Annotated in this window: 105 protein-coding genes, 5 pseudogenes and 1 riboswitch (2 of these 111 running past the window's edge); of the genes and pseudogenes, 50 read left to right on the forward strand and 60 right to left on the reverse strand. The window is 72.5% G+C overall.

The features are described 5' to 3' along the window. From G7070_RS16655 to hisI, 13 genes and pseudogenes are all read right to left on the reverse strand, one after another. Nucleotides 1–254: the 5' portion of a DUF1697 domain-containing protein gene (locus G7070_RS16655; RefSeq protein WP_166234668.1), read on the reverse strand. The gene continues 262 nt to the left of window position 1, outside the view; 254 of the gene's 516 nt are visible here — the first part of the coding sequence; it begins with the start codon at nt 252–254; its stop codon lies beyond the left edge, outside the window. Next, the gene (locus G7070_RS16660; RefSeq protein ID WP_206079844.1) at nt 251–1,645 is read right to left on the reverse strand and encodes an FAD-dependent oxidoreductase; all 1,395 of its coding nucleotides are present in this window, start codon (nt 1,643–1,645) and stop codon (nt 251–253) included. Before G7070_RS16660 ends, G7070_RS16655 begins: the two co-directional genes overlap by 4 nt. 104 nt (nt 1,646–1,749) lie before the next feature. Beyond that, nucleotides 1,750–3,159: a magnesium transporter gene (mgtE, locus tag G7070_RS16665; protein ID WP_166234669.1), complete on the reverse strand. Its 1,410-nt coding sequence runs from the start codon at nt 3,157–3,159 to the stop codon at nt 1,750–1,752. 373 nt (nt 3,160–3,532) lie between these two features. Continuing rightward, a complete protein-coding gene (locus G7070_RS16670) occupies nt 3,533–4,999 on the reverse strand; it encodes a glutamate synthase subunit beta (protein ID WP_166234670.1) in 1,467 nt (488 codons plus the stop codon). After that, nucleotides 4,992–9,508, reverse strand: a pseudogene (gene gltB / locus G7070_RS16675) (glutamate synthase large subunit). Before gltB ends, G7070_RS16670 begins: the two are co-directional and overlap by 8 nt. A gap of 265 nt (nt 9,509–9,773) precedes the next feature. Then, entirely contained in the window at nt 9,774–10,709 is a 936-nt protein-coding gene (lgt, locus tag G7070_RS16680; protein ID WP_166234671.1) for a prolipoprotein diacylglyceryl transferase, read from the reverse strand. 2 nt (nt 10,710–10,711) lie between these two features. Then, nucleotides 10,712–11,545, reverse strand: coding sequence for a tryptophan synthase subunit alpha (gene trpA / locus G7070_RS16685; protein ID WP_166234672.1), 834 nt, complete (start codon nt 11,543–11,545; stop codon nt 10,712–10,714). Next, nucleotides 11,545–12,789 carry a tryptophan synthase subunit beta gene (trpB, locus tag G7070_RS18120; protein WP_206080159.1) on the reverse strand — a complete coding sequence of 415 codons (1,245 nt, stop codon included), beginning with the start codon at nt 12,787–12,789 and terminating at the stop codon, nt 11,545–11,547. Before trpB ends, trpA begins: the two co-directional genes overlap by 1 nt. Nucleotides 12,790–12,906: 117 nt before the next feature. Next, nucleotides 12,907–13,593, reverse strand: a pseudogene (locus G7070_RS18125) (indole-3-glycerol phosphate synthase TrpC); the annotation flags it as partial. A gap of 6 nt (nt 13,594–13,599) precedes the next feature. Next, a complete protein-coding gene (locus G7070_RS16695; RefSeq protein WP_166234674.1) occupies nt 13,600–13,806 on the reverse strand; it encodes an HGxxPAAW family protein in 207 nt (68 codons plus the stop codon). Then, nucleotides 13,803–14,384, reverse strand: a complete 582-nt coding sequence (locus G7070_RS16700) for a Trp biosynthesis-associated membrane protein (protein ID WP_166234675.1) — start codon at nt 14,382–14,384, stop codon at nt 13,803–13,805. The genes G7070_RS16695 and G7070_RS16700 overlap by 4 nt, the downstream gene beginning before the upstream one ends. Then, nucleotides 14,377–15,885 (reverse strand): anthranilate synthase component I, encoded by a 1,509-nt coding sequence (locus G7070_RS16705; protein WP_166234676.1) that lies wholly within the window; start codon nt 15,883–15,885, stop codon nt 14,377–14,379. The genes G7070_RS16700 and G7070_RS16705 overlap by 8 nt, the downstream gene beginning before the upstream one ends. Then, complete coding sequence (gene hisI, locus G7070_RS16710) at nt 15,882–16,235, reverse strand: phosphoribosyl-AMP cyclohydrolase (RefSeq protein WP_166234677.1); 354 nt, start codon at nt 16,233–16,235, stop codon at nt 15,882–15,884. Before hisI ends, G7070_RS16705 begins: the two co-directional genes overlap by 4 nt. A 69-nt stretch (nt 16,236–16,304) precedes the next feature. Between hisI and G7070_RS16715 the strand changes: the two genes are divergently transcribed. Genes G7070_RS16715 through G7070_RS16725 form a run of 3 tightly spaced genes read left to right on the forward strand, consistent with a single transcriptional unit; the run spans nt 16,305 to nt 19,443 of the window. Continuing rightward, nucleotides 16,305–16,937 carry a TIGR03085 family metal-binding protein gene (locus G7070_RS16715; RefSeq protein WP_166234678.1) on the forward strand — a complete coding sequence of 211 codons (633 nt, stop codon included), beginning with the start codon at nt 16,305–16,307 and terminating at the stop codon, nt 16,935–16,937. Nucleotides 16,938–16,984: 47 nt separating this feature from the next. Further along, the gene (locus tag G7070_RS16720) at nt 16,985–18,319 is read left to right on the forward strand and encodes an ATP-binding protein (RefSeq protein WP_166234679.1); all 1,335 of its coding nucleotides are present in this window, start codon (nt 16,985–16,987) and stop codon (nt 18,317–18,319) included. Beyond that, a complete protein-coding gene (locus tag G7070_RS16725; RefSeq protein WP_166234680.1) occupies nt 18,316–19,443 on the forward strand; it encodes a tetratricopeptide repeat protein in 1,128 nt (375 codons plus the stop codon). The genes G7070_RS16720 and G7070_RS16725 overlap by 4 nt, the downstream gene beginning before the upstream one ends. 81 nt (nt 19,444–19,524) lie before the next feature. Here G7070_RS16725 and G7070_RS16730 read toward each other — a convergent pair whose 3' ends face one another. The 5 genes and pseudogenes from G7070_RS16730 to gatC form a co-directional block, all read right to left on the reverse strand. Next, nucleotides 19,525–20,598, reverse strand: coding sequence for a PfkB family carbohydrate kinase (locus G7070_RS16730; RefSeq protein ID WP_166234681.1), 1,074 nt, complete (start codon nt 20,596–20,598; stop codon nt 19,525–19,527). 90 nt (nt 20,599–20,688) lie between these two features. Beyond that, nucleotides 20,689–21,054, reverse strand: a complete 366-nt coding sequence (locus G7070_RS16735) for a VanZ family protein (RefSeq protein ID WP_166234682.1) — start codon at nt 21,052–21,054, stop codon at nt 20,689–20,691. 5 nt (nt 21,055–21,059) lie between these two features. Further along, nucleotides 21,060–22,547, reverse strand: a complete 1,488-nt coding sequence (gene gatB / locus G7070_RS16740) for an Asp-tRNA(Asn)/Glu-tRNA(Gln) amidotransferase subunit GatB (protein ID WP_166234683.1) — start codon at nt 22,545–22,547, stop codon at nt 21,060–21,062. A 1-nt stretch (nt 22,548) separates the two neighbouring features. Beyond that, nucleotides 22,549–24,072, reverse strand: a complete 1,524-nt coding sequence (gatA, locus tag G7070_RS16745; protein ID WP_166234684.1) for an Asp-tRNA(Asn)/Glu-tRNA(Gln) amidotransferase subunit GatA — start codon at nt 24,070–24,072, stop codon at nt 22,549–22,551. Between the two features lie 10 nt (nt 24,073–24,082). Next, a pseudogene (gatC, locus tag G7070_RS16750) lies at nt 24,083–24,382 on the reverse strand (Asp-tRNA(Asn)/Glu-tRNA(Gln) amidotransferase subunit GatC); the annotation flags it as partial. A 251-nt stretch (nt 24,383–24,633) separates the two neighbouring features. Here gatC and G7070_RS16755 point away from each other — a divergent pair. The 6 genes from G7070_RS16755 (at nt 24,634) to G7070_RS16780 (ending at nt 31,630) form a co-directional block, all read left to right on the forward strand. Then, nucleotides 24,634–25,932, forward strand: a complete 1,299-nt coding sequence (locus G7070_RS16755) for an extracellular solute-binding protein (RefSeq protein WP_166234685.1) — start codon at nt 24,634–24,636, stop codon at nt 25,930–25,932. Between the two features lie 59 nt (nt 25,933–25,991). Continuing rightward, a complete protein-coding gene (locus G7070_RS16760; RefSeq protein ID WP_206079846.1) occupies nt 25,992–26,858 on the forward strand; it encodes a carbohydrate ABC transporter permease in 867 nt (288 codons plus the stop codon). Continuing rightward, complete coding sequence (locus G7070_RS16765; protein WP_206079847.1) at nt 26,851–27,786, forward strand: carbohydrate ABC transporter permease; 936 nt, start codon at nt 26,851–26,853, stop codon at nt 27,784–27,786. The genes G7070_RS16760 and G7070_RS16765 overlap by 8 nt, the downstream gene beginning before the upstream one ends. Before the next feature lie 441 nt (nt 27,787–28,227). Beyond that, nucleotides 28,228–29,397: an extracellular solute-binding protein gene (locus G7070_RS16770; protein WP_166234687.1), complete on the forward strand. Its 1,170-nt coding sequence runs from the start codon at nt 28,228–28,230 to the stop codon at nt 29,395–29,397. Nucleotides 29,398–30,272: 875 nt separating this feature from the next. Continuing rightward, on the forward strand, nt 30,273–30,926 hold the full coding sequence (locus G7070_RS16775) for an ACT domain-containing protein (RefSeq protein WP_166234688.1): 654 nt from the start codon (nt 30,273–30,275) through the stop codon (nt 30,924–30,926). Beyond that, entirely contained in the window at nt 30,923–31,630 is a 708-nt protein-coding gene (locus G7070_RS16780; protein ID WP_166234689.1) for a GTP pyrophosphokinase, read from the forward strand. The genes G7070_RS16775 and G7070_RS16780 overlap by 4 nt, the downstream gene beginning before the upstream one ends. Here G7070_RS16780 and G7070_RS16785 read toward each other — a convergent pair. The 5 genes from G7070_RS16785 to G7070_RS16805 form a co-directional block, all read right to left on the reverse strand. Continuing rightward, nucleotides 31,624–31,830 carry a hypothetical protein gene (locus G7070_RS16785; RefSeq protein WP_166234690.1) on the reverse strand — a complete coding sequence of 69 codons (207 nt, stop codon included), beginning with the start codon at nt 31,828–31,830 and terminating at the stop codon, nt 31,624–31,626. The genes G7070_RS16780 and G7070_RS16785 overlap by 7 nt on opposite strands. Nucleotides 31,831–31,840: 10 nt before the next feature. Continuing rightward, nucleotides 31,841–33,907, reverse strand: a complete 2,067-nt coding sequence (gene ligA, locus G7070_RS16790) for an NAD-dependent DNA ligase LigA (RefSeq protein WP_166234691.1) — start codon at nt 33,905–33,907, stop codon at nt 31,841–31,843. 30 nt (nt 33,908–33,937) lie between these two features. Beyond that, nucleotides 33,938–34,906: a uroporphyrinogen decarboxylase/cobalamine-independent methonine synthase family protein gene (locus tag G7070_RS16795; RefSeq protein ID WP_166234692.1), complete on the reverse strand. Its 969-nt coding sequence runs from the start codon at nt 34,904–34,906 to the stop codon at nt 33,938–33,940. Then, nucleotides 34,906–35,979 carry a tRNA 2-thiouridine(34) synthase MnmA gene (mnmA, locus tag G7070_RS16800; protein ID WP_166234693.1) on the reverse strand — a complete coding sequence of 358 codons (1,074 nt, stop codon included), beginning with the start codon at nt 35,977–35,979 and terminating at the stop codon, nt 34,906–34,908. The genes G7070_RS16795 and mnmA overlap by 1 nt, the downstream gene beginning before the upstream one ends. Before the next feature lie 70 nt (nt 35,980–36,049). Beyond that, a complete protein-coding gene (locus G7070_RS16805) occupies nt 36,050–37,105 on the reverse strand; it encodes a cysteine desulfurase family protein (RefSeq protein ID WP_348981504.1) in 1,056 nt (351 codons plus the stop codon). A gap of 194 nt (nt 37,106–37,299) precedes the next feature. Here G7070_RS16805 and glgX point away from each other — a divergent pair, with 194 nt between their 5' ends. The 5 genes and pseudogenes from glgX to G7070_RS16830 all read left to right on the forward strand — a co-directional run bounded on the left by glgX (nt 37,300) and on the right by G7070_RS16830 (nt 45,689). Continuing rightward, entirely contained in the window at nt 37,300–39,426 is a 2,127-nt protein-coding gene (gene glgX, locus G7070_RS16810; RefSeq protein ID WP_166234694.1) for a glycogen debranching protein GlgX, read from the forward strand. A gap of 12 nt (nt 39,427–39,438) precedes the next feature. Beyond that, a complete protein-coding gene (locus tag G7070_RS16815) occupies nt 39,439–41,628 on the forward strand; it encodes an alpha-1,4-glucan--maltose-1-phosphate maltosyltransferase (RefSeq protein ID WP_284690947.1) in 2,190 nt (729 codons plus the stop codon). A 28-nt stretch (nt 41,629–41,656) separates the two neighbouring features. Further along, on the forward strand, nt 41,657–42,931 hold the full coding sequence (locus tag G7070_RS16820) for a phosphotransferase (protein ID WP_166234695.1): 1,275 nt from the start codon (nt 41,657–41,659) through the stop codon (nt 42,929–42,931). Next, nucleotides 42,921–44,804 (forward strand): annotated as a pseudogene (gene glgB / locus G7070_RS16825) (1,4-alpha-glucan branching protein GlgB); the annotation flags it as partial. The gene G7070_RS16820 and the pseudogene glgB, both read left to right, overlap by 11 nt. A 129-nt stretch (nt 44,805–44,933) precedes the next feature. After that, nucleotides 44,934–45,689: an NUDIX hydrolase gene (locus tag G7070_RS16830; protein ID WP_166234697.1), complete on the forward strand. Its 756-nt coding sequence runs from the start codon at nt 44,934–44,936 to the stop codon at nt 45,687–45,689. Here G7070_RS16830 and G7070_RS16835 read toward each other — a convergent pair whose 3' ends face one another. After that, nucleotides 45,690–46,046 carry an inorganic pyrophosphatase gene (locus G7070_RS16835; protein WP_206079848.1) on the reverse strand — a complete coding sequence of 119 codons (357 nt, stop codon included), beginning with the start codon at nt 46,044–46,046 and terminating at the stop codon, nt 45,690–45,692. 1 nt (nt 46,047) lies between these two features. Further along, nucleotides 46,048–46,275: a hypothetical protein gene (locus G7070_RS16840; protein WP_166234698.1), complete on the reverse strand. Its 228-nt coding sequence runs from the start codon at nt 46,273–46,275 to the stop codon at nt 46,048–46,050. Between the two features lie 260 nt (nt 46,276–46,535). On the opposite strand from G7070_RS16840, the gene ppc reads away from it, so the two are divergent. Continuing rightward, the gene (gene ppc, locus G7070_RS16845; RefSeq protein ID WP_206079849.1) at nt 46,536–49,313 is read left to right on the forward strand and encodes a phosphoenolpyruvate carboxylase; all 2,778 of its coding nucleotides are present in this window, start codon (nt 46,536–46,538) and stop codon (nt 49,311–49,313) included. 3 nt (nt 49,314–49,316) lie between these two features. Here the strand turns inward: ppc and G7070_RS16850 are convergent, their stop codons facing one another. Then, complete coding sequence (locus tag G7070_RS16850; RefSeq protein ID WP_166234700.1) at nt 49,317–50,477, reverse strand: ROK family transcriptional regulator; 1,161 nt, start codon at nt 50,475–50,477, stop codon at nt 49,317–49,319. 119 nt (nt 50,478–50,596) lie between these two features. On the opposite strand from G7070_RS16850, the gene G7070_RS16855 reads away from it, so the two are divergent. The 14 genes from G7070_RS16855 to G7070_RS16920 all read left to right on the forward strand — a co-directional run bounded on the left by G7070_RS16855 (nt 50,597) and on the right by G7070_RS16920 (nt 66,651). Continuing rightward, on the forward strand, nt 50,597–51,916 hold the full coding sequence (locus G7070_RS16855) for an ABC transporter substrate-binding protein (protein WP_166234701.1): 1,320 nt from the start codon (nt 50,597–50,599) through the stop codon (nt 51,914–51,916). Next, complete coding sequence (locus G7070_RS16860) at nt 51,916–52,809, forward strand: carbohydrate ABC transporter permease (protein WP_166234702.1); 894 nt, start codon at nt 51,916–51,918, stop codon at nt 52,807–52,809. The genes G7070_RS16855 and G7070_RS16860 overlap by 1 nt, the downstream gene beginning before the upstream one ends. Then, nucleotides 52,806–53,675, forward strand: coding sequence for a carbohydrate ABC transporter permease (locus G7070_RS16865; RefSeq protein ID WP_166234703.1), 870 nt, complete (start codon nt 52,806–52,808; stop codon nt 53,673–53,675). Before G7070_RS16860 ends, G7070_RS16865 begins: the two co-directional genes overlap by 4 nt. 27 nt (nt 53,676–53,702) lie before the next feature. Further along, on the forward strand, nt 53,703–54,779 hold the full coding sequence (locus G7070_RS16870; RefSeq protein WP_166234704.1) for an ABC transporter ATP-binding protein: 1,077 nt from the start codon (nt 53,703–53,705) through the stop codon (nt 54,777–54,779). Further along, nucleotides 54,776–56,095, forward strand: coding sequence for a glucosylglycerate hydrolase (gene ggh, locus G7070_RS16875; protein WP_206079850.1), 1,320 nt, complete (start codon nt 54,776–54,778; stop codon nt 56,093–56,095). The genes G7070_RS16870 and ggh overlap by 4 nt, the downstream gene beginning before the upstream one ends. Further along, nucleotides 56,092–57,768 (forward strand): sugar phosphorylase, encoded by a 1,677-nt coding sequence (locus G7070_RS16880; protein ID WP_246228125.1) that lies wholly within the window; start codon nt 56,092–56,094, stop codon nt 57,766–57,768. The genes ggh and G7070_RS16880 overlap by 4 nt, the downstream gene beginning before the upstream one ends. After that, a complete protein-coding gene (locus G7070_RS16885) occupies nt 57,753–58,796 on the forward strand; it encodes a zinc-binding dehydrogenase (RefSeq protein ID WP_166234706.1) in 1,044 nt (347 codons plus the stop codon). The genes G7070_RS16880 and G7070_RS16885 overlap by 16 nt, the downstream gene beginning before the upstream one ends. Nucleotide 58,797: 1 nt before the next feature. Further along, nucleotides 58,798–59,850 (forward strand): Gfo/Idh/MocA family protein, encoded by a 1,053-nt coding sequence (locus tag G7070_RS16890; protein ID WP_166234707.1) that lies wholly within the window; start codon nt 58,798–58,800, stop codon nt 59,848–59,850. Next, complete coding sequence (locus G7070_RS16895) at nt 59,847–61,118, forward strand: glycoside hydrolase family 36 protein (protein ID WP_166234708.1); 1,272 nt, start codon at nt 59,847–59,849, stop codon at nt 61,116–61,118. Before G7070_RS16890 ends, G7070_RS16895 begins: the two co-directional genes overlap by 4 nt. Beyond that, nucleotides 61,118–62,782 carry an MGH1-like glycoside hydrolase domain-containing protein gene (locus G7070_RS16900; protein WP_246228132.1) on the forward strand — a complete coding sequence of 555 codons (1,665 nt, stop codon included), beginning with the start codon at nt 61,118–61,120 and terminating at the stop codon, nt 62,780–62,782. Before G7070_RS16895 ends, G7070_RS16900 begins: the two co-directional genes overlap by 1 nt. Beyond that, the gene (locus G7070_RS16905; RefSeq protein WP_166234710.1) at nt 62,779–63,405 is read left to right on the forward strand and encodes an SGNH/GDSL hydrolase family protein; all 627 of its coding nucleotides are present in this window, start codon (nt 62,779–62,781) and stop codon (nt 63,403–63,405) included. Before G7070_RS16900 ends, G7070_RS16905 begins: the two co-directional genes overlap by 4 nt. Further along, entirely contained in the window at nt 63,402–64,286 is an 885-nt protein-coding gene (locus tag G7070_RS16910) for an ROK family protein (RefSeq protein WP_166234711.1), read from the forward strand. The genes G7070_RS16905 and G7070_RS16910 overlap by 4 nt, the downstream gene beginning before the upstream one ends. 37 nt (nt 64,287–64,323) lie before the next feature. Then, complete coding sequence (locus G7070_RS16915; RefSeq protein ID WP_166234712.1) at nt 64,324–66,066, forward strand: class I mannose-6-phosphate isomerase; 1,743 nt, start codon at nt 64,324–64,326, stop codon at nt 66,064–66,066. A gap of 66 nt (nt 66,067–66,132) precedes the next feature. Further along, nucleotides 66,133–66,651 (forward strand): DinB family protein, encoded by a 519-nt coding sequence (locus G7070_RS16920; protein ID WP_246227181.1) that lies wholly within the window; start codon nt 66,133–66,135, stop codon nt 66,649–66,651. A 43-nt stretch (nt 66,652–66,694) separates the two neighbouring features. Here the strand turns inward: G7070_RS16920 and G7070_RS16925 are convergent, their stop codons facing one another. The 4 genes from G7070_RS16925 to G7070_RS16940 form a co-directional block, all read right to left on the reverse strand. Continuing rightward, on the reverse strand, nt 66,695–67,363 hold the full coding sequence (locus G7070_RS16925) for a DUF6766 family protein (RefSeq protein WP_166234713.1): 669 nt from the start codon (nt 67,361–67,363) through the stop codon (nt 66,695–66,697). A gap of 85 nt (nt 67,364–67,448) precedes the next feature. Then, nucleotides 67,449–67,835: a hypothetical protein gene (locus tag G7070_RS16930; RefSeq protein ID WP_206079851.1), complete on the reverse strand. Its 387-nt coding sequence runs from the start codon at nt 67,833–67,835 to the stop codon at nt 67,449–67,451. A 329-nt stretch (nt 67,836–68,164) separates the two neighbouring features. Next, on the reverse strand, nt 68,165–69,079 hold the full coding sequence (locus G7070_RS16935) for an SDR family oxidoreductase (protein ID WP_166234714.1): 915 nt from the start codon (nt 69,077–69,079) through the stop codon (nt 68,165–68,167). Nucleotides 69,080–69,228: 149 nt separating this feature from the next. Next, nucleotides 69,229–70,080, reverse strand: a complete 852-nt coding sequence (locus tag G7070_RS16940; protein WP_166234715.1) for a tetratricopeptide repeat protein — start codon at nt 70,078–70,080, stop codon at nt 69,229–69,231. 124 nt (nt 70,081–70,204) lie between these two features. Between G7070_RS16940 and pgm the strand changes: the two genes are divergently transcribed. Next, nucleotides 70,205–71,836: a phosphoglucomutase (alpha-D-glucose-1,6-bisphosphate-dependent) gene (gene pgm / locus G7070_RS16945; RefSeq protein WP_166234716.1), complete on the forward strand. Its 1,632-nt coding sequence runs from the start codon at nt 70,205–70,207 to the stop codon at nt 71,834–71,836. Here the strand turns inward: pgm and G7070_RS16950 are convergent. From G7070_RS16950 to G7070_RS16960, 3 genes are read right to left on the reverse strand one after another with little or no spacing between them, the layout of a single operon-like run. Then, on the reverse strand, nt 71,822–72,892 hold the full coding sequence (locus tag G7070_RS16950; protein WP_166234717.1) for a hypothetical protein: 1,071 nt from the start codon (nt 72,890–72,892) through the stop codon (nt 71,822–71,824). The genes pgm and G7070_RS16950 overlap by 15 nt on opposite strands. Then, nucleotides 72,880–73,572: an ion channel gene (locus tag G7070_RS19350; protein WP_166234718.1), complete on the reverse strand. Its 693-nt coding sequence runs from the start codon at nt 73,570–73,572 to the stop codon at nt 72,880–72,882. Before G7070_RS19350 ends, G7070_RS16950 begins: the two co-directional genes overlap by 13 nt. Before the next feature lie 9 nt (nt 73,573–73,581). After that, nucleotides 73,582–73,968 carry a DUF6394 family protein gene (locus G7070_RS16960; RefSeq protein ID WP_166234719.1) on the reverse strand — a complete coding sequence of 129 codons (387 nt, stop codon included), beginning with the start codon at nt 73,966–73,968 and terminating at the stop codon, nt 73,582–73,584. Between the two features lie 111 nt (nt 73,969–74,079). Between G7070_RS16960 and G7070_RS16965 the strand changes: the two genes are divergently transcribed. From G7070_RS16965 to G7070_RS16975, 3 genes are read left to right on the forward strand one after another with little or no spacing between them, the layout of a single operon-like run. Then, nucleotides 74,080–74,310, forward strand: coding sequence for a hypothetical protein (locus G7070_RS16965; protein WP_166234720.1), 231 nt, complete (start codon nt 74,080–74,082; stop codon nt 74,308–74,310). Then, nucleotides 74,307–74,897 (forward strand): hypothetical protein, encoded by a 591-nt coding sequence (locus G7070_RS16970; RefSeq protein ID WP_166234721.1) that lies wholly within the window; start codon nt 74,307–74,309, stop codon nt 74,895–74,897. Before G7070_RS16965 ends, G7070_RS16970 begins: the two co-directional genes overlap by 4 nt. Next, a complete protein-coding gene (locus G7070_RS16975) occupies nt 74,872–75,432 on the forward strand; it encodes a TetR/AcrR family transcriptional regulator (RefSeq protein WP_166234722.1) in 561 nt (186 codons plus the stop codon). The genes G7070_RS16970 and G7070_RS16975 overlap by 26 nt, the downstream gene beginning before the upstream one ends. Before the next feature lie 54 nt (nt 75,433–75,486). On the opposite strand, the gene G7070_RS16980 is transcribed toward G7070_RS16975, so the two are convergent. The 11 genes from G7070_RS16980 to G7070_RS17030 form a co-directional block, all read right to left on the reverse strand. Beyond that, on the reverse strand, nt 75,487–76,503 hold the full coding sequence (locus G7070_RS16980; protein WP_166234723.1) for an FKBP-type peptidyl-prolyl cis-trans isomerase: 1,017 nt from the start codon (nt 76,501–76,503) through the stop codon (nt 75,487–75,489). 9 nt (nt 76,504–76,512) lie between these two features. Then, on the reverse strand, nt 76,513–77,211 hold the full coding sequence (locus G7070_RS16985) for a (2Fe-2S) ferredoxin domain-containing protein (protein ID WP_166234724.1): 699 nt from the start codon (nt 77,209–77,211) through the stop codon (nt 76,513–76,515). Continuing rightward, nucleotides 77,195–77,998, reverse strand: a complete 804-nt coding sequence (locus G7070_RS16990; protein ID WP_246227182.1) for an ABC transporter ATP-binding protein — start codon at nt 77,996–77,998, stop codon at nt 77,195–77,197. Before G7070_RS16990 ends, G7070_RS16985 begins: the two co-directional genes overlap by 17 nt. Next, nucleotides 77,995–78,987, reverse strand: coding sequence for a FecCD family ABC transporter permease (locus G7070_RS16995; RefSeq protein WP_431977963.1), 993 nt, complete (start codon nt 78,985–78,987; stop codon nt 77,995–77,997). Before G7070_RS16995 ends, G7070_RS16990 begins: the two co-directional genes overlap by 4 nt. Nucleotides 78,988–79,084: 97 nt before the next feature. Then, nucleotides 79,085–80,086: an ABC transporter substrate-binding protein gene (locus G7070_RS17000; protein WP_166234726.1), complete on the reverse strand. Its 1,002-nt coding sequence runs from the start codon at nt 80,084–80,086 to the stop codon at nt 79,085–79,087. A gap of 40 nt (nt 80,087–80,126) precedes the next feature. After that, a riboswitch (cobalamin riboswitch) is annotated at nt 80,127–80,308 on the reverse strand. Nucleotides 80,309–80,458: 150 nt separating this feature from the next. Next, nucleotides 80,459–81,877, reverse strand: coding sequence for a proteasome accessory factor PafA2 family protein (locus G7070_RS17005; protein ID WP_166234727.1), 1,419 nt, complete (start codon nt 81,875–81,877; stop codon nt 80,459–80,461). 8 nt (nt 81,878–81,885) lie between these two features. Beyond that, nucleotides 81,886–82,623, reverse strand: coding sequence for a pseudouridine synthase (locus G7070_RS17010; RefSeq protein WP_166234728.1), 738 nt, complete (start codon nt 82,621–82,623; stop codon nt 81,886–81,888). Next, entirely contained in the window at nt 82,620–83,312 is a 693-nt protein-coding gene (gene scpB, locus G7070_RS17015) for an SMC-Scp complex subunit ScpB (protein ID WP_166234729.1), read from the reverse strand. Before scpB ends, G7070_RS17010 begins: the two co-directional genes overlap by 4 nt. After that, nucleotides 83,305–84,126: a segregation and condensation protein A gene (locus G7070_RS17020; RefSeq protein WP_166234730.1), complete on the reverse strand. Its 822-nt coding sequence runs from the start codon at nt 84,124–84,126 to the stop codon at nt 83,305–83,307. The genes scpB and G7070_RS17020 overlap by 8 nt, the downstream gene beginning before the upstream one ends. Continuing rightward, nucleotides 84,123–84,596, reverse strand: a complete 474-nt coding sequence (locus G7070_RS19690; RefSeq protein ID WP_166234731.1) for a hypothetical protein — start codon at nt 84,594–84,596, stop codon at nt 84,123–84,125. The genes G7070_RS17020 and G7070_RS19690 overlap by 4 nt, the downstream gene beginning before the upstream one ends. Beyond that, nucleotides 84,581–85,474, reverse strand: a complete 894-nt coding sequence (locus G7070_RS17030; protein ID WP_206079852.1) for a ParA family protein — start codon at nt 85,472–85,474, stop codon at nt 84,581–84,583. The genes G7070_RS19690 and G7070_RS17030 overlap by 16 nt, the downstream gene beginning before the upstream one ends. A 105-nt stretch (nt 85,475–85,579) precedes the next feature. Here G7070_RS17030 and G7070_RS17035 point away from each other — a divergent pair, with 105 nt between their 5' ends. The 3 genes from G7070_RS17035 to G7070_RS17045 all read left to right on the forward strand — a co-directional run bounded on the left by G7070_RS17035 (nt 85,580) and on the right by G7070_RS17045 (nt 87,097). Beyond that, nucleotides 85,580–86,038, forward strand: coding sequence for a hypothetical protein (locus tag G7070_RS17035; protein WP_206079853.1), 459 nt, complete (start codon nt 85,580–85,582; stop codon nt 86,036–86,038). A 103-nt stretch (nt 86,039–86,141) separates the two neighbouring features. Beyond that, the gene (locus tag G7070_RS17040; RefSeq protein WP_166234733.1) at nt 86,142–86,618 is read left to right on the forward strand and encodes a MarR family winged helix-turn-helix transcriptional regulator; all 477 of its coding nucleotides are present in this window, start codon (nt 86,142–86,144) and stop codon (nt 86,616–86,618) included. Nucleotides 86,619–86,662: 44 nt separating this feature from the next. Beyond that, the gene (locus G7070_RS17045) at nt 86,663–87,097 is read left to right on the forward strand and encodes a VOC family protein (protein ID WP_166234734.1); all 435 of its coding nucleotides are present in this window, start codon (nt 86,663–86,665) and stop codon (nt 87,095–87,097) included. A gap of 42 nt (nt 87,098–87,139) precedes the next feature. Here the strand turns inward: G7070_RS17045 and G7070_RS17050 are convergent, their stop codons facing one another. From G7070_RS17050 to G7070_RS17060, 3 genes are read right to left on the reverse strand one after another with little or no spacing between them, the layout of a single operon-like run. Further along, nucleotides 87,140–88,075, reverse strand: coding sequence for a site-specific tyrosine recombinase XerD (locus tag G7070_RS17050; RefSeq protein WP_166234735.1), 936 nt, complete (start codon nt 88,073–88,075; stop codon nt 87,140–87,142). After that, nucleotides 88,072–88,764, reverse strand: coding sequence for an NUDIX domain-containing protein (locus G7070_RS17055; RefSeq protein WP_166234736.1), 693 nt, complete (start codon nt 88,762–88,764; stop codon nt 88,072–88,074). Before G7070_RS17055 ends, G7070_RS17050 begins: the two co-directional genes overlap by 4 nt. Next, on the reverse strand, nt 88,757–90,427 hold the full coding sequence (locus G7070_RS17060) for a CTP synthase (protein ID WP_166234737.1): 1,671 nt from the start codon (nt 90,425–90,427) through the stop codon (nt 88,757–88,759). The genes G7070_RS17055 and G7070_RS17060 overlap by 8 nt, the downstream gene beginning before the upstream one ends. An 84-nt stretch (nt 90,428–90,511) precedes the next feature. On the opposite strand from G7070_RS17060, the gene G7070_RS17065 reads away from it, so the two are divergent. From G7070_RS17065 to G7070_RS17080, 4 genes are read left to right on the forward strand one after another with little or no spacing between them, the layout of a single operon-like run. Then, nucleotides 90,512–91,180, forward strand: coding sequence for a cyclic nucleotide-binding domain-containing protein (locus G7070_RS17065; RefSeq protein WP_166234738.1), 669 nt, complete (start codon nt 90,512–90,514; stop codon nt 91,178–91,180). Continuing rightward, entirely contained in the window at nt 91,177–91,728 is a 552-nt protein-coding gene (locus tag G7070_RS19355) for a DUF294 nucleotidyltransferase-like domain-containing protein (RefSeq protein ID WP_166234739.1), read from the forward strand. Before G7070_RS17065 ends, G7070_RS19355 begins: the two co-directional genes overlap by 4 nt. Then, on the forward strand, nt 91,677–92,369 hold the full coding sequence (locus G7070_RS19360; RefSeq protein ID WP_206079854.1) for a putative nucleotidyltransferase substrate binding domain-containing protein: 693 nt from the start codon (nt 91,677–91,679) through the stop codon (nt 92,367–92,369). Before G7070_RS19355 ends, G7070_RS19360 begins: the two co-directional genes overlap by 52 nt. Before the next feature lie 2 nt (nt 92,370–92,371). Then, entirely contained in the window at nt 92,372–93,055 is a 684-nt protein-coding gene (locus tag G7070_RS17080) for an exonuclease domain-containing protein (protein ID WP_166234741.1), read from the forward strand. Here G7070_RS17080 and G7070_RS17085 read toward each other — a convergent pair. Genes G7070_RS17085 through G7070_RS17095 form a run of 3 tightly spaced genes read right to left on the reverse strand, consistent with a single transcriptional unit; the run spans nt 93,052 to nt 96,370 of the window. Beyond that, complete coding sequence (locus tag G7070_RS17085) at nt 93,052–93,747, reverse strand: YggS family pyridoxal phosphate-dependent enzyme (protein WP_166234742.1); 696 nt, start codon at nt 93,745–93,747, stop codon at nt 93,052–93,054. The genes G7070_RS17080 and G7070_RS17085 overlap by 4 nt on opposite strands. Nucleotides 93,748–93,783: 36 nt before the next feature. Next, nucleotides 93,784–94,428 carry a class II aldolase/adducin family protein gene (locus G7070_RS17090; RefSeq protein WP_166234743.1) on the reverse strand — a complete coding sequence of 215 codons (645 nt, stop codon included), beginning with the start codon at nt 94,426–94,428 and terminating at the stop codon, nt 93,784–93,786. A 22-nt stretch (nt 94,429–94,450) separates the two neighbouring features. Further along, the gene (locus G7070_RS17095; RefSeq protein WP_166234744.1) at nt 94,451–96,370 is read right to left on the reverse strand and encodes a BglG family transcription antiterminator; all 1,920 of its coding nucleotides are present in this window, start codon (nt 96,368–96,370) and stop codon (nt 94,451–94,453) included. A 201-nt stretch (nt 96,371–96,571) separates the two neighbouring features. Between G7070_RS17095 and G7070_RS17100 the strand changes: the two genes are divergently transcribed. From G7070_RS17100 to G7070_RS17115, 4 genes are read left to right on the forward strand one after another with little or no spacing between them, the layout of a single operon-like run. After that, complete coding sequence (locus G7070_RS17100) at nt 96,572–97,630, forward strand: alcohol dehydrogenase catalytic domain-containing protein (protein WP_206079855.1); 1,059 nt, start codon at nt 96,572–96,574, stop codon at nt 97,628–97,630. Next, complete coding sequence (locus G7070_RS17105; RefSeq protein WP_166234745.1) at nt 97,630–97,941, forward strand: PTS sugar transporter subunit IIB; 312 nt, start codon at nt 97,630–97,632, stop codon at nt 97,939–97,941. Before G7070_RS17100 ends, G7070_RS17105 begins: the two co-directional genes overlap by 1 nt. Then, nucleotides 97,934–99,181 (forward strand): PTS transporter subunit IIC, encoded by a 1,248-nt coding sequence (locus G7070_RS17110; protein WP_166234746.1) that lies wholly within the window; start codon nt 97,934–97,936, stop codon nt 99,179–99,181. The genes G7070_RS17105 and G7070_RS17110 overlap by 8 nt, the downstream gene beginning before the upstream one ends. 28 nt (nt 99,182–99,209) lie before the next feature. After that, nucleotides 99,210–99,671, forward strand: coding sequence for a PTS sugar transporter subunit IIA (locus G7070_RS17115; RefSeq protein WP_166234747.1), 462 nt, complete (start codon nt 99,210–99,212; stop codon nt 99,669–99,671). Nucleotides 99,672–99,743: 72 nt separating this feature from the next. On the opposite strand, the gene G7070_RS17120 is transcribed toward G7070_RS17115, so the two are convergent. The 5 genes from G7070_RS17120 to G7070_RS17140 form a co-directional block, all read right to left on the reverse strand. After that, a complete protein-coding gene (locus G7070_RS17120; RefSeq protein WP_166234748.1) occupies nt 99,744–100,418 on the reverse strand; it encodes a DUF5134 domain-containing protein in 675 nt (224 codons plus the stop codon). 178 nt (nt 100,419–100,596) lie between these two features. Continuing rightward, nucleotides 100,597–101,568: a VWA domain-containing protein gene (locus G7070_RS17125; RefSeq protein ID WP_166235446.1), complete on the reverse strand. Its 972-nt coding sequence runs from the start codon at nt 101,566–101,568 to the stop codon at nt 100,597–100,599. After that, nucleotides 101,559–102,503: a VWA domain-containing protein gene (locus G7070_RS17130; RefSeq protein WP_166235448.1), complete on the reverse strand. Its 945-nt coding sequence runs from the start codon at nt 102,501–102,503 to the stop codon at nt 101,559–101,561. The genes G7070_RS17125 and G7070_RS17130 overlap by 10 nt, the downstream gene beginning before the upstream one ends. A gap of 11 nt (nt 102,504–102,514) precedes the next feature. Next, a complete protein-coding gene (locus tag G7070_RS17135; protein ID WP_166235450.1) occupies nt 102,515–103,519 on the reverse strand; it encodes a DUF58 domain-containing protein in 1,005 nt (334 codons plus the stop codon). A 57-nt stretch (nt 103,520–103,576) separates the two neighbouring features. Next, the gene (locus G7070_RS17140; RefSeq protein WP_166234749.1) at nt 103,577–104,707 is read right to left on the reverse strand and encodes an AAA family ATPase; all 1,131 of its coding nucleotides are present in this window, start codon (nt 104,705–104,707) and stop codon (nt 103,577–103,579) included. A 71-nt stretch (nt 104,708–104,778) separates the two neighbouring features. On the opposite strand from G7070_RS17140, the gene G7070_RS17145 reads away from it, so the two are divergent. Both G7070_RS17145 and G7070_RS17150 read left to right on the forward strand, forming a co-directional pair. After that, on the forward strand, nt 104,779–105,624 hold the full coding sequence (locus G7070_RS17145) for a hypothetical protein (RefSeq protein WP_166234750.1): 846 nt from the start codon (nt 104,779–104,781) through the stop codon (nt 105,622–105,624). Further along, a complete protein-coding gene (locus G7070_RS17150) occupies nt 105,621–106,448 on the forward strand; it encodes an HAD hydrolase family protein (RefSeq protein ID WP_166234751.1) in 828 nt (275 codons plus the stop codon). Before G7070_RS17145 ends, G7070_RS17150 begins: the two co-directional genes overlap by 4 nt. 20 nt (nt 106,449–106,468) lie before the next feature. On the opposite strand, the gene G7070_RS17155 is transcribed toward G7070_RS17150, so the two are convergent. Beyond that, the gene (locus G7070_RS17155) at nt 106,469–106,810 is read right to left on the reverse strand and encodes a metallopeptidase family protein (RefSeq protein ID WP_166235452.1); all 342 of its coding nucleotides are present in this window, start codon (nt 106,808–106,810) and stop codon (nt 106,469–106,471) included. Nucleotides 106,811–106,900: 90 nt separating this feature from the next. Between G7070_RS17155 and G7070_RS17160 the strand changes: the two genes are divergently transcribed. From G7070_RS17160 to G7070_RS17175, 4 genes are all read left to right on the forward strand, one after another. Beyond that, nucleotides 106,901–108,925 carry a hypothetical protein gene (locus G7070_RS17160; RefSeq protein WP_206079857.1) on the forward strand — a complete coding sequence of 675 codons (2,025 nt, stop codon included), beginning with the start codon at nt 106,901–106,903 and terminating at the stop codon, nt 108,923–108,925. Nucleotides 108,926–108,986: 61 nt separating this feature from the next. Next, nucleotides 108,987–110,564 carry a bifunctional phosphatase PAP2/diacylglycerol kinase family protein gene (locus G7070_RS17165; protein WP_166234752.1) on the forward strand — a complete coding sequence of 526 codons (1,578 nt, stop codon included), beginning with the start codon at nt 108,987–108,989 and terminating at the stop codon, nt 110,562–110,564. A gap of 29 nt (nt 110,565–110,593) precedes the next feature. After that, nucleotides 110,594–111,058: a ribose 5-phosphate isomerase B gene (rpiB, locus tag G7070_RS17170; RefSeq protein ID WP_166234753.1), complete on the forward strand. Its 465-nt coding sequence runs from the start codon at nt 110,594–110,596 to the stop codon at nt 111,056–111,058. 46 nt (nt 111,059–111,104) lie between these two features. After that, nucleotides 111,105–111,746 (forward strand): Pr6Pr family membrane protein, encoded by a 642-nt coding sequence (locus tag G7070_RS17175; RefSeq protein WP_166234754.1) that lies wholly within the window; start codon nt 111,105–111,107, stop codon nt 111,744–111,746. A 177-nt stretch (nt 111,747–111,923) separates the two neighbouring features. Here G7070_RS17175 and G7070_RS17180 read toward each other — a convergent pair. The 4 genes and pseudogenes from G7070_RS17180 to G7070_RS17195 form a co-directional block, all read right to left on the reverse strand. Then, a pseudogene (locus tag G7070_RS17180) lies at nt 111,924–112,496 on the reverse strand (GntR family transcriptional regulator); the annotation flags it as partial. A gap of 35 nt (nt 112,497–112,531) precedes the next feature. Beyond that, on the reverse strand, nt 112,532–113,905 hold the full coding sequence (locus tag G7070_RS17185) for a TIGR00366 family protein (RefSeq protein ID WP_166234755.1): 1,374 nt from the start codon (nt 113,903–113,905) through the stop codon (nt 112,532–112,534). Between the two features lie 19 nt (nt 113,906–113,924). Beyond that, nucleotides 113,925–114,323: a RidA family protein gene (locus tag G7070_RS17190; protein WP_166234756.1), complete on the reverse strand. Its 399-nt coding sequence runs from the start codon at nt 114,321–114,323 to the stop codon at nt 113,925–113,927. Nucleotides 114,324–114,357: 34 nt separating this feature from the next. Further along, a protein-coding gene (locus G7070_RS17195) for a cupin domain-containing protein (protein ID WP_166234757.1) crosses the window boundary here: on the reverse strand, nt 114,358–114,497 show its 3' end. 259 nt of this gene lie beyond the right edge of the window; only the last 140 of its 399 coding nucleotides appear in the window; its start codon lies off the right edge, out of view; it ends in the stop codon at nt 114,358–114,360.

The following is a 114,497-nucleotide window of genomic DNA, read 5'->3' on the forward strand; positions in this document are numbered from 1 at the left end:
AGCGCGCGCACGGCGTCCTGGGTGAGGACGACCGTCTCGACGGCGAAGCCGAACTCGTCCAGGATGGCGGCCTCGAGCGCCGCCAGCACGCCCGCCGCGTCGAGATCGCTGGTGACGAGCAGGTTGCCGGAGGCGAGCAGGGTCGCCGGGGCCGCAAGGCCGGCCGCGCCCGCGGCGTCCCGCAGCCGCGGCATGGTCACCGTGCGGTGGCCGCCGACGTTGATCCCGCGCAGGAGCGCGACGTACCTGGTCACGCGTCCTCGGGTTCCTCGGGTCCCGGGTCGTCCTCGTGCGTCAGCGGCCCGCCCGCGCGTCCGTGACGCACGAGCTCGGTGAGCGCGTGCCAGGTCGCGACCTTGATCCGCGGGCGGCCGTACGGGACGCCGCGGGCCAGTTCCTCGGCGTCGATGCGCTGCCAATCCTCGAAGGTGGACGGCACGACGCCCCGGGCGGCCAGCACCGCGGCCGCGTCCGGCCCCGTCGGGGACGGCAGCTGCCCCGCGTCCAGGTCGGCCAGCAGCGTGGCGACCGTGGCGGCCGCGTCGGACTTGTTCGTGCCGATCACCCCGACCGGTCCCCGCTTGATCCAGCCGACGACGTACTCGTTGGCGCGCCGCGCGCCGTGCTCCTCCAGGACGCGGCCGGCCTCGTGCGGCACGACGCCGTGCACGTCGTCGAACGGCACGCCGGGCAGCCGGCGCCCGCGGTAGCCGATGGCGCGCAGCGCGAGGTCGGCGTCCACGCGGCGCAACTCCCCCGTCCCCACGACCCGGTCGTCGTCGTCGGGCGCGGTGCGCTCCAGCACCACCTCGGTCAGGTCGGGGTCCCCCTCGAACGCGACGGGGCGCCACCAGAACAGCAGGTGCAGCCGGACGCGCGCGTCCGGCACGTGGCGGCCCAGGACCTCCCTCAGCGCGGCCAGGTTGCCGGTCACGCGCCGGTCGAGGCCCTCCTCGTCGATGCCGTCGAGGTCGGCCGGGTCGAGGACGGGCTGCACGCCCGGCAGCGTCAGCAGCTCCCGCAGCTCGGGCGTGGTGAAGGACGCGTGCTGCGGCCCCCGGCGTCCCACCACGAAGACGTCGCGGACCTGCGCCGCGCGCAGCTCGGCGACCACCGGGACGGGCATGTCGGTGTCGACGATGCGGTCGTGCGGGGCTGCCAGCACGCGGGCGACGTCGATGGCCACGTTGCCCACCCCGAACGCGACGGCGCTGCGGACGCCGGCCAGGGACTGCGGCTCGGCGTCGGGGTGGCCGCAGTACCAGGCCACGAACTCGCGCGCGGAGCGGCTGCCCGGCAGGTCCTCCCCGGGGACGCCGAGGCGCCGGTCCTCGGACGCGCCCGCCGCGTAGATGACCGCGTCGTAGCCCTCCACGAGCTCCTCCTGGGCGATGGTGCGCCCCAGCTCGACCATGCCGAAGAACCGGACCCGGTCGGAGGCGAACGGCGCCGCCAGCGCCCGCTGGATGCCCTGCATGCTGGCGTGGTCCGGGGCGACCCCGTAGCGCAGCAGCCCGTACGGGGTGGGCAACCGGTCCAGCACGTCGATGCGCACGTCGGCGTTGTTCTTCAGCAGGGCGTTCGCGGCGAACAGCCCCGAGGGGCCGGCGCCGACGATCACGACGCGCGGCGGACGCTGCGGCACGGGCACCACCTCCGGTTGCACTGTGGCATCCGCGGCGTCCTGGTTCAAGGGGCGATCCTGCTCAGAGGTCGGGCACCCGGGGCGTCCGTGTCACGGCGTCCGGCTCACAGCGCGACCGCGCGCGCGATCGTGAAGTAGATCATCAACCCGGTGCCGTCCACGATCGTGGCGATCATGGGCGAGGACACCACGGCCGGGTCGATCCCGATCCGGCGCAGGATGAGCGGCAGCACGGCCGCGATCAGCGACGCCCACAGCACGATCGCGGCCAGCGACAACGCCACGGTGAGGATGACCGGGCCGCCGACGCCCAGCGTCCAGGCGCGTGCGGCGCCCATGGCGGCCATCGACAGCCCCAGCAGGACGCCGGTGCGCGACTCCTTCCACACCACCCTGACCAGATCGCGCGCCCGGAGCCCCTCCGACCCCATCGCGCGGATCAGGGTCGTCGTGATCTGGGTGCCGACGTTGCCGCCGGTGCCGATCAGCAGCGGGATGAAGAAGGCCAGTGCGACCACGTGGCTGAGCTCGTCCTCGAACGCGCGCAGCACCGTGCCGGTGTACATCTCGGCCAGGAACAGCACCGCGAGCCACGGGGCGCGGGCCCGCCACAGCCGCCACGGGGACGCCTGCAGGTAGGGACGCCCCAGCGGGGACGTGCCGCCCTGCAGCGCCGCGTCCTCGTCGCCCTCCTCCTCGCGGATGCTCTGGACACCGTCGCGGGTGATGACGCCCAGCAGGACGCCGTCCTCCAGCACCGGGACCACGCCGTCCGGCGAGTCGTCGGCGGCCCGCAGCACGTGCTCCTGGTCGGCGAGCGCCGACACCGACCAGCCGCGCAGCTCGTCGCGCGCGACCATCACGCCGGTGACGGGCGCGTCCGGGTCGGCGACCACGAGGGCGCGCAGCGGGATCCAGCCCAGCAGGGCGGCCTCGTCGCTGAACGCGTGCGCGTGGACCGGGCGGCGGTCGACGTAGACCCCCTCGTCGGCGCAGTCGGGGTCGCGGCGCGCCGCGGCGAGGGCGTCGGCCACGCGGGCGTCCTGATCCACGTGCAGGTAGGCGGGCCGCATCCAGGAGGCCGCGGACTCCTCGGGCCAGGCCAGCAGCCCGCGCAGCAGCGCCGACTGGGCGTTGGGCAGGCTCGCCAGGACGCGGGCGGCCACGTCGGCGTCCAGCGTGCGGACGACGCGGGACGCCTCGTCCTCAGGCAGGAGGCCGAGCAGGCCGGCGGCGGTCGGGGCGGGGACGGCGTCCAGCAGCATCCCGGCGGTGTGGGGCTCGAGCCGGTCCATGAGCCGGGACGCCGACTCCGGCGTGAGGACGTCCGCGAGCTGGGTCAGCTCCCGGCGGTCCAGGGCGGCGACCTGAGCGTCCACCTCGTCGGTGGGCGTGGAGCCGAGCCACAGCGTGACGGCGGCGGGCGTGCGGGCGGCGAGCACCTCGGCCAGATCGGCCGGGGCGCGGCGCAGGCGCTCGAGGGTGGGCGTGGTGGTGCGTGCGAACAGGGGCATGGCGGTGTCTCCCGGTCTGCGGCCGCGCGTGATGCGGCCGCGGGTGCGGCGTGGTTGGCGGGGCGACGCGCCCAGATGTCACCGCCGGCGGCCAGCCCCTGGGGGCGTCAGCGCACGCGGGAGGTCACGACCGGGAGCGTCGTGGGTGACGGACTGTGATCCGGAACGTCCACGGACAACACCTCCTCAGGTCGATCGGGCCACCGACCAGCCTATCCCGTCCCCGTCGCCCGGGCCACCCGGCGGGCCCTGAGCGGGTGCCGTCGGCCGGACGCCGCCCCCGTTCGCCGCGAAACGCCCCCGTCCGACGCAGCCGTCCCCGCTGCAACGCGGGCGGCCGACGCGAACGGGGGCGTCCGGCTCGAGTCGGGCCTCAGACCAGCAGGGGCCGATCGTTGGGCTGGATGGGCTTGGGGAGGTTGGAGCTGCCCTGGAGGTAGGCGTCCACGCCGTTGGCGGCGCTGCGGCCCTCCGCGATGGCCCACACGATCAGCGACTGGCCGCGGCCCGCGTCCCCGGCGACGAACACGCCCGGCACCGAGGTCTGGAAGTCCGCGCCGCGGGCGATGTTGCCCCGGGGGTCCAGTTCGACGCCCAGCTCCTCGACCACGCCGGTCTGCTGCGGGCCGACGAAGCCCATCGCGAGCAGCACCAGGTCGGCGGGGATGACCCGCTCGGTGCCCTCGACCGGGGTGAGCCTGCCGTCCACGAACGTCACCTCCGACAGGCGCAGCGCCGTGACGCGGCCGTCCTCGCCGGTGAACTCGCTGGTGGAGACCGCGAACTGACGGTTGACGTCCCCCTCCTCGTGCGAGGTGCTGACCCGGAAGATCATCGGGTAGGTGGGCCACGGCTGGCCGGCCGGGCGCCCCTCCGGGGGCGTGGGCAGGATCTCCAGCTGCGTCACCGAGGCGGCGCCCTGGCGCAGCGACGTGCCGATGCAGTCCGAGCCGGTGTCGCCGCCGCCGATCACGACGACGTGCTTGCCGGCCGCCGTGATCTGGTCGGCCACGGTCTGGCCCACCGCCGCGCGGTTGGCCTGGGGCAGGAAGTCCATCGCCTGGTGGATGCCGCTCAGCTCGCGGCCGGGGATCGGCAGGTCGCGGGGCACCGTGGAACCGATGGCCAGCACGACCGCGTCGAACCGGTCGCGGAGCTGCTCGCCGGTGATGTCGACGCCGATCGTCGTGCGGGACTTGAAGACCGTGCCCTCCTGCCGCATCTGCCGCAGCCGTCGGTTGAGGACCTTCTTCTCCATCTTGAACTCGGGGATCCCGAACCGCAGCAGGCCGCCGATGTCGTCGCTGCGCTCGTAGACCACCACCGTGTGACCGGCGCGGGTCAGCTGCTGCGCGGCGGCCAGCCCGGCGGGGCCGGAACCGACCACGGCGACGGTCTTGTTGGTGTGCCACTCGGGCACCACCGGCACGACGCGGCGGTCGTCCCACGCCTTGTCGGCGATGGCGACCTCGACGTTCTTGATGGTCACCGGCTCCCGGTTGATGCCGACGACGCACGCCGTCTCGCACGGGGCCGGGCAGAGGCGTCCGGTGAACTCGGGGAAGTTGTTGGTCGCGTGCAGCCGATCGGTCGCCTCGCGCCACTGGTCCTTGTAGATCAGGTCGTTCCACTCGGGGATCAGGTTGCCCAGCGGGCAGCCCTGGTGGCAGAACGGGATGCCGCAGTCCATGCAGCGGGACGCCTGCTGCCGGATGATCGGCAGGACGGCGCGGCCGGGCGAGCCCGGGTAGACCTCGTCCCAGTCCCGGACGCGGTCGGCGGCGGGGCGCCGCTCCGCGAGTTCGCGGGCGACGTTGATGAAACCCTTCGGATCAGCCATGAGCGGCCTCCATCATCCTGGTGGTGGTGTCGTGCTCGTCGAGGCCCTCGGCCTCGGCCCGTTCCCGGGCGGCGATGACACGCGCGTAGTCGCGCGGGAGCACCTTGGTGAACCGATCGCGCCAGGACGCCGCGCCGGCGTCCAGCAGCCCTTGGGCGACGGGCGACCCCGTGGCCTCGGCGTGCTTGCGCAGCAGCGTCTCGATGCGGTCGATGTCGGAGTCGGTCAGCTCGGCGGCGTCCACGAGCTCGGTGTTGAGCCGGGCGGCGTCCAGGTCGAGGATCCACGCCAGGCCGCCGGACATGCCCGCGGCGACGTTGCGCCCGGTCGGGCCGAGGATCAGCGCCTCGCCGCCGGTCATGTACTCGCAGGCGTGGTCGCCCACGCCCTCGACGACCGCGGACGCCCCGGAGTTGCGGACGCAGAACCGCTCGCCCACCTGCCCCGGATGTACAGCTCGCCCGAGGTGGCGCCGTAGCCGATGACGTTGCCGGCGATGATCTCCTCCTCGGCGACGAAGCGGGACGCCTCGTCGGGCCGCACGGACAGGCGTCCGCCCGAGAGCCCCTTGCCGAAGTAGTCGTTCGTGTCGCCCACCAGGCGCAGCGTGACCCCGCGCGGCAGGAAGGCGCCGAAGCTCTGCCCGCCCGTGCCGGTGAACGTCACGTCGATGGTGTCCTCGGGCAGCCCCTTGCCGAGCGTCGCCCTGGTGACGGCGTTGCCGAGCATGGTGCCCACGGTGCGGTCGACGTTGCTGACCGTCGTGGTGATCGTGACCTTCTCGCCACGCTCCAGAGCGGGGGCCGCCTGCGCGATCAGGTCGTTGTCGAGCTTGGCGGCCAGGCCGTGATCCTGGGTGGTGACCCGGTGCAGCGGCCCGTCGGTCTCGACGCGGTGCAGGATCGGGCTCAGATCCAGGCCCTCGGCCTTCCAGTGCTCGATCGCGTCCCTGGTCCGCAGCGCCTCGACGTGACCGACGGCCTCCTCGATGGAGCGGAAGCCCAGCATCGCCAGGTGCTCGCGGACCTCCTCGGCGATGAACTCGAAGAAGTTCACCACGAAGTCGGCGTGGCCGGAGTAGCGGGCGCGCAGGTCGGGGTTCTGGGTGGCGACGCCGACCGGGCAGGTGTCGAGGTGGCACACGCGCATCATGATGCAGCCGCTGACCACCAGCGGGGCGGTGGCGAAGCCGAACTCCTCGGCGCCGAGCAGCGCCCCGATCACGACGTCGCGGCCGGTCTTGAGCTGGCCGTCCACCTGCACGACGATCCGGTCGCGCAACCCGTTGAGCAGCAGGGTCTGCTGCGTCTCGGCCAGGCCGAGTTCCCACGGGCCGCCCGCGTGCTTGAGCGAGGTGAGCGGCGCCGCGCCGGTGCCGCCGTCGTGGCCCGAGATCAGGACGACGTCCGCCTTGGCCTTGCTGACCCCGGCGGCGACCGTCCCGACGCCGACCTCGGCGACGAGCTTGACGTGGATGCGCGCCACGGGGTTGGCGCACTTCAGATCGTGGATGAGCTGCTTGAGGTCCTCGATCGAGTAGATGTCGTGGTGCGGCGGCGGGCTGATCAGCCCCACGCCCGGCGTCGAGTGCCGGGTCCGGGCGACCCACGGGTACACCTTCTGGCCGGGCAGCTGGCCGCCTTCGCCGGGCTTGGCGCCCTGGGCCATCTTGATCTGGATGTCGTCGGCGTTGGTCAGGTAGTCGCTCGTGACGCCGAAGCGACCCGAGGCCACCTGCTTGATCGCCGACCGGCGGGCCGGGTCGTGCAGCCGCTCGGGATCCTCGCCGCCCTCGCCGGTGTTGGACTTGGCGCCCAGCCGGTTCATCGCGATCGCCAGGGTCTCGTGCGCCTCCAGGCTGATGGAGCCGTAGCTCATCGCGCCGGTGGAGAACCGCTTGACGATCTCGCTGACCGGCTCGACCTCCTCCAGCGGCACCGGGGTGCGGGTCGTGTCGAAGTCGAGCAGGCCGCGCACCGTCATCAGCCGGCGGGACTGGTCGTTCACCCGGGCGGTGTACTGCTGGAAGATGTCGTAGCGCTTCTGGCGCGTCGAGTGCTGCAGCCGGAACACGGTCTCGGGGTCGAAGAGGTGCGCCGGGCCCTCGCGGCGCCACTTGTACTCCCCACCCTCGTCCAGGGTGCGGTGCGGCAGGGTGCGGCGGTCGACGGGGTAGCCGATGTCGTGGCGGGACTGGATCTCGCGGGCGATCTGCTCCAGCCCGATGCCCTCGACGCGGCTGGGCGTCCCGGTGAAGTACTTCTCGACGAGCGCGGACGACAGGCCGACCGCCTCGTAGATCTGCGCGCCGGCGTAGGAGGCGATCGTGGAGACGCCCATCTTGGACATCACCTTCAGCACGCCCTTGCCCAGGGCCTTGCGGACGTTGGTGACCGCCTTCTCCGGGTCGACCGTCACGAACATGTCGTGCCGGGCCAGGTCCTCGGCCGTCTCGAACACCAGGTACGGGTTCACCGCCGCGGCGCCGAAGCCGATCAGCAGCGCCACGTGGTGCACCTCGCGGACGTCGCCCGCCTCGACGATCAGCCCCACCTGCGTGCGGGTCTTCTCCCGGACGAGGTGGTGGTGGACCGCCGCCGTGAGCAGCAACGACGGGATGGGCGCCATGTCGATGTTGGAGTGCCGGTCGGACAACACGATCGTGCGGCAGCCGTTCGCGATGGCCTCGCTGACCTCGGCGCAGATCTCCGCCAGCCGGCGCTCGAGTTCCTCGGCCCCGCCGAGCAGCCGGTACAGCCCGCGGACGACGTGCGCCTCGAACTGCGGCTGCGTGCCGTCGCGGTTGATCCGGACGAGCTTGGCGAGCTCGTCGGAGTCGAGCACCGGGTAGCCGATGACGATCTGCTGGCAGGACTCCGGCCCGGCGGACAGCAGGTTGGCCTCGGGGCCGAACGACGCCCGCAGGCTCGTGACGAGCTCCTCGCGGATGGCGTCCAGCGGCGGGTTCGTCACCTGGGCGAACAGCTGGGTGAAGTAGTCGAACAGCAGGCGCGGCCGGTCCGAGAGCACGGCGAGCGGGGTGTCCGAGCCCATCGAGCCGATCGGCTCGGCGCCCGTCTGCGCCATGGGCGCGACGATCATCTTCAGCTCCTCGTGGGTGAAGCCGAAGACCTGCTGGCGCCGCGTCACCGACGCGTGGCTGTGCACGACGTGCTGCCGCTCGGGCAGGTCGGAGAGTTCGAGCCGCTCGGTGATCCAGGCGCCGTAGGGCTGCGCGGCGGCGAGCGTCGACTTGATCTCGTCGTCGTCGATCAGGCGGTGCTCGGCCAGGTCGACCAGGAGCATGCGGCCCGGCTGGAGGCGTCCCTTGCGGACGACGCGCTCCGGCTCGATCGGCAGGACGCCGGCCTCGGACGCGAACACCACCAGCCCGTCGTCGGTCACCCAGTACCGGCCGGGGCGCAGGCCGTTGCGGTCCAGGGTGGCGCCGATCTGGGTGCCGTCGGTGAAGCAGACGGCCGCCGGGCCGTCCCAGGGCTCCATGACCGAGCTGTGGAACGAGTAGAAGTCGCGCCGGGCGGCGTCCATCTCGGCGTTGTTCTCCCACGCCTCGGGGATCATCATCAGCACGGCGTGCGGCAGGGAGCGGCCGCCCAGGTGCAGCAGCTCGAGCACCTCATCGAAGGACGCCGAGTCCGACCCGTCGGGGTTGCAGATGGGGAACAGCCGACTCAGGTCGCCCGGGATGAGGTCGGTCTCGAGCAGCGCCTCGCGGGCCCGCATCCAGTTGCGGTTGCCCTTGACGGTGTTGATCTCGCCGTTGTGCGCCAGGAGCCGGTACGGGTGCGCCAGCTCCCACGACGGGAAGGTGTTGGTGGAGAACCGGGAGTGCACCAGCGCCAGCGCCGAGGCGGTGCGCTCGTCGGTCAGGTCGCCGAACACCTCGCCGAGTTGCTGGGTGGTGAGCATCCCCTTGTAGACGACCGTCCGGGCCGACAGCGACGCGAAGTAGGTGCCGGTCTCGTGCTCGGCGCGCTTGCGCAGCGGGTAGACATGGCGGTCCAGATCGATGCCGCCGGTGCCGCGGCGTCCGGTGACGAACAACTGCTCGAAGTGCGGCATCACGGCCCGGGAGATGGGGCTCAGCGTGTCGTCGCGCGTCGGGACGGGACGCCAGCCGAGCACGCGCAGGCCCTCCTCGATCGCGAGGTACTCGATGCGGTGCTTGGCCTCGGTGCGCGCGGCGTCCTCGCGCGGCAGGAACGCCAGCCCGACGGCGTAATGGCCGGCCGCGGGCAGGTCGAAATCCACCGTCTCGCGGAACAGGTGGTCAGGGATCTGGAGCAGCATGCCCGCTCCGTCACCGGCGCGCTCGTCGGCGCCGGTGGCACCTCGGTGGTCGAGGTTCTCCAGGGCGAGCAGCCCCTGGGCCACGATCTCGTGGCTCGGTTCGCCGCTCAGCCTGGCGACGAACGCGACGCCGCAGGCGTCATGCTCGAAGTCATGCCGGTAGAGGCCCTCATCGGGCCTGTGGGGAAAAATGTTCATTTGTGTCTCCATTCCCGCGGGCTCTGTGGCAGCCGCCGGATCGACGACCTCCTGGCCACACCGCATGGGCGCAGCAGCAGAATAAGGGCACGGGGGCGCGGATTCACAACACGTCGTCTGCCGCGTCCGGATTCTGGAACGGTGTCCGGGCGCTCGCGGCCGCGCCGCACGGACGCCCCTGGGGCACGGTCCCGGACGGCGACACCCCTCGTCAGCGCCGGGATCCGGGCGGACGAGGGGTGTGTCGACGGGGGCCCGACGTGGGTCACGCGTCGGGGGGCGGGGAACCCTTCTTCGACGAGGGCGCGGGGGCGTCGTCCGTCGCGGGGCTGGCTTCGGAGGGGTCGTCCTCGGCTTCGGGCTCGTCGGGCCCGCCCACTCCCCTGCGCTCGACCCAGGGCTCGCGACCGCGCTTGAGCCGGCTCAGCACCACGAAGAGGATCAGGCCGGCGACCGCGATGAGAAGCGCCGTCACCTGGTTGGTGCGCAGCGGGCCGATCATGTAGCTGAAGTCCGTGCGGATGCCCTCGATCCAGAACCGGCCGCTGCCGTAGATCACCATGTAGAGGGCGAACAGCTTGCCCCACCCGAACCGGAACCGCCGGTCGAGCCAGAGCAGCAGCAGCGCCCCGGCGACGTTCCAGCTCATCTCGTACAGGAAGGTCGGTTGGAAGGTGGCGACGTCCTCGAAGCCGGGCGGCCGGTGCGCCGGGTCGATCTCCAGGCCGAGCGGGCCGTCGTCCGGCCCGCCGAACAGTTCCTGGTTGAACCAGTTCCCGAACCGGCCGATGGCCTGGGCCAGGATCAGCCCGGGCGCCAGCACGTCGGCGAAGGCCGTCATCCGGGCGCCGGTGAGCCGGCAGGCGATGATGGCGCCGATCGCGCCGCCGATCAGCGAGCCGAAGATCGCGATGCCGCCCTCCCAGATGAAGAACGCGCTCCACGGGTTGCGGCCGGGGCCGAAGTAGTCGCCCCAGTGCGTCAGCACGTGGTAGATCCGGGCGCCGACGATGCCGGACGGGATCGCCCAGAGCACGATCGTCTCGAAGGTCTCGGTGCGGCCACCGCGGGCCACCCAGCGGCGCGAGCCGAGCCACCACGCGACGACCATGCCCGTCATGAGGCACAGCGCGTAGATGTGGATGGTCAGCGGGCCGAGCTGGAACTGGCTGATCGGGGGGCTGGGGATCGAGAGCAGCATGGTCAGGCTCCCCGGACGCCGGCCGCGAGGTCGGCCACGACGCCCCGCAGCGCGGCGAAGTCGCCGGGCGTGCCCGCGTCCTCCGCGGCGAGCAGCGTCTTCACCAGCGCGGAGCCCACGATGACGGCGTCGGCGAACGAGCCGACCTCCGCCGCCTGCGCGCCGTTGCTGACGCCCAGGCCGACGCCCACCAGGGTGTCCGGCGCGAGCGCGCGCAGCCGCGCGACCAGCTCGGGCGCGGCCGACGAGGTCTGCTGCCGGGCGCCGGTGACGCCCATCACGGCGGTGGCGTAGACCCAGCCGCGGCAGGCGCGGGTGGTGCTGACGATGCGCTCGTCGGTGGAGCTCGGCGCCACCAGGAAGATCCGGTCCAGGTCGTGGGCGTCCGAGGCGGCGAACCACTCGTCGGCCTCGTCGGGGGTCAGGTCGGGGGTGATGAGGCCCGCGCCGCCCGCGTTGGCGAAGTCGCGCGCGAAGGCGTCGACGCCGTACCGGTCGACCAGGCTCCAGTACGTCATGCAGACCGCCTGGGTCCCGGTGGACGCGACCGCCTCGACCGCGGAGAACACGTCGCGGGTCCGGACGCCGCGGCGCAGCGCCGTCGTGCCGGCGCGCTGGATGACCGGGCCGTCCATCATCGGGTCCGAGTACGGCAGGCCCAGCTCCACGAGGTCGACGCCCGGGGCGTCGCGCTCGCCGCAGATGGCCTTCAGCGCCTCCAGCGAGGTGGGCACGTCGGGGTAGCCGACCGGCAGGTAGCCGACCAGCGCCGCGCGGCCCTCGGCCTTGGCGTCCAGGAGCGCCCGCCCGGATCGGCCGGGGTCGGTGAACGTCATCAGAACCCTCCCACCGTCTGGTCGGGGGTGCCGTCGAGGCCGAACCAGCTCAGGGCCGTGCTCACGTCCTTGTCGCCGCGGCCCGACAGGCACACGCAGATCAGCGGGTGCAGGTCGGGCTGCTCCTGGGCGAGCCGGCGCCCCAGGCGCAGCGCCCCGGCGACCCCGTGCGCCGACTCGATCGCCGGCAGGATCCCCTCGGTGCGCGTGATGAGCTCGAACGCGGCCATGGCGTCCGCGTCGGTGACGGGCTCGTAGTGCGCGCGTCCGGACGCGGCCAGCCAGGCGTGCTCGGGGCCGACGCCCGGGTAGTCCAGGCCGGCCGAGATCGAGTGCGACTCGACGGTCTGGCCGTCCTCGTCCTGCAGGACGTAGGTGCGCATCCCGTGCAGGACGCCGACGTGGCCGCCGTTGATGGACGCCGCGTGGCGTCCGGTGTCGATGCCGTCGCCCTCGGCCTCGAAGCCGTACAGCGCGACCTCGGGGTCGGCGACGAAGTCGGCGAACATGCCCATGGCGTTGGAGCCGCCGCCGATGCAGGCCGCGACCGCGTACGGCAGCTCGCCGTACTTCTCCAGCAGCTGGGCGCGGGCCTCGGTGGAGATCACACGCTGGAACTCCCGCACCATCCGGGGGAAGGGCGCCGGGCCGGCGACGGTCCCGATCAGGTAGTGGGTGTGGTCGACGGTGGCGACCCAGTCGCGCATCGCCTCGTTCATGGCGTCCTTCAGCGTCGCCGATCCGGACTCCACGGCGATCACCTCGGCGCCGAGCAACTGCATGCGGGCGACGTTGAGCGCCTGCCGGTCGGTGTCGACCTTGCCCATGAACACCCGGCACTCCAGGCCGAGCAGCGCCGCCGCCGTCGCGGTCGCGACGCCGTGCTGGCCGGCGCCGGTCTCGGCGATGACGCGCTTCTTGCCCATCCGCTTGGTGAGCAGCGCCTGCCCGAGCACGTTGTTGATCTTGTGCGAACCGGTGTGGTTGAGGTCCTCGCGCTTGGCGACGATCCGGGCGTTGCCGGCGTGCTGCGAGAGCCGCGGCAGGTCGGTGATCGGCGTCGGGCGGCCCGAGTACTCGCGGCGCAGGGCGTCCAGTTCGGCGGTGAAGGCGGGGTCGGCCATCGCCTCGTCGAAGGCGGCGTCCAGCTCCGTGAGGGCCGCGTGCAGCGCCTCGGGGACGTACTGCCCCCCGAAGATGCCGTAGTGGCCAGCCTTGTCGGGCAGGCTTGACGGTTCGCTCACGCGTCCCTCACTTCCTCTGCGCGGCGGTGCCCGCCGCGATGAACTCGGCCACGGCGCCCCGGGGTCGCCGTGCTTGACCAGGGCCTCGCCGACCAGGACGGCGTCGGCGCCGGCGGCGGCCACGCGGGCCACGTCGGCGGCGTCGAACAGCCCCGACTCGGCCACCTTGAGCCGGTCGTCGGGGATGAGGTCGGCGAGCGCCTCGAACTGCGCGACGTCGACCTCGAGGGTCTGGAGGTTGCGGTTGTTGACCCCGATGAGCCGCGCGCCCAGGTCGACCGCCCGCCGGGTCTCCTCGGCGGTGTGCACCTCCACGAGCGGCGTCAGGCCCAACTCGAGGGCCAGGGCGTACAGGCGGGCCAGTTCGGCGTCGTCGAGGGCGGCCACGATCAGCAGCGCCAGGTCCGCGCCGGCGGCGCGGGTCTCCCAGAGCTGGTACTCGGTGACCACGAATTCCTTGCGCAGGACGCCGACGTCCACGACCGCCCGGACGGCGGCGAGGTCGGCCAGATCGCCGCCGAATCGGCGCTTCTCCGTGAGCACGGAGACCGCGGTGGCGCCCCCGGCCGCGTACTGCGCGGCCAGCGCCGCGGGGTCGGGGATGTCGGCCAGCGCGCCCTTGGAGGGCGAACTGCGCTTCACCTCCGCGATCACCGACATTCCGGGCCGCCGCAGCGCGGCGAGCATGTCGCGGGGCGCGGGCGCGTTCGCCACCGCGTCCTGCAACTGCGGCAGCGCGACGCGCGCCTGCCGCTCGGTGAGGTCCTCGCGCACCCCCACCACGATGTCGTCGAGGACACCCATGTCGTGCTACTCCTGTCCGTAACCCATCTTGCTCATCGTGCCGCCGACGATCGGGGCCAGCGCCATGATGACCAGGCCGACGATCACCACCGGCCACGCGATGTTCATGAAGAACCCGACGGTGCCGATGACGGCGCCGATCCCGGCGATGATCACCGCGGTCCAGCCCGCCGGCGACCTGCCGTGATGGTACTTCTCACCCTGAACGGTCATGGGCGTTCTCCTTCTCCCGGTGCGGGGCGGTCCCCCGGCTCCTCACTGCTGCGCGTGGGATCCTCCCCCGCGTCCATAGCTTTCCAAGCCTCCAGCGGGTCTGTCACGTCCGCCGCGCGCTGCGCGGTCCCTCGCCGCCGCACGGGCGGCCGGGCGAACAGCCAGGCGGACGCCGCCGCGACCCCGACGCCGAGCACACCGTAGACGATCGGCCACGCGGTGGCGACCGGGTCGGTCATGGTGGCCAGGGCCGCCCCCTGCACCGTCTCCTGGACGGCCTCCGAAACCGGCGTCGCCGGGCTGAACCCCAGCACCGCCATCCCGGAGCCGACCAGAGCGGCGGCGACCGCCATCACGCGGGTGCCGAGCCGGCGCAGCATCAGCGTGGCCAGCAGCGCCGCCAGCGCGACGGAGGGCAGCACCGACGCCAGGCCGCCGGTGCCGGCGGCCCCCGTCACGGTTCCGGAGCCCTGCGCGCCGGTCAGCCCGGTGAACGTCACCGTCCACCAGGGCGCCTGCGCGCCGACCAGCAGCCCGGCCAGCGCCGCGACGGCGAGCGCGAGCCGGGGATCACGCATCGGCGATCCGGCGCACCTGGGACGCCACCGCCACCGCGCGCAGCGCGGCCGCGGCCTTGTTCCGGGACTCCAGGTCCTCCGCGGCGGGCACCGAGTCGGCGACGATGCCCCCGCCGGCCTGCACGTAGGCGCGGCCGTCCTTCAGGACCGCGGTCCGGATCGCGATCGCGACGTCGGAGTTCCCGGCGAAATCGAAGTAGCCGACCACGCCGCCGTACAGTCCGCGGCGCGAGACCTCGAGGGAGTCGATGATCTCCATGGCGCGCACCTTGGGGGCGCCCGACAGCGTCCCGGCGGGGAAGCAGGACAGCGTCGCCTCCAGGGCGGTGCGGCCCGGGCTGAGCGTCCCGGTCACCGTGGACTCCAGGTGCATGATGTGGCTGTAGCGGCGCACCTTCATGAACTCCACGACCGTGACGGTGCCGGGCACGCACACCCGGCCCAGATCGTTGCGCCCCAGGTCGACGAGCATGAGGTGCTCGGCGCGCTCCTTGGGGTCGGAGGCCAGCTTCGCCTCGTGGGCGGCGTCCTCCTCCGCGGTCGTCCCCCGCGGCTGCGAGCCGGCGATCGGATGGGTCAGGACGTGGCGGTCCTGCACCGTGACCAGCGCCTCGGGGCTCGACCCGACGATCGAGCAGTCCGCCAGGCGCAGCAGGTACAGGTACGGGCTGGGGTTGCCCAGCCGCAGCACCCGGTACACGTCGAGGGCGTCGGCGTCGCACGGCGCCTCGAACCGCTGGCTGACGACGATCTGGAAGGCCTCGCCCGCCTTGATGTCCTCCACGGCCTCCAGCACCGCGGCCTCGAACTCGGCCGGGGTGCGCTGCCTCGTGGCGCCCAGGTCGTCGGGCTCGGTCAGCGGCAGCGAAACCAGGGGCTGCGCCGGCTCGGCGAGCCGTGCCACCATCGCCTCGACGCGCGCGACGGCGTCCGCGTGCGCCGCCTCGAGGCGCTCGTCGGTGTCGTCGAAGTTGACGGCGTTGGCGATCAGCCACACCTGCCCGGTGTGGTGGTCCAGGACCGCCAGGTCGGAGGCGAGCATCATGACGAGCTCGGGGATGTGCAGGTCGTCGGGGTTGGCGTCGGGCAGCTTCTCCAGCCGCCGCACGATGTCGTAGCCCAGGTAGCCGACCATCCCGGAGCTCAGCGGTGGGAGTTCCGGATCGAGCGGGGTGTGGAGGCGCTCCAGGGCCGCCGCCAGGGCGTCGAGGGGGTCGCCGTCCTGCGGCAGGTGGGCGAGCGCGCGGCCGTCCCAGTGCGCCTGCCCGTCGCGCTCGGACAGCACCGCGGCGGAGTTCACCCCGACGATCGAGTAGCGGGAGAACACACCCGCCTCCGCGGACTCGAGCAGGAACGTGTTGACGCGGTCGCCGCACAGGTGGTGGTACAGCCCCACGGGAGTGAGGTCGTCGGCGAGCAGCCGCGTCCAGACGCTGATGACCCGGCGGCCGTCCGCCGCCGCCGCGCGGAACCCGGCCAGGTCGGGGGTGACGGCGCTCATGCCTGCTCCCCCAGCAGGATGCGGGCGTCGAAGCAGGTCGCGTCGCCGGTGTGGCACGCGGCGCCGACCTGGTCGACGCTCAACAGGACGGTGTCGCCGTCGCAGTCCAGGCGCACCGAGCGCACGTGCTGGGTGTGTCCGCTGGTGGCGCCCTTGACCCACAGCTCGCCGCGCGACCGGGACCAGTAGGTCGCCTCGCGGGTCGCCAGCGTGCGCGCCAGCGCCTCGTCGTTCATCCACGCCTGCATCAGGACGGCGCCGGTGGCGGCGTCCTGGGTCACGGCGGCGACGAGGCCGTCGGCGTTGCGCTTCAGGGCGCCCGCGATCGCGGGATCGAGCACGTCGGACATGCCCGCCATTGTTCCACGGCGTCTGGGACCGCCCCGGCGCGGCCTGCCCCGCGGACTAGGGTGGCGGCCATGGGATTCGCGCAGCAGGAACGAGACGCGTTGTGTGACGCGCTGGACGCCGTCGGGCCGCAGGCCCCCACGCTGTGCGAGGGCTGGGACGCCCACGACCTGGCCGCGCACCTGTGGCTGCGCGAGAACGACCCCGCCGCGGCGACGGGCATCCTGATCCCCGCCCTGGCCGAGGTGACCAGGACGCGGACCGAGCAGCTGATGCGCCGCTGGCACTACGCCGAGCTGGTCCAGCGGATCCGCAAGGGCCCCGGGCCGGTCTCGGTGTTCTCGCTGCCCGGCGTCGACGACCTGGCCAATACCGGGGAGTTCTTCGTGCACTGCGAGGACGTCCGCCGCGCCAACGGCGAGGGGCCGCGCGCCACCACCCGGGAGTTCGAGGACGAGATCGCCAAGGGGCTGGCCCGCACGGCGAAGGCGCTGTTCCGGGACGCGCCGGCCGGCATCGTGCTGGAGCGCACTGACGTGCCGCAGCGGATGCGGGCGCGCAAGGGCGGCCGCACCATCACGCTGGCCGGGACGCCGTCGGAGCTGCTGCTGTTCGCGTTCGGGCGGATGTCGGTGGCCCGGGTGGACGTCATCGGCGAGGACGCCGACGTGGAGGACCTGCTCGCCGACCACCGCGGGTTCTGACGGGGGCCGCTGGACGGCCGGCCCGGCCGGTTGCCTAAGATGAGCCGGTGCCCAACCCTCTGATCGACTCGTTGCTGAAGGCCGTCGCCGCGTCCCCCCACGACGTGCCGCTGCGGCTGCACCTGGCCGACCTGCTGCTGGCCGAGGGCCGCTCGGGCGAGGCCATCGCCCAGGCGGCCTACGCCCTGCAGACCGACCCCACCAGCGCGGAGGCCCAGGCCCTGATGGCGCGGGCGCTGGGCGGCTCGCCGTCGGCGCAGGCCGCCCCCGACGCGCCCACCGACACCCCCGCCGAGCCGGCACCCCGCCGGGCGTTCCCCGCCCCGGACGCCGCGGCCACGGACGACCCCGCCTCCGCCCCGACGCCCGCGGTCGAACCGCAGGACGCCGACGACTGGGATCGCGCCGCCGCCGACCTGCTGGACGCCGCGGCGTCCGGACGCGGCACCGGGGGCATCGCCGAGCCGCTGCGCGACGGCGAGGAGCCGGCCCCCGCCGACGAGGTGTGGGACGTCGAGGAGCCGAAGGTCACCCTCGCCGACGTCGGCGGCCTGCAGGACGTCAAGGACCGGCTCGAGGTCTCGTTCCTCGCTCCCCTGCGCAACCCGGAGCTGCGCAGCATGTACGGCAAGAGCCTGCGCGGCGGCCTGCTGCTGTACGGCCCGCCCGGCTGCGGCAAGACCTTCATCGCCCGCGCCGTCGCCGGCGAGATGGGCGCCCGGTTCATCAACGTCACCCTCACCGACGTGCTCGACATGTACGTGGGCAACTCCGAGGCCAACCTGCACGGCATCTTCGAGATCGCGCGCGGCCGGACGCCGTGCGTGATCTTCCTCGACGAGATCGACGCCATCGGCCAGAAGCGCAGCCAGACCCGGCACTCCGCCACCCGCGGCGTGGTCAACCAGCTCCTCCAGGAACTCGACGGCATCGGCAGCGACAACGAGGGCGTCTACGTGCTGGCCGCCACCAACACGCCGTGGGACATCGACCCGGCGCTGCGGCGTCCCGGGCGCCTCGACCGCACCGTGCTGGTGCTGCCGCCCGACGAGGCGGCGCGGCTCGCCATCCTGGGCCACGGCTTCGCCGACCGCCCCACCCAGGGGCTCGACCTGGCCAGGGTGGCCAAGCAGACCGACGGCTACACCGGCGCCGACCTGGCGCACCTGTGCGAGAGCGCCGCGGAGGCCGCCATGATGGCCAGCATCCGCACCGGTTCCCCGCAGCCGATCACGCAGCGCGACGTGCAGGCCGCCCTCAAGGACGTCCGCCCGTCCGCGGGGCCGTGGTTCGAGACCGCGCGCAACGTGGTCGAGTACGCGGACCGCAGCGGGGAGTACGACGCCCTGCGGGACTACATGCAGCGCAGGCGCCTGCTGTGACGCCCGAGGAACTCCAGACGGAGCTGCGGCGCGCCTCCGAGCTGATCGACCTGGGCCGCCCCGACCAGGCGCTCGAACTGCTGGGGCGTCTGCTCGCGGCCGAGCCCGGCGCCGCGGCCCCGATCCAGATGCTGATGGCGGTCGCACACCTCAACGCGCATCGCCCGGGCGAGGCGGCCCGGCACGGGGAGGCGTCCGTGCAGGCCGATCCGGAGTTCGCCGCCGGCTACAACATCCTCGGCAACGCCTACCAGTTCACCGGCCGGCACCTCGACGCGGTGCGCACCCTGCAGCGCGGGCTCCAGTTGGACCCCACCATGGTCAGCGCCTACACGGTGGGGGCGCAGGCGCTGTCGGACCTCAAGCATCCCCAGGACGCCGAGCAGTGGGCGCGGACGGCGATCCAGCTCGACCCCGAGGACGCCGACGGCCAGTTCGCCCTGGGCTACGTGCTGCACGACGAGCGGACCGCCGAGGCCGCGGACGCCTACCGCGCGGCGCTCGAGCTCGACCCCCACCACATGCAGGCCCTGCAGAACCTGGCGACGCTCAGCGTGCGGGGCGGCGACCGCCGCGCCGGCACCCAGATGATGGCCGACGTGCTGGCCGGCACCCGCGGGTCGCAGTTCACCCTGGCGATCCTGGATGTCCTGGTGACCCAGTTCACGCTGCGGGCGCACCGCGTCACCTTCTTCACCGTGTTCCTGACGAACATGGCCGTGGCGGCCGTCGCCGCCAACACCGCCCCCAACCCCTGGCCCGCCACGCTGCTGGGCGTGCTGATGCTCGGCGCGGGCGCGGGTCTGTGCTGGGGGGTGAACCGGTCCGACCTCGCCGCGCTGCGGGAGTACCTGCCCCGGCAGGGCTCCGGATTCTTCCGCGCCTACCCGCGCCGCAACCCGGTGGCGGCCGTGTGGCTCGGCCTGGTGCTGCTGGCGTGGCTGCTGCTGGTTCTCGGCATGATCGCGGCCGTGGTCGGCGCCTTCGCCGGGACGCCCAACGCGCCGTTCTTCCTGGTGGCGCCCGGCGGGCTGACGCTGCTGCTCATGGTCGTGGGCGCCATCCTGAGCTGGGTGCAGGCCGCCCTGAGCAACCGTCGCCTCAAGCGCACCCGGCTCCTGTAGCGGCGCACGCCGCGGGAGCAAAATGACGACGGCGCCGCCCTCCCGCGGGAGGTCGGCGCCGTCGTGGCACAGCGTCAGGCGTCAGCGCTGGACGCGCGCGTTGCCCTTCCACATGTCCCAGACCTGCTTCTCGTCGGCCGGCAGCGCGTAGTCCAGCAGCGAGGTCGCGGCCATCGCGCCGGTGGCCCAGCCGAACTGGGCGCACTGCTCGACGCTCCAGCCCTGCAGGACGCCGTACAGCACGCCGCCCACCGAGCCGTCGCCGCCGCCGATGCGGTCCATGACGTCGATCGGGCGCAGCGGGGCGAGGTAGAACTCGCCGTCGTTCCACAGCAGGATGCCCCACTGGTGGCGGTTGGCGCTCTCGACCTCGCGCAGCGACGTGCCGATCCAGTGGGCGCCGGGGTAGGCCTCCTTGATGCGGCCGATCATGGCCTTGAAGTCCTCGATGCTCTCGTCGATCGAGTGGCCGCCGGCCTCGGGGCCCTCGATGCCGAGGCAGAGCTGGAAGTCTTCCTCATTGCCGTAGAGGATGTCGCAGTTCTCGGCGATCTCGTGGAACGCCTTGGACAGCTCCTCCTCGCGGCCCTTCCAGAAGCTGGCGCGGTAGTTCAGGTCCATCGACACGGCGGTGCCGTGCGCCTTGGCGGCCTTGGCCAGCTCGACGCAGAACGCCGAGGTCGAGGGGCTCAGCGCGGCGATCAGACCCGACAGGTGGAGCACCTTGACGCCCTCGTCGCCGAACAGGCGCTCGAGGTCGAACTGGTCGACGCTCAGGTCGCGGCCGACCTCGCCGGCGCGGTCGTTCCACACGCGCGGCGCGCGGCCGCCGAAGCCGGAGTCGGCGATGTTGAACTGGTGGCGGTACCCCCACGCGTCGCCCTGGGGGAACTCCTTGCCCTCGTACGCCATGCCGCGCTTGCGCAGGTCGGCCTTGATGAGCGCCGAGATCGGGGAGCCCTCCACGAACGCGGTCAGCACCTTGGCGGGCTCGCCCAGGTAGGACACGACGCTGGCGACGTTGGTCTCCGCGCTCGTGGCCTGCAGGAAGTAGCGGTCACCCAGGTGGACCGGGGCGCGGTCCTCGGGGGTGATGCGCACGCCCATGGAGGTGGGGACGACGAGCGACCACTTGGCGTCTTCACGGAGTTCCATCAAAAGCCTTTCGACGGCGGAGGCACAGGGATCGCACCAGCTTAGGGTGCGGGCCGCTCCCCCGTCGCGGGGTTGCCAGCGGTGGCATCGTCAGTTGCCGGGGTTGCCGTCCTCCTCGGCCAGCCCCTTGCGCCAGGTCCACCAGCCCACGGCGATGCCGAGCGCGTCGGCCGCGGCGTCCCACACGTCGCCGGAGCGCTCGGGCAGGAACAGCGCCTGGACGACCTCGCTCGCCACCAGCTGCAGACCCATCAGGGCCAGCACGATCCGCACGTCGAGGACCCGCAGCAGCGCCCACGTGGCCAGGGCGAACATGACCGCGTGCCCCGCCTTGTCGGCGAACGGGATCCCCGACGTGCCCAGGTCGGGCAGGGTCGGGGCGTACAGCCCCCAGAACTGGACGCCGAGGGTGAGGGCAACCAGCACCCAGTCGGCGAGGCGTCGCTGGTCCGGCACGCGCGTCACCCCAGGCGCTCGAGGACGAGTTCGCGGACGCGGGCGGCGTCGGCCTGCCCCCGCATCTGCTTCATCACGGCGCCGATGAGCGCGCCGGCGGCCTGCACCTTGCCCGCACGGATCTTGTCGGCGACGTCGGGCATCGCGGCGATCGCGGCGTCCACCGCGGCGCCGAGCGCGCCGTCGTCGGAGACCACCGCCAGCCCGCGGGCCGCCACGACGGCGTCGGGGTCGCCCTCGCCGGCCAGCACGCCGTCGAAGGCGTCCCGGGCCAGCTTGTCGGTCAGCGTGCCGGCCTCGACCAGCGCCTGGACGCGGGCGACCTGCGCCGGCGTGATCGCCAGCCCGGCCAGCTCGACGCCCGCCTCGTTGGCGCGGCGGGCCAGCTCGCCCAGCCACCACTTGCGGGCCGTGGCCGGGGACGCCCCGGCGGTGACGGTCGCGTCGATCAGGTCGAGGGAGCCGGCGTTGCCCACGACGTCGCGCATCTCCAGGTCGGTGAACCCCCACGCGTCCTGCAGCCGCGCCCGGCGACGGGCCGGCGGCTCGGGCAGGGTGGCGCGCAGTTCCTCGACCCACGCCGCGCTCGGGGCGACCGGCACCAGGTCGGGCTCGGGGAAGTAGCGGTAGTCCTCGGCCTGCTCCTTGGAGCGGCCCGGCGACGTCCAGCCCTCCTCGTGCCAGTGCCGGGTCTCCTGCGTGACCGTCCCGCCCGCCGCGAGCAGCGCGCCCTGGCGGCGCATCTCGTAGCGCAGCGCGTCCTCGACCGAGCGCAGCGAGTTCACGTTCTTGGTCTCGGTGCGCTTGCCCAGCTCGGTCGCGCCCTTGGGGGCCAGGGAGATGTTGACGTCGCAGCGCAGGTTGCCGGCCTCCATCCGGGCGTCGGAGACGCCCAGGGCCACCATCAGCTCGCGCAGATGCGCCAGGTAGGCGCGGCCGACCTCGGGGGTCTTGGCGCCCAGCCCGCCGATCGGCCGGGTGACGATCTCCATCAGCGGCGTCCCGGCGCGGTTGAAGTCGACCAGGCTCGCCTCGGCGTCCTGGATCCGGCCGGACGCGCCCACGTGGGTGAGCTTGCCGGCGTCCTCCTCCATGTGGACGCGCTCGATCTCGATGCCGTAGGTCCGGCCATCGACCTCGAGGTCGACGTGGCCGTCGAAGCAGATCGGCTCGTCGTACTGCGAGGTCTGGAAGTCCTTGGTCATGTCGGGGTAGAAGTAGTTCTTCCGCGCGAACCGGGACCAGGGCGCGATCGAGCACCCCAGCGCCAGCCCGATGCGGATCGCCGACTCCACCGCTTGGCCGTTGACCACGGGCAGCGACCCCGGCAGGCCCAGGCACACGGGGCAGGTCTTGGTGTTGGGCTCGCCGCCGGGGGTGTTGTCGCAGGCGCAGAACATCTTCGTGGCGGTGTTCAGCTCGACGTGCACCTCCAGGCCGAGGGTGGGATCGAAGGAGGCCAGCACCTCGTCGAAGTCCATGAGCTCGTCCATGTCAGGCCTCCTGCCCGGCTTCGCCGACCCAGCGGTCGGCGATCTGATCGGTGAGGACGCCGCCGTCGCGGCGGGCCAGCGCCCGCTCGAGCGCGGCGCCGACCCGGTAGACGCGGTCGTCGGCCAGCGGCGGGGCCATCACCTGCAGGCCCACCGGGAGGCCGTCCTCGGGCGCCAGCCCGACGGGGAACGACCCGGCCGCGTTGCCGGCCATGTTGGACGGGATGGTGCACAGGTCCGACTTGTACATCGCCAGCGGGTCGTCCATCCGCTCCCCCAGCTTGAACGCCGTGGTCGGGGTGGAGGGCGACACGAGCACGTCCACCTGGGCGAACGCGGCGTCGAAGTCGTCGGTGATCAGGCGGCGGACCTTCTGGGCCGAGCCGTAGTAGGCGTCGTAGTAGCCCGAGCTCAGCGCGTAGGTGCCGATGATGACGCGCCGCTTCACCTCCTCGCCGAAGCCGGCGTCGCGGGTGAGCGCCATCACCTCCTCGGTGCTGCGCGAGCCGTCGTCGCCGACGCGCAGGCCGTAGCGCATGCCGTCGTAGCGGGCCAGGTTGGAGCTGACCTCGCTGGGCATGATCAGGTAGTAGGCGCCCAACGCGTAGTCGAAGTGCGGGCAGGACACCTCGACGATCTCGGCGCCCGCATCCCTGAGCAGGTCCAGCGCCTCGGTGAAGCGCTGCTCGACGCCCGGGGCGTAGCCCTCACCGCCGAGTTCCTTCACCACGCCGATCCGCAGGCCGCTCACGTCGCCGGAGCGGGCGGCCTCGACCACGGGCGGGACGGGTGCGTCGATGGACGTCGAGTCCATCGGGTCGTACCCGGCCATCGCCTCGTGCAGCAGGGCGGCGTCCAGGACGGTGCGGGCGCACGGCCCGGGCTGGTCCAGGCTGGACGCCATGGCGATGACGCCGTAGCGCGACGTGCCGCCGTAGGTGGGCTTGACGCCGACGGTGCCGGTGACCGAGGCGGGCTGCCGGATCGAGCCGCCGGTGTCGGTCCCGATGGCCAGCGGCGCCTCGAAGGCGGCCAGCGAGGCCGACGAACCGCCGCCCGAGCCGCCGGGGATCCGCTCCAGATCCCACGGGTTGTGCGTGGGGCCGTAGGCGGAGTTCTCGGTGGAGGAGCCCATCGCGAACTCGTCCATGTTGGTCTTGCCCAGGATGACGATGCCCGCGTCCAGCAGGCGCCGCGTCACGGTCGCCGAGTACGGCGGACGCCAGCCCTCCAGGATCCGGGAGCCGGCCGTGGTGGGGACGCCCTCCTGGGTGAACAGGTCCTTCATGGCGAGCGGGACGCCGGCCAGCGGGCCGAGGACCTCCCCGGCGTCCAGGCGGGCGTCGACGGCGGCGGCCTGGGCGAGCGCACCCTCGGCGTCCACGTGCAGGAACGCGTGCACGCGGCCGTCGTGGCGCTCGATCTGGCCCAGGAACGCCCGCGTGACCTCGACCGAGGTGAGCTCGCGCGCGGCGATCCGCGCGCCGAGGTCGGCGGCGGTGGCGGTGAGGATCGCGTGGCTCATGCCCCCTCCCCAGGATGCGCGGGACGCGGAACCGGTCGTCCTCCACGGCGGGCGCCATCGCCAGCGCCTGCTCGCGGGTCAGGCCGGGACGCACCACGTCGTCGCGGAACACGTTGGTCAGCGGCAGCGCGTGCGTCATGGGGACGACGTCGGCGTCCGCGACCTCGGAGACCGAGGCGACGGCGTCCAGGATGATGTCGAGCTGGGGGGCGATCCGCTCCAGTTCCTCGGGCGAGAGGTCGATGCGGGCGAGCCCGGCGAGCCGGGCGACCTCCTCGGTGGACAAGGCCACGATGCGCACTCCTGTCATGGGTCGGTAACCCTCCCATCCTAGGGCGTCGGTACCGGTTGCCAGGACCGTCGCCAAACCGTGACAAATCGCTTTGTTACGTTTCAAATCGGTGTTTGCCGCAATCAGCGGCGGAATGCGCTTACCTGCACGTGTCAGCGCCCGTCAAGAGCGGTTGCAGGATTAAGCAAGATGCTCGACATGCCCCTAGTCGCGGCCTAGCCTTCCTGCAGGCAGTCCCAATGGGGGACGCGTAACAGGAGGAACCCTCAATGTTGAATCGACGACAGCTCCTCGGCGCGATGGGCGCAGCGGGCATCGGCATCGCCGCCACTGCGTGCTCGACCGGCGGCGGGCAGCCCGCCCCGGGGGCCACCGCGGCCCCGACCGGAGAGCTCAAGGGCACCGTCCACATCGTCACGCCCGAGTTCGCGGGCACCGACGGCAAGGAGGCCTTCGAGGGCAAGATCCTGAAGGCCTTCACCGACAAGCACCCCGGCGTCACCTTCCAGGTCGACTACACGCCGTGGGACAAGCTGAACGAGAAGCTCTCCACCCTGGTCGCCGGCGGCCAGCCGTCCGACCTCCTGATGACCGGCATGGGCTGGACCGAGCCCTTCGCCCACAAGAAGGTCCTCACCAAGCTCGACAAGAACGCCGTCCTCGGCGACGCCAAGGTGCTCGACGCCCTGGTCAAGCAGGGCAGCTTCAACGGCGACATGTACGCCATGCCCTTCCTGCTCGAGTCGCGTCCGTTCGCGTACCGCAAGGACCTGTTCGAGAAGTTCCAGATCTCCACGACCGAGCCCAAGAGCATGGAGGAGTTCAACTCCCTGCTCGAGGAGGTCAAGTCCAAGTCCGGCCTGGTCCCGCTCGACATGCTGGGCCAGAACCTGCGCCAGATCTGGGGCCAGATGATCTTCGCCTTCGGCGGCACGCAGTTCAGCCCCGACGGCATGTCCATCACGTTCGATCAGGAGCCCGGCGTCAAGGCGCTGCAGTGGATGGTCGACCTGCAGAACAAGGGTCTGTCCGACTTCAACTTCAAGGTGCCGACCGGCCAGCCGTCGGCCTACCAGCAGGACAAGACGCTCATGGCCTGGGGTTCGTCCGGCGCGTGGCCGCAGTGGCTCAAGCAGACCCCGCAGCTCACCGAGGAGGGCAAGCTCGGCATCATGCTGATGCCGACGGTGAACGGCTCCAAGGTGCTGTACCAGGGCGGCACGCTCGTGGGTCTGTCGACCCGCAGCCAGAACAGCGCCGCCGCGACCGCCGTGATGCAGCACCTGATCACGCCGGACGCCCTGACCCAGGCGAGCCTGTTCAGCGGCAAGGTGCCGGCCCGTTCGGATCTGCCCCCGAACCCCGAGCTGGCCAAGAACAAGCTGCTGGACTTCTCCGTGGACAACCTGCAGTACTCCGTCACCGACGGCGGCACGCCGGCGTGGATGGAGATCCGCGGCAAGATGGATCCCGAGCTCGAGGCCGCCGTCACCGGCAAGAAGAGCGTCGCCGACACCATCGCCTCCCTGAAGAAGATCGCGGAGGACGCGATCGGGCGTATCAAGTGACGAACGTCACCACAACGTCGTCGGGCGCGGCTACCAGCCGCGCCCGACGCGGTTCGAGCATGCGAGCCGAGAAGATGTGGGGCTGGTTCCTGACACTTCCGTCGTTGATCCACACGGTGATCTGGATCGGCATCCCGGTCGTCGTCGCGATCGGGATGAGCTTCACCGACTACGACATCGTGCAGGCACCGACGTTCGCCGGCCTGGCGAACTACGCGGAGATCCTGCGCGACGAGGTGTTCTGGAAGGCGCTGGGCAACAACGCCCTGATGGCCGCCTTCGGCGTCCCGATCTCCATGTTCATCGCGCTCATCGCGGCGGTCGCGCTGAACCAGGGCCTCAAGGGCCAGGGCTTCTTCCGCACGATGATCTTCATGCCCCACGTGACCGCCACGGTGGCCATCGCCATGATCTGGCTGTGGATCTACTCCGGCGACCCGTCGGGCCTGGCCAACCGGGCGCTGGGCTTCTTCGGCCTCGCGCCGCAGAACTGGCTCACCAATGGGGACCTGGCGCTGCCGGCCGTGATCGTGGTGACGATCTGGCAGGGCATCGGCCTGAAGATGCTGATCTACTTGGCCGCGCTGCAGGGCGTCTCCAAGGAGCTCTACGAGGCGGCGGACGTGGACGGCGCCAGCACGATCCAGAAGTTCTTCAACGTCACGATCCCGATGCTGCGCCCTGCGACGTTCTTCGTCCTGGTCACGTCCATCATCGCGAACTTCCAGACGTTCGATCTGGTCTACAACCTGACCAACGGCGGCCCCGCGAACGCGACCACGGTGATCACCTACCAGATCTACGTCGCCGCCTTCCAGCAGTTCCGGATGGGCTACGCCACGGCCCAGTCGGTGATCCTGCTGCTGGTGCTGGTCGTCCTGACCATCATTTCCCGACGCGTGGTGGGAGGTACCGACGGTGACTGATCTCAACACTGTGACCGAGATCGAGAAGGTCAAGCCCCTCAAGCCGGTGCGGCAGAAGTCCGCGAAGCGTTCCCGCCGGATCGGCCGGATCGTCCTGTGGGTCGCCCTGCTGCTGTTCAGCCTGGTCATGGTCCTGCCGTTCGTGTGGATGATCTTCACCGCGGTACGGCCGGCCGCCGAGCTGGCTCAGCCGAACCCGCCGTTCTTCCCGCGGGCGTGGGACTTCAACAACTTCGTCCGCGCCTTCGAGGCGGCGCCCTTCGGCATCTACGCGCGCAACAGCTTCATCATCGGAGCCGTGCACGTCGTGACCGTGCTGACGCTGGGTTCGGCCGCGGGTTACGCGCTGGCGAAGCTGCGGTTCCGCGCCCGGAACTGGATCTTCGCGTGGTTCCTGGCCACGATGATGATCCCGTTCTACGCCACGGTCATCCCCAGCTTCCTGCTGGTGAGGTTCATGCCGCTGTTCGGTGGCAACGACATCTTCGGTCAGGGCGGTCAGGGCTGGATCAACACCTGGTGGGCGCTGCTCATCCCGGGCGCCGTCGGCGCGTTCTCGATCTTCCTGCTGCGTCAGTTCTACGTGACGACGCCGACGGAACTGATCGAGGCCGCTCGGCTGGACGGCCTGTCCGAGCCCCGCATCTGGCTGCAGATCATCACCCCGCTGATCAAGCCGGGCCTGCTCACGGTGGCCCTGCTGGCGTTCGAGTCGGGCTGGAACAACTTCCTCTGGCCGCTGTTGGTGACCAGTAGCGAGGACCTGCGCGTCATCCAGGTGGGCCTGTCGGTGTTCCGGCAGGAGTCGAACACGCAGTGGGATCTGCTGATGGCCGGCACCGCGTTGTCCGCCGTTCCGATGATCGTGCTGTTCCTGTTCTTCCAGCGCTACTTCGTCAACGGGTTCGTGAACTCGGGCATCAAATAGTCCCGACATCGATCGACCGCTGAGGAAACCGTCCGCACGGTTCTCCTCGAACTGGGCGGGGATCCTGTGGCTCCTTCCGGGAGGCACAGGCTCCCCGCCCCTTTCAGGATGGGGACACGGGTCGCGCCGGGGCGACGGCGTCGGCGAGGACGTCGGGCTTCCGGATCCCCGCCTCGCGACCCCGTGGGGAAATTCGCTCACCCCGAAACCGTCGAGGCAAGTTTCATGATTGCGTTCCTCTACACCCTTTGAGTCCCCGCTACCTTTCCCATTCACCGTCCCAACGGGGGGCGCGGGTAGGAGAAGGAACCTCATGCTGAATCGACGACAACTTCTGGGTGCTGCTGGAGCGATGGGCATCGGCCTCGCGGCCACGGCCTGTTCGACCGGGGGCAGCCCGCGGCGTCGGCGGTTCCGAGCGCGGGTGGTGAACTCACGGGTGTGGTCCACATCGTGACGCCGGAGTTCCCCGGCACCGACGGCAAGGAGGCCTTCGAGGGCAAGATCCTGAAGTCGTTCACCGACAAGCACCCCGGCGTCACCTTCCAGGTCGACTACACCCCGTGGGACAAGCTGAACGAGAAGCTCTCCACGCTGGTGGCCGGCGGCCAGCCGTCCGACCTGCTGATGACCGGCATGGGCTGGACCGAGCCGTTCGCCCAGAAGAAGGTGCTCAGCAAGCTCGACAAGAACACCGTCCTCGGCGACGCCGAGGTCTTCGACGCTCTCATCAAACAGGGCAGCTTCAACGGCGACATGCACGCCATGCCGTACCTGCTCGAGTCGCGTCCCTTCGTGTACCGCAAGGACGTGTTCGCTCAGCACGGCATCAACGACGTCGACACCGACACGATCGAGCACTTCACCCAACTGCTCGACGAGGTCAAGGCCAAGACCGGCTTGATCGCGTTGGATCTGCTCGGCAACAACCTGCGCCCGGTGTGGGGTCAGATGATCTACGCCTTCGGCGGCACCCAGTTCAGCCCGGACGGCATGCAGGTCACCTTCGACCAGGAGCCGGGCGTCAAGGCGCTGCAGTGGATGGTCGACGCTCAGAGGAACGGCCTGTCGGACTACAACCTCAAGGCGCCGTCGGGCCAGCCGTCCGGCTACCAGCAGGGCAGGACCGCGATGGGCTGGGGCAACTCCGGCATGTGGACGCAGTGGGCGAAGCAGAGCCCCGAGCTCATGGACGACGACAAGCTGGGCATCATGCTCATGCCCAGCGTCAAGCCGGGCCAGAAGGTTCTCTACCAGGGCGGCACGCTGGTCGGCCTGTCGACCCGGAGCAGGAACACCGCGGCGGCCACGGCTGTCATGCAGCACCTGATCGAGCCCCAGCAGCTGCTCGACGCCAGCCTCCAGACCGGCAAGGTGCCGGCCCGTTCGGACCTGCCCCCGAACGCGGAGCTGGACCAGAACAAGCTGCTGGACTTCTCCGTGGACAACCTGCAGTACTCCGTCACCGACGGCGGTACGCCGGCGTGGATGGAGATCCGCGGCAAGATGGAGCCCGAGCTCGAGGCCGCGGTGACCGGCAAGAAGAGCGTCGCCGACACCATCGCCTCCCTGAAGAAGATCGCGGAGGACGCGATCGGACGCGTCAAGTGACGGCAGCCACCACCACGACGTCGGGCGCGGCGACCAGCCGCGCCCGTCACGGCTCCCGTCCCGTGTGCCGGCGGGTGTCGACCACGCAGTAGGATCTCCTGATGGATGGCACCGCATCGTCCGACGTTTCGATGATCGTGCCGTCCTTGTTCTTCCAGCGCCACTTCGTCAACGGATTCGGGAGCTCGGGTATCAGACAATGCCGACACTGATCGACCGGTTGAGGAAACCGTCCGCGCTGTTCTCCTCGAACTGGGCGGGGATCCTGTGGCTCCTTCCGGGGGCCACGGCGGTCCCCGCCCTGGCCGGCGTCACCCGCGTCGTGACCGACCTCGACCGCTACGCCGACGAGGGCTTCGTCACGGTCACCCGCACCGTGCGCGCCACCTGGCGCCGCGACCTGCCCGTCTCGCTCACCCTCGTCGTGGTGACCGTCATGGGGTTGGCGAACCTGTTCGCCCTCATCAACTCCGAGTCGGCCGTGCGCGTGCTCGCGGTCGGCTTCCTCGTCCCCGTGCTGTGGGCGGCGCTGGTCTTTCTCGGCGCCTACACCGCGGTCGCGGGCACGGCCCCGCTCGAGGCGGGCCGCGTCGAGGTGCTGTCCGGGGTCGCGGACCAACTGCGCCGGCGTCCCTTCGCCACGCTGACGCTGCCCGTGATCCAGGTGCTCGTCGTGCCCATCGTGGTCTTCCCCCCGCTGACCGTCGCGGTGGGGCTGAGCCTCCCGGCGTGGATCATCACCGAGTGGCTGCGGCTCAAGCCCGCCCCGGCCCCGAGGACGAGGCGCCCGCCCCCGCCTGAGGGCTTGTGTTCCGGTCGTGTTGCACGCGGCGGATCCTCTTGGCGGATCCCTGCTCGTCGGGTATCAAGGGGGCATGTACCTCTTGCGCGTCATCCTGCCCGACCGCCCCGGCTCCCTGGGTGCGGTCGCTCGTGCCCTGGGCGAGGCGCACGCCGACATCGCGTCGGTGGAGATCATCGAGAAGGCGGCCGGGCTCGTGATCGACGACTTCATGGTCGACCTGCCCGACGGCGTCCGGCCGGACACGTTGGTGAGCGCCTGCTCCTCGCTGCCCGATGTGGAGGTGATGTGGGTGTCGTTCTACCCGCAGAACCGCACGCTCACCGCCGACGTGGACGTGCTGGACGCCATGCTGGCGCACCCGGACGCGGCCAGCGAGGTGCTGGCCGACGCGGCGCCCTCGACGTTCCACTGCACCTGGGCCGCCCTGGTGGAGTCGGCGACGGGCGATCTCGTGCACCGCACGACGCTGGCTCCCCCGGGGAGCCTGCCGGTGCACCTGCTCGGCGACCTGGGGGTCGCGCACACCGCCGAGCTTCCCACCGACTTCTGCGAAGGCTGGGGCGAGCAGATCGTGGCGGTCGTGCCGTGCCGCGCCGGGCGTGCGCTGGTGCTGGGCCGCCCCGGGCCTGAGTTCCGCGCCTCCGAGCTGGCCCGCCTGCGACACCTGGCCATGCTGGCCGCCGACCGGGAGTCGCTGGCCGCCGTGAACCCCGTCCTGTCATGACGGTTCCGGCCGAGGTGCCGCCGGTCCGCGCCGAGGTGGGACTGCTGGCCCTGCTGCAGGAGAACGGCGACCTCCTGCTGGACGAGGGACTGTCGGTCGCGCGCGAGCTCCAGCTGTACCGATTCGCCCTGGCCGAGATGCGCACCAAGCTCGCCGTTCTGCAGGACGAGATCACGCTCAGCGACGACTACAACCCGATCGAGCACATCTCCGCCCGGATCAAGACCCCGCGCAGCATCGCCGAGAAGCTGCGCCGCCGCGGGCACCCACTGACGCTGGAGTCGATGCAGGCCAACCTGGACGACCTCGCGGGCATGCGGGTCATCTGCACGTTCGTCTCCGACGTCTACCGGCTGCTCAAGGTGATGGACCGCCACCCCGACGTGGCCATCCTGACGGTCAAGGACTACATCGCCGCGCCCAAGCCGAACGGCTACCGCGGGCTGCACGCGATCGTGGAGACGCCGGTGCACCTGGCCGAGGCGTCCCACCCCGTGCGGGTGGAGATCCAGTTCCGCACGATCGCGATGGACTTCTGGGCGAGCCTGGAGCACAAGACCTACTACAAGTACGACAAGACGGTGCCGGACGCCCTGCTGCGAGAGCTGACCGAGGCCGCCGAGCACGCCCACGAGCTCGACCTCAGGATGGAGGCCATCCACCGGCAGATCCGGGGCGGCGACGATCGGGCGGGCGGTCAGTAGCCGCGCAGCTGCAGGTAGGCGTAGTAGCCGAACGCCGTCACGGCGATCGCGACGGCGATCACCGCGAGGATCGTGAGGCGCCACTGCCGCCGCTTGTCCCGCGTCGTGGGGACACCGACGGGACCCCACTCGCCGACGATCGGCGTGACCCGCGGCGAGACGTCGCCGTTGAGGTTCAGGTCGCTGTTCAGTCCCTCCACGCGCACCAGCCTACTGACCCGCGCCGGCGGCCCGCTCGATGGCCGCCGCGCCCTCGGCCAGCAGCGCCTCGAACTGGTCCGCGGCCAGGATCGGGATGCCCAGGCTCTCCGCCTTGGCGAACTTGGAGCCGCCCGACTCCCCCGCCACCAGCACCGACGTCTTGCCCGAGACCGAGCCGGACGCCTTCCCGCCGCGGTCGGTGATCGCCTGCTGCGCCGACTCGCGGGTGTGGCCGGGCACCGAGCCGGTCACCACGACGGTCAGGCCGGCCAAGGTGGCCGGCAGCGCCTCGCCCGCCTCGGCCGGCTCGTCGGCCAGCACCGCGCCCGCCGCGAGCCACTTGTCCACGATGGCCCGGTGCCAGTCCACCCCGAACCACTCCACGACGGACGCGGCCAGCGTCGGGCCGACGCCCTCGACCTGCGCCAGTTCCTCCAGCGAGGCCGTGCCCAGCGCCTCGACGCTGGGGAAGGCGCGCGCGACGATGGGCGCCACCCCCTTGCCGATGTGGCGGATCGACAGCGCCACCAGGAACTTCGGCCACGGCCGCGTCTTGGCGGCCTCGAGGTTGGCCAGCAGCTTGGTGGCGTTCGCGGTCAGGACGCGCTGCTTGGACTTCGGGTCGGTGCGGGTGAAGAAGTCGCTGCGGGCCAGGTCGTCCTCGGTCAGCGCGAAGAGGTCGCCCTCGTCGGCGATGATGCCGGACGCCAACAGCGCGTCGGCCGCCTGGAAGCCGAGCGTCTCGATGTCGAGCGCGGCGCGGGAGGCGAGGTGGAACAGGCGCTCGCGGAGCTGGCTGGAGCAGCTGCGGGTGTTGGGGCAGCGCAGGTCCTTGTCGCCCTCGCGCACCTCGACGAGCTCGGTGCCGCAGCTGGGGCAGTGCGTCGGCATCACCCAGGCGGGCAGGCCCTCGGGACGCAGCGCGAGCACCGGCCCGAGGATCTCGGGGATCACGTCGCCGGCCTTGCGCAGCACGACGGTGTCGCCGGGGCGCACGTCCTTGCGGGCCACCTCGTGCGCGTTGTGCAGCGTCGCCATCGCCACCGTCGAGCCGGCCACCACGACCGGCTCCATCACGCCGAACGGCGTGACGCGGCCGGTGCGGCCGGTGTTCACCTCGATGGCCAGCAGCTTGGTGTTGACCTCCTCGGGCGGGTACTTGAAGGCGATCGCCCACCGGGGAGCGCGCGAGGTGAAGCCGAGGTCGCGCTGCCGGGCCAGGTCGTCGACCTTCAGCACGACGCCGTCCATCTCGTGCGCCAGGTCGTGGCGGCGGCCCTCCTGGGTGGCGATGTAGTCCAGCGCGGCGGGCAGGCCGTCCACCACCGCGTTGTAGGGGCTGATCGGCAGGCCCCACCCGGCGAGCTGCGCGTAAGCGTCCGACTGGCGGGTGACCGGCTCGCCGCTGCTCGCGCCGATGCCGTGGGCGAAGAACCGCAGCCGGCGGGACGCCGTGACGCGCGGGTCCTTCTGCCGCAGCGACCCGGCTGCGGAGTTGCGCGGGTTGGCGAACGGCGCCTTGCCCGCGGCCAGCAGCGACTCGTTCAGTGCCGCGAACGCGCTGGGCGGCATGAACACCTCTCCGCGCACCTCGAGCAGGTCGGGCGCGCCCGCCGGCAGCGTGTGCGGGATGTCGGCGATGGTGAGCACGTTGGCGGTCACGTCCTCGCCGAAGCGGCCGTCGCCCCGGGTGGCTGCGCTGGCGAGCCGGCCGTCGCGGTAGACCAGGTCGAGGGCCAGCCCGTCGATCTTGACCTCGCACAGGAGCTCGGCCGGCCCGCCGAGCCGGGCGTACCACTTCTCGACCTCCGCGGTGGAGAAGGCGTTGTCGAGGCTCATCATGGGCACCAGGTGCTCCACGGCGGCGAAGGTCGCCGACACCGCGCCGCCGACGTGCTGGCTGGGCGAGTCGGGGGTGCGCAGCTCGGGGATCTGCTCCTCGAGGGCTTCGAGTTCCTTCATCATCGCGTCGAAGGCGGCGTCGGTGAGCGCCGGCGCGTCCAACACGTAGTACTGGAAGCGGGCGTCGTTGATCAGCTGGGCCAACTCGGCGTGGCGGGCGCGGGCATCGGTCACGGAGGAAACCTACCGCGCGCCGCCGACGGTTCAGCGCGCGAGTTCGTCGTCCAGACGCTCGGCGGTGGTACGCAACGCCGCGAACACCCGGGGCACCTGCGCGACGGGCCAGGACGCCAGGCCGCACGACGGGGTGAGCACGATCGACTCCTGCAGCACCGGCCCGAGCTCGAGCGGACGCAGGGCCGCCAGGGCGTCGGCGGTGAGCCGGTCCGCGGTGGGCGCGACCGCCGCGGCGGCGTCCGCGAGGCCGAGCCAGAGCAGTCGGCCGTCCTCCAGCAGCGGACCCAGCCGCTCCCAATCGGGGCGTCCCAGCAGCCTTGCGTCCAGCGCGACGGCCGAGAAGCCGGCGCCGTGCGGGCCGATCGCCGCCTCGACGTCCAGGCCGGGCGCGCAGCAGTGCAGCACGTCGCCGCCGAGTCCGGCGAGCAGCGTCACGGCCTCCTCGGTGCCGACGGCACGGTGCCGGAAGTAGCCGCCCTCGGTCGGGACGGATCCCGCGAGCACGGCCGGGAGCGACGGCTCGTCGACCTGCAGCGTGACGGTCGCCCCGGGCAGCCGCCGCGCGAGCTCGCCGCGCACCTGCGCCACCCCGGCGGCGAGCGCCTGGGCCAGGTCGCGGCGGGCGACCCGGTCGCCCAGGACGCGGCCGCCGCGCGGCAGCAGCGTGGCCGCGGCCAGCGTCCAGGGGCCGGCGGTGGTCAGCCGCAGCGTCCCGGTGAAGCCCTGGGCGTTCTCCTCGCAGATGTCGAGGTCGTCGCGCAGCGTGGCGCGGGCGCGGCGCTGGTCGATCCCGGGCACGTCGGCCAGGTGCCACTCGCCGGCGAGCAGGGTGGCGCCGAGCCCCTCGGCCATGCCCAGCGAGCGGCCGATCATTCCGGCCCACGGGCCGCGGGCGGGGAACTCGGGCAGCCACGGCAGATCGACGTCGGCGAGCGCCAGCCGGACGCCGCCGGCGACGTCGGTGCCCGGCAGCGAGCCCAGCCCGGAGGTCCGCATCAGGCGGCCGCCGCGATGGTGCTGGCGCCGACCACCAGGTCGCCGTCGTAGGCGACCGCGGCCTGGCCGGGCGCGATGCCGAACGCGAGCGCATCGAGCTCGATCGTCACCGACGCGGGGGCGGCGGTGATCGTGGCGGGCATCGGCTCGCCGTGCGCGCGGACCTGCACGAGCCCGCGCCAGGCGCCCAGCCGGGGCTCGGGCACCGCCCAGCTCGGGCGGATGCCCTCGATGCGGGAGACCGCCAGCCGCTCGTGCGGGCCGACGGTGACCGTGTTGTCGACCGGGGAGATGCCCAGCACGTAGCGGGGCTGCCCGTCGGCCGCGGGGACGCCCAGGCGCAGGCCGCGGCGCTGCCCGACCGTGAACTGGTGGTGCCCGGTGTGCGTGCCGACGACCGCGCCGGCGGCGTCCAGGATGAGCCCGTCGCGCTCCCCCAGCTCGCGGGTGAGGAAGCCGGCGGTGTCGCCGTCGGCGATGAAGCAGATGTCGTGGCTGTCCGGCTTGGACGCCGTCCGCAGCCCGAGCGCCTCGGCCTCGGCGCGGACGTCGGCCTTGACGGTGCCGTACAGCGGGAACAGCGAGCGCCGCAGCTGGTCCTGGGTGAGGACGCCCAGCACGTAGCTCTGGTCCTTGGCGGCATCCGCGGCCCGCCGCAGCGCGACGTCGTCGCCGGCGCGGTCCAGCCGGGCGTAGTGGCCGGTGGCGACCGCGTCGAAGCCCAGCGCGAGCCCGCGCTCCAGGACGGCGGCGAACTTGATCTTCTCGTTGCAGCGCAGGCACGGGTTCGGGGTGCGCCCGGCCGCGTACTCGGCCACGAAGTCGTCGACGACGTCGGCGGCGAACCGCTCGGACAGGTCCCACACGTAGAACGGGATGCCGAGGGTGTCGGCGACGCGGCGGGCGTCCAGGGAGTCCTCCAGCGAGCAGCAGCCGCGCGCGCCCGAGCGGTACGTCTGCGGGTTGCGGTTCAGCGCGAGGTGCACCCCGACGACCTCGTGGCCATCGGCCACCATGCGCGCGGCCGCGACGGAGGAGTCCACCCCTCCGGACATCGCCACCAGCACCCGCATCGCGCCGCCCCCTTCGCTCGTTCGCCGAGGACCGATTCTAGGCGCTCGGCGGCCGGGCGAGCATCGCGGCCTACGCGGACGCCGCCCGCGCCCGCGCCACGGCGTCGGGCAGGGCGGCCAGGAGGGCGTCCACGTCGGCGTCTGTGCTCGTCCAACCCAGGGAGAAGCGCAGGGACGCCGAGGCCTGCGCCTCGGTACGCCCCATGGCCAGCAGCACCTCGCTGGGCCGGTGGACGCCCGCGGTGCAGGCCGACCCGGTGGACGCGTCGATGCCCGCGGCGTCCAGCAGCAGGAGGAGGTCGTCGGCGCGGACGCCGTCGAACGTCACGTGGGTGATCGCGGGCCCGACCTCTGCGCCGCCATTGAGGCGCGTCCCGGGGATCGCCTCGACCCCGGCCGCGATCCGGGCCCGCAGGGCCTCCAGCCGCGCGTTCTCGGCCTCGGCCCGCCCGACCGCCTCGGCCGCGGCGGCGGCGAACCCCAGGGCGAGCGCGACCGGGACGGTGCCCGAGCGCAGCGCGCGCTCCTGGCCGCCGCCGTGCCCGACCGGCGCGAGCGGGGCGTCGCGGCGCGCCACCAGGGCCCCGACGCCGACGGGCCCGCCGACCTTGTGGGCGGTGACGGTCAGCGCGTCGAGCCCGGAGTCGTCGAACGCGAGCGGGAGGTGGCCCAGCGCCTGGACGGCGTCGCTGTGCGCCCGGACGCCGGCGCGGCGGCACGCCGCCACGAACGCGTCGATCGGCTGGATCGTGCCCGTCTCGTTGTTGACCCACATCAGCGACGCCCAGGCCATCGTGTCGTCGAGCGCGCCCAGCGCCGACGGTGTGACCACGCCGTCCTCGTCCACCGGGAGGATCGTCCGCCGCCCGCCCAGGGAAGCGGCGGCCTCGAAGACGGCGGGGTGCTCCACGGACGAGACCGCCACCCGGGGCCGGCCGGCGTCCGCGCCCCGGGCCGCGCCGCCCAGGACGGCGAGGTTGTCGGCCTCGGTGCCCCCGGAGGTGAACACGACCTCGGTCGGGTGCGCGCCCAGGGCGTCGGCGAGTTGTTCGCGGGCGTCCTCGAGCAGCGCGTGCGCCCGGCGCCCCCGGCGTGCTGGGAAGCGGGGTTGCCGGCCAGCTCCCAGCCGCGCTGCATCGCCGCGAGCGCGGCGGGGCGCAGCGGCGACGTGGCCGCGTGGTCCAGGTAGTGGCGCATGGTTCCTCCCGGCGCGAGTCTAGGAGGTGGCAAGCGGGGCGGGTGGACCCGCTTTGACGGGTGGGGGCACAATGGGTCGCTGCCCCCACCGCCACCGTCCGCCGCCCGAAAAGAGATTCACCCGTGACCACGCCCCTCACTCACCCGGTGGACTCGTCCGTGCTGGGGGCACGGGTCCGAGACGGGGGGACGCGCTTCTCGCTGTGGGCCCCGCGCGCGCACCGCGTCGAACTCGCGCTGGTGGACGCCGACCGGCGCCAGACCAACCACGACCTGACCCGCAACCCCGACGGCGTGTGGACGCTGTTCGTGCCCGGGGTGGGCGACGGGCAGCGCTACGGCTACCGCGTCCACGGGACGTGGAGCCCCGTCACCGGCGAGCGGTTCAACCCCGCCAAGCTGCTGGTCGACCCCTACGCCCGCGCCATCACCGGAGGCGTCGACTACTCGGGTCCGATCAGCGATCACACCCCGGAGTCGAACTACCTGCCCGACCCGCGCGACTCCTTCGCGTCGGTGCCGCTGAGCGTCGTCGTCGCCGACACCCCGCCGCCCCGGCCGCTGGCGCGTCGGCCGCGCCCCGAGGAACTCGTGGTCTACGAGACCCACGTGAAGGGCTACACCCAGCTGCACCCGGCGGTCCCCGAGCACCTGCGCGGCACCTACGGCGGCATGGCGTACCCGGCCGTCGTCGAGCACCTGACCGACCTGGGCGTCAACGCCGTGGAGTTCCTGCCCGTCCAGCACTTCGTGTCCGAGCCGTTCGCCGTCGGCCGCGGCCTGGTCAACTACTGGGGCTACAACACGCTGGGATTCTTCGCCCCGCACGCCCCCTACTCGAGCAGCGGCACCGTCGGCGAGCAGGTGCGCGAGTTCAAGGAGATGGTCTCGGCGCTGCACGACGCCGGGATCGCCGTCATCCTCGACGTGGTCTACAACCACACCGCCGAGGGCGGCCACGACGGCCCCACGCTCAGCTTCCGCGGCATCGACCACGCGGGCTACTACCGGCTGACCTCCGACCTGCGCAACGACTACGACGTCACCGGGTGCGGCAACGCGGTCGACACCGCCAAGGACGGCGTCCTGGATCTGGTGCTGGACTCGTTGCGCTACTGGGTGGCCGAGATGGGCGTGGACGGCTTCCGGTTCGACCTGTGCACCACGCTCATCCGCGACTCCCAGCACCACGTCACCCAGGACCACGCCTTCAAACAAGCGCTGGCCCAGGACCCGGTGCTGTCGCAGGCCATCATGATCACCGAGCCGTGGGACCTGGGCCCCTACGGCTACCAGCTCGGCCGCTGGGGCCGGGACTGGAGCGAGTGGAACGACCGGTTCCGCGGCTTCACCCGTGACTTCTGGCGGGGGGCGATCCACGGGGTCGAGGAACTCGCGACCCGCCTGGCCGGTTCGGCTGACATCTTCGACCACGACGGCCGCGCGGCCACGAGCTCGGTGAACTTCGTGACCGCGCACGACGGCTTCACCCTGCGCGACGTCGTCACCTACGACCTCAAGCACAACGAGTCCAACGGCGAGCGGAACCGCGACGGGGCCGACGACAACCGCTCGTGGAACCACGGCTTCGAGGGCGAGACCGACGATGAGCGGATCAACGCGGCCCGCCACCGCACGATGCGGAACATGACCGCGACGCTGCTGCTGTCGACGGGGATGCCGATGCTGCTGGCCGGCGACGAGATGGGCCGCACCCAGCAGGGCAACAACAACGCCTACTGCCAGGACTCCCCCATCTCGTGGGTCAACTGGTCCCAGGCCGAGGACTGGTCCGACCAGTGGGAGCTCACCCAGACGCTGCTGCGGCTGCGCGCCGCGCACCCGGTGCTGCGGCCGGCCCGGTTCCGGTCCCGGCAGGAGGTCATCGGCGAGGACGGCCGCGGCCTGGGCCGCACCGAGTCGGCCTGGTTCAACGAGCACGGCGGCGAGATGACGATCGCCGACTGGCACCAGGGCGGACGCCGCGCGCTCGGCATGTACCTGTCCGACGCCCGGGAGGCCTTCCTGGTGTTCGTCAACGCCGGGGACGACCTCGACGTCACGCTGCCCGGGGCGCCCTGGGCGACCGACTACGCGATCGCGGCCCACACCGGCGCGCCGGACGACTTCGACCGGTCCCGGCTCGCGCCCGGCGAGGTGCTGGCCGTGCCGGCCCAGACGGTCGTGGTGCTGCAGGCGTCGGTGCCCAGCAGGCGGTCGACACCCCTGCCTTCGACCACGGGGGTCTAGTAGCGTGGAGGCGTGACCTCGCGACGCAAGCCCCAGTCCCCATCCGCACCGGAGCCCGTCCAGCCGGCCGCCGAGACACCCCCGGCGCCGACGCCGTCGGCCGTGCCCCACCCGCCGCTCCCCAAGCCCCCGGCGGGCTCCCCCGTGGCGGTCCCGCGGCCCCCGGCGTCCGCCCCCGCGGCCGCCGCCCAGGCCGCGACGCCGACCGCCCCGCTCGAGGTGGACCTCGACCCGGTGACGACGGTCGTGCGCGGCATCGGCCGGATCCCCGTGCTGAAGGTCGAGCCCGTCATCGAGGGCGGCGCCTACGCCGCGAAGGCGGTCGTCGGCGAGAACGTCCCGATCCGGGCCAAGGTGTTCCGGGAGGGCCACGACGCCGTCAACGCCTCGGTGATCCTCACCGACCCCCGGGGCAACGAGACCCGCCACGACATGACCCCGCTCGAGCCGCGCGGCCTGGACCCGTGGGAGGCCTGGGTCCGCCCCGACTCCGAGGGCCTGTGGACGTTCCGCGTCGAGGGCTGGTCCGACCCGTGGGGCACCTGGCTGCACAACGCCGAGGCCAAGCTGCCCGCCGGCGTCGACGTCGAGCTGGTGTGCCTGGAGGGCCGCGACCTGCTGGAGCGCACCGCACGCGCGGCCGAGGAGGCCGGCGACCCTGTGCAGGCGTCCATCCTGCGCGCCACCGCGCAGCTGCTGATCCCCGAGCGTCCCGCCGAGGACCTGCTCGACGTCGCCGACGCCCCCGGGCTGTCCCGGGCGATGGCCGCCTACGGCCCCCGCGAGCTCGTCTCCCCGACCGCCGACTTCCCGCTGTTCGTCGACCGGGTGCGCGCCCTGTACGCGTCCTGGTACGAGTTCTTCCCGCGCTCGGAGGGCGCCCGTTACGACGCCGCCACCGACACCTGGGCGTCCGGCACGTTCGAGACGGCCGCCCGGCGCCTCGAGGCGATCGCCGACATGGGCTTCAACGTGGTGTACCTGCCGCCGATCCACCCGATCGGACACGCGTTCAAGAAGGGCAAGAACAACACCCTGGACGCCCACGCCGACGACCCGGGCTCGCCCTGGGCGATCGGCAACGCCGATGGCGGCCACGACGCGATCAACCCCGACCTGGGCGACTTCGCCTCCTTCGACGCCTTCGTCGCCAAGGCCAACGCGCTGGGCATGGAGGTGGCGCTCGACTTCGCGCTGCAGGCCTCGCCCGACCACCCGTGGGTGCAGGAGCACCCCGAGTGGTTCACCACGCGGATCGACGGCACGATCGCGTACGCGGAGAACCCGCCGAAGAAGTACCAGGACATCTACCCGATCAACTTCGACAACGACCCCGAGGGCATCTACAACGAGGTGCTGCGGATCCTGAAGCTGTGGATCGGCCACGGGGTCAAGATCTTCCGCGTCGACAACCCGCACACCAAGCCGGTGCAGTTCTGGGCCTGGATCTTCGCCCAGCTGCGCAGAACCGACCCCGACGTGCTGTTCTTCGCCGAGGCCTTCACCACTCCGGAGATGATGCACGCCCTGGGCAAGGTCGGCTTCCAGTCCAGCTACACCTACTTCACGTGGCGGGTGACGAAGGAGGAGATCACCGAGTACATGCTCGAACTCTCCGAGGAGATGGCCGACTTCTACCGGCCGAACTTCTTCGTCAACACCCCCGACATCAACCCGTTCCACCTGCAGTCGGGCAACCCGGCGATCTTCGCGATCCGGGCCATCCTGGCGGCGACGCTGTCGCCGGCGTGGGGCGTCTACTCCGGCTTCGAGCTGTTCGAGCACGAGCCGCTGGCGGCCGGCCGCGAGGAGTACCTCGACTCGGAGAAGTACGAGTTCCGACCGCGCGACTACACCGCCGAGCCGAACCTCAACATGCTGCTCGGGACGCTGAATGCGATCCGCGACCGGCACCCCGCGCTGCAGCAGCTGCGACAGATCCACTTCCACACGGCCCTGAACGATCGGGTCATCGCCTACTCGAAGTCCGACGGCGACGACCACGTGCTGTGCATCGTGTCCCTGGATCCCGACAACACCGTCGAGACCGAGGTGCACCTGGACCTGCCCGCCCTGGGCCTCAAGGTCGGGGACGCGCTGCCGGTCCGCGACGAGCTGACGGGCACCACGTTCACGTGGGGCGCGCGGAACTTCGTCCGGCTCACGCCCTCCCAGCCGGCGCACGTCCTGGCGGTGCAGTGACCGGGAGCGACGCGAGAGGGGGCACGACGTGAGCGCACTGCACGACGCGTGGATGAGCCACCTCGAGTCGGTCCGGTGGTTCGGCGGCAAGGGCGCGGGCGCCTCGATCGTGGGGCTGGAGCCGGTGGCGACGCACACCGACCCCGACGCCGTCCCGGCGGTCCGCAGCGAGGTCGCCACCCTGGCGTTCCCCGACGGGCACACCGAGTACTACCACCTCCTCGTGGCGCTGTATCCGGAGTCCGAGCACACCCCCGGCACGGTGCTGGGCACCGAGGAGGCGGACGGCCGGGGCGTCCGGGTCGTGGACGCGACGACCGACCCCGGCGCGCTGGCCGCGTTCGTGGCGGCCACGGCGCCCGCGTTCTCCGAGGTGCCCGTCGCGGTGTGGCGGGGTGAGCAGTCCAACACGACGCTCACGCTGGGGAAGTCGGACCTCTACAAGCTGTTCCGGCGCATCGAGCCGGGCCCCAACCTGGACGCCGAGGTGCTCGTGGCGCTGTCCGGCGACCGCGTGCCCGCCCTGCGGGGCCGCCTCACCGCGGACTGGCCCGCCGGCCACACCACCGACCTGGGCATCGTGCTGGAGCGCATCGCCGGCGCCGAGGACGGCTGGGAACGCGCCACCGCGGCGTGCGTGGCCGGCGCGGACTTCCGCCGGGAGGCACGCGATCTCGGGGCGGCGCTCGCCGAGGTGCACGCCCGGCTCGCCGACGCCTTCGGCTTCGAGGAGCGCTCCGGGGACGACCTCGCCGACACCATGGCGTCCCGGCTGGACGCCGCCGCGGCCGTCGCGCCGCCGCTGGCCGAGCACGTGCCGGCGCTGCGGTCGGCCTTCGACGCCCTGCGCGGCCACACGCTCGCGGTCCAGCGCGTCCACGGCGACTTCCACCTCGGCCAGACGCTCGCGTCCCCGGCGGGCTGGACCATCATCGACTTCGAGGGCGAGCCGGCCAAGACGGCCGCCGAGCGGCGGGCGTTCGACTCGCCGTGGCGCGACGTGGCCGGCATGGTGCGCTCGTTCGACTACGCCCGCTCGGCGCACCCGGAGCCTGCGTCGGCCGAGGCACTCGCGTGGGCCGACGCCGCCACCGCGGCGTTCCTCGACGGCTACTGCGCCGGCGAGCCGCCCCGCGCCGACCTCCTCAACGGTTACGTCATCGACAAGGCCGTCTACGAGGTGGTCTACGAAATCCGCAACCGACCCGACTGGGTCCAAATCCCCCTGCGGGCCGTCATTGCCGCTAGCGTGAGCGGTCCCGAAGAACACCCACTGAGAAGGAGCGACGACGATGTCTCATGATCCGCACGGAGGCCTGACCGGTTGGGACCTCGAGGGTTTTCACAGCGGTGGCGACACCGAGCTGTGGAAGCGGCTCGGCGCGCACGTCGTGACGGTGCACGACGACGAACGCGGTGAGCTCACCGGGACGCGGTTCGCGGTGTGGGCGCCGAACGCCCAGGAGGTGCGGATCAACGCCGACTTCAACTGGTGGACCGGCGACGCCATGACGCGCATCCCCGGCACCGGCGTGTGGGCCACCTTCGTCGAGGGCGTGGGCGACGGGACGCTGTACAAGTACAACATCCTGGGCGCCGACGGGGTGTGGCACGAGAAGGTCGACCCGATGGCGACCTTCGCCGAGCAGGCGCCGGCGAACTCCTCCATCGTCTACACCAGCCGGTTCGGCTGGGGTGACGACGCGTGGATGGAGGCGCGGGCGTCCAAGAACATGCAGGTCGAGCCGATGTCGATCTACGAGGTGCACCTGGGCAGCTGGCGCAAGGGCAAGACCTACCTCGAGTTGGCCGAGGAACTGGTCGAGTACGTCACGTGGCAGGGTTTCACCCACGTCGAGTTCCTGCCGGTCACCGAGCACCCGTTCGAGCCGAGCTGGGGCTACCAGGTCACCAACTACTTCGCGCCGCAGAGCCGGCTGGGCAAGCCCGACGAGTTCCGCTACCTGGTGGACCGCCTGCACCAGGCCGGCATCGGCGTCATCCTCGACTGGGTGCCCGGCCACTTCCCCAAGGACGAGTGGGCGCTGGGACGCTTCGACGGCACCGCGCTGTACGAGCACGCCGACCCGCGCCAGGGCGAGCACAAGGACTGGGGCACGTACATCTTCAACTACGGCCGCGACGAGGTGAAGTCGTTCCTGGTCAGCAACGCGCTGTACTGGGTGACCGAGTTCCACATCGACGCGCTCCGGGTGGACGCCGTGGCGTCCATGCTCTACCTCGACTACAGCCGCGAGGACGGCGAGTGGGTGCCCAACGAGTTCGGCGGCAACCACAACCTGGAGGCCATCGACTTCCTGCGCTACGTCAACCGGCACCTCTACGAGCGCGTCCCGGGCGTGGCGATGATCGCCGAGGAGTCCACCTCGTTCGGCGGGGTCACGCAGCCCACCAACCTGGGCGGCCTGGGCTTCGGCTTCAAGTGGAACATGGGCTGGATGAACGACTCGCTGCGCTACCTGGCGCTGGAGCCGATCTACCGGCAGTGGCACCACCACGAGATGACCTTCGCGATGGTCTACCAGTACTCGGAGAACTTCATCCTGCCGATCAGCCACGACGAGGTCGTGCACGGCAAGGGGTCGATGATCAACAAGATCCCGCAGGACGCCTGGCGCCAGTTCGCCACGCTGCGCGCGTTCTACGCGTTCATGTGGGCCTTCCCGGGCAAGCAGCTTCTGTTCATGGGCCAGGAGTTCGGGCAGCGCTCCGAGTTCAACGAGGCCGTCAGCCTCGAGTGGTGGGTCTCGGACCTGTGGGGCCACCACGGCCTGCAGCGCCTCATCAAGGACCTCAACGAGGTCTACCGCGAGCACCCGGCGATGTGGCAGTTGGACGGCGACCCCGCGGGGTTCTCGTGGATCAACGCCGACGACGCGGGCCGCAATACCTACTCGTGGATCCGCCGTGACGACGCCGGCCAGCAGTTGGCCGTCATCGTGAACTTCAGCTCGGAGCCCTGGTACGACTACGAGATCGGCCTGCCCGAGGCGGGCACGTGGACCGAGGTCATCAACACCGACGCCACCGTCTACGACGGCTCGGGCATCGGCAACTTCGGCGCCGTCGAGGCCACCGAGGGCACCTGGGGCGAGTACCCGGCGCACGCCAAGGTCCAGGTGCCGCCGCTCGGCGCGGTGATCCTGCGCCACGACGGCGACGTCGCCGACGGGGCCCAGCCGCGGCGCGCGGTCGAGTCCGCGTCCGACGGCCCCGAGGCCCCCGAGGTCTCCGAGCCGACGGAGGAGGCCGAGGTCTCCGAGGCGGTCGCGGAGGCCCGCTAGGTGTCGGATCGGGAGCCGCGGCGCACCGAGGAGCGCGTCGCGGCCGACGACGTCGAGGGGAGGCGCGCGCTGCACCGGCGCGGATTCCGGCTCGAGGGCCGGCTGCGGGAGGCGCGTCCGCGCGGCGACGGCTGGGTCGACGAGTTGGTCTACGCGCGCCTGACCGGGGATCCCGAGGGGCCCGAGGCGCATCGGCACGTCATGAACTCGGTGACGCCCCGCAAACGGCTCATCGCGCACGCGCTGGTGCGCGACGAGGCGGGGCGCGTGCTGCTGTGCGAGACCTCGTTCAAGGACGACTGGGAGTTGCCCGGCGGGATCGTCGAGCCCGGCGAGTCCCCGCGCGACGCGTGCGCCCGCGAGATGGTCGAGGAGATGGGCTTCGCCCCCGGCGTCCGAGGCGTGCTGGTGGTGGACTGGCTGGCCCCCTACAGAGGCTGGGAGGACGCCGTCGAGCTCGTGTTCGCCACGGACCCCGTCGTCGAGCTGGACAAGCCGCGCCTGCGTCCCGACGGCCACGAGATCCTGGCGCTCCACTGGCTGACCGTCCCGGAAGCGCAGGCGAAGATGACCCCGTTCGGGCGGCGCGGTTGGCGTCCGCGGTGGCGGCGGCGGACGCGGGCACCACGCTCTACACCGAGGCGGGCGTGGTCGGTCACTGACACAGGCGAACTGATTCACGCTTCTGGGCGACATCCCCTTCGCCGGCTCGCCGCCGGAGCGGTACCGGCCGCCGGTCTGGGATCCCCGACCTGATCAGGGGCGCGGCACGTAGAGCGCGCCCTGGGGCTGCGGCGCGTAGAAGCGCTCCAGGGTCGCCACGTCGTCGGGGCCGGCGTCCCAGACGAGCTTCACCTCCATGTCGGCCTTGTGGGGGTCGGCGGTCACGAACGCGCCGATCAGCCCGGCGCCGGGGCGCGTCCCGACCCAGATGTCGATGCCCTCGCCATCGCCGCCGGAGGTCGCCTCCAGGTAGCCGTAGTCGAGCGGGTAGACCACCTCGGGGAACCGCGGGTGCCGGCTGCCGCGCGGCCGGTCGACCCGGACGGCGTGCCGGGCGACCAGGTCGGCGGCGACGTCCCAGAACGTCGCCCCGACCCGCCGCGGCGTCACATCAGCCCTCGCGGACCCGGGCGCGGGCCGTCCGCAGCAGAGCCTCGGGGTTCGAGTGCCGCACCTCGCCCAGCGCGTCGTCCAGCGTGGCGAGCAGGTCGCCCAGCAGGCGCGGCTCGGCGTCGTCCACGAAGGGCGCGGGCGCGTCCGCCTCGGCCGACCGGGCCAGCCACTCCCGCAGCACCAACGCCTCGGCCTGGCTCAGCCGCAGGACCAGTTCGTCGTCCATGTCACACCCTTCCTCGCGTGCGGCCAGACTAATGGGCCGGGCGGCGCCGTGTCGTTCTGGTGCCTCCAGTCGCGCGGCGGGATCCGCTCACAAGGGGAAACGTCCGGCGCACGCCGCGCTCGGGGCACCACGACGACATGGCCCGCCCCGGCGGCCCGGACGCGCGACCCCGCCTTACGCCCCGGACGCGCCGAGCGCAAACCGGCCTCACCTCGTGGAACGCTCAACGACCCCGCGCGCGGGGGTGTCAGGCTTGTCGGGTGACCGATCCCGACGAAACCACCGCCATCGACCCCGAGTTGCGCGCCGACGTGCGCCGGGTCTCCACCCTGCTGGGCGAGAGCCTGGTCCGCCAGGGAGGCCAGCGGCTGCTCGACCTCGTCGAGGACGTGCGCGTCCAGATCAAGCAGGCGCGCACCCAGGCCGAGCCGGACGCCGCCGAGCACGCACGCGCCGCGCTGAAGCAACTCGACCTCGCCGACGCCACGGCGCTGGTCCGGGCGTTCGCGTCCTACTTCCAGCTCGCGAACACTGCCGAGCAGGTGCACCGGGTACGGGCGATCGAGGCGTCCGACGCCGAGGAGGGCTGGCTGGAGGCCGCCGTCCGCGACATCGTCGCCGAGGGTGGCCCCGCGCTGCTGGCCGACACCCTCGCCGCCACCGACCTGCGCCCCGTGTTCACCGCGCACCCCACCGAGGCGTCCCGCCGCTCGGTGCTGCTGAAGCTGCGCGACATCGCCGACGAGCTCGCGTCCCCCACGGCCGAGGGCTCGGCGGCGCGCCGCCGGCAGGACGTCCGGCTGGCCGAGACGATCGACCTGCTGTGGCAGACCGACGAACTGCGGCTCGCCTCCCCCACGCCGGTCGACGAGGCGCGCAACGCGCTGTTCTACCTGGACGCCATCGTCACCGACGCGCTGCCGGCGGTGCTGACCGACCTCAACGCGCTGTGCGCCGAGCACGGCGTCGACGTGTCCGCCACCGCGGCCCCGATCCGGCTGGGCAGCTGGATCGGCGGCGACCGCGACGGCAACCCGTTCGTCACCCCCGCGGTCACCCGCGAGGTGCTGCAACTGCAGCACGAGCACGCCATCACGCACGCGCTGGCGGTGGTCGCCGACCTGATCACCGCGCTGTCGGTCTCGGCGCGGCTGGCCCCGGTATCGGAGGAACTCGCCGAGTCGCTGGCGGCCGATCTGGAGCGGCTGCCGAACCTGGACGCCCGCCTCCTGGCCATCAACGCCGAGGAGCCCTACCGCCTCAAGCTGTCGTGCGTCCGGGCCAAGCTGGCCAACACCCGGCAGCGCAACCGCGTCGGGGCGCCGCACGAGGCCGGCCTGGACTACGCCGACGCCACCGAGCTGCTGGACGAACTGCAGCTGGTCGCCGACTCCCTCGAGGTGCACCACGGCGCGCTGGCCGCGCACGGCCGCGTCCGCACTGCGATGCAGGCGCTGGCGGCGTCCGGGCTGCACCTGGCGACCCTGGACGTCCGCGAGCATTCCGACGCCCACCACGAGGCCGTCGGCGCGCTGCTGGACCGGCTCGGCGTGCTGGACCGGCCCTACGCCGACCTGACCCGCGAGGAGCGCCGCGCGGCCCTGTCCGCCGAGTTGGCGTCCCGGCGCCCGCTGGCCGGACGCCGCTCGCCGCTGACCGGCCACGAGCGGCAGACCTTCGACGTGTTCACCGCGATCGCCGAGGCCCAGTCCCGCTACGGCCGCGAGGTGATCGAGACCTACATCGTGTCGATGACGCACGGCGTCGACGACATCCTGGCCGCCGCGATCCTGGCCCGCGAGGCCGGCCTGGTGGACCTGCACGGCGGCGCCGACGGCACCGGCGCGCACGCCGACCTCGGCATGGTCGCGCTACTGGAGACCATCGAGGAGCTGCGGCACTGCGCCGAGCTGGTCGACGGCCTGCTGTCCGACCCCTCGTTCCGGCGGCTGGTCGAGCTGCGCGGCAACCGCCTGGAGGTCATGCTCGGCTACTCCGACTCCAACAAGCAGGCCGGCGTCCTGACCAGCCAGTGGGAGATCCACCAGGCCCAGCGCAAGCTGCGCGACGTGACGCGGCGCCACGGCGTGAAGCTGCGGCTGTTCCACGGTCGCGGCGGATCTGTGGGGCGCGGCGGTGGCCCCACCTACGACGCGATCATGGCCCAGCCCGGCGGCGTCCTGGACGGCACCATCAAGTTCACCGAGCAGGGCGAGGTCATCTCCGACAAGTACTCGCTGCCGGCGCTGGCCCGCGACAACCTGGCGCTCTCGCTGGCCGCGGTGCTCTCGGCGACCGCGCTGCACCAGCACCCGCGCCAGCCCGCCGAGGATCTGGCCCGCTGGGACGCCGTCCTGCAGGTCGCCTCGGACGCCGCCTACGACGCCTACTCCCGCCTCGTCTCAGACCCCGACCTGCCCGCCTACTTCGTGGCGTCCACCCCCGTCGACCAGCTCGGCGCGCTGCACATCGGGTCCCGACCCAGCAAGCGTCCCGACTCGGGCAGCGGCATCGAGGGCCTGCGCGCCATCCCGTGGGTGTTCGGCTGGACCCAGTCCCGTCAGATCATCCCCGGCTGGTTCGGCGTCGGTTCCGGGCTCAAGGCGGCCCGCGAGGCCGGGCACGAGGCGGACCTGGCGCAGATGCTGCAGCAGTGGAACTTCTTCGCCACCGTGGCGTCCAACGTGTCGATGACGCTGGCCAAGACCGACCTCGATGTGGCCTCCCACTACGTGGATTCCCTCGTGCCCGAAGACCTGCGGCACGTCTTCGACGTGATCCGTGCCGAGTACGAACTGACGCTGGCCGAGCTCGCCCGGCTCACCGGCGAGGACCACCTGCTCGACACCCAGCCCCGGCTGCAGCGCACCCTGGCTGTCCGCGACCAGTACCTCGACCCGATCTCCTACCTGCAGGTCGAGCTGCTTCGCCGCGTCCGCGCCCTGGACGCCGCCGGCGAGGCGATCCCCGACGAACTCCAGCGCGCGCTGCTGGTGACCGTCAACGGCGTCGCCGCCGGCCTGCGCAACACGGGGTAGCCACTACCCCGTCGCCAGCAGTTCGTCGATCACCGGCGCCGCCAGGGCGTCGGCCACCACGAGGGCGACCAGCCCGGACGCCGCGGTGTGGTCGCCGTTCGCCACCCGGTACTCCGCTGCGTTCCCGATGCGATCGGAGAGTTGCTCCCGGATCGCGGCTTCGACCTGCTGCGCGATCGTCGGGCGTCCGCCCAGGACGCCCCCGAAGGCGACGTACTGGGGGTTGGAGACCTGGACGAAGCCCCCGACGTGGGTACCCAGCAGCCGAGCGGCGGCGTGGACCCGCTCGACGACGTCGGGCTCGCCGCGATCATAGGCGGCGGAGAGATCGCTCACCGAAGCGATGTCGCGGCGGGCGACATCCCGCACGAGGGCGCGCCCGGACGCGTACGCGGCGAGGCAACCGCGCCGCCCACAGGTGCACTCCGGCCCCCGGCCCGGGGTGATGCGAAGGTGGCCGAGGTCACCGGCCGCCCCCGTCGACCCGCGCATCATGTGGCCGCCCGTCAGGAGTCCGAGCCCCAGCCCGGTGGAGAACTTCACGCCCAACAGGACGCCGTCGTCGTCCATATCGGGCACTTCGGTGGAGACCCCCAGGGCGAGGGCGCGCGCGTCGTTCTCCACGGAGACTGCGCAGCCGAACCTCGTCGCCACGAGGGACTCGATGGGGTAGCTCGGATCCGGCAGCGCCACCGATGCCAGGCGCTGTCCCGTGTGGCGGTCGACGGGCGCCGGCAGTGCCAGCCCCACTCCCATCAGGCGTGCCGCGCGCCGCTCGGCCAGGAGTCGCTCCCCCACCCCGCACAGGTGCTCGACGAGTTCGGGCAGCGTCTCGTCCGAGCCACGGATGACCGCCTCGGAGGCCAGCGACGCCCCGTCGACGTCGCACACGGACGCCGCGGCCCGGTGGTGGCCGACGTCCAGCGTCAGGACGACGCGGTCCCGTGCGTCGAACGCCAGGACGGCCGCAGGGCGTCCGCCGGTCGAGGTGCGGAACCCGGATTCGCGGATGAGCCCGGCGGCCTGCAACTGGTCCAGACGCAGGTACAGCGTGGAGCGCGCCATCCCGGTTCGCTCGAGAAGTTCGGCCCGTGTCAGGCCCCCCGATCCGCGGATGACGCCCAGGATCTCACCCGCGCTGGTCGCCGAAGGCTGCGTCGGCACGTTCCACCTCCGATCGTCGCCGGGTCTTCCCAGGCGCGCACTTATGTCTTACGCTAACACCGAAGTGTATTGATCGCCTATCAAACAAAACGCCCCAGGCGGGGCGAGAGGAGACAACGATGTCCCAAGTCCTCAACGCGTCCTTCTCGCGGCGCGGCCTGCTGGGCCTCGGCGCAGGGCTCGCAGTGGCCTCCACGCTGGCGGGCTGCGCCGGCGCAAGCACCTCCGGTGGCGGCGACGTCACGTTCTTCTCCACGCAGTTCGCCCCCGTCGAGGAGAAGCAGCGGTTCGAGAAGATCCTCACCGAGTACGTCAAGGACGTGAAGGTGGGCTTCAACGCCCTCCCCTCCGCCGCGGACTTCAACACCCAACTCAAGTCCCAGGTGGACGCCAAGAAGGTCTCCATCGGTGTCGCCGCCGCGATCCACGGCGACCTCGCCCCGCTCGGGGACTACCTCGACAACGTCGACGATCTCGTGGCGGACGCCAAGGCGGCGGGGATCACCGACGATCTGCTCACACTCGGCAAGATGGGGACGGCACAGCAGAAGTACATCCCCTGGATGCAGGCCTCCTACGTCGTCTGCGTGAACAAGAAGGCGCTCGAATGGCTCCCCTCGGGCGCCGACGTCAACGCCCTGACCTACGACCAGTTCCTGCAGTGGGCAGTCGACGCCAACAAGGCCAACGGCAAGCCCGTCTTCGGATTCCCCGCCGGCCCGAAGGGGTTGTACCACCGCTTCTTCCAGGGCTACCTGCTCCCCTCCTTCACCGGCGGTGTGGTGTCACGGTGGACCTCGGACGACGCGGTCAAGGGCTGGACCTGGATGCAGGAGTTCTGGAAGAACTGCAACCCGGCCTCGACCAACTACGAGTTCATGCAGGAGCCGCTCGCCCGCGGCGAGGTTCTGGTCGCCTGGGATCACGTGGCTCGACTGGTCGCGGCCCCCAAGGACAAGCCCGAGGACTGGATCATGGTCCCGGCACCCATCGGCGACAAGGGCCTGGGCTACATGCTCATCGTCGCCGGCATGGCCGTCCCGAAGGGCGGCGACAAGGCACAGGCCGCCAAGGTCATCAAGGCGCTGTCGGCCCCGGCGGCCCAGGTCGAACTCCTCCGTCAGAACGCCTTCTTCCCGGTCGTCAAGGCGGATCTCCCGACCGACCTTCCCGGCCCGATCAAGCTGGCCGCCGAGGCCATCGAGAAGCAGGCCACGTCGCCCAAGGCGCTGCTCGCCCTGCCGCCGGTCGGCCTGGGTGCCAAGGACGGCGAGTTCGGCCAGGTCTTCAAGGACGTCTTCCGCGAGACCTGCCTGCAGGGAGCTGATCCCAAGGCCACGATCACCAAGTACGCGACGAACCTGGAGACGATCCTGGCCGGGGCGAAGGTTCCGTGCTGGGCGCCGGATCCGGCGGCCGACGTCTGCAAGGTGGGCTGATGGTCGAGGCCACCGGCCCGGCCGTGGTCGCCCCGTCCCGGCGACCACGGCGCCTCTCGCCGGCCTTCTGGCTGATCCTGCCGTCGATCATCCTGATGCTGCTGCTGTTCGCCTACCCGATGTTCGTCGGCATCCGAGCGGCGTTCGTCGAGGGTGACGGCGGAGGATTCACGATGGCGAACTGGGCGCGGATGGTCAACGACCCCCAGTTCTGGCCGGCGGTGCGCAACACTGTGCTGCTGATCGTGGTCATCATCCCGTTGCAGTTCCTCTTCGCCATGATCATGGCGTTGTTGCTGCAGGCCAAACCGCGCGGGAGCGCCGTCTACTTCTACCTGTGGGCGATCCCCCTGGCGGTCTCCGATCTGGCGGCGGGCCTGGTGTGGCTGTCCATCTTCTCCGACCAGGGTTACCTCAACTCGGTCCTGGTCGATCTCGGCCTGCAGCCGTTCGCCTGGCTGAGCTACCAGAATCCCCAGACGCAGTTCCTCGCCGTGACCCTGGCCGAGCTCTGGCGCGCGACCTCCCTGGTGCTGGTGATCGTCGTGTCGGGCATGCAGGGCATCCCCAAGGACTACGACGAGGCGGCCGCGGTCTTCGGGGCGAACTACTGGCAGCGACTGTGGCAGGTCACCATGCCGCTGCTTCGTCCCAGCCTCCAGGTGGCCCTCATCCTGCGCACGATCCTCGCCTTCCAGACCTTCGCGGTCGCCCAGGCGCTGACCGGGGAGAGTTTCCCCCTGCTGGTCGGAGAGACCTACCGGTGGTACTCCGCCCTCAGCAATCCGAACGTCGCTTCGGCGTACGCCTTGGTGATCATGGCCGTATCCATGGTCACCGCGGTGATCTACCTTCGCGCCCTGCGCGACGAGAGCAGGCAGGTGAAGCGATGACCGCTCCGACTTCGACCCCGCCCCGTGCCGCCGTGCCGGTCGACTACGCGCCGCTGCGCGCCCACCGCCGCAACCGCGCGCTCATCCAGGTGGGCTGCGTACTGATCAGCCTGTTCATGGCCGTCCCGATCTACTTGATCGCCGTCGCGTCCTTCAGCACGCGCGAAGGGCTCAACCAGTTCCCGCAGCCCCTGTGGCCCAAGAACTTCGGCACCGAGACGATGGCCACGTTCCTGCAGTCGACCGGCATCGTGGGTGGCCTGATCAACTCCCTCTACGTGGGGGTCGGCACGCTGGCCTTCAGCTCGCTCATCGGCGCCCCGGCCGGGTATGCCATCGCCAGGTTCGCCTTCCGCGGCAAGGACCCCTACCAGCTGTTCCTCCTGTTCACCCGGGCGCTGCCGATCGTGGTGCTGTCGGTGCCGCTGGCCGGCATCTTCCTGCAGGTCGGCATCTACGACTCACCGTTGGCCGTGATCCTGCTCCACACCGCGCTGGCTCTCCCGACGACGATCCTGATCACCTCGAGCGTGTTCCTGGCGGTGCCCGTGGACGCGGAAGAGGCCGCCCGGATCTTCGGCTGTACCCCCGTGGGCGCCTTCGTGCGGGTCGTGTTGCCACTGGCGCTCCCCGGGATGGCGGCGGCGTCCATCTTCACCTTCGTCATGAGCTGGAACGAGGTGCTGGGCGCCACGATCCTCACATTCAGCCAACGGACGCTGCCCGCCCAGGTCCTCAGTTCGCTGTCGGACAGCCCACTCGCCTTCCGGTTCGCGGGCGGTCTCGTCCTGGTGATCCCGGCGCTCATCTTCATCGCGCTGATGCGCAAGTACCTGCTCAACATGTGGGGGACGACGATCCGATGACCCACGCATCCGAACGAGGGAACCTCCATGGCTGACATCCAGATCAACAACCTCGTCAAGGTCTACCCGGGCAGCACCGAGCGGGCCAACGACGACGTGTCCATGACGATCGCCGACGGGCAGTTCATGGTGCTGCTGGGCCCGTCGGGCTGCGGCAAGACCACGCTGCTGCGTCAGATCGCCGGTCTCGAACTGCCCACCTCGGGCTCGATCGCGATCGGTGGCCGCGACGTCACGTACATGCCGGTGCATCAACGCAACCTGTCCATGGTGTTCCAGAGCTACGCCGTGTTCCCGCACCGCCGCGTCCGACACAACATCGCCTTCCCGCTGAAGACGAAGAAACTGCCGCAGGCGGAGATCGACAAGAAGGTGGCGTGGGCGGCCGACCTGCTGCAGCTCACCCCCTACCTCGACCGATTCCCCGCTCAGCTGTCGGGCGGTCAGCGGCAGCGCGTCGCGGTCGCGCGCGCCATCGTCGTGGACGCCGACGTGCTCCTGATGGACGAGCCGCTGTCCAACCTGGACGCACTCCTGCGGCTCAGCTTCCGCTCCGAGCTGAAGCGGATCGTGGAGCAGTTGGGCACCACGACGGTCTACGTCACCCACGACCAGTCCGAGGCGTTGTCCCTGGGCGACCAGGTCGCGGTGATGCGCAGCGGCAAGGTGAGCCAGCTCGCTCCGCCCCTGGACATCTACGACCACCCCTCCGACACCTTCGTGGGTGGCTTCATCGGCTCGCCGCCGATGAACTTCCTCGACGGCCAGGCCACCGAGACCGGCATCGACATCGGCGGCCACACCGTCGCGGCGCCGGCGGGCCTGCCGCGCGGCAAGGTCCGCGTCGGCATCCGTGCCGAGGCCATCGACGTGGCGCCCCACGGGACCCCGGGGACGGTCCCCGCACAGGTGCTCGTGGTCGAGCCCCTGGGCGCGTCCACGCTGTTGAGCGTGGCGATCGGCGAACATCAGCTGAAGGTGCAGGCGGACCCCGACATCAGCGTCAAGACCGGCGACACGGTCTCGCTGCGCCTGGCGGAGAAGGCGATCCGGCTCTTCGACCACGAGACCAGGCTGGCCTGGCAGGCGCAGGCGGTCCGGTGAGCGCCGATCTCGCCCGCGCGGCCGCCGACGTGCTGCGCGCCAACGACACGGGCACCATGGTGACCGCCGCGCCTCACCTCTACCCCCACCAGTGGTCGTGGGACGCGGCGTTCGTGTCGGTGGGGCTGGCGCACCTGTCGGTGGCCCGCGCCATCGTCGAGTGGGACACCATCTTCGGGGCGCAGTGGGCCACCGGCATGCTCCCCCACATCGTGTTCGCCGACGAGCCCGACTACTTCCCCGGGTTCGGGGTCTGGGGCACCGAGATCGCCGCCGCCCGTCCCGACGGGGTGGAGTCGTCGGGCATCTGCCAGCCTCCGGTGCACGCCCTGTGCATCGAGCAACTGGTCGCGATCGGCCGGGCCCAGGGCGGGGAGGCCGCGGAGCGCGCAGACGCCTTCATGGCCGACGCCGTACCGCGGCTGGCCCGCTGGCACGCCTGGATGAGCCGCGCCCGTGACCGCGAGGGCATCGGGCTGGTGGAGATCCACCACGGCTGGGAGTCCGGCATGGACAACTCGCCCCGGTTCGACCCGTTCTACGAACGGATCGAGGTCGCCACCCCCAAGGCGCTGCCGCGCACGGACCTGAAGTACGCCGACGCGTCCGAGCGGCCCTCCGACCGGGAGTACCAGCGCTACATCCATCTGATCGACCAGATGATCGCGGTGGAGTTCGAGGACGACCGCATCCCCGCCGTGATCGACTTCCGCTGCGGGGATGTGTTCATGACCGCCAGCCTGGCCGCCTCCGCAGAGGCGCTGGCCAGGATGGCCGACGAGACCGGTGACGCCGACCTGGCCGCCACCGAGCGGGCCCGCGCTGAGCACGCCCGGACGGCCGTGCTGGCCTCGGTCGACCCGACGACGGGATTGTGCCGTGACTACGACTACCACGCGGGCCACCACACCGACGTCGCCTCGATCGCCGGTTTCTCGGCCCTGATCTGCGGTGGTGACGACGCCGTGGTGGCCCGGCAGCGCGCGATCCTGACCGGCCCGCAGTGGATGGGCCACCCCGACAACCGCTACCCGCTGCCACCCAGCATCAGCCTGGACGACCCTGCCTGTCGGCCGCGCGAGTACTGGCGCGGGCCGGTGTGGCCCATCATGAACTGGTTGTTCGCGCACTGCGCGCTGCAACAAGGCGACACGGCGCTCGCGTCCGGGCTGCGGGAGGCGGGCCTGGCCCAGTTGGCCGACGAGGAGTTCGGGGAGTACTACGAGCCGCGCACCGGGGAACCGCTCGGCAGCCACCAGCAGTCCTGGAGCGCGATGGCCGCCCTGGACTGGCTCACCGCGGACCGGTGGCGATGAGCACCCTGGCCGAGGATCTGGCGCTGCTGTACCCCAGCTGCGCCGACGAGGTGGGCGCCGCCCTGGACGCGGTGCTGGCCCGGCACGCCGAGGCGCTGCGCCCCGACGGCCGGCGCCGCACCTGGACCCAGCGCGACGCGATCCTGATCACCTACGCCGACTCCCTGTCGGCGCCCGGGCAGGCACCGCTGGCCACCCTGGCCGACATCCTGCCCCGGCTCACCGACGGCACCATCCCGACCGTGCACCTCCTGCCGTTCTACCCCTGGACCTCCGACGACGGCTTCTCCGTGGTGGACTACCTGGCGGTCGATCCAGCCGTCGGCACGTGGCACGACGTGGCGCACCTGCGCCGCCAGGTGGAACTGATGTTCGACGCCGTCATCAACCACGTCTCAGCGTCCTCGCCGTGGTTCGCCGGCTTCCTGGCCGACGACGAGCACCGCGACTGGTTCCTGGTGGTCGACGAGGACGCCGACACCAGCAGTATCGTGCGGCCCCGGACCCTGCCGCTGTTGACCGGGTTCGACACCGCCCGTGGCCGCGAGCACGTCTGGACGACGTTCAGCGCCGATCAGGTCGACCTCAACTACGCCGAACCGGCGGTGCTGCTGGCCGTGCTGGACGTGGTGCTCACCTACGTGCGCCGTGGCGCCTCGGTGATCCGGCTCGACGCGGTCACCTACCTGTGGAAGGAACTCGGCACCAGCGGCGTCCACCTGCCGCAGACGCACGCGGTGATCAGGGTGCTGCGCGCCGCCCTGGACGCGGTCGCGCCCGACGTCACGCTCATCACCGAGACCAACGTCCCCCACGCCGAGAACGTCTCCTACTTCGGCGACGGCCACGACGAGGCGCAACTGGTCTACAACTTCGCGCTGCCGCCGCTGGTGCTGCACAGCTTCGTCGCCGGCGACGCGTCCGCGCTCTCGGCCTGGGCGGCCGGGCTGACGACGCCCTCGCAGGAGACGAGCTTCTTCAACTTCCTGGCCAGCCACGACGGCGTCGGCGTCCGGGGCGCGGAGGGCATCCTGGCTGCGGCCGACCTGACGGCGCTCGCCGACCGCGTCCACGCCCACGGTGGCCACGTCAGCTACCGGGCGGTGGAGGACGGCGAGCGGGTGCCCTACGAGCTGAACATCAACTACTTCGACGCGCTGTCCGACCCGGCGGGCGACGAGCCCCTCGCCACGCAGGTGGCGCGGTTCCTGACCGCTCAGTCGATCATGGCGACGCTGCCCGGCGTGCCGGGCATCTACCTCCACAGCCTGCTCGGCTCCCGCGGCTGGCCCGCGGGCGTGGCGCTGACCGGCGCCAACCGCAGCATCAACCGCGAGAAGCTGGACCGCGACACCCTGCTGGCCGAGTTGTCCCACCCGGACGGCCGACGCGCCCGCGTCCTGCGCGGATACCAGCGGCTGCTGAGGGTCCGCTCGGGTCAGGCCGCGTTCGACCCGCGCGCGTCCGCCGCGGTGATCGACCTGGGGCCCGGCGCGTTCGCGCTGCTGCGCGGCAGCGGCCCCGAGGCCGTGCTGGCGGTGCACAACGTCACCGCCGAGCCGCTGCCGCTGCCCGCGGCGGGACACGACCTGCTGACCGACGCCGAGGTGGCGGCCGTGCCACCGTTCGGCACCGTGTGGCTGAACGGGGGTGCGCCGTGGGCCGCGTCCTGAGGTTCGTCGCGCCGGGCGAGGTGGACGTCGTCGACGAGCCCGATCCCCCGCTGGCGGCCGGCCAGGTCCGCGTCGACACCCTGTTCTCGGGCATCTCGGCCGGCACCGAGTTGTCGGCGTACCGCGGCACCAACCCGTACCTGACCAGGCGCTGGGACGCCGAGGCGCACCTGTTCCTCGACGCGGACGCCGCGGGCCCGGCCTACCCACTGGTGGGCTGGGGCTACAGCGAGGTGGGGGTCGTCGTCGAGGCCGCGCCGGACGTCACGGCGGTCGCCGTCGGCGACACCGTCTGGGGCATCTGGGGCCACCGCTCCCGCGCGGTGCTGCCGCAGGAGGCGTTGGCCGGGCACGTGGTGCCCGACGAAGTCGACCCGCGGGCGGCGACGTTCGTCCGCGTGGCGTCCGTGGCGCTCAACGGGGTGCTGAACACCCAGCTCGGCATCGGCTCGGTGGTCGGCGTCGTCGGCCTGGGCGTGATCGGGCTGCTCGCCACCCGGTTCGCGGTGCTGTCGGGCGCGACCGTGGTCGCGGTCGATCCCATCGCCGCCCGACGCGACCGGGCCGCTGCCTGGGGCGCGGCGCACACCTTCGCCCCCGGGGTGGGCCTGGCGGCCGACGTCCGCGACCTGACGCAGGGCCGCGGCGCCGACGTGGTGCTGGAGCTGTCCGGGTCGGCGCGCGCGCTGCACGAGGCCGTCCGGCTGGCCGGCCCGGAGGGCGTCGTGGTGGCGTCCGGCTTCTACCAGGGCGACGCCGAAGGGCTGCGGTTGGGCGAGGAGTTCCACCACAACCGGGTGCGGCTGCAGTCCAGCCAGATCGGCGCGGTACCGCCCCAACTGGCGGCACGCTGGACGCGCGACCGGCTCATCTTCGCCGCCGCGCAGCGCGTCCTGGCCGGCGATCCGGACGCCGCCGCCCTGGTCAGCGACACCTTCGGCCTCGACGAGGCAGCCGCCGCCTACGACCTGGTGGACCGGCGCGGGCACGAGGCGCTGCAGGTGCTGTTCAACTTCACCGGGAGCTGACGTGGACATCCCTGACCATCGCCCCCGTCTCCCGCGCCGCCCGCTCGGCATCGGGGTCCTGGGCTGCGGCACCATCGCGCGCACCGCGCACCTGCCCGCCTACCGCGACCACGGCCTGCCCGTGGTCGGGGTGTGGAGCCGCTCGGGCGCCGCCGACGTGCCGGGCGCGTTCCCGCAGGTGGGCCGGGTCTACGCGAGCGCCGAGGAACTGCTGGCCGACCCGGCCGTCGAGGTGGTGGACCTGGCCGGGGTCGCGCACGGCCGCGTGGACTGGATCGAACGCTGCGTGCGCGCCGGCAAGCACGTCCTGGCCCAGAAACCCCTGGTCACCGACCCGGCCGAGCTGGACCGGCTGCTGCCGATCCTGGACGCCGCGGCGGCCGCAGGACTGCGCGTCGCGGTGAACCAGAACGGCCGCTGGGCGCCGCCCTGGCGGCTGGCGACACTGCTGATCCGGGCGGGGGCCATCGGCGAGGTGGTCGGCGTGACGCACCTGCACGACAAGCCGCTGCCGCCGATCGTCGGCACCCCGTTCGACGACCTGGAGCACATGCTGGTCAGCGACTACCTGATGCACTGGATCGACATCACCACCGCCTGGATGGGCCCCTCGTCCCGGGCCGCCGCGTGGGAGGCCCGCGTGCCGGGCCAGCCGGATCACGCCCAGAACCCCTGGTCGGCGACGGTGTCGCTGGCCACCGAGTCCGGCGCGACCGCGGTGCTGCGCGTCGTCGGGGAGGCCCGCGCGAGCGCCGGGGGCTGCCCGTTCTGGATCCACGGCACCACCGGCACGCTGCGCGGCAGCGTCCTGCTCGGCTCGGATCGGCTCAGCCTGGAGCGCGACGGACGGACCACCGACCACCCGCTGACCGGGCAGTGGTTCACCGACGGGTTCGCCGGCACGATGGCCGAGCTGATGTGCGCCGTCGAGGAGGACCGCGAACCCGAGAACGCCGCCCGCACGGTCGCGGACTCCGTCGCGGCGATGCTGGCCGCGCTGGCGTCGGCGCGCGCCGGGGGCGTCCCCCAGCCGGTGCGGGCGGTGACACCGTGATCGTCGACGATCTGCGGCTCGGCCCCCACGCACGGGTCTACGCCGAGGGCTGGCAGAGCTGGAGCGCGACGGGGTGGTCGGCCGCGTCCGCGTCCGGGCCGGCACCCCAGACCGAGTGGCAACGGCTGATGCGATTCCGGCCCGACTCCCCGCTGAGCAACACCGGGCGTCAAGGCGAGGGCCTCCTGCTGGTGGACCCGGGCGACGGCTCGCCGGTGCTGCGCTACGCGGGCGCCACGGACGAGGTGCCCAGCATCCGCACCACCCCCACGGAGGTTCCCGGCGGCACGACGCTGAGGATCGACGCGTCCGGGCCGGTGCGCCGCAGCGAGCATGCCGACGCCGCCGAGGCGCTGGCCGGCTTCGCGGACGCGGTGGCCGCCGAGCGCGACGTGCGCGTCCGGCCGGCCCCGCGGGTGTGGTGCTCGTGGTACCGCTACTTCGAGGACGTCACCGCCGCCGACATCGCCGAGAACCTCGCCGCGATCGACGCCGCCGGGCTCGAGGTCGAGGTGATCCAGATCGACGACGGCTGGAGCCCCGGCCTGGGTGAGGGCGCGCGTCCGGACCCGGGGTTCGGCCACCTGCCCGGTCTGGTCACCGCCATCCGCGACTCCGGGCGGGCCGCAGGGCTGTGGCTGGCCCCGTTCCTGGTCGGCCGCGACACCACCCTGGCCCGCCGGCACCCCGACTGGCTCACCGGCCCGGCGGGCTACAACTGGGGCCAGGATCTGGTCGGCCTCGACCTGACTCACCCAGGCGTCCGGGAGCACCTCGCCGACACCGTCGCGTGGGCGGTCGGGCTGGGGATCAGCTACCTCAAGCTCGACTTCCTCTACGCCGGCGCGCTGCCCGGCCCCCGGCACAGCGGGGCCGCGCCGTTGGCGTCCTACCGCGACGGGCTGGCGCTGATCCGCGAGGCAGCCGGCCCCGACGCGTACCTGGTGGGGTGCGGCGCTCCGCTGCTGCCGTCGGTGGGGCTGGTGGACGCGATGCGCGTCTCCCCCGACACCTTCCACGAGGGCGGTCAGGACGGCTCAGCCGGACTGCGCGGGGCCCCCAACGTTGCCGCCCGCACCTGGCAGGACGGCCGCTGGTGGGCCAACGACCCCGACTGCCTGGTGATGCGGCCCTCCTTCGTGCTGCGCGACGCGTGGGCGGAGGCCATCACCGGACGCGGGACGCTGCGCTCCTTCTCCGACCGGGTCGCCGACCTGGACGCCCACGGCCTGGCCGCCGTCCGCCGCCACCTGTCCCCGGCGCCGTGATGCGCGCCGGGGACGCCCTCGAACCGGGCACCGCACTGCACCGCCGGTACGAGAGCCTTCAGGCGGCCCCGCGCGGCCGACACGCCGCGCCGCCGCCGCCCGCCGGGCCGTTGCCCGAGGCGTCCGCGCTCCTCGGGCGGCTACCCGGGCCCTGGGTCGCCGGGCGACCCGACTACCGCGCCTGCTACGACTACGCGGTCGCGACGTTGCTGGGGTCACGCCGGGCGCCCCAGCCGGGCAGCGGCTTCGTCAGCCCGTTCCTGGACAGCGCGTTCAACGACAACGTGTTCTGGTGGGACTCCTGCTTCATCACCATGTTCGCTCGACTGCTGCACCCGTACGTGCCGGGCATCTGCTCGCTGGACAACTTCTACGCCCGCCAGTTCGACGACGGCGAGATCTGCCGCGAGATCAACGCCACCACCGGGCGCGACCTGCCGTGGTGGACCAACCTGGACGGCGGGCCGCTGTACTCGTTCTACGACCGCGCCTACGGCTACCGCTCGCTGACGTCGGCCGCCCCCGACCTGGACCTGGCCACCTGCCGCCGCCCGGATCTCGGCCGCGTGCCGGCCGCGCCGCCGCACCTCACGCTCGACGCGCTGAACCACCCCGTCGCGGCGTGGGCCGAGTGGCTCAGCTTCACCCAGACCGGCGACCTGGACCGGCTCGAACGCGTCCTGCCGGCGCTGGCCGCCTACCACGCAGCGCTCGAGGAGCACCTGGGTCACGCCGAGGGGCTCTACGTCTCGGACTGGGCCAGCATGGACAACTCGCCCCGCAACGCGCGGCTGGGCTTCGGCGTCGACACCGCCTGCGAGATGGTGCTGGACGCCCGGCACCTCCTCCAGATCGCCGCGGCGCTGCGGGCAGCCGGACGTCGCGCCGACCTGGACGACGCCGCGCTGGGGCGCCGCGCCGAGGCGACCGATGCGGCGATCAACGCGCTGATGTGGGACCCCGAGCGGGCCTTCTACGTCGACCTGGACGCCGACCGCGTGCGGATCGAGGTGCGGACCATCGCCGGATTCTGGCCGCTCATCGCGGGAGTGGCGCGCGGCGAGCGGGCCGACGCGCTGGTGGCCGCCCTGCTGGATCCCGCCGCGTTCGGTCGCCTCAACCCGGTGCCGTCGGTCGCCGCCGACGAGCCCGGCTACGTGCCCGAGGGCGGCTACTGGCGCGGCGGCACCTGGTCGCCGACCAACCAGATGGTGATCGCCGGGCTGGCCGCCGTCGGCCGTCACGACCTGGCCCGGGAGTTGGCCACCCGGCACCTGGACGCCGTGTGCCGGGTCCACGCAGACACCGGCACCATCTACGAGTACTCCTCCCCCGACCTGCTCAGCGCGGGCGCCAACGACCATCCGGCGTTCGTCGGCTGGTCGGGCATGGCGCCGATCGGCTTCCTGATCGAGCGGGTGATCGGGCTGCAGGCCGACGCCCCCACTGCGAGGCTGACGTGGCGGCTGCCCGCCGCCGGGCCCGACTGCGGCGTCGAGCGGTACTGGTTCGGCGGGATCACCGCGGACCTGGCGTTGCGTCATACCGACCGGGAACGCGTCGTCGAGGTGACCGCGGACGGGCCGTTCACCCTGGAACTGGTCGGAGCCACCGGCACCAGCCGCCATGCGGTCACCGCCCGGCACCGGTTCGAGGCACCGTGAGCCCCGTCATCGTCGTCTACGGCGACAGCATCTCGTCCGGCAGCCACGGCGACGGCGGCTACCTCCCCGCCCTGGCCGAACTCGGCGAGGTGCGCAACCACGCGATCGGCGGCAGCCCGCTCGCCCCGACCGCTCCCGGTTCGCTGGTCGAGGTGCTGGCCGACCCGGCCCGACTCCACGCCGACGCCGACGTCGCGGTGGTGTGGCACGGCTCCAACGACTGGTTCTGGGGCAGCCCGCTCGGCGACCCGGACGCCCCCGACCCCGACTCGTTCCGCGGCGCGCTGCGGCGCTGCCTGGCGATGCTGCGGGCAGCCGCTCCGGGCGTCGGCGTCCTGGCGCCGCTGCCGCTGCCGCGGTTCGAGGCCCCCGCGGGTGCCGCGGAGCCGGGCGACGCGCACCTGACCCCCAACCATGTCGGGGCCACCCTGGCCGACTACGCCGGCGTCCTCCGAGGGGAGGCCGACCGCCTCGGCTACCGGATCGTGGACCTCGCCGGCGCCGGCCTGAGCACCGCCACGCCGGAGCTGTACGAGGACAGGGTGCACCCCAACGCGGCGGGCTACGCGCGACTCGCCCCGTTGCTCGCCGCCGCCGTCACCGGCCTGCTGGCGGCGCCGTGATCGCCGCGGTCGACCTGGGCGGCGGCACCATCCGGCTGGGGCTGCACGACGGGAACGGCTGGGTCGAGCGAGTGCGCCTGCCCAACACCGACCAGCCCGCCGACCTCGACGCCGCGGCGGCCCAGTTGACCCGCTGGCGCGCCGCACACGGCGCACCGACCCGGGTCGGGGTCGCGATCCCTGGCATCGTCACCGCGGACGGCACGGGGCTGGCCTCGGCGCACGGCAAGTACGCCCACCTGCGCGGCCGCGACCTGCGCGCCTGGGCCGCGGCCGCCGCCGGAGCCCCGGCGCGCGTCGAGAACGACGCCCGCGCCGCCCTGCTGGGCGAGGCCGCGGCCGGCGCCGCGCACGGCTGCCGGGACGCCGTCCTGCTGATCGTCGGCACCGGCATCGGTACCGCCGCCCTGGTCGACGGACACCTGGTTCGGGGCGCACACGGTCACGGCGGCGTCCTGGGCGGCCACGTGACCATCGACCTCGCCGGCGCCGCCTGTCCCTGCGGCAACCTCGGCTGCGCCGAGACGCTGGGCGGATCGTGGGCGCTGGCTGGGCTTGCGGCCACCCGGCCCGACTACGGGGCCTCGCCGCTGGCGTCCGGCCCCGTCGGGTTCCGCGAGGTGATCGCGGCCGCGGACGCGGGCGACCCGTGCGCGGCGGCGGTCCTGGACCGCGCCCTCGCGTCCTGGGCCGCGGTGCTGGTGACGCTGATCCACCTCTTCGACCCCGAGCGCGTCGTGCTGGCCGGCGGCCCGCTGTGCTCCGCGCCCGCGCTGGTCTCCGGGCTCCGCGGCCGCGTCGCCTCCCACCTGTGGTCGGGGATCGCCTGCCCCGACCTCGTCGTTTCCCCGCGCCCGAGGAGTCGGTGCTCCGCGGGCTGATCCAGCTTGCCTCCCGAGCAGAACAGGAACCCGCGCCATGACCGCGCCCCGGACGCCCGACTACGACCCGCACCCCGTGATCGAGGTGCCCGGCACCGCCCTGCGGGGCGCCGACCTGTGGCACGCCCTCAACACCGACGCACGCGCCCGCGGCGGCGAGCGGCCCGTCATCGTGCTGGACACCTACCCCGCCACCGACACCCCCGGCCTCGTCGCGCAGGCCCTGGCCCACCTGCCGGGCTACACCGCGCTCGACGTCGAGGAGGCCGCCCTGCCCATCTCCGCGATCGACGCCCTGATCGGACGCCACCTCACCGACGACCGCGTGTTCGGCGTCCTGGCCCCGCATCGGCTCGCCGAGTTCTACGATCCCGACGCACTGGACGCGCTCACCACGTCCGTGGCCGCGGCGCCAGGACCGCTGCTGGTCCACGGCTGGGGCGCCGCCCTCGCCGCGCCGGCCCGCGCGGTGCTCGCCCTGGTCGACCTGGCCCGCTGGGAGATCCAGCAGCGTTACCGGGGCGGGACGCCGAACTGGCGCTGCCCGCGTCCCGAGGACGACGTGCTGCGGGCCTACAAGCGCGGCTTCTTCGTGGAGTGGCGCGTCGCGGACGCCCACAAGCGCGGCCTGTTCGACCGGCTCGACTGGGTGCTGGACGGCAACGCGTCCGAGCCGGTCGGGCTGTCCGGGGCCGACTTCCGGGCGGGCATGGCGTCTGCCGCTCGGCGTCCGTTCCGCCTGGTGCCGTACTTCGACCAGGGCGTGTGGGGTGGCCACTGGATGCAGGAGAGGTTCGGGCTGCCGGCCGCGACCAACTACGCATGGTGCTTCGACTGCGTCCCCGAGGAGAACAGCATCGTGCTGCGGCTGACCGGCGGCGACGTCGAACTGCCGGCCATCGACCTGGTGCTGTCCCAGCCCGACGCCCTGCTCGGACGCCGCACGCACGCCCGGTTCGGCGCCGAGTTCCCGATCCGGTTCGACTTCCTGGACACCATGGGCGGGCAGAACCTGTCCCTTCAGGTGCACCCCAGCACCGACTACATCCAGCGCACCTTCGGCATGCACTACACCCAGGACGAGTCCTACTACCTGCTGGACGCCGCCCCGGGCGCACAGGTCTACCTCGGGCTGCGCGAGGACGCCGACCCCGAGGCGCTGCGCGACGCGCTCCGCCGCGCGGAGGCGGGAGCGCCGTTCGAGGCCGACGCGTTCGTCAACAGCTTCCCGGCCGCCAAGCACGACCACTTCCTGATCCCCGCCGGCACGGTGCACTGCTCAGGAGGGGACGCGATGGTCCTGGAGATCTCGGCGACCCCCTTCATCTTCACCTTCAAGATGTGGGACTGGGATCGGCTCGGCCTTGACGGCCGGCCACGGCCGGTTCACCTCGATCATGCGTTCGCGAACATCGACTGGTCGCGCCGCACCGCCTGGGTCGAGCGCGAACTCGTCGACCGGGTCGTCATCACGGAAGAGGGCGAGGGCTGGCGCCGCGAGGTGACGGGACTGCACGAGTTGGAGTTCATCGAGACCACCCGGACCTGGTTCACCGGCCCGATCGAGGACGACACCCATGGGACCGTGCATGTGCTCAACCTCGTGGAGGGGGGCCCGATCCTCCTGGAGAGCCCCACGGGCGCCTTCGCTCCGTTCGCCGTGCACTACGCCGAAACGTTCGTCGTCCCCGCCGCCGTGGGGCGCTACCGGGCCCGGCCCCTCGCCGAGGGTGCGCACGCCGTCCTCCGGGCGCACGTCCGCGGCACCGAGACGGACTGACGCCGGTCGTGCTGCCGGGGTGCCGAACGCACGACACTGCGAGCAGTTCGGGTCTAGCCTTCCCGCATGGACGAACCGCGCCATCCCGGGCATGCGCATCAGGCCTCGTTCGGCGTCCGTGAGGCCGCCGAGAGGACGATGCTCACCACGTTCCTCGACGAGCACCGCGCGGCGGCAGCGGGGCTGCTCGACGGGCTCAGCGAGGAGGAGGCGGCCCTCTCCCTGGTGCCCTCGGCCACGACGGTGCTCGGGCTGGTGAAGCACCTCACGCTCGTCGAGACGATCTGGTTCGCCGAACTGCTCACCGGCACCACCCGCGCCGACCTGGGGCTGCCCGCCACTCCAGCCGCGAGCTTCGAGCTCGCACCCGACGACACGGTCGCATCGATCGCACGCGGGTACGCGCAGGCCTGCGACCGCTCCCGCGCCGCGCTGGTCGGTCACGATCTCGACGAGATCGTCGCCGGTCACCGACTCGGCCCGATGAGCCTGCGGTGGATCCTGCTGCACTGCATCCGCGAGACCGCCCAGCACGTCGGGCACGGCGAGATCCTGCGCGAGCAGACCCTCGCGTCCCGAGGCTGACCAGTCGACGAGGGCCCGCCCGTCTCGGCGCCGAGCCGACGCCTCAGGGCCCCGGAGTCTCCGCGTGCGGCGCTCCGACCTGCTTCGACTCCGGGGAGCCCCGTTGGCGCAGGTACACCGTGAAGATCGCCATGGACGCCACCGCCAGGAACTCCGACTGCCAGTTCTGAAGGGTTCGCCCCCAGAAGTCGGTGTCCCCGAGGTACTGCCCCAGGGTGAGCGGATCGAGTTGGTCGCGGATCCGCTCCTCGTTCAGCGCGACGCGTCCCGCGACGGCCTGCGTCGCCCAGGACAGGAGGAAGATGACCGCCATCACGAGCGTCAGGGAGAACCCGAAGACGCGCGTCCCGATGCCGCCGGCCCTTGCTGCGCGGGGTGAGTCCGCCTGGGCGAACGGGCCGACACGCTGCTGCTCGTCGGTTCCGAGTCCCTCCTGTCCCGGCGGTTTGGATTCCGCCGACCCCCGCTGCACCAGCCACACCGTCAGGAAGATGTACAGGGTGAACTGGAGGTACTCGGACTGCCAGTTCTCCGCGACGTCGACCCCGAAGGCCGACGAGGTGACGTAGGTCGCCCAGTCGATCTCGGCCAGGTGCGCGGTGCGGGCGGCGTCGTTGTAGTCGGCCAGCCCGACCAGCGACTGTCCGACGAGGGCGCCCAGGAGCAGCACCAGGAACGTGAGCGTCAGCGCATTGTCGCGCAGCCTCCTCACCGCCCCATCACCCCGACGGCGATCATCGCGGCCAGCGCCAGACCGATCCCGACCAGCAGGATCACGAACAGCGCGCGCGTCGTCCTCACGGCTCCACCTCGCAGACGTACGGGATCGCGGGATCCTCGCTGACGCGGCGGCATCCGGCCGCGGTGATCCGCCAGCCCCCGGGGAACGATGCGAGGAAGACCACGTCCCCGGTGAAGCGAACCTGGGCGCCCTGACCCGCGATCTCGACGTGCGTCACGTCGCCGGCCCGGGTCCCGCGCGGCAGACCCGCCAGCACGTCCGGACAGGCCCCCAGCTCTTCCACCTCGTGGAACGTCGCCGGGGCCAGCAGGGCGCAGGCACGCTCGGCCGGGGCGCGCTGGAACTCCTCCGCCGCGGATCTCACGGCGGCCGTCGAGGGATTGGTGCACCCCGCCAGCATCAGCGCGCCGATCGCCATCGAGCCCAGGGGCCCGACCCTCACGCCGGCCGATCCCCGGGTGAGCCGCCGGCTCCCGCCCGGGTGCACCGCGGCAGCCTGGGAACCACCCTGCGCCGGCCGCCGGGGTCTGGACGCGGTCCGGGACGGGCACGCCTCGCGCCGCGTGAGCGCTGGTTCGCGGATTCGGGCCATGACACCCCCTCCCGGGAGCGACCGAGTCGCCGTGCCGGTCGCTGGACCTTCCTCACCGTGTCACTGCTCGCGGCCGCTGACAAGCCCGGGCGCAGGGCCGGACGCGGGGGGCCGGCCCCCGACGCGGACCCCACCTTCGCGCGTCCCGGCCGGCGGCCGCCCTCACCGGGGAGACCCCCCTAGAACACGGCGCGGCCGCCCGTGACGCCGAGCACGGTCCCGGAGACGTAGGACGCCTCCTGCGGGGAGGCGAGGAACACGAACGCGCCCGCCAGTTCGGCCGGCTGCCCCGGACGCCCCAGCGGCGTGTCCTCCCCGAAGCCCGGAATGGTGTCCGGGTTCCGCGTCGCGGGCTGCAACGGCGTCCAGATGGGGCCGGGCGCCACGCAGTTCACGCGGATGCCGCGGGGGCCGAGCTCGGCCGCGAGGTTCACGGTCAGGTTGTTGATCGCCGCCTTCGTGGAGGCGTAGTCGATCAGCGAGGCCGACGGGTCGTAGGCCTGGATCGAGCTGACGTTGATGATGCTCGCGCCCCGGCCGAGGTGCTTCAGCGCCTGCTGGGTCACCCAGAACAGCCCGTACAGGTTGGTCGTGAAGACGCGGTCCATCATCTCGGTGGTCACCGACTCGATCCCGGCCTCACGTCGCGCCCATTGGAAGCCCGCGTTGTTGACGAGGATGTCGAGGCCACCCAGCTGCGACGCGGCGTCGTCCACGACGCGGCGGGCGGTCTCCTCGTCGCGCAGGTCGCCCGGCAGCAGGATGCAGCGCCGTCCGGCCTTCTCCACCCAGGAGGCGACGTCGTCGGCGTCGGACTGCTCCTCGGGCAGGTAACTCAGCGCGACGTCGCAGCCCTCCCTCGCGAAGGCCAGCGCGACGGCGCGGCCGATCCCCGAGTCCCCGCCGGTGATCAGGGCCCGCATCCCCGGGAGGCGGTCCCGCCCGGTCCAGCTTTCCTCGCCGTGATCGGGGACGGGGGTCATGTCGGTCGTGAGACCCGGCGGTTGCTGTTCCTGCTCCGGGAAGCCCCCGTCGCGCGTGGCCTTGTCCTCGGCGGTCAGGTCGACCTGGCTCTGTTCCTCGTGTGCGCTCATGTCACTGCCCTACCCTTCTGTGCGCCCCTTCAAACATCGTCCGCTGAAGGGGCAAGCCTACGCGAGCAGCCCACCGCCGCAACCGCCGGCTCCCTCCGCCCGGCCCTCGACGCCCTCACGGGCGCCCGCTCGGTCCCGCGTGAGGCCGCTCAGAACAGGGCGGTCGTCAGGTCGCGGCGGGCCTTCAGCACCGCGGGTTCGTTGGCGCCCACGGTCTCGAACAGCTCCAGCAGGCGCTTGCGGGCCCTGTCGCGCTCCTTGCCCGAGGTCAGCCGGATCGCCTCGATGATCCGATCGAAGGCCGGCACGACGCGGCCCGTGGCGATCTCCAGGTCGGCCATCGCCAGTTGGGCGTCCACGTCGGCGGCGTCGGCGTCCGCCTTGGCCTTGGTCTCGGCGGCGTCCAGATCCGCGATGCGGACCATCAGCGACGCCTGCGCCTTCCCGGCGGCCGCCTCGGCGTCCGCGGGATTGGCCGCCAGCAGCTTGTCGAACTCCACCACGGCCTGGGCGAAGTCGCCCTGCTGGAGCGCGGCGTCGGCGGCGTCGAAGCGTGGGTCGGGGCCGCCGGCGTCCGCGGTGGGGTCGACGACCGGCTGGGCGCGCCCCGACAGCCCGTTGGACGCCGCGACCTGCAGCAGCTGGTCGATGGCCGTCTTGGCGGTCGCCTTGTCGGTGGTGCCCTGGAACAGCGGCGCGAGCTGGCCGGCGATGACGCCGACGACGAGCGGCACGCTCTGGATCTGCAGCGCCTGCGCGATGGTGGGCGCCCGGTCGACGTCCACGCGGACGAGGAGGTAGGCGCCCGCGGCCTCGTTGGCCAGGTCGGTCAGGACGCCGGCGAACTGCGGGTCCGGCGCGCGCGAGGACCAGAACTCCAGCACCAGGGGGTGCTGCATCGACAGGCCGAGGACCTGCTCGAAGGACTGATCATCGGCCTCGACCACCCACGAGGCGCCGGGCGGCGGGGGCGGGGTCGGCTTGAGGGCGGAGAGATCCATAGCTCCGCCACGGAGCGGCATAGAAGTCATGCCCTCATTGTTCCACCCCTTTTGAAAGCGGTGCCTGACGAGACGATGTCATGGCGGGGCTGCGTCCCGACGGTGTGAGCGGCATGATGGGCCCATGGTTCACGCACGCGCAGGACAGCCCGCCCAGCCCGAGGATCTCATCGACGTCGACGAGGTCGTGGCCGCCTACTACGACCTGATCCCCGACCCGAACAACCCCGACCAGCAGGTCGTCTTCGGCACGTCGGGCCACCGGGGCGCCAGCCTGAGGACGGCCTTCAACGAGGCCCACATCGCGGCGACGACGCAGGCGATCATCGAGTACCGGGCCGCGCAGGGGATCACCGGGCCGCTGTTCATCGGCAAGGACACCCACGCGCTGTCGCTGCCCGCCTGGAAGACCGCGCTCGAGGTGCTGCACGCCGCGGGCGTCGACGTGCGCGCCGAGCGCGAGGACGAGTACACGCCCACCCCTGCGGTGTCGCGCGCCATCATCGTGTACAACCGCGACCACAGCGGCCCGCGCGCCGACGGCATCGTCGTGACCCCGTCGCACAACCCGCCCACCGACGGCGGCTTCAAGTACAACCCGCCGCACGGCGGCCCGGCGGACTCCGACGCCACCAAGGTGATCGCCGCCCGCGCCAACGAACTGCTGGGCGACTTCCGCTCGATCCCCCGCACGCCGTACGAGCGCGCGGCCTCCGAGATCACCCGTCACGACTACCGGACGCCCTACGTCGAGGACCTGTCCAACGTCATCAACCTGGACGCCATCCGCGACGCGGGGCTCAACATCGGCGCCGACCCGATGGGCGGCGCGTCGGTGCAGTACTGGGAGTACCTGGCCGACCACTTCGACCTCGGGATCACCGTCGTCAACCGCACCGTCGACCCGGCGTGGCCGTTCATGACGCTCGACTGGGACGGCAAGATCCGGATGGACTGCTCCAGCCCGTACGCGATGGCGTCCCTGATCCACAACGCGAACTCCTACGACCTGTCGACCGGCAACGACGCCGACTCCGACCGGCACGGCATCGTCACCCCCGACGCGGGCCTGATGAACCCCAACCACTACCTCGCGGTCGCGATCCAGTACCTGTACGGCGGCAACCGTCCGGGCTGGAACCCGGCGGCGGGCATCGGCAAGACGCTGGTGTCCAGCTCGATGATCGACCGGGTGGCGGGCAAGCTGAACCGCACGCTGGTCGAGGTCCCGGTCGGCTTCAAGTGGTTCGTGCCCGGCCTGTCCGACGGCTCGGTCGGCTTCGGCGGCGAGGAGTCCGCGGGCGCCTCGTTCCTGACGCTCGACGGCCGGACCTGGACCACCGACAAGGACGGCATCCTGCTCGACCTGCTGGCCTCGGAGATCCTCGCCGTCACCGGCGAGACCCCGAGCCGGCACTACGACAAGCTCGCCGAGGAGTTCGGGGCGACCGCCTACGCCCGCATCGACGCCCCCGCGAACCGGGAGCAGAAGGCCAAGCTGGGCAACCTCTCCCCCGAGGACGTCACCGCGACCGAGCTCGCGGGCGAGCCCATCACTGCGAAGCTCACCAAGGCTCCCGGCAACGGCGCGGCGATCGGCGGGCTGAAGGTCGTCACCGAGAACGCATGGTTCGCCGCCCGGCCGTCGGGCACCGAGGACGTCTACAAGATCTACGCCGAGTCGTTCAAGGGCGCCGACCACCTCGCCGAGGTGCAGCGGCAGGCCAAGGAGGTCGTCGACTCAGTCCTGGGCTGAGTCGCCCGCCCGCCGCCGGCGCGTCAGGACCCGACCCACCCACGTGTCGGGCACCTGGACGCCGGTGGCGAGGTACTCCACGGTCTGCTCGTAGTACAGCGCCTGCGACATGATGTCGAAGGCGTTCGGACGCCCCACCGCCACGATGGTGTCGCCCACGCACAGCTCCAGGTCCAGGTCGGGCACGAACGCGTCGACGCCGTTGCGGATCACCGTGACCGGCAGCGCCTGCACCTTGATCTCGCGGTCGTCGGGGTGCCGGAACAGATCGCCCAGCCGCAGCGTCCGGCCCTGGCGCAGCCAGCGCGTCACCGCGGGCGCCTGGGCGGCGTCCAGCACCAGCCGGTCGGTGTCGGGCGATCCCCGCCCCACCCGCGCGACGATCCGGCGCAGCAGGGCGTCGGACGCCTCGTCGTCCAGCGTCCACAGGTGCCGCACGAAGTCCCAGAAGTCGGGGGTCACGACGCGGGCGAGCGCTTCGGCCACGGTGAGCTGGGCCGGGATGAACACCGAGTCGGGGTCCATCGCCGCCAGCAGCGGCTTGGACCGCGGCGACCGCTGCCGGATGCTCACGAAGATGTCGGGGTTCTCCAGGCGGGCGTGGCCCGCGAGCGCCAGGTTGAGGGCGTCGTTGGTGCTGCCGGCGATGAACCCGACGGCGTCGGTGACGTCGGGCGGACCGTCCGCCGCCTCCGTGAGCGTCCAGTTCAGCCCGGCGTCCTCCAGGTCCTGGGCGATCTCGTGGCCGAAGCGGTCGTCGGAGGTGATGACCCAGTGCCCGTCCTCGTGCTCCTCGGTCTCGGGCGGCAGCGGCTCCCCGGGCTTGGCCGTCAGCCACGTGACGAGGCGGTAGGTGTCGGGACGCCGCAGCCGCATCACCAGGTAGTTGCCGTAGCGCTCGTAGGGGTTGACCACCGCTTCGGCGCCGAAGTCGTGCATGGCGTTGCCGGTCATCCGGTCGTTGGCGCACGCGATGACGGGCACGTCGTCGCGCAGCAGCGCGACCGCCATCACGATGGCCAGGTTGACGTCGTCGGAGTGCGTCAGCGCCAGCACGCCGGTGCAGTAGGGGCTCCCCAGCCCGGCGAGGCCGAGGGCGCGGGGTCGCGGGCGTCGGCGATCAGCGCGGGGATGTCGCTGGCGAGTTGCGCGTTGGCCAGCGCGTCCAGGGACTCGGGGTCGGCGTCCAGCACGACGCACGAGCGGCCGAGGGTGTCCAGGGTCTCGGCGACCATCCGCCCCATCTGCCCGTACCCGGCGACGATGAGGAACGGACGCCGCAGCGTCCGCACCTTGCGCACGAACGACTGCCGCGCCAGCGCGAGCCGGAACGCGCGGTCCTGGATCAGCGACAGCGTGACGCCGATGAAATACGCCCACCCGATCACCGAGGCGAAGATGCACACGATCACCCACGCCCGCTGGGGGTAGGACAGCGCGTAGGGGATCTCGCCGAAGCCGATCGTGGTGGCGGTGTAGCTCATGAGGTAGAGCGCGTCGAAGACGGACATCTTCCACGGGTTGCCGTCGGGGTCGGTGCCGGGGATGAGCGTGAGCCCGGTGACCGAGATCGAGAACACCACCACCACGACGATCAGGGGCGCCCGCATCCGGCGCAGCGCCATGAACAGCGCGTCCGTGGAGGGCGCGGGCTGCGGCACGGGCACGTCCTTGCGGCGCAGCAGGTTGTGGCCGCTGCGGCGCGGCGCCTCGGGGGCTGGACGCTTCAGGGGCATGGGAGGTGGTCAGTGGCGACGGAAGTTGGCGGTCTCGATCACCATCAGCACCACCGACACCACGTTGGCCAGCAGGGCGCCCAACGCCATCGACACGACGCTCGACATCGCGGACTCGGTCAGCGGCTGCGGGGCGATCTGGGTGTACCAGATCCACACGACGCCGGCGATGATCAGCTGGATGGTCGCCACGAGGCTCGTCGCGAGGTGGATCGCGCCGATCTGGGTCCGGTCGCCGAACTTGAGGATGGTCGCGATGATGTTCACCACGATGGCGGCGTAGAGCTCGATGACGTTGTGGTGCATCGGGTTGCCGATCTCACCGGTCACGTAGCCGAAGTTCAGGGTGGCGGCCAGCAGCACGAAGAAGCCGAAGACCACCTTCTCCAGGTTCATGCCGACACCCTAGCGGGACGGGCCCCGTACGCCGCGCCCCCACGGCGGGTCGCGCCGGTTGCAGCACGAGGGGCCTTGCCACCCGAATGTTATCGGCACTAACATCGCACCATGTTCACCCCCCGAACCGTCCGAACCCTCCTCCGCTTCCTGCATCTCGCACTCGGTGCCTGCGTGGCCGCGTCCCTGTACCTACCGCTCGCCTGGGTGTCCCCGCTGCGCCCGGCGCTCGGCATCGCGGTCGTCCCGCTCGTCGTGCTCACCGGCCTGGCGCTGTGGCAGCAGGCCCGGCTGCGCCGACTCGCCCGGCGCGTCGCACCCGAGCGAGCGGATGCCGCGTGACGGGTCGCCCCGACGTCCGCCGCGCCGGCATCGCGCTGGCGGTGTCCCTCGCCCTCGCGGCCGGGGCGCAGGTCGCACTCCAGGCCGCCTATGCGCGCGTCGATGCGCCCCTGCCCCTGCTGACCTACGGTCTCCTCGACGACCCCGGGACGCTCCGGTCGCTGTACGCCTCGCTGCAGGAGGGCGGCAGGCTGGGGCTCCTCATCAGGGTCGAGGTGATCGATCTGGGTTGGGCGGCGGCTCTGGCGCTGGCGACGACGGCGCTGCCGCGCTTCGTGGGCGCCGCGGGGTGGCACCGGCGGCCGCGCCCGGCCCGATGGATGGTCCGCTGGGCCGCCCTGTGGGCGCTCCCGTCGCTGTGCGACGTCGTCGAGAACGCCTTCTCCCTGGCCATGCTCACCCAGCCCGGCGACTTCCCGGCCTGGTGGGCGGGCGCTCACGGGCTGGCCGCCCGGGCCAAGCTGGCCGCGACCGGGCTCGCGGTACTGTCCGGCCTCATCCTGACCACTATCGTGGCGGTGCGGCCCCGGCGGAGGGCCGCGCACGCCGACGAGAGCACCGATGTCGAGTTCCTACCATCGCCCTGAGTTGCGCGCGGACCTGCTCGCGGCCACCCGCGCGCTCGTCGAGGCCGAGGGCACCCACGCGGTCACCATCGCGCGTGTCGCGCGGGCGTGCGACGTGAGCGTCGCCGCCCCCTACCGGCACTTCGCCAACAAGGCCGCCCTGCTGGGCGCCGTCGCGGCCGACGGCTACGCGGCGCTCGGTTCTGAGATGGCGGCGGCTGCGGGGCGGGCAGGCAGCCCCGCCGACCGGCTCGTCGCGGCGGGTGTGGCCTACGTCGGCTTCGCGATCGCGCACCCGGACCTGTTCGCGCTGATGTTCGACCGCGACCTGCGCGACCCTCACCCGGCCGCGCACGCCGTGCTGGAGGGGCTCGCCGCCCTGATCGACAGCCAGGATCTGGCGGTGCCGCCCGAGGTGGCGCTGCGCGACGCCTGGGCGCTGGCGCACGGGCTCGCGACCCTGCGGATCGGCGGCATGGCCACCTTCACCCGGGACGACTCCCCCGCCCGGCTGGAGCGGGACCTGCGAGGCCTGCTCAGCGGCATCCTGCGATGAGCGGACGCGCCGACGCCGCCCGAAGCGGTGCTGCGGGCGGCGTCGGAGGCGGGCTCAGCCGGTGACCGAGCTGGAGAACAGGATGTCGACGGTGTAGACCAGCGTGTCGCCGGCCTCGATCGCCGGCGTCGCGTTGCCCTGGGGGTAGGCGTCGGCGGGCGGCGCGACGATGACGACGCGGGAGCCGATCGGCTTGCCGACCAGGCCCTTCTGCCAGCCGGGGATCAGCCGCGCGAGCTGGCCGGCCTCCGGCGCCTCGTACACGTCCTCGATCATCTGGCCGGTCTTCCACGACCAGGTGCGGTAGCGCACCATCACGTAGTCGGTGGCCGCGACCGGACGCTGCGCGCCGACGATGACGCTCTCGGCCACCAGGTTCGCCGGGGGCGTCGCGCCCGCGGGGATGCTGACGGTCGGCTTGCCGCCGTCCTCGCCCACCGTGACCGGGAGGCTCGGGCTCGCGGGCGTCCCGACGGCGGTCTTGGTCGAGACCGCGATCACGTCGACCAGGAAGACCAGCGAGTCCCCCACCTCGATCCCGGCGTCCGGGGAGCCGCCCGAGGCGTCGTACCCGTCGGCGCCGGGCATGCCGATCAGGACGCGCTCGCCCGGCTTCGCGCCGGTCAGCCCCTTGGTGAAGCCGGGGACGACCTGGTCGAGCGAGAACAGCCCGTGCGTCCCGCGCTGCCAGGAGGAGTCGAAGACCTCGCCCGTGCGGCCGTTGGTGCCCACGTAGTTGACCTCGACGATCGAGTCGCCCTCGGCAGCCGGCCCGTTGCCCTCGACGAGCACCGAGCGACGCGTCTGGTCGATCGCCCACGGGGAGGGCACCGTGACGGTGGGCGCCGCGCCGGCGTCGCCGGTCACCGTGATGCCGTCGAGCGACGTCGAGGGGGTGATCGGCGTCGGCGTGGCCGTCGGGGTCGGCGTCGCCGTCTCGGTCGGCGTCGCGGTCGCGGGGTCGGACGGGGTCGGGGAAGGCGAGGCGGCGGGTCCGCCGCACGCGGCGAGCGTCAGCGCGAGGGCGAGCCCGGCCACGGCGGCGAGGGCCGTCTTGGGAGATTTGTGCACCCCGTCATGCTACCGAGTCGCCCCACGCGGCAGCCGTTCCGGTTGCCCCGGCGGGTCCGGCTCCTCCAGCAGGCGCGCGATCAGCGCCCGCGCGTCGCCGGGGCTCACGCGGCGCAGCCACACGTTGTCGGGGTAGATGCTGACCACCGGGGCGTTGTTGCACGGGAACTGGCACAGGGTTCGCGTCACGAGCACGTCGTGGTCGTGGGCGCCGCGCGCCGTCAGTTCGTCGGCGACGGCGGCCGCGACGGCGTCGGAGCCCTGGGCCTTGCAGCGCACGCCCGCGCACAGCAGCAGGTGGTGCCGGAAGCCCGGCAACCCTTCCCACGCCTCGCTGCGCAGCGGCGCCTCCCGCCCGGTGACCGGACGCCAGCCGCGCGCGTCGGCGCCGGGGCGTCCGTCCCTCGGCCGCACCGCGGCCGGCCAGACCAGGACGGCCGGGGCGCCCGGCGACCCGCGCAGCCAGTCCCCGGCGACGCGGCGCAGCCACGACAGCGGCGCCGGGCCCTCGCCCGCGGCGACGCCGACCAGGCCGACCGGGCCGTCGAACCCGCTCAGCACGGACGCCAGCCCTGGCCCGTCGCCCTCCAGCGCCGCCCACGCTCCGGCGCCGGCCAGCGCGCGGGTCGCCGCCGCGGCGTCCTGGGTGAGGGCGACGCACACCACGGCGGCCCCGGCGGGCAGGGGGCCGTCAGGACGCCGCGTCATCGGCGAGCCCCTCCCACCGGAAGCCCGGACGCACGTCGGCCAGCACCCGCCCGAGGACGCCGAAGTGCCGCGCGATCAGGGTCGCGTCCAGAACCTGGCCGGCCGGCCCCTGCGCGACGATGCGGCCGGCGTCCATCACCCAGACGTCGTCGGCGTGCGCCAGGGCCAGGTCCAGATCGTGCAGCACGACGGCGGTCGTGAGCCCGGTGGCGCGCACCAGGCCGAGCAGCCCGATCTGGTGCGCCAGGTCGAGGTGGTTGGTGGGCTCGTCGAGCAGCAGGATCCGCGGCTGCTGCGCGAGCGCGCGCGCCAACTGCACCCGCTGCCGCTCCCCGCCCGAGAGCGTCGACCAGGCCTGCCCGGCGAGCCCGTCGACCCCGGTGTGGCGCATCGCGTCGAGCACGGCGGGGTCGTCGGCCAGGGAGCGCCAGCCGCCGGCGTGCGGGATCCGGCCCAGGGCCACGACGTCGCGCACCGTCAGCTCGACCGATGCGTTCGCGTTCTGCTCCATGACGGCGACGGCCCTGGCGACTGTGCGCCGCGGCAGCGCGGCCAGATCGTGCTCGCCGAGCCGGACGGTGCCGGCGGTCGGACGCCGCAGGCCGGCGAGCAGGTGCAGCAGGCTCGTCTTGCCCGACCCGTTGACCCCGACCAGGGCGGTGACGCGTCCGGGCGCCAGCTCCGCGGTGACGTCGTGCAGGATCGGGCGGCCGTCCACGCCCCAGGCCAGGTCGGCACAGCCCAGGGTGGCGGTGATCGGCGGCAGGCCGGCCTTCGGCCACCTCACGCGCGTGCCCGTCGGCGGAGGAGGTGGATCAGGACCGGGGTGCCGACGACGGCGGTGACGATCCCGATGGGGATCTCGCTGGACGTCAGCGAGCGGGCCGCCGTGTCGGACCAGATCAGCAGGATGGCCCCGGCCGCGGCGGACAGCGGCAGCAGGACGGCGTGCCGCGCCCCGACGAGGAACCGGACGATGTGGGGCACCGTCAGCCCCACGAAGCCGATCGGGCCGACGAACGCGACCGTGCCGGCGGCGGCCAGCGCCGTGCCGAGCATCAGCGTCCACCGGGCCCGGTTCACCGCGACGCCGAGCGACGCCGCCGCGGACTCGCCGAAGCTGAAGGCGTCCAGCGTGCGGGCGTGGCCGAGCGTGAGGGCGAGGACGGCGGCGGCCAGGACGAGCGTGATCGACGTCGTGGGCCAGCGCAGCCCGGCCATGGTCCCGAGCATCCACTCCATCGCCGAGCGGGCGGCAGTGTTGTGGCCGAAGACCATGATCATCAGCGAGGTGAGCGCCCCGCACAGCTGCCCCACGGCGACGCCGGCGAGGATGGTCCGGCTGGCGGGCAGGTCGCCGGAGCGGCCCCGCGCCAGGGCCAGGACGATCGCCAGGGCGGCCAGGGCCCCGGCGAACGAGGCCGCCATCATCAGCAGCGACTGCGGGGCGAGGACCCCGACGCCGAAGACCAGCACGAACACCGCCCCCACCGAGGCGCCGCTGGACACGCCGAGCAGGTAGGGGTCGGCGAGCTCGTTCCCGGTCAGGGACTGCAGCACCGCCCCGCACACCGCCAGCACGGCGCCGACGCAGGCGGCCCCCAGCACGCGCGGCGCCCGCAGCCGCCACACGATGTCGTCCTGCAGCGCCGTGACGCCCGCGCCCTCGATCAGGCGCAGCCGGCGGGCGATGACCGCGACGACGTCGGTCCACGGGACCTGCACCGAGCCGATGCCCAGCGCGATCACCATGGAGATCAGCAGCAGCACCGCCAGCCCGAGCGCGACCGGCGCGACGGGCGGCCGCCCGGCCGGGGGCGCCGGCCGGGGGCGGTGACGGGCGAGCGGTCGGACCCGCGCGTCGGCCACCATCTCAGGCGGGCAACCGCTCGAGCTGCTCCGCGAGGCTCCGCGCCCCGTCGATCAGCCCGACGCCGGGCGTGGACTGCGAGAAGGCCACCGTGACGATCCGGCCCTCGCGGACCGCGCGGAGGTTCTGCAGCACCGGGTCCGCCTGCAGGTGGGCCCGCTTCTGCTCGGCGGGGTCCCACGAGGCGTCGACCGTGACGATCACGTCCGGGTCGGCGGCGACGACCTGCTCCCACGAGACGCTCGCCCACGCCTTCGGCTGGTCGGCGAACACGTTGGTGGCGCCCACGGCGTCCAGGACGAGCGCGGGGCCGCCCCCGGCGCCGCCCACCGACGGCGCGGTGTCGCCGCCGTCCCACCACACGACGCGCAGACCGTCGCCGGCGCGGTCGGCGCGCAGGGACGCGAGCCGGGTGCGCTGGGCCTCGATCAGGGCGGTGGCCTCGGCGTCGCGGCCGAAGATGGCCCCGACCTCGCCGATGCCGGTCCAGACGTTCTCGAAGGTCGCCGCGGGGCGGTCGGCCACGTTCGGGCACCCGAACGGGTCGATGTAGGTGCCGATGCCGGACGCCGCGAGTTCCTCGCGTGACCCGACCCCCTTCTCGCCGAAGGCGCTGTTGTAGGACGCCAGCGCGAAGTCCGGGGTGGCCTGGAGGAACGCCTCGCGCGTGGGGTACTGCTCGGCGAGCACCGGCACCGTGGCGTAGGCGGCCTCGAGGTGCTCGGCGATCGCGTCGTCGAGGTAGGCCGTGCCCGCCAACTGGCCGGCGGCCCCCACCGAGAGCACCTCCTCGATGACCCCCTGGTTGAGCGCGACGGCGCGGGCGGGCGGCGCGTCCAGGGTCAGCGGCACGCCGCAGTTGGTGAGCGAGACGTGGAACGGGGCCTGCGACTCCGACGGCGACGAGCCCGGGGTGGCGTCCGGCGCGCCGGCGCAGCCGGTGAGGGCCAGCCCGGCGGCCAGGCCGAGGGCGACGAGACGGGTGATGGGTGATGAGGGACGCATGGGCGACTCCTTCGCGAACGGTCCTGACGCGGGACCGGAATGAACACGGACGCGTCCAGCCGGTCTTCGGACTCGGAATCACACGCCTCCGGCACCTTCCCGGGATCACTCCCAGTGGTGTCTTGCCGGAGGCATCATCCTCACCGCTGCGCGACAGTTCCGGACTCTCACCGGATTCCCACCCCTCGACGGATCGAGGGCGCTGGACGCCCTGAAGGTACCACGCGGCCGCACCCGGCCACGCCGGTCCCCCGGCGCCGGACGGCGCGGCGTTCGCCGGAACGCAAGCACCACGGGGTCGGACAGCGGAGGGCGGAGGAAGGGCCCCGACCCACGACCGTCAGGTCGGCGCCGCCGGGGCACCGGGGCTTGTCAGGCCCCGGACGCGGGGACGCCGGGTCCGGGCGGGGTGAAGCCGCCGAGCGCGCGGATCCGTGGCTCGTCCCGCAGGCGGTCCACCAGGGCGTGCAGGCCGGGCGGCTCGGGGTCGAAGGGGTCGTCCCACGCCATCTTGACGGTCTGCGGCGCCGCGGGCGTCGGCCCCGGCAGGTCGTGCACCGCGAAGCTCGCCCAGTCCACGGCGATGTCCCGCTCGCGGGACCGGGCGGCATCCAGCACGAGGCCGCGGGCGCGCGCCCGGGACGCCGACGGGGCCCGCGTCAGGGCCGCCGCGACGGCGGCCGGATCGGCGATCGGCTCCGCGCCGGACTGCAGCAGCGCAGCCAGCCCGCGGGGGCGTCCGGAGGCGTCGGCGCCGAGCTCGTGCCAGCGCAGGTCGAGGGCGTCGAGCCGCGGGTCGTCGGGGGCGATCCGGTGCCGCTCGGCCCACCCCCGGATCAGGCGGCGCTTGGCGCCCCACTCGGTGCCCTCGGTGCGGCCGGCGTCCAGGTCGTCCAGGAGCCGCGTCCAGGCGGCGTGGGCCGCCGCGCCCTCGGCGTCTCCGGACTCGGCCAGGGCGCGGGTGGCGTCGAGGTGGGCGCGCTGCAGCGCCCGGGCGGTCGTGGCTCCCCCGCCGGCGGCCGGGACGGCGGCGTCCGGGTCGACGGTCCAGGCCCGCAGCGCGGCGAGCGGGTCCGCGGGGCCCGGCGGGGGCGCGCCGCCCGCCTCGGCGCGCCGCAGCACGAGCTCGGTGGCGGCGACCGTCAGCCACATCACGGCGTCCAGGCTGGTGGTGTCGCCGGAGATGACGTGCAGCCGGCGGTAGCGCGCCGGGTCGGCGTGCGGCTCGTCGCGGGTGTTGATCAGGGGGCGGCTGCGGGTGGTCTGGTTGGACACCACGTCGCCGAGGAGGTCGCCGCGCTGCGACAGCGTGAACCGGCCGCGCCGCCAGTGCCCGGCGCCGCCGATGAGTTGGCGGCTCACCAGGAAGCCGATCAGCCAGTCCGCCAGCACCCGCGGGTCGGTGTCGCGGGCGACGAGGTAGTTCTCGTGGCTACCCCAGGTGTTGCCGTAGGAGTCGGTGTTGTTGCGGAACAGCCGGAACGTCACGTCGTGGCCCTCGTCGGCCTCGGCGGCCCGCGCCTGCGCCGCCAGGTCGACCAGGAGCGCGTCGCCGGCCCGCTGCGCGATCACCAGGTCGGCCGCCGACGTGCACTCAGGCGTGGCGTACTCCGGGTGCGACCCGATGTCGAGGTAGAGCCGGCCGCCGTTGCCCAGGAACGCGTTGGTCGAGGCGAACCGCGCCGCCAGGGGCGTGAAGAGCCGCGCCGCGGCCTCGTCGGAGGCCAGCCGCTTGCCGTCGGCGGTCGCCAGCAGCCCGTACTCGGTCTCGATCCCGACGATGCGGCGCATGGCCCGTCCTAGAGCTTGACGGCGTCCAGGAGGGCGCCGAGTTCGTCGCGGGTGACCTCGCGCAGTTCGCCCGGACGCAGCCGGCCCATCCGCACCGGCCCGATCTGGGTGCGCGAGAGCGCGGTGACGGGGTGGCCGACCTCCGCGAACATGCGCCGGACGATCCGGTTGCGGCCCTCGTGCAGCACCACGGTGACCATGGTGCGCCGGCCGGTCCCCGCGCCGAGCTTGACCAGGTCGGGTTTGACGGGGCCGTCCTCCAGCGTGATCCCGGACGCCAGCCTGCGGCGCGTGGCCTCGGTGAGGTCGCCCTCCACCTCGGCCACGTAGGTTTTGGTGAGCTCGTAGCTGGGGTGGGCCATCCGCTGGGCGAAGTCGCCGTCGTTGGTCAGCAGGATCATGCCGTCGGTGTCGGTGTCGAGGCGTCCGACGTGGAACAGGCCCTCGCCCGCGTGCTCGCCCAGGTAGTCGCTCAGGGTCGGGCGGCCCTGCGGGTCGCTCATGGTGGACACCACGCCGCGCGGCTTGTTGAACACGAGGTACTGGTGCTCGCGGGGCGGCGGGATGCGGCGGCCGTCGACGCGGATCACGTCGCGGTGCGGGTCGACGCGGCGGCCCTGTTCGGAGACGATCTCGCCGTTGATCTCGATGCGGCCCTGGTCGACGAGTTGCTCGGCCGCCCGCCGCGAGGCGACGCCGGCCTGCGCCAGCACCTTCTGCAGCCGGATGCCCTCGGGCTCGCTCATGCGTCCTCCTCGTGGTCGTCGGCGGCCGGCTCGGCCGCCCCGGGGTCGTGGTGGGCTGGGGTCGTCGCCGGGGCGTCCGGCGCGGGCTCCTCCGCGTCCGGGTCGAGCGCCTCGGCGGTCAGCGTCTCGGCCAAACCCGCCAGCTCGGCCTCCAGCAGGGACGCCTCGGGCAGGTGGGGCGCGATCGGCGGGAGGTCGTCCAGGCTGGTGTAGCCCATCTTCTCCAGGAACAGCGCGCTGGTGCGGAACAGCATCGCGCCCGTCTCGGCGGATGCCCCCGCCTCCTCGACCAGGCCCCGCGTCACGAGCGTCCGCATCACGCCGTCGACGTTGACGCCGCGGATCCCCGAGACCCGCGAGCGCGAGATGGGCTGCAGGTACGCCACGACGGCGAGCGTCTCCAGCGCGGCCTGCGACAGCTTGGCCTGCTGTCCCTCCAGGATCCAGGCGGCGATCAGGTCGGCGTGCTCGGCGCGCGTGTAGAGCCGCCAGCCCTCTCCGACCTGCCGCAGCTCGAACCCCCGGCCCGTCTCGTCGTAGAACAGCGCCAGTTCCTCCAGCGCCTCCCACACCGCGGGCGTGGCGACGTCGAGCGCCTGGGCGAGCTCGGCGGTGCCGACGGGCTCGGTCGCCATCAGCAGCAGCGCCTCCAGGGGCGCGGTGAGGGCGGTGTCCACCCGCTCAGCCATCTGTGTCTCCTTGTTGCGGGACGCCGGTGAACTCGTCGATGCCTCCGGCGAGGTCGGCGCCCTCGTCCATGGTGCCGGTCCAGCGCACCGTCAGCTCGCCCAGCGGGGTGAGCTGGTCGAAGGCGACCGCGCGCTGGCGCGCCAGTTCGAGCAGAGCCAGGAACCGCGCCACGACCACGATGCGCTCCCCGGCGTCCGCGATCAGGGCGCGGAACGTCGCCGTGCCCTGGCCGCGCAGCCGGTCGATGAGCAGGTCCGCCTGCTCCCGGACGCTGACCGCCGGGGCGTGCAGGTGCGCCAGCGAGATCGACTCCTCGGGCTTCGGCTGCAGCGCCCGGGCGGCCAGCCAGGCGAGCTGGTCGCCGTCGACGCCGATGACGACCTCGGGCAGCAGCCGGGCGAACGCCTCCTCCAGCCCGCCGGGGCGCGCGTGCCGCCGCCCCTCCTCCTGGAGCCGGGTCTGCATGAGGCCGGACACGACCTTGAAGGCCCGGTACTGCAGCAGCCGGGCGAACAGCAGGTCGCGGGCCTCGAGCATGGCCAGGTCCTCGGGGTCCTCCACCTCGCCCGCGGGCAGCAGCCGTGCGGCCTTCAGGTCCAGCAGGGTGGCCGCGACGACGACGAACGAGCTGGTCTGGTCGAGGTCCCACGCGGGGCCCATGGCGCGCAGGTGGGCGATGAACTCGTCGGTGACCGTCGAGAGGGCGACCTCGGTGACGTCCAGCTTGTGCCGGGTGATGAGCTGCAGCAGCAGGTCGAAGGGGCCCTCGAAGTTGGTCAGCTTGACGGTGAATCCCCCGTGGGCTTCGGTCACGACGGGGCGGCCAGCCGGCGCAGCACGTCGGAGCCGGCGCCCTCGGCCTCGATGGCGGCCAGCGCCGACGCGATGGCGGCGCGCACGATCCGGCCGCGGTCGACGGCCAGGCCGTGTTCGGCGCGCAGCTCCAGCCGGAGCCGCTCCAGGGCCAGCAGTTCCTCGCTGCTCACGTAGACGGTGATCTTCTCGTCGTGGCGGACCCGCCCGGTGTGCTCGACGGGCCCGGACGCCGCGGCCAGGCGGCGGCGCGGCGCCTCCTGCTCGGCGGTCGCCGGCTCGGGGGCGGGGTCGGGCGCGCGCAGTTCGTCGTGGGCCGCGGGGCCGGCGTCCCGGGTGCGGCGCGGCGCGGCCGTGCGGTGGTCGCCGGGGCGGCGGGACGCGCGGTGGGCGTCGGCGGCCTCGTTCAGCTCCGCCGCGGTGGAGCGGAACAGCTCGGACGCGCCGGGCAGGCCTACGCGTCGGGGCATCGGACGAGCACCTCCTTGGCCAGGGTGCGGTAGGCCTCCGCGCCGGGGCTCGAGCTCGCGTAGGTGGTGATGGGCTCGCCGGCCACCGTGGTCTCGGGGAACTTGACGGTGCGCTTGATGACGGTGTGGAACACCTTGTCGCCGAAGGCCTCGACGACCCGCTCGAGCACCTCGCGGCTGTGCAGCGTCCGGCCGTCGTACATGGTGCCGACGATGCCCAGGATCTGCAGGTCGGGGTTCAGCCGCTCGGTGACCTTCGTGATGGTGTCGGTGAGCAGCGCCACGCCGCGCAGCGCGAAGAACTCGCATTCGAGCGGGATGAGGGCGTAGTCGGACGCGGTGAGGGCGTTGACGGTGAGCAGGCCCAGGCTCGGCGCACAGTCGATGATGATGACGTCGTACTCGCTCTTGGCGGGGCGCAGCACGCGCCGCAGCGTCTGCTCGCGCGCCACCTCGGAGACCAGCTGCACCTCGGCGGCGGACAGATCGATGTTGGCCGGCAGCAGGTCGAGGTTGTCGACGTTGGTCTGCAGGATCACGTCGTCGATGTCCACGTCGCGGCCCAGCAGCAGGTTGTAGATCGACGTGTCGAGGGTGTGCGGGTTGACGCCCAGCCCCACCGACGCGGACCCCTGCGGATCGAAGTCGACCAGCAGCACCTTGCGGCCGGTCTCGGCCAGCGCGGCACCGAGGTTGATCGTCGTGGTGGTCTTCCCCACGCCGCCCTTCTGGTTGGTCATCGCGATGATCCTGGCGTTCTTGGGGCCCGCCTTCGGCGCGCGCGGCTCGGGAAGGTCCGGCCAGGGGCGACCGGTGGGACCCAGGTCGTCGGCTGCGGCGTCCGTGTCGTTCTCGAACAGGGCAGGGTTCTGGCTCACGACGGGTCCTTCCTCGGTGGTCTGGCGACAGCCTACGCCCCCAAAAGGCGACAAAGTGACACCGGTGCCGCCGTGTCCCCCGGGTGTACCCCCTAGGCTCGGGGCATGACGAACACCCCCCACGACCGCGTCCCCGGCCCCGCCTTCGAGGGCGGCGACATCTCGCTGCCCGTCCCGCTCACCGTCGAGACAGCCGCGGCGCTGGCCGACTCGGTGGTCGACGCCGCCCGCCAGCTCAACGGCGTGGAACTCGACTTCAGCGAGGCGTCGCTGGCCCAGGTGGACGCCATCCTCGACGAGTTCCACGAGATCGGGTCGCGGGCCACCGCGTCCGCCACCGTCGCCTTCGGCGCCTACATCGGCGAGGTCCTCGTCCGGAACGCCGGCTACCGCTGGCGCGACACGACCGCCGAGGAGCGCGACCTGTACGGCGGCTGGCCCATGGTGGTCGCGCGCGACGCCGATCAGAAGGTCGCCAACCCGATCGGCAAGGCCTTCAAGCGCGTCGACAACGGCCCCGGCGAGGGGGTCGCCTTCTTCTACACGGTGATGGCCCAGAGCTGACGTCCGGAGGTCCCGCGCCGCCCCGGATGCGCCACCGAAGATCCGTCACGACACCTTGCCTGGTTTAGTTGATTGATCAACTTATTTTGGTACCATGGTGGTCATGACCGATGTGCTGTGGCTGGATGAGGACGAGATCAGGACCTGGCTGAAGTTCCGGGCCGTCGTCGAACTCTATCCGAGCATCCTGGACAGCCAGTTGCGCCGCGACGCCCAGCTCACGCACATGGAGTACCAGGTGCTGGCGATGCTGTCGGAGGCGCCGGGCGGCTCGCTGCGGATGTCGGTCCTGGCCTCGCGCACCAACTCCTCGCTCACCCGGATGTCGCACGTCGTGACCCGGCTCAGCGAGCGCGGCATCGTGGCGCGGCAGGCCTGCGAACTGGACGGCCGCGCCACCAACGTGGTGCTCAGCGACGCCGGGCGCGCCCGGCTGCAGGACGCCGCCCCGGGCCACGTCGCGCAGGTGCGGCGTTCGTTCGTCGACGCGCTCACCCCCGAGCAACTCGACCAGCTCGACGCTATCTGCGAGGCCATCCTGGGCCGCATCGACCCGGACGGCCGCATGACGGGGCGTTGATCCCCTCCCTTGTCAGGTCGGGCGTGACCGGTCAGGCTGAACCCATGTCCGTCACGATCCAGGTCACGTTCGACGCCCACGACCCCGCCGCCCTGGGCGAGTTCTGGGCGTTCGCGCTCGGCTACGACAAGGACGCTCCCCCGGCCGGCTTCCCGACGTGGGAGGACGCCCTGGACCACTTCGGGGTCCCGCAGGATGAGCGCAACAACGCCTTCGCGGTGCACGACCCCGACGGGGTGGGGCCGCGGCTGTTCTTCCAGCGCGTCCCCGAGCCCAAGGTCGCCAAGAACCGGGTGCACCTGGACCTGCGCGCCGCCCCCGGCCTGGAGGGCGACGACCGGATGCACGCCCTGGAGGCGCGCGCGGGTGAACTCGTCGGCCGCGGCGCGACCCGCGTCCGGCTGGTGCCGCCCGACGCGCTGAACAAGGGGTTCATCGTCATGCACGACCCCGAGGGCAACGAGTTCTGCCTCGACTGAGGCGCACTGCCAACCCGGTCGGCGGGCAGGCTCCGCGAGGCGTCAGCGGGCCCGCGGGTGCGCGGTGAGGAACACCTCGCGCAGGTGCTCGGCGGTCACGAGCGTGTACAGCTGCGTCGTCGTCACCGAGGCGTGGCCCAGCAGTTCCTGCACGACCCGGACGTCGGCGCCGCCGTCCAGCAGGTGCGTGGCGAACGAGTGCCGCAGCGTGTGGGGGCTGACGGGCACCCCCAGTTCGGCGGCCTCCCCCGCGGCCGCCAGGACGTTGTAGGCGGACTGCCGGCTGAGCCGCCCGCCGCGGGCGTTGAGCAGCAGCGCCGGCCCCGGGCGGGCCGCGCCGGCGATCAGCCCGGGACGCCCCCGCACGAGCCACGCGCCCACGGCGTCGCGGGCGTAGGACCCCAGCGGCACCACGCGCTCCTTGCGGCCCTTGCCGAAGAGGCGCAGCCCGGCGTCGGGGTCCTCCAGCGCGCCGGTCACGTCGTCGACGTCCAGGGCGAGCACCTCCGAGACCCGCGCGCCGGTGCCGTAGAGCAGTTCCAGGAGCGCCGCGTCGCGCAGGCCGATCGGGGTGTCGCGGTCGGGGAGGTCGAGCAGCGCCTGCACCTGGTCAAGGGCGAGCGCCTTCGGCAGCCGCCTGGCCTGCCGCGGCGGGGCCACGTCGGCGGCCGGGTCGCCGACCGCGACCCCGTCCCGGACCGCGAACCGGTGCAGCGACCGCACCGCGGCCACCGCGCGGGCCACCGAGGACGCGGCCAGTCCCGGTCGCTCCCCCTCGCCGGCGGCCAGCGACTGGGCGAAGCCCGCGATGTCGTCGGCCGTCACCGCGTCGATCGCGGTGATGCCCCGGCGCTCGAGCCAGCCCAGGTACCGGTCCAGGTCGCGGCGGTAACCCGCCACCGTGTGACGGGACGCGCCGACCTCGGCCTCGAGGTGGTCCAGGTACGCCGCGACCACCCGCGTCAGCGTGCTGCTCACGGCGCCTCGAGCTCGCCCAACTCCTGGTCGCGGGCCGCCTTGGCGCCGCGGGCGTCCCAGGGGGCGTCGGGAGCCCGCAGGTCGGCCTCGCGCCCCGACCGCAGCGCCGCGTGCGCCGCCAGCACCCCGACCACGAGCGTCGGGTTCTGGACGCGGCCGGCGAACACCGCGGCGACCAGGTCGTCCAGCGGGACGAGGCACACCTCCATGTCCGCCTCCTCGCCCTCCAGCACGAAGCCCTCGGGACGCGGCGCGTCGGCCAGCCCACGCGCCAGGAACACGCGGATGGACTCCTGCAGGCACCCCGGTGAGGTCATGTAGTCGACCAGCGTGCGCCAGTCGTCGGCCCGCAGCCGGGCCTCCTCGGCCAGCTCGCGCTGGGCGGCGGTCAGCCAGGACTCGCCGTCGGCGTCCAGGAGGCCGGCGGGCGGCTCGATGAGCTTGAAGCCGACGGGGTGCCGGTACTGCCGCACCACCACCACCCGCTCCTGCTCGTCCAGGGCGATGACGCCGACCGCGCCCGTGTGGGTCAGGTAGTCGCGCACCATGGTGGCGCCGTCGGGCGTGACGACCGTGTCGCTGACGAAGGTGTTCAGCCGGCCGCGGCCCAGCACCCGGTGCTCGGCGATCGGCCAGTCGGTGGCGGCATCGGCGACGGCGTCGCCGGTCAGGACGGGCAGGTCACGCATCGGGGTCCTCCTCGGTGAAGAGCCGCTGGCTGCGGCGGCGGGCGACGGCGGCCGCGATCAGCGCCGCGAACAACGGGTGGGGGTCGGTGGGGCGCGACCGGAACTCCGGGTGGGCCTGGGTGGCCACGTAGAAGGGGTGCGCGTCGGCGTCCAGCTCCACGAACTCGACCAGCGAGCCGTCCGGGGAGGTGCCCGAGATCCGCAGGCCGGCGGCCTCGATCCGCTCCCGGTAGGCGTTGTTGACCTCGTAGCGGTGCCGGTGCCGCTCGGCGACGTGCGTGGTGCCGTACGCGGCGGCCACGACCGAGCCCGCGACCAAAGTCGCGGGATAGGAACCCAGCCGCATCGTGCCCCCGAGATCTCCGGCGCCCTCGACGAACGAGACCTGCTCGGCCATGGTCGAGATCACCGGGTGGGCGGTGTCGGGGTCGAACTCGGTGGACGCCGCCCCCTCCAGGCCGGCGAGGTTGCGGGCGGCCTCCATCACCATGCACTGCAGCCCCAGGCACAGCCCCAGGGTGGGGATCCGGTTCTCGCGGGCGAACGTCAGCGCGCCGAGCTTGCCCTCGACGCCGCGGATGCCGAACCCGCCCGGGATCAGCACCGCGTCCACCGCCGCGAGGTGCCGGGCCGCCCCCTCGGGGGTCGCGCACTCGTCGGAGGGCACCCACACCACGTTCACCTTGGCCCGGTTCGCGAACCCGCCGGCCCGCAGGGCCTCGGTGACCGACAGGTAGGCGTCCGGCAGGTCGACGTATTTGCCGACCAGGGCGACGCTCACCTCCTCCTTCGGGTGCCGGACGCGGTCGAGCAGGTCGTCCCAGCGCGTCCAGTTCACGTCGCGGAAGCTGACGCCCAGCCGCCGGACCACGTAGGCGTCCAGGCCCTCGTCGAACAGGACGCGGGGGATCTCGTAGATCGAACCCGCGTCCGGGCAGGAGATGACCGCCTCCTCGTCCACGTCGCACATCAGGGCGATCTTGCGCTTGATGGAGGCCGGAACGTCGCGGACGCAGCGGGCCACCACGGCGTCCGGCGTGATGCCGACCTGGCGCAGGGCCGCCACCGAGTGCTGGGTGGGCTTGGTCTTCAGCTCGCCCGACGGGCCGATGTAGGGCACCAGCGAGACGTGCAGGAAGAAGACGTTGTCGCGGCCCACCTCGCGGCGGACCTGCCGGGCCGCCTCCAGGAACGGCAGCGACTCGATGTCGCCGACGGTGCCGCCGATCTCGTGGATCACGACGTCGGTGCCGCGGCGGGCCATGGCGAGCATGTCATCGCGGATCTGGTTGGTGATGTGCGGGATCACCTGCACGGTGTCGCCCAGGTAGTCGCCTCGGCGCTCCTTGGCGATGACGGTCGAGTAGACCTTGCCGGTCGTGACGTTGGCCTCGCCGCTCAGGTTCGCGTCCAGGAACCGTTCGTAGTGGCCGATGTCCAGGTCGGTCTCGGCGCCGTCCTCGGTCACGAAGACCTCGCCGTGCTGGAACGGGTTCATCGTGCCCGGGTCCACGTTGAGGTAGGGATCGAGCTTCTGCATCGTGACGCGCATGCCGCGCGCCACCAAGAGCGATCCGAGGCTCGAGGCCGTGAGCCCCTTGCCGAGCGAGGAGGCGACGCCTCCGGTCACGAAGATGTGTTTGGTCTGATGCGCGTCTCCCACGGACCTTCAGCATACGGCGTCGCAGGTTGCGCCCGTGTTACGAAATCCCGCCGCCCGCCACCGGGGCGTGGTTGGCTGGGCGGCATGGATGTCGAACTCGCGACGGTGCGGGACTTCCTGGCCGAGCACGAGCCCTTCAGCGACCTGCCCGAGGCCGTCCTGAACGCGCTGCCCGCCCGCCTGGTGGCGCGCTACTACCGGCGCGGCAGCGTCCTGGTCGAGCACGGCGCGTCCAACGCGTTCCTGTTCGTGCTGCGCTCCGGCTCGGTCGACATCCTCGACTCCCAGGGCGGCCTGGTGGAGCGCGCGGAGGTGGGCGAGTCGTTCGGCGTCTCGTCGGTGATGACGGGCGGACCCAGCAACTACCGGCTCAAGGCCCACACCGACTCGCTGTGCCTGCTGCTACCCGCGGACGCCTTCGCCGAACTGATGGCCACCTCCCCGCCGTTCAACCGGCACTTCCTGGGCCAGCAGGCGGGCCGGATCCGAGCGGCGATCGAATCGGTGCGCGCCGCGGACGCGGGCTCGGCGATCCTGCGGACGCGGGTGCGCGACATCCTGCGCTCGGCCCCCATCACCATCTCCCCGGACGCCGACGTGACGGCCGCGGCCCGGCTGATGACGCAGCGGCGCGTCTCGGCGCTGCTGGTCACCGACGCCGACGCGCTCGTCGGGATCGTCACCGACCGCGACCTGCGCGCCAAGGTGGTCGCGGAGGCCCGCCCCCGAGCGAGCCCATCTCGGCGGTCATGACGCCCGACCCGCTGGCGGTCTCCCCCGACACGCTGGCCTTCGAGGTGCTCGTCGTGATGACGCAGCGCGGCTTCCACCACCTGCCGGTGATGGACGAGGGCCGCCTGCTCGGCATGGTGACCTCGGGCGACCTGATGCGGCTGGAGCAGGCCAACCCCAGCTACCTCGTGGGGTTGATCGAGCGGCAGGCCGACGTGGGCGGGCTGGCCGAGACGGCCCGGCGGATCCCCGAGATCGTGTCGGCGGCCGCCGCGCAGGACGCGACCGCCGCGGACGTCGCCCGGGTGGTCACGGCCACGATCGACGCCCTGACCCGCAAGCTGATCGCGCTGGCCGAGGCCGAACTCGGCCCGGCGCCCGCCGACTACTGCTGGGTGGCCCTGGGGTCGCAGGGACGCCTCGAGGCGGGCGTCGGGTCCGACCAGGACAACGCGCTGGTGCTCGCCCACGACCCCACCCCGACGAGGCCGCGTGGTTCGCGACCTTCGCCGAGTTCGTGGTCGACGGCCTCGAACGGTGCGGCTTCCCCCGGTGCCCGGGCGACATGATGGCCACCAACCCCGCGTGGCGGCTGTCGGTGCGCGGCTGGGAGGGCTGCTTCGCCCGCTGGCTCAACGAGCCCGAGCCGGACGCGATGCTGCACGCCCAGACGTTCCTCGACATGCGCCCCGTGCAGGGCGACCGCGAGCTGGCCGAGCGGGTGCACGACCAGGCCGTCGCGCTCGTGCCGGGGTCGCAGCGCTTCCAGGCCCACCTGGCCAAGCAGGCGCAGCGCTTCGAGCCGCCGCTGGGCTTCTTCCGCGACTTCGTCCTGGAGGGCCCGGGCGAGCACACCGACGCCCTGGACCTGAAGGCCGGCGGGGTCACCCCGATCGTGCAGCTGGCCCGGCTGTTCTCCCTGGCGGCGGGCTCCCGCGCCCTCGCCACGGGCGACCGGCTGCGGGTGGCCGGGGAGACCGGCGCGCTGACGCCGGAGAACGCGGCGAACCTCGCCGACGCCTTCGAGTTCATCAACTACGTGCGGCTGCAGCACCAGGTCCGCCAGCTCGCCGAGGCCGCGCCGGTGGACAACTACATCCGCCCGGCGACGCTGAGCCCGTTCGAGCGCCGCCACCTCAAGGAGGCGTTCTCGATCATCCGCGCGCTGCAGAAGGCCGTCGCGTACCGCTACCGCACCGACGTCACCTAGCCATGCCGCTCGCCCCCACCTTCGCGCTGCGCCGCAGCCGGGCCGCCCGCCGCGCCGCCGGCCCGCTGCGCGACTTCTACGCCGTCCCGGCTCCGGCGCCCGGCACGCCGGCGTCCGAGCTGGGACTGTTGGCGATCGACGCCGAGACCACCGGCCTGGACCCGGGCAGCGACGCGATCCTGAGCCTGGGGTACCTGCGCGTCGACGGCCCGAACATCGTGCTGGGCGGCGCGACCCACCGGATCCTGGACGCGGGCGTGGCCGTCGGGCAGTCGGCGGTGTTCCACGGCATCACCGACGACGCGCTGGCCGCCGGCGAGGACCTGTCCTCGGTGATGGCCGGCGTCCTGCAGGCGCTGGCGGGGCGGGCGCTGCTGGCGCACTTCGCCTACATCGAACGGCGGTTCCTGTCCCGGCTGTGCGAGCGGCTCTACGGCGCCCCGCTGATCGTGCCGGCGGTGTGCACGCTGGTCCTGCACGACAAGCTCGTGAACCGGGGGTTCGACGACGAGGCGCACGCCGACGAACTGCGGCTGTGGAACGCCCGGGCGCGGTACCGGCTCCCCCGCTACCCGGCGCACGACGCCCTGGTGGACGCGCTGGCCTGCGCTGAGCTGTATCAGGCCCAGGTCGCCGAACTCGGCGCGACGCGGCCGCAGACGCTGAAGACGCTGTCGACGCGCTAGCCGACCGGCGGACGGGAGCCGAAGATCGTCGTGCCGAGCCGGACGCACGTCGAGCCCTCCTCCACGGCGGTCTCGAAGTCCCCCGACATGCCCATCGACAGGGTGTCGAAGCCGCCGCCGTGGGCGTCCCGGAGCCGGTCGCGCACCGCGCGCAGCGCCGCGAACGCGCCCCGCACGGCGGCCTCGTCGTCGGTGCGGGCCGCCATGGTCATCAGGCCGTCGATCCGCAGGTGGTCGTGGCCGGCCAGCGCGTCCACGGCGGCGGCGACGTCGGCGGGCGCGAACCCGGCCTTCGCGGCCTCGCCGGAGGTGTTGACCTGGAGCAGCACCGGCAGCCGACGCCCGAGGCCGGCCAGCCGCCGCTCGAGCGCGTCGGCCAGCCCGAGGGAGTCCAGCGACTGCAGTTCGGCGGCGTGCTCGGCGATCAGCCGGGCCTTGTTGGTCTGGACGCGGCCGACCGCGACCCAGGAGACATCGTCTCCGGCGAACTCCTCGGCACGCCGCGCGAGTTCCTGGGGGCGGCTCTCCCCGAAGCGGCGGTGGCCCGCGGCCAGCGCGTCCCGGATCAGCGCGGCCGGGTGGGTCTTGCTGATGGGCAGCAACTCCACGCCGCCGGGGTCGCGTCCCACCCGGGCGCAGGCCGCCTCGATCCGGGCGCGCGCCGCCGACAGGTTCCCCACCACGTCCACCATGGCCCCAGAACTACCACACGGCGGACCCCGCGGCGCTCAGTCCTCCTGGGGCTGGCCGTATCCCTGCATCGCGATCACCATGGCGTCGGTCTGCGCGGCGTCGAGCAGCTTCACCGGGCCGCCGGTGGCCATGGCGCGCAGCTGGATCTCGCAGATGTACTCCAGGTAGGGCAGCAGCGACAGCGCCTTGTCGAGCGTGGCACCGATGGTGACCGCGCCGTGGTTCGCCATGAGCGCCCCGGTGCGGCCGTCCAGGGCCTCCACGACGCCGCGGGCGAGCGCGTCGGTACCGAACGGGGCGTACGGCGCCACGCGCACGGGGCCGCCGAACATCGCCGAGTAGTAGTGCGAGGTCGGGACGACGTCGCACACCAGGCCCATGGCCGTGGAGGCGGGCGCGTGGTTGTGCGTGATCGCGCCGGCGTCCGTGCCGCGGTACACCGCCAGGTGCAGCGGCAGTTCGCTGGAGGGCTTCAGCGGGGCGTCGATCTCGCCCCCGTCGAGGTCGTGGACGCCGACGAGCCCGGGCGTCAGGTCGGCGTACTCGATGCCGGACGGGGAGATGAGCACCTCGTCCCCGATCCGCACGGACACGTTGCCGGCCGTGCGCACCACCAGCCCGAGGCGCTGCAGGCGCTGGCAGGCGCGGACGACGGCCGTGCGGGCTTCTTCGTGGATCATCGGGGTTCTCCTTCGTTGTGGGTCATTCGGCCGAGAGTTGCTCGCCCAGGAGGTCGCGGAACTCGGCGAAGCCGGACGCCTTGCGCACCTGGGAGAACAGCTGGGGGTCGTACAGCAGCCGCACCAGCGGCTGGTAGAAGTCGATGAAGTCGTCGTAGTCGTCGCCGTTGATCGCCAGCATCAGCACCAGCGTCACGTCGGCTCCCTCCCAGCTGATCGGGGCCTCGGGGATCAGCACCGCGACCTTCGTCTCGTGCGCGATCAGGTCCATCGCGTGCGGGATCGCGAACCGGCGTGCGAACGCCGTCGAGGAGTAGGTCTCCCGCAGCAGCACGCTGTCGAGGTACTCCGGCGGGACGACGCCGCGCTCGGCCATGGCCCGGGACAGGAAGACGATCGCCTCGGTGGCGTCGTCGAAGCGCTGCCCGGTGAAGAACAGGGCGGGATCCAGGAAGCGGGCCATCGTGCGCGCCATCCGGCCGCGCGACCGGGACTCCCGGACCCGCGACAGGGCCGCGTCGATCGCCTGGACGTCCAGGTGGGAGAGCACGGCGCTGATCTGCACGGTCGGACGTCCGTTGCCGGAGTCCTCGAACGTGGTGATCACGAGATCGGCTTCGAGCGCGTCGGCCTCGGCGGGCGTCGACACGATGTCGACGATCCGCAGGGTCTCCAGGTACCGCTCGACGAGGCCGGCGATCAGCCAGTCCTGCAGCGTCTGGTAGCGCGGGCACACGAGCACCGCGGTGACGGCCTGCTCGTCGGTGGTCGGCTCGGTCGAGTAGAGCCCGAAGTAGATCGCCAGCAGCCCGATCTCGTCGTCGGTGAACCGCACGTCCAGGCGGCGGGCGATCCGGTCGGCGAGGAACACGGCGACGTCGTACAGGAACGGCGAACGGGCGTGCAGCGAGTCCTGCAGGCTGTTGCGGAAGTACAGCATGGTGTCGACGCGGCGCAGCATCCTGCCGATGTGCCCCTCCAGGCTGCTGAGCAGCTTGTCGCGCTGGATCGTGAGGTTGAAGCGCGCGACGGTCTCCTCCAGCGCGTCGTGCACCACGCAGCGCACGGTGGCGGCGTCGGGGCGGCCGGCCGGTGACGGCCGTTCGTCGTCGGCGTCCAGGGCGGACGCGACGAGCCCGGCCAGGTGCGCCTGGTCGGCCAGCCCGAGCGGCCGCTCGGGGTACAGGCGGGCCGCCTGCGTCGTCAGGGCGGCGACGATGCGGCTCGCCGCGTCCTCCCCCAGGTCCCTGCCGCCGGGCTGCGGCGAGCGCCGCCGGGAGCGCTGCAGGCAGATGGCCAGCGTGATGACGAGGCTTTCGCGCCGCAGGTCGTCCATCGAGACCCCGTGCTCGGCCAGGACGGCGTCGACGAGCACCCCGAGGCGCGGGACGTCCACGTCGGGCAGGTAGCGACCGATGCGCGAGTTGCGGCCGCCGGCGACGTCCATGGCGCGGTGCACGAGTTGGCCGAGCAGGCGGCGCAGCTCGAGTTCGTCGGCGTCCAGGGAGACGGCGCTGCCGCGCGTGCTCAGCGTCGTGGGCCCGTTGCCCAGCTGCGCCTTGAGCTTGCGCAGCGCCGACCGGACGACCGATTCGCCCAGGTAGCAGTCCACGACGATGTCGTGGACGTCGGTGCGCGGGTGGTCCAGCAGGTACAGCAGGACGCGGTCCTCGTTGCCCAGCTCGGGCGTCAGGTGGACGCCGGCCTGCGTGAGCGACTGGTGGGCCGCCAGGTCGAGCCGGTAGCCCTGCGACGTGCCCTGCACGAGGTCGACGCCGGCCGTGCGGTTGACGCGGGCGATGTCGTAACGCAGCGTGCGCGGGCTGACGCCCAGCAGCGTCGTTAGACCCTGCCCCGTCACCGGGTGCCCGACCTCGCTCAGCAGGTGCAGAAGCAACGCCTGCCGCTCGCTCAACCAGGCCACATCCACCCCCACACGCATCGCTCGGATCGTCGGGGTCGCTCGCCGGCCCCGGGAGAATTTCACCGCACCAAAACCAGTGCGACAAGGGAATCCGTTGCCTGCCCCCCGGCAGGTCGCGGTGCGCCCGGCTGCCGCCGGGGAGGCAAAACGTTCCATGGTGTTCCGGGCGCGGCCGCGGCGAAACTACAGCGCAGGAATCAGCGCTGAAGGAGACGCACCGTGACACAACTGATGGACGCCGCCGTCATGCACGGCCCCGGGGACGTCCGCTTCGAGAAGGTCCCCCGCCCCACGTGCCCCGAGGGGGGTTTCGTGGTGAAGGTCGAGGCGATCGGCCTGTGCGGTTCGGACATCCGCAACCTCACCACGGACTCCCGCAAGGGGGCCTACCCGCACATCTACGGCCACGAGGTCGTGGGGATCGTCGACGAGGTCGCCCCGGGCGTCACGCAGTACAGCGTCGGCGACCGGATCTACGTCTACCCCGTCGCGCACTGCCTGCGGTGCGAGTTCTGCCGGGGCGGCCACAGCGAGCAGTGCCCCAACGTCGAGAACTACGCCGACCGTCCTGGCGGGTTCGCGCAGTACATCGCCTACACCGACAAGCGCGTCGAGCGCGGCGCCACGTTCCCGGTGCCGAAGGGCGTGGACCCGGTGGCGGCCTCCCTGGCGGAGCCGCTGTCCTCGACGTACGCCTGCGTCGACAACATCGACGTCCGGCTGGGCGACACCGTGGCCGTGCTCGGCGCGGGACCCATCGGGGTCTTCCTCTCGATCCTGTGCCGGATGCGCGGGGCGAAGACCATCATCCTGGTCGACGTCAACGCCGACCGGCTGGCCAAGTCCAGCGGGTTCGCGATCGACCACCGCGTCGACTCCTCGGCCGTGGACGCCGTCGAGGAGGTCCGCCGGCTCACCGACGGGCTCGGCGTGGACAAGGTCATCTCCGCCAACCCGTCCACCGTCGCCCAGCAGCAGGGGCTCGCGATGGCGAAGAAGACCGGCACCGTCGTGTTCTTCGGGGGCGTCCCCAAGGGGGCGCTCACCGAGATCGACAGCAACCTGGTGCACTACAGCGGCCTGTGGATCTACGGCCACTACGGCGCGAACAGCATGCAGGTCCAGCGGGCCTTCGAGCTCGCGATCGACCCCAGTTTCCCGGCCTCGAGGATCGTCACGCACGTGCTGCCGCTGCGCGAGATCAACCGGGCCATCGAACTCACCCGCACCGGCGAAGCGCTCAAAGTGGTGCTTCTGCCCAACTCCGAGGAGGAATGATGACCGCACAGGTCAAGATCCTGATCGCCTGTGGGAGTGGCATCGCCACGTCCACCGTCGCTCAGGAGAAGGTCAAGGAGATCCTGAAGGAGGCCGGGATCCCGGCCTCGATCACCAAGGGCACCGTCGGGCAGGTCCCGGCGCTCGTGGACGGCGTCGACGTCGTCATGGTGACCACCCGTTACCCCAAGCCGCTCGACAAGCCCGTCGTCCAGGTGTTCGGGCTGATCTCGGGCGTCAACGAGGACAAGGTCGCGGCCGAGATCGTCGCCACCTGCCGCGCGGTCCTGGAGGGCTCGCCCGATGCTTGAGGTGATCCAGTCCATCATGGATCTGGGGGCTGTCGTCATGCTCCCGCTCGTGATGACGATCCTCGGCCTGGTCTTCCGCATGAAGGTCGGCAAGGCGGTCAAGGCGGGCCTGATGATCGGCATCGGCTTCGCCGGCCTGCAGTTGGTCATCGGGTTGCTGATGACCAGCGTCGAGCCCGCCATCACGTACTACAAGGGCCTCGACACCGCGGGCTTCACCACGGTGGACGTGGGCTGGGCCGCCATGGGGGCGTCGGTGTGGTCGGTGCCGTTCGCCGCCCTGGCGATCCTGCTGATCGTCCTGGTGAACCTGCTGATGATCGCGCTGAAGTGGACCAACGTCCTCAACGTGGACATCTGGAACTACATCCACTTCCTCATCCCCGGCACCCTCGCCTACGCCCTCACCGGCAGCTTCTGGGTCGGGCTGATCGTCACCGTCGTGCTGTCGGTGGTCTCGCTCGTCGTGGGCAGGATCATCGCCCCGTACTGGCAGAAGTACTACGGCCTGGAGGGCACCACCTGCACCACGTTCTCCTTCATCACCCTCGCCTGGCCCGTCGGCGTGCTCGTCGACAAGGTCATCGGCTCCATCCCGGGGCTGAAGAAGATCGACCTGTCCATGGACAAGGTCGGCGACCGGCTCGGGTTCTTCGGCGACACCGCCATCATCGGCCTGCTGGTGGGCGCCTTCCTGGGCGTCCTCACGGGTCAGCCCTGGCAGGGCGTCCTGACCATGGGCATGGGCATCGCCGCCACGCTGGTGCTGCTGCCGCGCATGGTCTCGGTGATGATGGAGGGCCTCAGCGCCGTCGGCACCGGGGCGCACGAGTTCATGAAGCGACGCGTGGGCAAGGACCGCGAGCTGACCATCGGCATGGACGTGGCGCTGGCGCTGGGCGATCCGACCGCCATCACCACGACCGTCCTGATGATCCCGCTCGCCATCCTGTACGCGTTCATCATCCCGGGCATGACGTACTTCCCGGTCGGGCTGCTGACCGTGATCGTCTACATGGTCCCGATGATCTCGCTGGGCTGCCGCGGCAACCTGTTCCGCACCATCGTGGGCAGCGCGCTGTTCCTGCTGTTCGTGCAGTTCGCCGCCAATCTGTTCGCCCCCGAGGCGACCGAGATGATGCGCGCCACCGGCGTCCAGGTCGACGGGGTCGTCACCGACGGCTTCTTCGGGTTCAACCTGGCCAACGTCGTCATCAGCACCCTCAACCGGATCTTCTGATCCCCGACCGTCACGAGAGGCGAAGGACATGAGCGTGCTGATCAGCACCGAGTTCACCCACGTCAACCTCTGGGCGCCGGACCAGGCGGTCCTCTTCGACGCGATGGCCGACGCCCTGGTGGCCGGCGGCCGGGTGCGCCCGACCTTCCGGGAGGCCATCTCCCAGCGGGAGCGCACCTTCCCGACCGGGCTGCCGGTGGGCTGCGGGGTCGCGATCCCCCACACCGACGCGGTGCACGTCGTCGCCGACACCATCTCGGTGGCGACGCTCGGCCGGCCGGTCCGGTTCGGGGAGATGGCGGGCCACGAGGACGCCCACGTGGACGTCCGGGTCGTCGTGATGCTGGCGTTGTCGGGAGGCAACCAGCTCGGGGTGCTCAAGCGGGTGATCAAGGCGATCCAGGACGACGCGTTCCTCGACGCGCTCCTCGGCGCTTCGGACCGGGAGACCCTCGTCGCCCTCACCCAGGAGGCCTTCCTCCCGCAGTGACGCGAGGACGTCCACGACGACAGAGGGGCGGGTGGCCGATCGGCCACCCGCCCCTTCGTCGTGCTGCGTGGTCTAGAGCTGCAGCACCTTCATGAACGGCATGAGCGGGGCGATCAGCCCCACGCTCATCCAGAACATGCCCAGATTCATGGCCGCACCCATCGCCAGGTGCGCGCGCCGCGCCGGCGCGGCGCCCGGGCGCAGGCATCCGAGGAGGTCGGAGACCCCCATGACCAGCAGAGCGGTCATGAAGAACAGGCCCATCCAGGCGATGACGAGCATCCCGGGCGGCGTCATCAGCGCGTCGCCGGACATGCCGCCGTGCGAGCCGTGGTCGCCGCGCATCTTCATGGACGCCATGGCGACGGCCATGCCGGCCAGGTGCCAGGCCATGGCGGCGAACATCACCGCGTGGCCCGCGAGGTGCCGGCCGTGGCCGGCGTGGCCCTCGTGACCGGCGTGGCCGGCGTGGCGGCGGGAGCGGAACGCCGCCCAGACGAACCACGCGGCGCACGCCACGAAGATCGCCGACAGGACGGGCGTGGGGATCAGGCCCGCCAGCGCGGACCAGGTCGGGCGGGGCACCATCAGGAGCATGACCACCGACATGAACAGGTGCAGAGCGTTCATGATGCGGTCCTGGGCCGTGCGCGAGCCGACGAGTTCGACGAGGCTCCAGATCGTGCACCACGCGAACATGACGAGAAGGCCGGTGAACATCACCGGCGTCTGGGTGAATGAGAACAAGGCAGGTTCCTCCCCGGTCCTTCGACCGAGGAACCATCGGGTCGCCCAGGGCGTGAAGAAGGACGCCGGGCGCTGTGATGCGATTGCGGGGACCGGCGGACGCCGGTGCCTCGACCCTAGATCAGTCGGGACGGCCCGCGCCACTTGAAACGTTGTGCGACTACGGGTTGGACGCCCGTCAGGGCCAGCGGGCGGCCAACGACGCCACGGCGAGGCTCGCGAGGATCGCGAAGCCCAGCGCGATGCCGGCGTAGAGCTCGGTGACCTCCTGGTCGACCTTCTCGTACCCCACCGAGCTGGCGATGCTCGCGTACACCTTCTGCAGCTCGTTGGCCGACCCGGCCTTGAACGCCTCGCCGCCGGACTCCCGGGCCACCGTGGCGAGCTCCGCGGTGTTGACCGGCACCGGCTCGCGGCGTCCGTTGCTCACCACGTAGCCGTTGGGGGTGCCGTAGGCGATCGTGTAGATCGGGTAGCCGGCGGCCTTCGAATCCCGCGCGGCGGCCGCGGAGGACCGCCCGATGTTGGTGAACCCGTCGGACAGCAGCACGATCGCCCCGGGCGTCGGCTCGTCGGGGCGGTTCGGGTCGGGCGGCACCAGCGCCATGGCGTCCAGCGAGCTGTAGATGCCCTCGCCGATGGCGGTGGACGGCGCGAGTGCCAGGTTCTCGATCGCGCGGCCGACCAGCCCGCGGTCGGGCGTCGGGGGCACGATGATCGAGGAGGAGCCGGCGAAGGCGACCAGCGAGACGTTGAAGCCGCGCGGCAGCATCCCGAGGAAGTTCTGCGCCGCCGCCTTCGCGGCCACGAGGCGGTTCGGGTCGATGTCGGTGGCCTCCATCGAGCGCGAGACGTCGATCGCCACCACGATGGTGGCCCGCTCGCGCGGAACGTTCACCGAGTCCTTGGGCTGGGAGAACGCGACGGTGAGCGACGCCAGGCTTCCGATCGCGGCGAAGACGGCGATGTGCCGCTTCCAGGAGGCCTGCTTGGGCAGCACGCGGTCGAGGTTGTCGATGCCGAAGCGGCGGCTGCGCTGGGCGCTGCGCCGGACCAGGGCGTAGTAGACGACCAGCAGCACCGGGATCAGCAGCAGCAGCCACAGCCGCTCCGGGTGGAAGAACGAGATCAGTGGCGTCATCATGGCCAGCGGGCCCCCAGGGACACGGCCGCGAGGGCGGCCACGACGGCGAACGCCAGGCCGTACCCGGCCCACGTCGCGGTGGTCTCCTTCTTGACCTCGTCGTAGCCGATCTCGGAGCGGATCGACTGGTAGATCCTGCTGAGGTCGCCGGCCGACTCCGCCGCGGCGTAGGTGCCGCCCGAGATCTCGGCGATGGTCCGCATCAGCGCGGGGTCGGGCGGTACGCGCTCCCGCTTGCCGTCCAGATCGACCGAGCCGTTCTCCGTGCCGTAGGCGATGGTGTGGATCGGCACCTCGTCCTCGCGCGCCTGCGCCGCGCCCTGCTGCGGCGAGCGCCCGGCGGTGTTCTGGCCGTCCGACAGCAGCACGATGGCCCCGGGCGCGATCGAGCCGTCGTCGCCCTTGGGCGCCATCTGGATCGCGCTGAGCGCCACGTAGATCGCGTCCCCGATCGCGGTGGAGTCCTGCAGGGCGAGCCCCTGGATCGCCCGGGTCGCCATGGTGCGGTCGGTGGTGGGGCCCAGGCGGGTGGCGGGGTTGCCCGACATCGACACGACCGCGACGTTGTACTGCTCGGGCAGGGTCTTCACGAAATCGATCGACGTCTGCTTGGCCGCCTCGAGCCGCGACGGCGCGACGTCGGTGGCCGCCATGGACTGCGACACGTCGATGACCAGGACGATGGTGGCGCGCTCCCGCGGCACCCGGTCCACCCCGTTGGGGCGCGACCAGGCCAGCACGAGCGTCACGAGGCTCAGCAGCGACAGCGCGACGGCGAGGTGCCGGCGCCACTGCGACTGCTTGCGGACCACCCGCCCCAGCACCGCGGTGTTGGTGAACCGCATCCCCGTGCGCTTCTTGCGGCGCGTCACGATGATGTAGGCCAGCACCAGCACCGGCACCACGAGCAGCATCCACAGTCGCCCCGGCTGCAGGAACATCTCCGACAGGTTCACTTCGCGACCCCCTGCGGCGGCTGGTGCAGCTGGCCGGCGACGCGCCGGTACGACAGCACGAAGCGGGCGATGTCCTCGACCCAGTCCCGGTCGGTCCGCAGCTGGATATGGGCGACGCCGGCGCGCCGGAAGGCGATCCGCGTCCGCTCCCGCTGCGCCTGGGAGGCGGCGTTGAAGCGGTCGCGCGCGGCGGCGTCCGAGGTGTTGATGTAGCGGGCGAAGTCGCTTTCGGGGTCGCGGATCAGGATGTCGCCGACGTCGGGGAACTCCACCTCGCGGCGGTCCAGCACCTCGACGCAGATCACCTGGTTCTTCACCGCCAGGCGGCGCAGCGGCCGCTCCCACTCCGGCGGGATGTCGGGGTCGAGCTCGGTCTCGCCCGGGCTGAGGAAGTCCGACACCACGACGCGCAGCCCGCGGCGGCGCTGGGTGCGCGCCAACTGGTCGATGCCGCGCGCCAGCGTGTAGTCGCCCGTGGCGTGGTCGGGCACGATCGGCTCGGTCAGGAGCCGGCGCAGCAGCGAGTACAGCGCCATGCGCCCGGACCGCGCGGGGATCCGCACCATGGCGTCGGGACGCATGATGAGCGCGCCGAACCGGTCGCCCATCTTCTGGCTGAGGAAGCCGATCGTCGCGATCGCGGCGATCCCCAGGTCCCGTTTGGTGACGCCCTCGGTGCCCCAGTTCATCGACGGGGTGGCGTCCAGCAGCGCCCACACCTCCAGCTCGCGGTCGGCGATCGTGTCGCGGACGTGCGGGGTCTGGGTCCGGGCGGTGACCGCCCAGTCCATCTTGCGGACGTCGTCCTGACCCGGCACGTACAGCCGCGCGTCGTTGGTCTCCGAGCCCGAACCCGGCAGCAGGCCGCGGTGGTCGCCGTGCAGGTAGCCCTCCATGCGTCGCACGACCGCCAACTCGAGCCGCTTCAGCGCCTGCTCGGGCGCCAGCTTCGACAGCGGGATGGTGGCGCCCGTGGGCTCGCGCAGGACCGACGCCACCACACCGAGGTCGTCGGTGGGCGCGAAGTCCGGGCGGGGCTGGTTCGTCACGGGGCTCCCTTACGGGTGGACGCGACCGGGCTCGTAGTGGTGCTCGGTCCGCGCCTGCTGCCGCTGCTGGTCGTTCCACACCGGGGTGGGGGCGGGCACCATCGCGATGATCCGCTCGACGACCTGCACCGGGGAGATGTTGTCGGCGATGGCGTCGAAGCCCAGCACCATGCGGTGCGCCATCACGTCCTGGGCGACCGCCTGGACGTCGGTGGGCAGCACGTAGTCGCGGCCGTGGATCAGGGCGAGGGCGCGGGCCGCCGCGACCAGGCCCAGCGTGGCGCGCGAGGACGCCCCGACCTGGATGACCGGCTCGAGGTCGGGCATGCCGAACTCGGTGGGGTTACGGGTCGCCATCACGAGCCGGACGATGTACTCGGCGACGAGGTTGTGCACGAACACGTTGCTCGCCAGGTCCTGCAGCGTCAGCACCTGGTCGGTGTTGAGCAGGTTGCGCGCCTCCGGCGGCCGGACGCTCATGCGGCGCAGGATCTCGAACTCCTCGTTGCCGCGCGGGTAGGGCACGTCGATCTTGAGCAGGAAGCGGTCGCGCTGCGCCTCGGGCAGCGGGTAGACGCCCTCGGACTCGATCGGGTTCTGCGTCGCGATGACGCTGAACGGCTTGGGCAGCGGGTAGGTCTTGCCGCCGAGGGAGACCTGCCGTTCCGCCATCAGCTCCAGCATCGCCGACTGCACCTTGGCGGGCGCGCGGTTGATCTCGTCGGCGAGGACGAAGTTGACGAACACCGGGCCGAGCACGGTGTCGAACTTCTCCTGGCTGGCGGAGTAGATGCGGGTGCCCACGATGTCGGAGGGCACGAGGTCGGGGGTGAACTGGATGCGGGCGAAGTCGCCGCCCACGACGGTGGCGAAGGTGCGGACGGCCAGCGTCTTGGCGGTGCCCGGCACGCCCTCCAGCAGCACGTGACCCTTGGCGAGCAGGCCCACCATGAGCTGTTCGACCATGTGCTCCTGCCCGACGATCACGCGCTGGATCTCGGCGATGGCCTCGCCCAACAGGGTGGCCGCCTCCGCCGTGGTGAAGGCGGGTTGACTCGATGCTGTCACGCGCGTGTTCTCCTTGGTGCGGGCTGGGCTTGGCAAGAACGGGATCGACCTTACCTGCTCGTTCCTGTGCATCCGAGGTGGGGTCGCCTCGCCGGGCGGCCGCACCCGACCCCGGTTCGGGGCGATGCGGCACAATGGGGACGATGACCGAGCCGCCCAGCGCAGACCAGCCCGCCCCCGACGCCGGGGGCGCCCTGCTGTATCCCCTGCTGCCGGTCGACCCGCCCCGGGTCGGCGGCTACTGGCTCGACGCCCGGGTCGCGGGCTCGCCGTCGGGGGTGGCGTACGCCGCGCACACCGAAGGCGACCGGCCCGCCATGGTCGTGATGCTGAGCGAGGGCGCCACCGAGGACGCCGCCGCCGTGGACCGGTTCGCCGGCACCGTCGACAAGATGCACATCGACACCGTCATCGCCCGCGGCGGACGCGGGCAGGACGGCGGCCGGCTCGCCGGCAAGTACGTCGCCCCCGAGGGCACCCCCGAGCCCCCGGACGCGAGCCCCACCGCGCCGTGGGTGGCCCTGGACTACGACGGCTCGCCCGCGGCGGTCGCCGAGGCCGAGCGGATCCTCGCCGAGGTCGACCTGTCCTGGCTGCCCAACCTGGGCGCGCAGAAGGGCCCGGGGTACGCCCTGCACTGGATCGACAAGGTGGCGCCGGGCGCCGCCCGGCAGTGGCCGCTGCCGTGGCCGGGCAGGCCGCAGCGCGCCGGCTGGGCCAGCATCCTCATCTCGTGGCTCATCATGATGCTGCTGATGGCCCTGGCGATCCTGATCGCGATCCTGCTCTTCCAGGCCACCCCGCCCCAGTCCGCGCCGGACCCGGTCCCCAACTCGGCCAGCGCCTCGGGCGGCTCCGGTTCGCCGTCGCCGCAGTCCGGCTCGCCCAGCCCGCAGTCCGGCTCCCCGAGCCCGCAGTCGGGCTCGCCGCAGCCGTCGGGATCCGCCAGCCAGACGGCCAACTCCCCCACGCCCAACAGCAAGCTATGACCGACCTGCGCCTCATCGCGACCGACCTGGACGGGACGCTGCTCGGCCCCGACGGCCGCGTGTCCGACTCCGACGCCGACGCGCTGCTCGAGGCGCACGCCCGCGGCGTCCGGATCGTGGTGGCGACCGGGCGGCCCGCCCGCTGGCTCGGCTGCCTCGACCCGATCCGGGACGCCGACCCGCACGTCATCGTCAGCAACGGCGCCGCCGTCGTCGACCTGGCCACCGGCGCCATGGAGCGCGTCCGGGCGATCGGCGTGCCCGACCTCCACGCGGTCGCCACCGCGATGCGGGCCGCGTTCCCCGGCGTCCTGTTCGCCATCGAGCACGGCTACCTGTTCGGCTGCGAGCCCGCGTGGCCGGTGCGCGAATCCGACCCGGCCGGCCAGGTGATCGACGAGACCCTCGACACCGTGCACGCCCCGTGGGAGCAGTTGACCGCCCACGACGAGCCGGTGGTCAAGATGCTGGCCATGGCGCACGACCTGGGGATCGACGCCTTCCTCGCGCAGGCCTCGGCGCTCGTCGGGGACCGCGTCACCGTCACGCACTCCACCCCGCCCGGCCACCGCGGCCTGCTCGAGATGAGCGCGCCCGGGGTCTGCAAGGCCACGACGCTGGCCGCCTTCTGCGACGAGCTCGGCGTCCCCGCGGCGTCCGTGGCCGCGTTCGGGGACATGCCCAACGACCTGGAGATGCTGACGTTCGCGGGGCACGGCTACGCCATGGGCAACGCGCACGCGTCCCTGCAGGGCCGCTTCCCGCAGGCGCCGACCAACGCCGAGGGCGGCGTGGGGGCGACCGTCCGCCGCCTGCTGGGCTGAGCACCCGCGCCCGGTCGGCGTCAGGCGTAGCCCAGTTCGTGCAGCCGGTCGTCGTCGATGCCGAAGAAGTGCGCGATCTCGTGCACGACCGTGATGCCGACCTCCTCGACCACCTCGGCGTGGCTGCGGCAGTACCGCAGCGTCGGGTTCTTGTAGATGATGATCCGGTCCGGCAGCACCCCGCCGTACTGGAAGCCGCGCTCGGTCAGGGGCGTGCCGTCGTACTCGCCCAGGAGGTCGGGGTCGTGCTCGGGGGCCTCGTCCTCGATCACGATCACGCAGTTGTCGAGCAGGTCGAGCAGCTCCGCCGGGATCGAGTCCAGGGCGTCGTTGACGTGGCCCTCGAACTCGTCGTCCGTCATCGCGATCACCCCGCCAGCCTAGCCACCAGCGCCCCGCGGACTCGCTAGGTTGAGACCGCCGCAGCCCGTCCGTCGAGGAGAACGTCCGCCATGACCACCGCCCGCACGCCCGCTCCGCGCCAGCTCGGCTTCGGCCCCGGGGCGGTGAGCCTGGACGCCGTCAGCGGGGCCCCGCTGCAGTTCCTGGACCCGGACGCCCCGCAGCGCCGGTTCCTGCTGTCGGACGCCCAGGACTGGCACACCGCGCCGCACCGCTGGGGCAGCGGGCACCTCGTCACCACGCTGGGCGGCGGCCGCTGGCACACCCCCGCGTCCGTGACCCCGACGCCCGCAGGAGTGCGCGTGGCGTTCGCCCCGGTCGCCGGCGTCCGGCTCGACGTCGAGCGCGAGGTGGTCGGGGACGCCTTCGTCGAGACCCACACCTTCACCAACGTCTCGGGGCGCCCGCTGACCATCGAGGGACTCGGGATCCAGACCCCCTTCCACGACGCCTACGCCGACGCCGCCACCAGCCTCGCCTCGGCGGTGCACGCCCACCTGTTCACCGGCGGCACCTGGGCGTGGGCGCTGGCCGAGCCGATGGCGGGCAGCGGACGCCGGCTCGGGCTGATCGTCCGGGAGGGCGCGCTGCACGCCTACTCAGTCGAGTCCCGGAACCAGAACACGTTCTCCAACGCCCGGGGGCACCTGGTGCTGCAGGTGACCGACCGGGCGCGGAACCCGGACGCGTTCGGCGGGCAGCCCGCGCTCGACCTCGACGCCGGCGCCGCGTACCGGCTGGTGTGGGAGAGCGCCTGGTACGACGACCGCGAGGCCTTCCTCGCCGCGACCGCGGCGCCCGGCGCGTTGAGCGACGTCCGCGCGCCGCTCGGCTCCGCCCTGACGCTGCTCACCGAGCAGGAGGTGGACGCGCCGACCCTGCGGGTCGAGCCGATCCCCGGCGGCCGGCGGCTCACGGCGTGCGAGCCGGGCGTCCACCCCATCCGGCTGGGCGGGGGCGGCCGGACGGCGGTGCAGTTCTGCCCGACGCTGCCCGAGGCCGTGGCGGCGCGGGCGCGCTACATGCTGGCGCACCAACGGCCCGTGGAGCGCGGCGGGCTGCTGGCGGGCGCGCTCGTGCCGGTGGACACCCGCACGGGCCTGCACCCCGACGACGACAACTGGTCGGACTGGTCGGACGGGTCCGAGCGCACCTGCATGGCGCTGCTGCTGCAGGTCGGACGCCGGCTGGGCTGGCTGGACGCGTCCGTCGAGCCCGCCCTGGACGCCTGGACGGCGTTCGCCCGGGCGCACCTGCTGGACGAGGCGTTCACCGCCCGCCGCGGCAGCAACCACCGGGGCGAGCCGCGCCTGTACGACAGCCCGTGGCTGGCCCGCTTCTTCCTCGAGCGGCACCGCGCCACCGGCGAGACCGAGCACCTCCGGGTCGCCACCGCGATCATCGAGCGGGCGTTCGCCCTCGGCGTGGAGAAGTTCCTCGCGATCGGCCTGGCGGAGGTCTGCCAGGACCTCGCCGCCCGCTGGGACGACCTCGGCGACCCGGACCGCGCCGCGGCGCTGCGGGCGTCGATCCTGGCCTCGGCCGACCACTTCGAGCGCGCGGGCACCGCGCTGCCCGCGCACGAGGTGAACTACGAGCAGTCCATCGCCGCGCCGCTGGTGAACCTCTTCATCACCGCGTACGAGCTCACCGGCGAGCCCCGGTACGCCGCCGCGGTGGACCAGACGCTGCCGTGGCTGCTCTCCTTCGGCGGACCCCAGCCGCACGCCCGGCTGCGCGACGTCGGCATCCGACACTGGGACGGCTACTGGTTCGGGCTGCACCGCCAGTGGGGAGACGTGTTCCCCCACCACTGGTCGGCCCTCACCGCCAACGCGCTGGCCCGGCTGCCGCGGGACCTTCGTCCGGCCGGCACCGACCCGGACGCCGTCGCGCTGGGGATCCTGCGCGCCAACCTCGCCAACGTGCACGCCGACGGGAGCGCCACCTGCGCCTTCGTCTTCCCCTCCGCCGTCGACCAGATGCCCGCCCACCGGGAGGATCCGCTGGCCAACGACCAGGACTGGCCGCTCGTGCTGTGGATGCTGCTGTTCGACCGGCTCCCGGAGGCCTGAGCGCCCGCACGGGTTAGCCTGAGCCGCAGCAGGCTTCACCACGACCCCCACGGAGGACGGCATGCGCGGCTTCGGCACCACCCTGGACCCACGGCGCGGACGCGGGCGCCTCGCGCGGCTCAGCGCCGGCGCGTCGGAGGTGCTCACCGAACTCCGCGCGGTGGATCAGTCGGTCTTCGAGGCCGTCGCGTCCACCCATGCGCCCCTGCTCGACCGCGCCGCCCCGGCGCTGACCAACGTGGCCGACCGCTCGAAGCTCTGGTTCGGCATCGCGGCGGGCCTGTCCGTCCTCGGCGGCGCCCGCGGGCGACGGGCGGCGCTGCGCGGGGTCGCGACGCTGGCGGCCACGAGCCTGATCGCGAACCAGGGGCTCAAGCGGGTCATCGTCCGGCCGCGACCGGACCGGGGACTGCTGCCGTTCGGGCGCAACGGCCGACGGCGTCCCACCTCCTCGTCGTTCCCCAGCGGGCACGCCGCGTCGGCCGCCGCGTTCGCCTACGGTGCCTCGGCGGAGTGGCCGGCCCTGACGGTCCCGCTGGGGGCGCTCGCCGGGGCAGTCGGGTTCTCGCGGGTCGCCACCGGCGCGCACTACCCCTCCGACGTCGCCGCGGGCTACCTGCTGGGCATGGGAGTGGGTGTGTGGGGACGCAAGGTGGTGCCGATCCCCGATCAGCCCGTTTCGGGCAGCACCGGGCTGGCCACCCTCGACATCGGCGCCCGTCCCGACGGCGCGGGCGTCACGCTGTTCGTCAACCCCGGGTCGCGCTCGGGAACGGGCACCCGCGTCATCCGCGCGGTCCGCGCCGCCCTCCCCGAGGTGGTCGTCGTGGAACTCCGCCCGGGCGAGGACTGGGACGCCGTCATCCGCGAGCGGGGCGCCGACGCCGAGGTGCTCGCCGTCGCGGGCGGCGACGGCACCGTCCGCACGGTCGCCGCGGCCGCGCTGGACCTCGGGCTGCCGCTGGCGGTGCTGCCCGCCGGAACGTTCAACCACTTCGCCAAGGACGTCGGCAACCACCCCCTCGGCCGGGCGCTCGGGGCGATCCGGGCCGGCACCGCGGTGAAGGTCGACGCGGGCTACGTCAACGACGGGCTGTTCCTCAACACCGCCAGCGTCGGCGCCTACACCGACTTCGTGCGGATCCGCGAGAAGTACGAGAAGCGGATCGGGAAGCCCGCCGCGGCCGCGCTGGCCGCGCTCCGGACGCTGCGCCGCAGCCGCTCCCTGCGGCTGCGCGCCGACGACGTCGAGATGGACGTCAGCTTGCTGTTCGTCGGCAACGGGCAGTACCTCCCGCAGGGGTTCGCCCCGCGGCTGCGCGCCCAGCTCGACGACGGGGTCGCCGACCTGCGGACCCTCGACATGACCACCGGACTGTCGCGCTGGAGCGTCATCTGGTCCCTAGTGAACGGCCAACTGTGGCGCAGCCCCTACTACGAGGTGACCACCGCCGCGGAGATGGACGTCGAACTGCTGGACGGTCCGGTGCGGGTCGCCCGCGACGGTGAGCTGGGCGAACTGGCCGACCGCCTCCGGATCCGGGTGGACCGCCGCGCGCTGACCGTCGTGTGCCCCGGGCCGGGGCCGCGCCTCCGCGGCGGGCGGCGTCCGGACGCGGGCCAGGACGGGGGCCGGTAGGCTCGCCGGACACACACAAGGGGAAGCACATGTTGGTCGCCATCGGCTCGGACAGCTCCGGCATCGATCTGAAGAACATCGTCGCGCAGCATCTGCGGGACGCGGGCCACGAGGTCACCGACGTCGGCTGGGACGGCAGCGGCGAGGCCGAGTACTCGGCCCACTACGCCCGCAAGGTGGCCCACCTCATCCGCGACGGCGAGGTCGAGCGCGGCGTCCTGATCTGCGGGACGGGCATCGGCATCTCGATCTCGGCCAACAAGGTCCGCGGCATCCGGGCCGCGGTGTGCTCCGAGCCGTTCACGGCCAAGCACACCCGCGAGCACAACGGCAGCCAGATCATCGCCTTCGGCGCGTTCGTCGTCGGTCCGGAGATGGGCTGCGCGATCGCGGACGCCTTCCTCGGCGCCGAGTTCAAGGGCGGCATCTTCGCCGAACGCTTCCAGATCATCGCGGGCATCGAGGACGAGGAGATCGCCGCCGCGACGCGGTGACGCGAGACGTCTTCCCGGGGTCGGGGCGCGCGTGGTTGAATGCCGCATGACCGACCCCGGGCACCTCGCACAACCCGGGCGATCCGCCCGCTGGCTACGCCTTCTGGCCGTCGTCCTCGTCGTCTCGGCCGAGGGCTACATCATCGGAACAGTCGGGCCGGCGTTCGCGCCCGCGAACCACTTCTCCTTCTTCACGGTGCTGTCGAACGTGTTCGGCGCGGCGGTGTACGGGGCCTGCCTCCTCGGGCGCGTCCCGGACGCGGTGCGCGGCGCCGCGACCACGTACCTCGTCACCACCGGCGTCGTCTACGCGCTGCTGCTGCGCGACGTCGACGTCCAGACACCCGCCTACGGCAACCTGGCGCTCCACATCCTGATGCCTGTTCTCGCGGTCGTGGACTGGCTGGCCTTCCCGCCGACCGCGCGGCTGGGTTGGCGCGTCGTGCCCGCCTGGCTCGCCTTCCCGGTGGCCTACCTCGCCTACACGTTGCTGCGCGGGCCGCTGGTGGACTGGTACCCCTATCCGTTCCTGGACCCGCGCGGGCCGGGCGGCTATGGCGCCGTCGCGCTCTCGTGCGCGCTGGTGGCCGTGGTCATCGCGACGGCCGCCCTCGGCGTGCGGGCGCTGGGGAACCTGCGAGCCGGGCGGGCTGCGCGCGAGCCGGGGACGCCGGTCGCGCCGGCCTGACCCGGACGCCGCGGGCTCAGGCCGACTCCTCCGGGCGGACGCGGTGCGCCAGCAGCGTCCGGATCCGGCGGCCCGCGCCCTCGATGTGGCGCCGGGTGGCCTCGGCCGCGGCGGCGGCGTCCCCCGCGCGCACGCGGCGAGGATCCCCTCGTGTTCGGCCTGCGTCGCCGCGTGGTCCACGTCGCCCTCCGGCGCCGCGAACAGGTAGCGCTCGCTGTTGCGCCAGGCCGGTTCGATCGCTCGCAGCAGCCACTCGGACTGCGCGCCGCGGTACAGCGCGAAGTGGAACCCGTGGTGCGCCTCGCGCGCCTCCTCGACCTGGCCGCGCTCCAGCGCGTCCACGTGGCGGGCGAGCGCGGCGGCGGCGTCCGCGAGGTCGTCGGGGGTCAGCTTCGGGGTGGCGAGCCGCACCGCGAGCGACTCGATCTCGGCGCGGGTGGCGAAGGTGTCGGCGAGGTCGTCCGCGCTGAGGTCCAGGACGCGCGCGCCCCGGTGCGGGGCGATCTCGACGATGCCGCGGCCCTCGAGTTGGCGCAGCGCGTCGCGGACCGGCATCGGGCTGGTGCCGAACCGCGCCGCCAGCTCGTTGATGCGCAGCGCGCTCCCGGCGGGGAACTCCCCGCTGAGGATCGCGGCGTGCATTTCGGCCGCGACGTGGTCGGCGAGAGTTCGCGGCAGCATGGGCGTCCTTTCGGGCGACAGCTCGGTGGGGCGGACGTCGCGAGCATAGCGGGGGCCGGATCGTCGCATCGGACGATCCGGCCCCTTGCCGTGCGGGGGTCGACTCACAGGATCAGCGGCGCGATCCCGAAGACCAGACAGGCCACGAGGCCGCCGGCCACGAGCATCACGAAGCAGTAGCCCATGATGTCGCGGATCCCGAGCCGGGCGATGGCCAGCAGCGGCAGCGCCCAGAAGGGCTGCAGCAGGTTGGTCCAGTTGGCGCCCATGGCCATCGCGGTGACGACCATGCCCCGGTCGGCCCCGAACTGCTGGGCGAGCTCGAGGAAGATCGGGCCCTGCAGCACCAGGTGGCCGCCGTCGGCGGGCACGAAGACGTTGATCAGGCCCGCGGTCAGGAAGGTGATGACGGGCAACGTCTGCGCGTTGGCGATCCCGGCGAAGAACTGGGTCATGATCTCGCCCAGCCCGGAATTGGTGATCATCGAGGAGATCGCCGCGTACAGCGGGTAGATGATCACGATGGGGATGATCGCGCGTCCGGCGTCCTCGGCGGCGCGCAGGTACGGCACGACGCCCTTGTACAGCATGAGACCCAGCGACAGGATCAGCAGGTTCACCAGGTTGAGGTTGAGCGCGTTCAGGCCCCCGGTGGCGACCGACATCACGAACCACACCAGACCCAGGACGCCCAGCCCGATCGAGAGGACGCGGCTGTGCTCCAGCATCGAGGCGAAGGTGCCCTCCTTCTTCTCCGGCTCGTCGGAGGCCACCGCCTCGGGCGACTCGGGCGGCAGCCCGACCGCCTCGGCCTTCGAGGGCGTCATGAACCGCGCCACCAGGGCGTAGGCGATCGCCATGGCGACCACCACCGCGATGTTGGTCGGCGAGAAGATCGTCTCGGTGAGCGGCACCTGGCCGGTCATCTTCTCCAGCGGGTGGCCCTTGGTGTTGAGCGTCAGCGGGATCGAGGACGACAGTCCGCCCGACCACACCGTGTAGCCGGCGTAGGCGGCAGCGGCGAGCAGCGGGAAGTGCGCGCCGGTCATCCGGCGGCTGATCTCGCGGGCCAGGATGACGCCGGCGACGAAGCCGACGCCCCAGTTGAGCACCGAGATGGCCGCGGTGAACAGCGCGACGAACAGGGCGGCCTGGGCCGGCGTCTTCGGGACGGTGGCCACCCGGGCCAGCACGCGGGCGACCGGCGGGGTGTTGGCCAGCGCCTGCGACGTCACGATGACGACGCTGAGCTGCATCGCGAACCCGACGAGGCTCCAGGCGCCGTCGCCGAAGTACTTCATCATCTGGGCCGGCGTGGTGGGCGTCGCGACGATCCCCCACAGGAAGATGACCGCGATCAGCAGGGCGCCGATCACGTAGGGGTCGGGCAGGAAGCGGTGGACGAAGGAGTTGGTCGCGTCGGCGATCCGCAGGATCGGGCCGCGCTTGGTCGCGCGAGCGTCCGTGGAAGTGGTCATGGTCATCCTTGGTGAACCGTCAGTCGGCGAGGACTGCGATGGCATCGATCTCGATGAGGGACTCCGGGCTCACCATGCGCGAGACCTCGAGCATGGCGCAGGCCGGGTAGGGCTGGGTGAAGAACTCCGCGCGGACCGCGTGGATCTTGCTGAACTCGTTCATGTCGCGGATGTAGAGCGTCATCTTGACCACGTCCGCGAGGGTCGCGCCGGCCTCGGCCAGCGCGTGCTGCATGCTCTCGAGCACGTTGCGGGTCTGCGCCTCGATGTCGCCGACGCCGACGACGTTACCCGCGGCGTCCCGGGAGGTGAAGCCGGACAGGAACACCATGCTGCCCGGCGCGGTCACCTTGATCCCCTGGGAGTAGATCCCCAGCGGGGCGGCGAGCTTGTCCGAGATGATCTCCTGGACGTCCATCGTTACGTTTCTCCTTGTCGTGTGGCGGGCGCGGTCAGCGCGCGTCGTCGTCGTTGTCGTAGAACTCGGGGCGGCTCGGATAGTGCGGGCCGTCGTAGATCTCGAGCATCACGCTCTCCTCCAGCGCGATCGTCGGGCCGTGGAGGTGCCCGAGCTGGTTGCCGTAGAAGTCGC

It is taken from the genome of Propioniciclava coleopterorum, from assembly GCF_011393335.1.
GTDB lineage: Bacteria > Actinomycetota > Actinomycetes > Propionibacteriales > Propionibacteriaceae > Propioniciclava > Propioniciclava coleopterorum.

Coding starts and splice junctions, on each gene's coding strand:
- G7070_RS16670 (WP_166234670.1), bottom strand. CDS start 4,999: ATGGCTGATCCGAAGGGTTTCATCAACGTCGCCCGCGAACTCGCGGAG.
- G7070_RS17165 (WP_166234752.1), top strand. CDS start 108,987: ATGCGCGGCTTCGGCACCACCCTGGACCCACGGCGCGGACGCGGGCGC.
- G7070_RS16960 (WP_166234719.1), bottom strand. CDS start 73,968: ATGAACCTGGAGAAGGTGGTCTTCGGCTTCTTCGTGCTGCTGGCCGCC.
- G7070_RS19350 (WP_166234718.1), bottom strand. CDS start 73,572: ATGCCCCTGAAGCGTCCAGCCCCCGAGGCGCCGCGCCGCAGCGGCCAC.
- G7070_RS17175 (WP_166234754.1), top strand. CDS start 111,105: ATGACCGACCCCGGGCACCTCGCACAACCCGGGCGATCCGCCCGCTGG.
- G7070_RS17155 (WP_166235452.1), bottom strand. CDS start 106,810: ATGACGGACGACGAGTTCGAGGGCCACGTCAACGACGCCCTGGACTCG.
- G7070_RS16700 (WP_166234675.1), bottom strand. CDS start 14,384: ATGCGTGATCCCCGGCTCGCGCTCGCCGTCGCGGCGCTGGCCGGGCTG.
- G7070_RS17085 (WP_166234742.1), bottom strand. CDS start 93,747: ATGGTGGACGTGGTGGGGAACCTGTCGGCGGCGCGCGCCCGGATCGAG.
- G7070_RS17055 (WP_166234736.1), bottom strand. CDS start 88,764: ATGCGTGACCTGCCCGTCCTGACCGGCGACGCCGTCGCCGATGCCGCC.
- G7070_RS16780 (WP_166234689.1), top strand. CDS start 30,923: ATGACGGTTCCGGCCGAGGTGCCGCCGGTCCGCGCCGAGGTGGGACTG.
- G7070_RS16730 (WP_166234681.1), bottom strand. CDS start 20,598: ATGGAACTCCGTGAAGACGCCAAGTGGTCGCTCGTCGTCCCCACCTCC.
- G7070_RS17035 (WP_206079853.1), top strand. CDS start 85,580: ATGACGAACACCCCCCACGACCGCGTCCCCGGCCCCGCCTTCGAGGGC.
- G7070_RS16915 (WP_166234712.1), top strand. CDS start 64,324: ATGACCGCGCCCCGGACGCCCGACTACGACCCGCACCCCGTGATCGAG.
- G7070_RS16715 (WP_166234678.1), top strand. CDS start 16,305: ATGGGATTCGCGCAGCAGGAACGAGACGCGTTGTGTGACGCGCTGGAC.
- G7070_RS16920 (WP_246227181.1), top strand. CDS start 66,133: ATGGACGAACCGCGCCATCCCGGGCATGCGCATCAGGCCTCGTTCGGC.
- G7070_RS17110 (WP_166234746.1), top strand. CDS start 97,934: ATGCTTGAGGTGATCCAGTCCATCATGGATCTGGGGGCTGTCGTCATG.
- G7070_RS16865 (WP_166234703.1), top strand. CDS start 52,806: ATGACCGCTCCGACTTCGACCCCGCCCCGTGCCGCCGTGCCGGTCGAC.
- G7070_RS16760 (WP_206079846.1), top strand. CDS start 25,992: ATGCGAGCCGAGAAGATGTGGGGCTGGTTCCTGACACTTCCGTCGTTG.
- lgt (WP_166234671.1), bottom strand. CDS start 10,709: ATGCTGCTCTCGATCCCCAGCCCCCCGATCAGCCAGTTCCAGCTCGGC.
- G7070_RS16985 (WP_166234724.1), bottom strand. CDS start 77,211: ATGACGCGGCGTCCTGACGGCCCCCTGCCCGCCGGGGCCGCCGTGGTG.
- G7070_RS19355 (WP_166234739.1), top strand. CDS start 91,177: ATGACGCCCGACCCGCTGGCGGTCTCCCCCGACACGCTGGCCTTCGAG.
- G7070_RS17130 (WP_166235448.1), bottom strand. CDS start 102,503: ATGTTCCTGCAGCCGGGGCGACTGTGGATGCTGCTCGTGGTGCCGGTG.
- rpiB (WP_166234753.1), top strand. CDS start 110,594: ATGTTGGTCGCCATCGGCTCGGACAGCTCCGGCATCGATCTGAAGAAC.
- G7070_RS17115 (WP_166234747.1), top strand. CDS start 99,210: ATGAGCGTGCTGATCAGCACCGAGTTCACCCACGTCAACCTCTGGGCG.
- G7070_RS17190 (WP_166234756.1), bottom strand. CDS start 114,323: ATGGACGTCCAGGAGATCATCTCGGACAAGCTCGCCGCCCCGCTGGGG.
- G7070_RS17065 (WP_166234738.1), top strand. CDS start 90,512: ATGGATGTCGAACTCGCGACGGTGCGGGACTTCCTGGCCGAGCACGAG.
- G7070_RS16975 (WP_166234722.1), top strand. CDS start 74,872: ATGTCGAGTTCCTACCATCGCCCTGAGTTGCGCGCGGACCTGCTCGCG.
- G7070_RS17005 (WP_166234727.1), bottom strand. CDS start 81,877: ATGCGCCGCATCGTCGGGATCGAGACCGAGTACGGGCTGCTGGCGACC.
- hisI (WP_166234677.1), bottom strand. CDS start 16,235: ATGTCCGACGTGCTCGATCCCGCGATCGCGGGCGCCCTGAAGCGCAAC.
- G7070_RS17090 (WP_166234743.1), bottom strand. CDS start 94,428: ATGATCCACGAAGAAGCCCGCACGGCCGTCGTCCGCGCCTGCCAGCGC.
- G7070_RS17105 (WP_166234745.1), top strand. CDS start 97,630: ATGACCGCACAGGTCAAGATCCTGATCGCCTGTGGGAGTGGCATCGCC.
- G7070_RS17080 (WP_166234741.1), top strand. CDS start 92,372: ATGCCGCTCGCCCCCACCTTCGCGCTGCGCCGCAGCCGGGCCGCCCGC.
- G7070_RS17145 (WP_166234750.1), top strand. CDS start 104,779: ATGACCGAGCCGCCCAGCGCAGACCAGCCCGCCCCCGACGCCGGGGGC.
- G7070_RS19690 (WP_166234731.1), bottom strand. CDS start 84,596: ATGCCCCGACGCGTAGGCCTGCCCGGCGCGTCCGAGCTGTTCCGCTCC.
- G7070_RS16860 (WP_166234702.1), top strand. CDS start 51,916: ATGGTCGAGGCCACCGGCCCGGCCGTGGTCGCCCCGTCCCGGCGACCA.
- G7070_RS17040 (WP_166234733.1), top strand. CDS start 86,142: ATGACCGATGTGCTGTGGCTGGATGAGGACGAGATCAGGACCTGGCTG.
- G7070_RS16755 (WP_166234685.1), top strand. CDS start 24,634: ATGTTGAATCGACGACAGCTCCTCGGCGCGATGGGCGCAGCGGGCATC.
- G7070_RS17045 (WP_166234734.1), top strand. CDS start 86,663: ATGTCCGTCACGATCCAGGTCACGTTCGACGCCCACGACCCCGCCGCC.
- G7070_RS17010 (WP_166234728.1), bottom strand. CDS start 82,623: ATGAGCGAGCCCGAGGGCATCCGGCTGCAGAAGGTGCTGGCGCAGGCC.
- G7070_RS17160 (WP_206079857.1), top strand. CDS start 106,901: ATGACCACCGCCCGCACGCCCGCTCCGCGCCAGCTCGGCTTCGGCCCC.
- gatB (WP_166234683.1), bottom strand. CDS start 22,547: ATGGACGAGCTCATGGACTTCGACGAGGTGCTGGCCTCCTTCGATCCC.
- G7070_RS17185 (WP_166234755.1), bottom strand. CDS start 113,905: ATGACCACTTCCACGGACGCTCGCGCGACCAAGCGCGGCCCGATCCTG.
- G7070_RS16855 (WP_166234701.1), top strand. CDS start 50,597: ATGTCCCAAGTCCTCAACGCGTCCTTCTCGCGGCGCGGCCTGCTGGGC.
- scpB (WP_166234729.1), bottom strand. CDS start 83,312: ATGGCTGAGCGGGTGGACACCGCCCTCACCGCGCCCCTGGAGGCGCTG.
- trpA (WP_166234672.1), bottom strand. CDS start 11,545: ATGACGTTCACCGACCCCGGCCGATCCGGGCGGGCGCTCCTGGACGCC.
- G7070_RS16795 (WP_166234692.1), bottom strand. CDS start 34,906: ATGCGGACCTCCGGGCTGGGCTCGCTGCCGGGCACCGACGTCGCCGGC.
- mnmA (WP_166234693.1), bottom strand. CDS start 35,979: ATGCGGGTGCTGGTGGCGATGTCCGGAGGGGTGGACTCCTCCGTCGCG.
- pgm (WP_166234716.1), top strand. CDS start 70,205: ATGGTTCACGCACGCGCAGGACAGCCCGCCCAGCCCGAGGATCTCATC.
- G7070_RS16695 (WP_166234674.1), bottom strand. CDS start 13,806: ATGACCGTTCAGGGTGAGAAGTACCATCACGGCAGGTCGCCGGCGGGC.
- G7070_RS16775 (WP_166234688.1), top strand. CDS start 30,273: ATGTACCTCTTGCGCGTCATCCTGCCCGACCGCCCCGGCTCCCTGGGT.
- G7070_RS17000 (WP_166234726.1), bottom strand. CDS start 80,086: ATGCGTCCCTCATCACCCATCACCCGTCTCGTCGCCCTCGGCCTGGCC.
- G7070_RS16940 (WP_166234715.1), bottom strand. CDS start 70,080: ATGGATCTCTCCGCCCTCAAGCCGACCCCGCCCCCGCCGCCCGGCGCC.
- G7070_RS16705 (WP_166234676.1), bottom strand. CDS start 15,885: ATGAGCGCCGTCACCCCCGACCTGGCCGGGTTCCGCGCGGCGGCGGCG.
- G7070_RS17140 (WP_166234749.1), bottom strand. CDS start 104,707: ATGCACAGGAACGAGCAGGTAAGGTCGATCCCGTTCTTGCCAAGCCCA.
- G7070_RS16840 (WP_166234698.1), bottom strand. CDS start 46,275: ATGGACGACGAACTGGTCCTGCGGCTGAGCCAGGCCGAGGCGTTGGTG.
- gatA (WP_166234684.1), bottom strand. CDS start 24,072: ATGAGCCACGCGATCCTCACCGCCACCGCCGCCGACCTCGGCGCGCGG.
- G7070_RS16870 (WP_166234704.1), top strand. CDS start 53,703: ATGGCTGACATCCAGATCAACAACCTCGTCAAGGTCTACCCGGGCAGC.
- G7070_RS17150 (WP_166234751.1), top strand. CDS start 105,621: ATGACCGACCTGCGCCTCATCGCGACCGACCTGGACGGGACGCTGCTC.
- G7070_RS17095 (WP_166234744.1), bottom strand. CDS start 96,370: ATGCGTGTGGGGGTGGATGTGGCCTGGTTGAGCGAGCGGCAGGCGTTG.
- mgtE (WP_166234669.1), bottom strand. CDS start 3,159: ATGCCCCTGTTCGCACGCACCACCACGCCCACCCTCGAGCGCCTGCGC.
- G7070_RS16900 (WP_246228132.1), top strand. CDS start 61,118: ATGCGCGCCGGGGACGCCCTCGAACCGGGCACCGCACTGCACCGCCGG.
- G7070_RS16880 (WP_246228125.1), top strand. CDS start 56,092: ATGAGCACCCTGGCCGAGGATCTGGCGCTGCTGTACCCCAGCTGCGCC.
- G7070_RS16965 (WP_166234720.1), top strand. CDS start 74,080: ATGTTCACCCCCCGAACCGTCCGAACCCTCCTCCGCTTCCTGCATCTC.
- G7070_RS16935 (WP_166234714.1), bottom strand. CDS start 69,079: ATGAGCGCACACGAGGAACAGAGCCAGGTCGACCTGACCGCCGAGGAC.